Genomic DNA, 115,343 nt, shown 5'->3' on the forward strand with positions numbered 1-115,343 from the left:
TCCTGCTGGAGCTGATCGAGGTGCAGACGGGTTCCTATCTCGGCGAAGACGACATCATCCGTCTGGTCGATGAATTCGGCAGAAGCTAGCGCATAACCCCTTAAAATCGGAATCGATTTAAGCAAAGGATTATGCGCCAGTTCAAAGTGTTACTGAGACCCTAGCGCGTCCGGTTGGACGCGCGGCGCGTAATGTCTTAGACAGCAATGATTTCAATGCGGCGGGCGAAAGCTCGCCGCTTTTGCTTTCGCATTATACGGGACAGCCCCGATTGACCGCCAAGACGCCTTGCATTCTCTCGCTGCATTGCACACACTGCCACCGGGAACAGCAACTGCCGCACAACGATGCGGGGCTAGGCAAAGAGACAATATGGCGATCAAAGCGAGCATCTATCATCTCACCCATTACAAATACGACAATCCGATCCGCCTTGGCCCCCAAGTCATTCGCCTGAAACCAGCCTCGCATTCCAAGACCCGCGTCCTCAGCCACTCCCTGAAGGTCACGCCCTCCAATCACTTCGTCAATCTGCAGCAGGACCCCTACGGCAATTATCTCGCCCGCTTCGTATTTCCCGATCCGGTGACCGAACTGAAGATCGAGGTCGATCTCGTCGCCGACATGACGGTCTACAATCCCTTCGATTTCTTCGTCGAGGAAGAGGCCACCAAATGGCCTTTCGACTATCCCGAGACGCTTCGCGAGGATCTGTCGATCTACATGAAGCCGGAGGCGCCGGGACCGCGCCTTGAAGCTTTCCTCGCCACGCTCGATCGCTCCGAGCAACAGCCGACCGTCGACATGATCGTCGGCATCAATGCCCGGCTGCAGCAGGAAATCGGCTACGTCATCCGCCTGGAAACCGGCGTGCAAACGCCGGAGGAAACGCTGGAAAAGGCAAAGGGATCCTGTCGCGACACCAGCTGGCTGCTCGTCCAGGTCCTTCGTCACCTGGGCCTCGCCACCCGCTTCGTCTCCGGCTATCTCATTCAGCTCACCCCGGACCTGAAGGCACTCGACGGCCCCTCGGGCACGGAAGTCGACTTCACCGACCTTCATGCCTGGGTGGAAGTCTATCTTCCCGGCGCCGGCTGGGTCGGCCTCGACCCGACATCGGGCCTTCTGACCGGCGAGAGCCATATTCCGCTCGCCGCGACCCCGCATTACCGCAACGCCGCCCCGATTTCCGGCGGCTATTTTGGCGAAGCCAACACCGAATTCGACTTCGCGATGAAGGTCACCCGCGTCGCCGAGCATCCGCGCATCACCAAGCCTTTCTCCGACGAAAGCTGGGATGCGCTGAATGCGCTCGGCGAAGAGGTCGATCGCGTCCTGCAAAGCGACGACGTGCGCCTGACCATGGGCGGCGAGCCGACCTTCATCTCGATCGACGACTTCGAGTCTGAAGAATGGAACACCACCGCGGTCGGCCCGACCAAGCGCGACCGAGCGGATCAGTTGATCCGCCGCCTGCGCGATCGCTTCGCGCCCGGCGGTTTCCTGCATTACGGCCAGGGCAAATGGTATCCGGGCGAAAGCCTGCCGCGCTGGACCTTCTCGCTCTACTGGCGCAAGGATGGCAAGCCGATCTGGCAGAATCCTGCCCTGATCGCGCAAGAGACCGCCAAGACGGGCGCAAGCGTGGAGGATGCCGGCAAGCTTCTGAGCGCGATTGCCAAGGAGCTAGCGATCGAGCCCGACATGGTGCTTCCGGCCTACGAAGACCCGGCCGAATGGATCATCAAGGAAGGCAGCCTGCCGGAAAATGTCGACCCGTCCAATTCGAAACTCAAGGACCCCGAGGAGCGCAGCCGCATCGCTCGCGTCTTCGAGCGCGGCCTGACAACGGCGACCGGCTATGTCCTCCCCGTGCAGGCCTGGAATGCACGCGCCTCAGCCACACGCTGGGTGAGCGAGAAGTGGAGCACGCGGCGCGGCAAAATCTACCTGATGCCGGGTGATTCGCCGATCGGCTACCGCCTGCCGCTCGGCACCCTGCCCTATGTGCCGCCGTCCCGTTATCCCTATATCCATATCGTCGATCCCTCCATCCCGCGCACGCCCTTGCCGGATGTCATCGTGCCCGCCGGCCGGGCAATGCCGGAGGCCTCTTTCCAGGTCGACGAAAGCGGACAATCGCGCGTCGAACAGACACTTGGCGATATCCGAGGTGCTGTCCGCACCGCCATCTCCGTCGAGCCGCGCGACGGCCGGCTCTGCGTCTTCATGCCGCCGACCGAAAGCATCGAGCAGTATCTCGAACTCTTGGCCGCAGCTGAAAATGCCGCGGCGGAACTCGGACTGCCGGTGCATATCGAAGGCTATTCGCCGCCGCAGGACGAGCGCATCAACGTCATCCGCGTTGCCCCCGATCCCGGCGTGATCGAGGTCAACATCCACCCGGCGTCGAACTGGCAGGACTGTGTCGACATCACCACGGCGGTTTACGAAGAGGCCCGGCTGACACGCCTCGGCACCGACAAGTTCCTGATCGACGGCCGCCACACCGGCACCGGCGGCGGCAACCATGTGGTCGTCGGCGGCGCCAATCCGGGCGATAGCCCCTTCCTGCGCCGACCGGACTTGCTGAAGAGCCTGGTGCTGCATTGGCAGCGCCATCCGGCACTCTCCTACCTTTTCTCCGGCCTATTCATCGGCCCGACCAGCCAGGCTCCTCGCTTCGACGAGGCGCGCCACGACAGCCTCTACGAGCTGGAAATCGCGATGGCCCAGGTGCCGTTACCCGGCCAGGGCATCCCGCCGCTGCCCTGGCTTGTCGACCGCCTGTTCCGCAATCTCCTGACTGACGTTAGCGGCAACACTCATCGCTCGGAAATCTGCATCGACAAGCTGTTTTCGCCGGATGGACCGACGGGTCGCCTCGGCCTGGTGGAATTCCGAGGCTTCGAGATGCCGCCGAACGCCCGCATGAGCCTTGCCCAGCAATTGCTGGTCCGCGCGCTCATTGCCCGCTTCTGGCGCAACCCGATCGACGGCAATTTCGTCCGTTGGGGCACGGCACTGCACGACCGTTTCATGCTGCCGCACTACATTTGGCAGGATTTTCTCGATGTGCTCGCGGATCTTCGGCAAAACGGCTTCGACCTTCGCCCCGAATGGTTTCAGGCCCAGCTCGAATTCCGCTTCCCCTTCTGCGGCGAAGTCGAATATGAGGGCAGCAAGCTGGAACTGCGCCAGGCGCTCGAGCCCTGGCATGTTATGGGTGAAGAAGGCGCGGTCGGGGGCACCGTCCGTTATGTCGACTCATCGTTGGAGCGGTTGCAGGTGCGGCTCGAAACCAACAATCCGGCGCGCTACACCGTTGCTTGCAACGGCCGCGCCATGCCGTTGACGCCGACGGGCACCTCCGGGGTTTCGGTTGCCGGCGTCCGCTACAAGGCCTGGCATCCAGCTTCCGGCCTGCATCCGGTTTTGCCAATCAATACACCACTGACCTTCGACATTTATGATACATGGTCGAAACGTTCGATCGGCGGCTGCATCTACCATGTTGCCCATCCGGGCGGCCGGAACTATGACACCTTCCCCGTCAATGGCAACGAGGCCGAGGCGCGACGTTTGGCGCGATTCGAGCCTTGGGGGCATACAGCGGGCGATTATACTCTGCGGACGGAAACGGTGTCGGGCGAATTTCCGCTGACGCTTGATCTCAGGCGGCCGATAGGAGTTTGAAACAGGAATAAGCATGCGCAAAAAACCCGCGACGAAACGGCGTGATGACGTAAAGGCTGGCATCGGTAACGATCCGGCCTTTGCCTATTCGGCCCTGCCTGGCGTCGCCGACGAGATGGTCGACAATACCGGTGCGGTGCGCCCGGTCTGGCAGAACCTGCTCTCAGCACTCACCCGCATGCCGGAACAGGAGCTCCTAGAACGCTTCGCCCGTGCCGACCGCTACCTGCGCGACGCCGGCGTCTTCTACCGCGCCTATGGAGCAAAGGGCCTCAGCGAACGCAACTGGCCGATTTCGCACATTCCGGTGCTGATCGACGAGCGCGAATGGCAGACGCTGTCGGAAGGGCTTTGCCAGCGCGCCGACCTGCTCGAAGAGGTCATCGCCGATATCTATGGCGACAACCGGCTGGTGCAGGAAGGCCTGCTGCCGCCGGCGCTGGTCGGCGGCAATCCAGAATTCCTGCGGCCACTCGCCGGCGTCAAGCCTGCCGGCGGGCACTATCTGCATTTCCTCGCCTTCGAGATCGGCCGTGGGCCTGATGGCAACTGGTGGGTGCTCGCCGACCGCGCCCAGGCGCCGTCGGGTGCAGGCTTCGCACTGGAAACCCGTGTTGCCACCACCCGTGCCTTTTCCGACATCTACGCCGAAACCAAGGTGCACCGCCTCGCCTCCTTTTTCGGCGCTTTCCGCGATACGCTTCAGGGCGCAAAGCGCGGCGCGACGGACCGTATCGCCGTCCTGACGCCGGGGCCTGCCAACGAGACCTATTACGAACACGCCTATATCGCCCGCTATCTCGGCTTCATGCTGCTCGAAGGCGAGGATATCACCGTCGTCAACGATCAGCTCATGGTCCGGACAGTCGCGGGGCTGCGGCCGATCAGCGTGCTCTGGCGCCGCCTCGACGCCTCCTATGCGGATCCGCTGGAGCTCAATCAGCAATCCCATATCGGCACGCCGGGCCTGGTCGAGGCGCTGAGGGCGCAGACCGTCACCATCGTCAACGCACTCGGTTCCGGCATCCTCGAAACCCGCGCGCTGCTTGCCTTCATGCCCACCATCTGTCGGCATCTGCGCGGCGAGGACCTGAAGCTGCCGTCGATCGCCACCTGGTGGTGCGGACAGAAGGCCGAACGCGAGCATGTCGCCAAGCACATCGAAAAGATGGTGATCGGCCCGGCCTATTCCTGCATGCCCTTCTTCGATGACAGCGGCCAGTCCGTGCTGGGTTCGACCCTGCGCACCACCGCCAAGGAATCGATCGCCGACTGGCTGGCGAAGGACGGCCAGAAGCTGGTCGGCCAGGAGGTCGTCACGCTCTCAACGACACCAGCCTGGGTGAACGGCAAGCTGATCCCGCGACCGATGAGCCTGCGCGTTTTTGCCGCCCGCACCGAAAAGGGCTGGCAGATCATGCCCGGCGGCTTTGCCCGCATCGGCAGCGGTGACGATGTCGCCGCCATCGCCATGCAGGCCGGCGGTTCGGCCGCCGACGTCTGGATCGTCTCCGACAAGCCGGTCGAGCGTCACACGCTGCTGCCGGCCGAAGAGACCTTCACCCGCAACATGCCCGGCAGCCTGCCGAGCCGCGCCGCCGACAACCTCTTCTGGCTCGGCCGCTACATCGAACGCGCCGAAGGCGCATTGCGCATCCTGCGCGCCTGGCACGCGCGCTTTGCCGAATCGGCCGATCCTACACAGCCGCTGCTCGCCGATGTGAGCGCCTATCTCGGAGCCGTCGACATCGACACCGAGGAGGCCGTGCCGGAAAGCCTGCTGCGCAACATCGAAAGCGCCGTCTATTCCGCCAGCAACATTCGCGACCGCTTCTCCCCCGACGGCTGGCTGGCGCTGAACGATCTCGCCAAGACCGCCCGCCGCTTCCACGAAACGGTCAAGCCCGGCGACGACGCCAGCCATGCCATGACCATCCTTTTGCGCAAGCTCGCGGGCTTTGCCGGCCTCGTGCATGAAAACATGTACCGCTTCACCGGCTGGCGCTTCCTGTCGCTCGGCCGCTATATCGAGCGCGGGCTGCACATGACGCGCCTGCTCGGCCATATGTCCGGCCCGGAAGCGCCCGACGGTGCGCTCGACATGCTGCTCGAAATCGGCGACAGCGTCATGACCCATCGACGCCGCTACAACGTCAATACGGCGCGGCTGACGGTGACCGATCTGCTGGCGCTTGATCCGCTCAACCCACGCTCGATCCTGTTCCAGATGAACGAGATCCACCGCGAGGTGGAGCAATTGCCGAACGCCTTCGTCAACGGCCAGATGTCGCCCTTCTACCGCGAAGCCATGCGGCTGCATTCGGGCCTTGCCGTCATGACCCCGGAAACAATGAACGACGAGGTCTATCAGCGGCTGGAACGAGAGCTGGAACGGCTCTCCGACCTTCTGGCCCAGACCTATCTCGGATGATGTGATGCTTTACGACCTGTCGCTGCACATGGGCTATATCTACGACGTGCCGGCCAGCGGCGCGCGCCATATCATGCGCCTGCTGCCGCTGTCGCTTGACAACCGCCAGCGCCTGATTGCCGGCTCGCTGAAAATCTCGCCGCAGCCGGACGAGCAATCGAACTTCACCGATTTCTTCCAGCATCCGACGACCTCGATCCTGGTGCGCAATCATCATGAGAAGCTGGATATCCGCATGCAGGCGCGGGTGCAGGTGGAGAGCCAGCCCGTTAGCGCCGACTTCTCGCCCGTGCTGGCCAAGCTGCCGGACGAGATCAGCGACTGCTGGACGGTCGACTCGTCCTCGCCGCATCACTTCCTGGGCACCAGTCCTCGCCTGCCGGAAACACCCGAGATCGCCGACTACGCCCGGCAATGGGCAACGACCAATCTGACCGTGATGCAGATCGCCCATGCCGTCTGTACCCAGATCTACAAGGATTTCACCTATGACGCCAAGGCGACGACGGTGGAGACCACGCCGAAGGAGGCGTTCCGCTTGAAGCGCGGCGTCTGTCAGGATTTCGTGCATGTAATGATCATCGCACTGCGCAGCCTCGGCATTCCCGCAGGCTATGTCAGCGGCTTCCTGCGCACCATCCCGCCCCCCGGCAAGGAGCGGCTGGAAGGGGCCGACGCCATGCATGCCTGGGTGCGCGTCTGGTGCGGCGAAACGGCGGGCTGGATCGAACTCGACCCGACCAACAACATCCCCGCCGGCACCGACCATATCGTCGTCGCCTATGGCCGCGACTATTCCGACGTCGCCCCCGTCATCGGCGTGCTGAAAAGCTACGGCAGCCAGAAGACCGTCCAGGCCGTGGATGTTATTCCACTAAAGCAGCATTAATTACGCCAGTCGCTAAAAGTCGAACGATCATCTAAACGCCGAGATCAGACTTTTCACCGACATTCGCCGCCAGTCTGAGGCTATTACTTCGTTGGGGCGAACGTGATGATCATTGGTTCGAGTAAATTTCGCAGTATTATACAACTTATACACGATCGCGCCGGCAACTTCGGCATCTTGACCGCGATCGCCCTTCCAGTCGTGGCGGCGACAGCAGGCGTGGCTGTCGATGTCACCAACATGGCCGTGTCCAACAGTCAGTTGCAGGCAGCAACCGATGCCGCCGCCCTTGCAACGGCAACGGCGCTTGCCAATGGCAATGCAACGACAAGCGACGCCCAGCAATTGGCGACCCAATTCGTGACCGGGCAGATGTCGAACTACCTTTCAGGCGATACGAGTACCGCCAATGCCCTGAAAGCCGGGACGACAGCCGAGGTGACGTCAGCCACAAACGCGTCCGGCGGCACCAGCTACACCGTCGCCGTCAACGCCTCTTATGACATGTCGGTCAACGGCATGAGCCAGTTGCTGGGTATAAAGACAATGCATGTTTCGGCCGCCAGCACATCGACCAGCGGGAGCGCGGCAGCAGCTAAGCAAATCGCGCTTTCCATGGAGATTGCGCTCGATAAATCCGGATCAATGTTGCTGAACACCGATGTTATCGATACGAGCCAAAAGAGCTGCACCCAATATTACACCGACGGTAATTACCTCTATCAATACCCGAAGGCAAAAAGCCCCTGCTATATTAAGAAAATAGCAGCTTTGAAGACGGCGGTCGGCACTTTGCTCGATCAATTGGATAGCGCCGATCCCAAGTCTCAATATGTCCGTACAGCCGCTATTGCCTGGAGCAGCGAAGTCGATAGTTCCAGCGCGCTTGCGTGGGGAACGACAACAACGCGCTCCAATGTCATAAGTGGCTTGAACGCCAATGGTGGTACTGAGTCAAGCGCTCCAATGGCGTTGGCCTATAAGAACGTTTCGGCATCCTCGGAAGCAACCGCCCAAGCAACGAAGGGCAACACGACTTTTCAGAAGATCATCGTTCTCATGACGGACGGCGAAAACAACGCGACTAGCTCCGACACAAAGACGCTGACCACATGCAAGACCGCTAAAGATGCCGGCGTCCTTATTTATACCGTCGCGTTCATGGCACCAACCCGTGGGCAGGAGTTGCTAAAGAGCTGCGCCTCGAGCCCCAGCAACTATTTCGACGCACAACAAATGTCCGATCTTATTGCCGCCTTCAAATCCATCGGCGCGCAGACATCGAAGCAAATCACCCTTCTGACCAAATAAAGTCCGGCGCCGGGCATACCGGCGGCGACAAACGAAAAAGCCGCTCCGGAGCAATCCGGAGCGGCTTTTTCTCATCAGTCAATCCAGCGATAAGAGCCGGAAAAACAACCGAAATCAAGTCTTTTCGCTGCCTCGGGAAGGCTGGCCCGCTATTTTCACCTCCGCCCGAATTCACCTGTTGCAACAACTTTACATCGGTGCGTAAACTGCTAGTTAGACGAGATGGCAATTTGGTTTAGTTAGGCGTAACGTCCTGAATATAAATCACAAATGGCGAGAGTTGATAGTATGAATAACTTGACGAAGGCCAATCTCCCCGCCCCAGCTCCCCGCAGTTCCCGCCCTGAAATCCTCGCAGAGGAAATCATCGAGCGCCTGACCTATCGCATCGGCAAGGATGCGAAAGTCGCCAAGCCGCATGATTGGCTGACCGCAACCATCCTCGTCATTCGCGACCGCGTCATCGACAAATGGATGGAATCGACCCGCAGAGCCTACGAGACGAACGCCAAGCGCGTCTATTATCTCTCCCTCGAATTCCTCATCGGCCGCCTGATGCGCGACGCTGTCTCCAACCTCGGCCTGATGGAGGAAATCACCAACGCGCTGTCTTCGCTCGGCGTCGACGTCCGCGTCATCGCCGGGCTCGAGCCCGACGCGGCGCTCGGCAATGGCGGCCTTGGCCGTCTTGCCGCCTGTTTCATGGAATCGATGGCGACCGTCGAGGTTCCGGCCTATGGCTATGGCATCCGCTATGTCCACGGTCTCTTCCGCCAGCAGATGGCCGATGGCTGGCAGGTGGAATTGCCGGAAACCTGGCTCGCCCACGGCAACCCCTGGGAATTCGAGCGCCGGGAAAGCGCCTATGAAATCGGCTTCGGTGGCGCCGTCGAAACCATCGGCGGTCACGACGACCAGCCCCGCTACGTCTGGAAGCCAGCCGAGCGCGTCATCGCCGCCGCCTTCGACACGCCGGTGGTGGGCTGGCGCGGCAACCGCGTCAACACGCTGCGCCTCTGGTCGGCTCAGCCGATCGACCCGATCCTGCTTGACGCCTTCAATGCCGGCGACCATATCGGCGCGCTGCGCGAAAGCAATAAGGCCGAAAGCCTGACCCGCGTCCTTTATCCGGCCGATGCGACGCCCGCCGGTCAGGAGCTGCGCCTACGCCAGGAATTCTTCTTCTCCTCGGCCTCGCTGCAGGACATCCTGCGCCGCCATCTGCAGCAGTATGACGACCTGAACAATCTCGCCGACAAGGTGGCGATCCAGCTTAACGACACCCATCCGGCCGTCTCCATCGCCGAAATGATGCGCCTGCTGGTCGACGTTCACGGCATGGAATTCGAGCAGGCCTGGAATATTACTCGCGATACCTTCGCCTACACCAACCACACGCTTCTGCCCGAAGCGCTGGAGAGCTGGCCGGTGCCGCTGTTTGAACGGCTGCTGCCGCGGCACATGCAGATCATCTATACGATCAATGCCAAGATCCTGCTCGAGGCGCGCAAGACCCGCAATTTCAGCGACGGGGAAATTCGCTCGATCTCGCTGATCGACGAAAACGGCGACCGACGCGTGCGCATGGGCAATCTCGCTTTCGTCGGCTCGCACTCGATCAACGGCGTCTCGGCGCTGCATACCGACCTGATGAAGGTCACGGTCTTTGCCGACCTGCACAAGCTCTATCCGGACCGCATCAACAACAAGACCAACGGCATCACGCCGCGCCGCTGGCTGATGCAGTGTAATCCGGGCCTGACGGGCCTGATCCGCGAGGCCATCGGCGACGACTTCCTCGACGACGCCGAAAAGCTGAAACCGCTCGACAAGTTCGCCCGCGACAGCGCCTTCCAGGAAAAATTCGCTGCCATCAAACGCGCCAACAAGGTGCAGCTTTCCAATCTGGTCGCCAGCCGCATGGGTATCAAGCTCGACCCCAACGCGATGTTCGACATCCAGATCAAGCGCATTCACGAATACAAGCGCCAGCTTCTCAATATCATCGAGACGGTGGCACTCTACGACCAGATCCGCTCGCATCCGGAGCTGGATTGGCAGCCGCGCGTCAAACTCTTCGCCGGCAAGGCGGCGCCGAGCTATCACAACGCCAAGCTGATCATCAAGCTGATCAACGATGTCGCCCGCGTCATCAACAACGACCCGTCGGTGCGTGGCCTGCTGAAGGTTGTCTTCGTGCCGAACTACAATGTCTCGCTTGCCGAAGTCATGGTTCCGGCCGCCGACCTCTCCGAGCAGATCTCGACTGCCGGCATGGAAGCATCCGGCACCGGCAACATGAAATTCGGCCTCAACGGCGCGTTGACCATCGGCACGCTGGATGGCGCCAACGTCGAGATGCGCGACAATGTCGGCGAGGATAATATCGTCATATTCGGCCTGACGGCAGACGAGGTCGCCAACCTGCGCAGCGACGGTCATGATCCCCGTGCCGTCATCGCGCGGTCGCGCGAGCTGGCGCAGGCGCTTGATGCCATTGCTTCAGGTGTCTTCTCTCCGGATGACCGTACCCGCTATGCCGGCCTGATCGACGGCATCTACACCCACGACTGGTTCATGGTCGCGGCCGATTTCGATGCCTATGCCGCAGCCCAGCGCGAGGTGGACACCCTCTGGGCCAATCCCTCCGAATGGTACACCAAGACGATCAACAACACCGCTCGCATGGGCTGGTTCTCCTCCGATCGGACGATCCGTCAATATGCCAAGGAAATTTGGAGAGCCGGATGAAGAAGCCGAAAAGACCCGTTGACGGCATAGCCTTGAGGGACATTTCGGCAGATGAGATTGCTGCAATTCTCGCAGGCACCCATTCCGATCCGTTCGCCGTTCTCGGCGTGCACAAGACGGAAGACGGATTCATCGCCCGTTGTTTCATTCTGGGCGCCGAAGCCGTCACCGCCATGGCGCTCGACGGTACCGTCATCGGCGAACTGGATTGCCTCGACCCGGCCGGCTTCTTTGCCGGCAACGTCAAAATCACCAAGCTGCAGCCGGTCCGGTATCGCGCCCGGCGCGGCGACGTCGAATGGGCGGTGACGGACCCCTATAGCTTCGGCCCGGTCCTCGGCCCGATGGACGACTATTTCCTGCGTGAAGGCACGCATCTACGCCTGTTCGACAAGATGGGCGCTCATCCGTTGAAGCACGAAGGCGTGCAGGGCTTTCACTTCGCCGTCTGGGCGCCGAATGCGCAGCGCGTCTCGGTGGTTGGCGATTTCAACGGCTGGGACGGCCGCCGGCATGTCATGCGCTTTCGCTCCGACTCCGGCATCTGGGAGATCTTCGCGCCGGACGTTCCGGCGGGCGTTGCCTACAAGTTCGAAATTCGCGGTCATGACGGCGTGCTATTGCCGTTGAAGGCCGATCCCTTCGCCCGCCGCAGCGAACTTCGCCCGAAGACCGCCTCGGTCACCGCCAACGAGATGACCCAGATCTGGGAAGACACGGCCCATCGCGAGCATTGGGCGAGCGTCGATCAGCGCCGCCAGCCGATCTCGATCTACGAGGTGCATGCCGGCTCCTGGCAGCGCCGCGACGACGGCTCGATGCTGTCCTGGGACGAGCTTGCCTCGCGCCTCATCCCCTATTGCGTCGACATGGGCTTCACCCATATCGAATTCATGCCGATCACCGAGCATCCCTACGATCCGTCCTGGGGCTATCAAACCACCGGCCTCTATGCGCCAACCGCCCGTTTCGGCGAGCCGGAAGGCTTCGCGCGTTTCGTCAACGGCTGTCACAAGGTCGGCATCGGCGTCCTTCTCGATTGGGTGCCGGCGCATTTCCCGACCGATGAACACGGCCTGCGCTGGTTCGACGGCACGGCACTTTACGAGCATGAAGACCCCCGCAAGGGCTTTCATCCCGACTGGAACACGGCGATCTACAATTTCGGCCGCACCGAAGTGCTCGCCTACTTGCAGAACAACGCACTCTACTGGGCCGAGAAATTCCATCTCGACGGCGTGCGCGTCGATGCCGTCGCCTCGATGCTCTACCTCGACTATTCCCGCAAGCACGGCGAATGGATCCCGAACGAGTATGGCGGCAACGAAAACCTGGAGGCCGTTCGCTTCCTGCAGTCGATGAACAGCAGGCTCTATGGCGCCCATCCCGGTGTCATGACCATCGCCGAGGAATCGACCTCCTGGCCGAAGGTGTCGCAGCCGGTCCACGAAGGCGGCCTCGGCTTCGGCTTCAAGTGGAACATGGGCTTCATGCACGACACACTGAGCTATCTCGCTCGCGACCACGTTCACCGTAAATATCACCACAACGAGCTGACCTTCGGCCTGATCTACGCCTTCTCGGAAAACTTCGTCCTGCCGCTCTCCCATGACGAGGTGGTGCACGGCAAGGGATCGCTGATCGCCAAGATGGCGGGCGACGACTGGCAGAAGTTCGCCAATCTGCGTGCCTATTACGCATTCATGTGGGGTTATCCCGGCAAGAAGCTGCTGTTCATGGGCCAGGAATTCGCGCAGTGGAGCGAGTGGAGCGAAGAGCGCGCGCTGGACTGGAACCTGCTGCAATACCGCATGCATGAGGGCATGCGGCGACTGGTACGCGATCTCAACTTCACCTATCGCAGCAAGCCGGCCTTGCATGCCCGCGACTGCGAGGGCGAAGGTTTCGAATGGCTGATCGTTGACGATTTCGAAAACTCGGTCTTCGCCTGGCTGCGCAAGGCGCCCGGCGAAAAGCCGGTGGCGGTCATCACCAATTTCACGCCAGTCTACCGGGAGAACTACGCTTTGCGCCTGCCGGCTGAGGGACGGTGGCGCGAAATACTGAATACCGATGCCGACATTTATGGCGGCAGCGGCAAGGGGAATGGCGGGCGCGTCCAGGCCGTCAGCGCCGGCGGCAGCATACATGCAACAATAACGCTACCGCCGCTCGCAACCATCATGCTCGAACCGGAATTTTAAGACCATTACGGACAGGGAGGAATGAAATGGTAGAAAAACGCTTTCAGCCGCTGGCGCGCGACGCCATGGCCTACGTTCTTGCCGGTGGCCGTGGCAGCCGCCTGAAGGAACTGACCGACCGCCGCGCCAAGCCGGCGGTCTACTTTGGCGGCAAGACGCGCATCATCGATTTTGCGCTCTCGAATGCACTCAATTCCGGTATCCGGCGCATCGGCGTGGCGACCCAGTACAAGGCGCACTCGCTGATCCGTCACATGCAGCGCGGCTGGAATTTCTTCCGCCCAGAGCGAAACGAAAGCTTCGATATCCTGCCCGCCTCCCAGCGCGTTTCCGAAACGCAATGGTATGAAGGCACGGCCGACGCCGTCTACCAGAACATCGATATCATCGAGCCCTACGGCCCGGAATATATGGTCATCCTCGCCGGCGACCACATCTACAAGATGGACTACGAGTGGATGCTGCAGCAGCACGTCGATTCCGGCGCCGAGGTCACCATCGGCTGCCTGGAAGTGCCGCGCATGGAAGCCGTCGGTTTCGGCGTTATGCATGTCGACGAGAAAGACCAGATCATCGACTTCGTCGAGAAGCCGGCCGATCCGCCCGGCATTCCCGGCAATCCGGATTTCGCGCTGGCCTCAATGGGCATCTATGTCTTCCACACGAAGTTCCTGATCGAATGCCTGAAGCGCGATGCAGCCGACCCGAACTCCAGCCGCGATTTCGGCAAGGATATCATCCCCTACATCGTCAAGAACGGCAAAGCCGTCGCCCACCGCTTCGCACAGTCCTGCGTCCGCTCCGATTTCGAGCGGCAAGCCTACTGGCGCGACGTCGGGACGATCGATGCCTACTGGCAGGCCAATATCGACCTGACCGCCGTGGTGCCGGAACTTGACATCTACGACAAATCATGGCCGATCTGGACCTATGCGGAAATCAGTCCGCCGGCCAAGTTCGTCCATGATGACGAGAACCGCCGTGGTTCCGCCGTTTCCTCCGTTGTTGCCGGCGACTGCATCATCTCCGGCGCCAGCCTCTCGAACAGCCTGCTGTTTACCGGCGTGCGCGCCAACTCCTATTCCAAGCTGGAAGGAGCCGTGGTGCTGCCGAGCGTCAAGGTCGGTCGTCACGCGCAGTTGAAGAATGTCGTCATCGACCACGGCGTCACCATTCCGGAGGGTCTAATCGTCGGCGAAGATCCGGAACTGGACGCCAAGCGCTTCCGCCGCACGGAAAGTGGTATCTGCCTGATCACGCAGACGATGATCGACAAGCTGGATATCTGACAGATGAAAGTTCTTTCGGTTTCATCCGAAGTCTTCCCTTTGATCAAGACAGGGGGCCTGGCCGATGTGGCCGGCGCCCTGCCTGGCGCGCTCAAGCCCTTTGGCGTCGAGACCAAGACGTTGATTCCCGGCTATCCCGCAGTCATGAAGGCCATCCACAGTCCGGTGGCCCGCCTCGAATTCGCCGACCTGCTCGGCGAAAAGGCGACGGTCTTCGAAGTTGAGCACAGCGGCATTTCCTTCCTCGTGCTCGACGCCCCGGCATATTACAACCGCACCGGCGGTCCGTATGTCGACGCCACCGGCAAGGATTATCCCGACAACTGGCGGCGCTTTGCTGCCCTATCGCTTGCCGGCGCGGAAATTGCCGCCGGCCAGATGCCCGGCTGGCAGCCGGATCTGGTGCATGTGCACGACTGGCAATCAGCCCTGGTGCCGGTCTACATGCGCTATTCTCCGACCCCGGAACTGCCGAGCGTGCTCACCATCCACAACATTGCCTTCCAGGGCCAGTTCGGCCCCAGCATCTTCCCCGGCCTGCGCCTGCCCGCACACGCCTACTCCATGCAAGGCATCGAATATTACGGCGATATCGGTTTCCTGAAGGGCGGCTTGCAGACGGCCCATGCGCTGACGACCGTCAGCCCTTCCTATGCCGGGGAAATCCTGACGCCGGAATTCGGCATGGGTCTGGAAGGTGTCATCGCCAGCCGCGCCGCCAGCCTCCACGGAATCGTCAACGGCATCGACGACGGCATCTGGAATCCCGAAACCGATCCGATGATCGCCCGGACCTACGGAGCCTCGACGCTGAAAGACCGCGCCATCAATCGCAAGCAGGTCGTCGAACATTTCGGCCTGGACGACGATGATGGGCCGATCTTCTGCGTCGTCAGCCGGCTGACCTGGCAAAAGGGTATGGACCTGCTCGCCAGCATTTCCAGCGATATCGTCGCCATGGGCGGCAAGCTCGCCATTCTCGGTGCCGGCGACGCCGCCCTCGAAGGGGCGCTCTTTGCCGCGGCCGGTCGCCATCGCGGCCGCGTCGGCGTTTCCGCCGGTTATGACGAGGCGATGTCGCATCTGATGCAGGCCGGCTGCGATGCCATCATCATTCCCTCCCGCTTCGAACCTTGTGGCCTCACGCAACTTTATGGCTTAAGATATGGCTGCGTGCCAATCGTTGCGCGTACGGGTGGTCTCAACGATACGATCATTGACGCCAACCATGCCGCGCTGCAGGCGAAGGTCGCAACCGGCATTCAATTTTCGCCCGTCACCGCCGAAGGACTACTGCAAGCCATCCACCGCGCCATATACCTTTTCCAGGACCGAAAGGTCTGGACGCAGATGCAAAAGCAGGGCATGAAATCCGACGTATCCTGGGGTAAGAGCGCAGAACGCTACGCGGCTCTCTACTCCAGACTTGTCTCGAGAGGCGCTTAACCCGATGATTAAAACCGTTACCACCACCCCCTTTGCCGATCAGAAGCCTGGTACGTCAGGCCTTCGGAAGAAGGTTCCGGTATTCCAGCAACCGAACTACGCCGAGAACTTCATCCAGTCGATCTTCGATTCGCTCGAAGGCTATCACGGCAAGTGCCTGGTCATCGGCGGCGATGGCCGATACTACAATCGCGAAGTCATCCAGAAGGCCATCAAGATGGCCGCTGCCAACGGCTTCGGCAAGGTCATGGTTGGTAAGGGCGGTATCCTCTCGACGCCCGCGGCCTCGCATATCATCCGCAAATACAAGGCGTTCGGCGGCATCATATTGTCGGCCAGCCACAATCCCGGCGGCCCGACCGAAGACTTCGGCATCAAGTACAACATCAGCAATGGCGGCCCGGCGCCGGAAAAGATCACAGACGCGATCTACGAGCGCTCCAAGGTCATCGATAGCTACAAGATCGCCGATTTCCCCGATATCAATCTCGATCGTATCGCCCGCGAGGATGTCGGCGGCATGATCGTCTCGGTCATCGACCCGGTCGAGGACTATGCAGCCCTTATGGAAGAGCTGTTCGATTTCGGCGCCATCCGCAACCTCATCAGCCTCGGCTTCCGCCTCAACTTCGACGCGATGAGTGCTGTAACCGGCCCCTATGCCAAGGAAATCTTCGAAATCCGTCTCGGCGCGCCGGATGGCTCGGTGCGCAACTTCCTGCCGCTGCCCGATTTCGGCGGCCATCACCCCGACCCGAACCTCGTCCATTGCAAAGAGCTCTATGACGAGATGATGGGGGACGATGCGCCCGATTTCGGCGCGGCATCGGACGGCGATGGCGACCGTAACCTGATCATCGGCAAGGGCATCTACGTCACGCCCTCGGACAGCCTGGCAATCCTCGCCGCCAACGCCAATCTCGCGCCTGGCTATTCGAGCGGGCTTACCGGCATCGCCCGCTCCATGCCGACCAGCGGCGCCGCCGACCGTGTCGCCGAAAAGCGCGGCATCGGCATGTATGAAACTCCAACCGGCTGGAAATTCTTCGGCAATCTGCTCGACGCCGGCATGGCGACGATCTGTGGCGAGGAAAGCTCCGGCACCGGCTCGAACCATGTCCGTGAAAAGGACGGCCTCTGGGCCGTGCTGCTCTGGCTCAACATCCTCGCCGTGCGCGGCGAAAGTGTCATCGACATCGTCACCCAGCATTGGGCGACCTACGGCCGCAACTATTATTCGCGCCACGACTATGAAGGCGTCGACACCGATGCCGCCAACGGCCTGATCGACGCGCTGCGCGAGAGGCTGCCGACCCTGCCGGGCACGAAGTATGGCGATCTCACCGTTTCAGCCGCCGACGATTTCGCCTATCACGATCCGGTCGATAAGTCCGTCAGCCAGCATCAGGGCATCCGCATCCTGTTCGAGGGCGGCTCCCGCGTCGTCTTCCGCTTGTCCGGCACCGGCACGACGGGTGCGACGCTGCGCGTCTATATCGAGCGCTATGAGCCCGATTCGACCCGCCATAACATCGAGACGCAGGAAGCCCTGGCCGACTTGATCGACGCCGCCCAGGCGATCGCCGACATCAAGGGCCGCACCGGTCGCGACGCGCCGACGGTCATTACCTAACGGCAGATTTGGTGGGGATCCCCCTCACCCTGCCCTCTCCCCAAGGGGAGAGGGAGACAATGCCATAAGCGCCTTCTCCCCTCGGGGAGAAGATGGATTTCGGCGTTTGAGCAAAGCGAAACCGCCGAAGACGGATGAGGGGGCTTCTTCGGAAGCAGCTGTGACGGCGGCCTTTCCGTCTTTCCAACACCCGATCAGCAGGAAGCCCGCGAGACATGTCAGAGCCCGCCATCCGCTCCCTTGGCGCCACCCTCACCGACGACGGCGTGGAATTCGCGGTCTGGTCCAAGCATGCCGACAGCGTCGAGTTCTGCCTGTTCGATGCCGAAGGCAAAAAAGAGGTTATGCGCCTGCCGCTGACGCGCGAAGGCGAGGAACATCGCCTGTTCGTCGAGGGCGTCAAGGCCGGCGCGCGCTATGGCTTTCGCGCCCATGGCACCTATGATCCCGACCAGGGCCTGTGGTTCGATCCGGCGAAGCTGCTGGTCGACCCCTATGCCAAGGAGCTCGATCGGCCGTTTCGCTACGATCCGCGTCTCGGCACGTTCGGCGAGGATACGCGGGATCTGATGCCGAAGGCGATCGTCGCGCGCGATGTCACGATCAAGCCGGCCAAGCCGCTGTTTCAGCCGGGCGGCCTGATCTACGAAATCGCCGTCACGCCTTTCACCATGCTGCATCCGGACGTGCCGGCGGAAAAGCGCGGCACGCTGGCCGCCCTCGCCCATCCCGCCGTTATCGCCCATTTGAAGCGCCTGCATGTCGACGCGGTCGAGCTGATGCCGATCACCGCATGGATCGACGAACGGCATCTGCCGCCGCTCGGTCTTACAAATGGCTGGGGCTACAATCCCGTCGCCTTCATGGCGCTCGACCCACGTCTCGTGCCCGGCGGCGTCACGGAGTTGCGCGAGACAGTCGCCGCCCTTCATGCCGAGGGCATCGCCGTCATCCTCGATCTCGTTTTCAACCACACCGGTGAGAGCGATCGCCAAGGCCCGACGCTGTCATTGCGCGGCCTCGACAACTCCACCTATTTCCGCCATCAGCCGGATCAGCCGGGCACACTGGTCAACGACACCGGCACCGGCAATACCGTTGCCTGCGACCAGTCGGCAACGCGCCGGCTCATCATCGACAGCCTGCGCCATTTCGTGCTTCACGCCGGCATCGACGGCTTTCGCTTCGATCTCGCCACTGTCCTCGGCCGCACCTCCAAGGGCTTCGACCCCGAAAGCCTGACCCTGCGCTCCCTGTTTGCCGACGAGGTGCTTCAGGATCGCATCATGATCGCCGAGCCTTGGGATATAGGCCCCGGCGGCTATCAGCTGGGCAATTTTCCGGCCCCTTTCCTCGAATGGAACGACCGCGCCCGCGATGATCTGCGCTGCTTCTGGCGCGGTGACGGCGGCAAGATCGGCGACATCGCCACCATCCTTGCCGGTTCGTCCTCCGTCTTCGGCCGCGACGGCCGAACCCAGACGCGCAGCGTCAACTTCCTCGCCGCCCATGACGGTTTCACGCTGATGGATATTGTCTCCTACGAGCGCAAGCACAATGAGGCGAACGGCGAAAACAACCGCGACGGTCACAACGAAAACCTCTCCTGGAACAACGGCGTCGAGGGCAAGACGGACAATCCGGCGATCCTCGGCAAGCGCCGCACCGACATTGAGGCGATGCTCTCCACGCTCTTTGCCACGCGCGGCACGATCATGCTGACCGCCGGCGACGAAGGCGGCCGCACGCAGCGCGGCAACAACAATGCCTATTGCCAGGACAATGACATCACCTGGATGGACTGGGCAGCACTGGACGAAGAATTGATCGGCCACACTGCCTGGCTCGCCAGCCTGCGCCACCGCTTCTCCGCCTTCAGCGATATGGAATTTTTCAACGGCGACGGCGACGTGCTTTGGTTCTCCACCGAGGGCACGACGATGACGGTGTCCGATTGGGAGCAGCCGGATGCCGGCCTGCTCGGCATGGCAATCGAGACCGAGGATCGCGACAGCAGCAGGAAGACGCGTCTCGCAGTGCTGCTCAACCGGGGACACGAGGAGCAACGCTTCAAGCTGCCGGCGTCGAGCGAAGGTGGCTGGTTGCTACTAAACCCGCAGGGGCCGACGGCAGTCCAGAACGAAATCACGGTGCCGGCGCGCTCCGTCAGCTTCCTTATCGAAAACTGATTTCCTTGCACTTTCCAGCCTTCTTCGCCAGAAAGGGCGGAGCAGCAGCAGAACAGACGAGGATCCTATGCCCGGCGATATTTCGCTAGTTGAGATCATGCAGCGTGTCGGAACCGAACTCGGCATTTCCGACTGGATCACGGTCGACCAGACGATGATCGACACCTTTGCCGACGCGACGCACGACCATCAGTTCATCCATGTCGATCCCGAGCGTGCCAAGGCGGAAACGCCCTATGGCGGCACGATCGCCCACGGCTTCCTGACGCTGTCGCTGCTCTCGGCCATGAACTATAGCGCCCTGCCCAAGATCCGCGAGGAGGTCATGGGCATCAATTATGGCTTCGAAAAGATCCGCTTCATGTCGCCAGTCAAATGCGGCGCTCGCGTTCGCGGTCGTTTCGTGCTTGCCGAAACGCGGCTGCGCGGCGCCAACATGCTGATGCTGACCTATGAGGTCAGTGTCGAGATCGAGAACGAGCGCAAACCTGCGCTCACCGCGACCTGGACGACCCTCTCACAATTCGACCCGAAGGATCGGCCGGAAGCGAGCTAGAGCCCGGCATCCTCCGCCGCTTCGCCAAGCAAGCCGAACGCATAATCGGAAAAGGACCGCCAGACTTCGACGCGGAATGTCTCCTCGTCGAGCCGCAGCAGCACGACTTCCACCTTGCCGAACAGCGTGCGCGAGCAGGCGCCGACAGGAAACGCGACAATCGACAGATCCTGCGGGCAACCGCCTGCGAGCGTTGCTTCCGCACCGGGACCGGAGACGATGATCGCGGTGTTGCGATGGGAGACATCGGTTGCCGAATGCAGCACGCCGGCGGTTGCCGCGAGAGCGACAAGCTCGGTGCCGCTCTCATCGATCACAAGCCATTCGTCCGGGCCGAGCCAGAGGGCATAACGCCCCTCGGAACGGGCCGAAGTCTTCGGTTTGCGCGGCAGTTCCAGGCCGAGCACCTTGGAGAGACCGGGGATCGAATCATCGGGCGCACGCAGCGCAATGCGGCTGGCGGGAGCAGCCGGCGTCAGGCGAACGGTGGCGGAGCCGCCGTGGCGACCGGCGAGCGGCAGTTTACGGGTTGCGAGATCAACCATTGATCCGGCCTCCTTCCTTGTCAAAGAACACCAGATCCGTCACCTCGACGGCAATCGTCTTGTCAGGCATCGGCACGTAAAGCGTCTTGCCCATGCGCTCGCGTCCGCCGGCAACCAGCGCGAAGGCAATCGAGCGGCCGAGATTTTCAGACCAATAGGCCGAGGTGACATGACCGAGCATGGTCATCGGTTTCTGCTCGTTCGGATCGGCAACGATCTGCGCGCCTTCCTCCAGCACCACCTTCGGATCGCGGGTGACGAGGCCGACCAACTGCTTGCGGCCTTCCTTCACCAGATCCGGCCGCTTCAGGCCGCGAATACCGACGAAATCCGCCTTCTTCTTGGAGACGGCCCAGGAAAGCCCGGCATCGTCAAGCGTCGCCGTGCCGTCCGTATCCTGACCGACGATGATGTAGCCCTTCTCGGCGCGCAAAACGTGCATGGTCTCGGTGCCATAGGCGCAGGCGCCCAGCGGCTCGGCCCGCGCCCAGACGGCTTCAAGAACCGACTGGCCGTAATCGGCCGGCACGTTGATTTCATAGCCGAGTTCGCCGGTAAAGGAGACGCGGAACAGCCGAGCCGGCACACCGCAGACCTTGCATTCAGCAACGCTCATATGCGGGAAGGCCTCGTTGGAAAGGTCCTGCCCCTCGACCAGCGGCTCGATGATCTCACGCGCCTTCGGCCCCTGCACGGCGATGACAGCCCATTGCTCGGTGGTCGACGTCAGCCACACCTTCAGATGCGGGAATTCGGTCTGCAGATAGTCTTCCATATGATGCAGCACGCGCGGCGCTCCGCCGGTCGTAGTCGTCACATGGAAGCGGTCTTCGGCCAGGCGCCCGACGACACCGTCGTCATAAACGAAGCCATCCTCGCGCGTCATGATGCCGTAGCGGCAGCGGCCAGGCTTCAGCGTATCCCAGGCGTTGGTGTAGAGCAGGTTCAGGAACTGCGCCGCGTCCGGCCCGACCACTTCGATCTTGCCGAGCGTCGAGGCATCGAACACGCCGGCCACTTCGCGCGCCGTGCGGCACTCGCGATCGACAGCCTGATGCATGGTTTCGCCTGCGCGCGGATAGAACCAGGCGCGCTTCCAGTTGCCGACATCCTCGAAGATCGCGCCATGTGCCTCTTCCCAGGCATGCATCGGCGTCTTGCGCGCGGGGTCGAAGAAGGCTCCGCGCGAATGGCTGATCAGCGTGCCGTAGGTAACCGGCGTATAGGGTGCGCGGAAGGTGGTGAGACCGACCTGCGGAATATCCTTGCCGAGCATTTCGGCGGCAATCGCCAGACCGTGCATGTTGGAAAGCTTGCCCTGGTCGGAAGCCATGCCATTGGTGGTGAAGCGCTTGATATGCTCGATCGAATGCATGCCCTCGCGCACGGCAAGGCGGATATCCTTGGCGCAGACATCATGCTGGAAGTCGACGAAAGCCTTGGCATTGGTGTCAGGCCCCGCCCCTTCGGCAGCGCCGATCATGCCGCCGGTCCATTCGAAGGCCTGTTCGGCCTGGATCGATATCTTGCCCTCGCCCTCGGCTCCGGTGGCCTTCGCCATCAGCTCGCCGGCGGCAAGTGATTCTTCGATTGCGGCCTGCAAGCCATCGGTGCCGTTGCAGGCGCCGACAGAGAGACAATCCTGAACATAGGTGCCCGGCAGGAAACGCTGCTTCTCGGCATCGAACTTCAGCTTGCCGCGCGACTGCGAGAACAGATGCACGGAAGGCGTCCAGCCGGAGGAGACGAGCAACGCATCGATGGCGATCTTGCGCGAGCCGGAGCCGCCATTGCGCGCCACCGTCATCGAGGAAACCCGCAGCTTGCCGGCGGTGTCGATAACAGCATAGTCGCTCAGCACCTCGATGCCGAGCCGCTTCGCCTCAGCGGCAACCGCTTCGCCCGGACGCACGCGGCTATCGACGATGACGGCGATGGAGACGCCGGCGCGCTTCAGGTCGAAGGCCGCTTCATAGGCTGAGTCATGTGCCGTGTAGACGCCGATCTTGGCACCGACTGCGACGCCGTAATGGTTGAGATAGGTGCGGGCGGCCGATGCCAGCATGATGCCCGGACGGTCGTTGTTCGGGAACACCATATGACGTTCGATCGCGCCGGTCGCCAGGATGACACGCTTGGCGCGCACCTGCCACAGACGCTCGCGCGGCAGATCACGGCCGGGCTTTGCGAGGTGATCGGTGACGCGCTCGGCAAGGCCGAAGAAATTGTGGTTGTAATAGCCGAACGCCGTCGTGCGGGTCAGCACCTCGACATTGTCCATCGATTTGAGCTTGGCGATGACGCCCTGCGCCCAGACATAGCCCTCGGCACCGTCGATCTTGACGCTGGCATCGAAGCGTAGCGCACCACCGGCTTCGGCCTGTTCATCGCAGAGGATGATCTTGGCACCGGCCTCAGCGGCGGCGAGCGCTGCCGAAAGACCGGCAACACCGGCACCGACCACCAGCACGTCGCAATGGGCGTAGCGGCTCGCATAGTGATCTGGATCCTCTTCCGTCGGTGCAACGCCGAGACCGGCGGCACGGCGGATGAGCGGCTCGTAAATATGCTTCCAGGCCGCCTTCGGCCACATGAAGGTCTTGTAATAGAAGCCGGCGGCGAAGAAGGATGACAGCAGATTGTTGGCGCCGCCGACGTCGAAGGCAAGCGACGGCCAGCGGTTCTGCGACTTTGCCTTCATGCCATCGAAGACCTCCTGCACGCTGGCGCGCACGTTGGGCTGGCGGCGGGCGGCATCGCGGGAAATATCGAGCAGCGCATTCGGCTCTTCGGCACCAGCCGAGAGGATGCCGCGCGGACGGTGATATTTGAACGAACGGCCGACGAGGTGAACACCATTGGCAAGCAGCGCCGAGGCGACGGTGTCGCCCTCCAGCCCCATGTAGCTTTTGCCGTCAAAGGTGAAGCGGGCAGTTCTGGCCGGCGTCAGACGACCCTTGCCCGCAATACGATTGGCGCCGCTCATTCCGCAGATCCCTCTTTTTGTGCCGTCTGTTCTTGTGCGTTTTTATCCTGCGCCACCGGCTCATTGGCCGTCGGCAGCAATGTCGAAAGATCCGGCTTCGGCTCGCCGGCCTTGTAGGTGAGATAGAAACGGTCGCTGACCGTATCGCGCGCCGCATTGAAGAAGCGGCCGCAGCCATGGATATGCCGCCAGCGCTCGAAGATCAGGCCCTTGGGATTGTCGCGCAGGAAGAAATATTGCTCGAATTCCTCGTCGGAAATCCCGGCAATGTTTTCCGGCCGCACGATATGCGCATCGCCGGCATTGCGGAATTCCAGTTCCGAACGCTCTTCCTCGCAATAAGGGCAATAAATCAGCAGCATCGTTTTCTACCTAAATGTTAAAGCTCGGAACCGGAGACCGGTGCCTGAAGGCCGGGTGCAACGCCAAAGCCAGTATCAATGCGCGACGGCAGCCGCCGCCGCTTCGTCGATCAGGCGGCCGGTACGGAAGCGATCCAGATTGAGGCCGGCATTGAACTTATGCGGTTCGTCGCGGGCGATCAGATGCGCGAACAGATTGGCCGATCCCGGTGTCGCCTTGAAGCCGCCCGTGCCCCAGCCACAGTTGACGTAGAGGCCCGGCACCGGTGTCTTCGACTGGATCGCCGAACGGTCCGGCGTGTTGTCGACGATACCGCCCCAGGAGCGCATCATCTTGACGCGCCGGAACATCGGGAACAGCTCGCAGATCGCATCCAGCGTATGGGTGATGATCTGCAGGCCACCGGTCTGGCTGTAGGAATTATACTGGTCCGTGCCGGCGCCGATGACGAGCTCGCCCTTGTCGGACTGTGAGATATAGGCATGTACTGTGTTCGACATGACGACGCAGGGGAAGATCGGCTTCAGCGGTTCGGAAACCAGCGCCTGCAGCGGGCTCGATTGCAGCGGCACGCGCACGCCGGCCATCTGCATGACGACCGTCGTGTGGCCAGCCGCCGAAACGCCGATCTTTTTCGCGCCGATGAAGCCACGGTTCGTGTCGACGCCGGTGACACGCCCATCCGGTCCGCGCTGAATGCCGGTCACTTCGCAATTCTGGATGATGTGCACGCCGCGATCGGACGCCGCACGGGCAAAGCCCCAGGCGACCGCATCGTGACGCGCCGTACCGCCGCGACGCTGGAGCGCCGCGCCGTTGATCGGGTAGCGGGCGCTGCCGGAAATATCGAGCGGTGGACAAAAAGCCTTGGCCTGCTCCGGCGTCAGCCATTCATTGTCGATGCCGTAGAGACGATTGGCGTGGATATGCCGTTTGAAGGACTGCTGGTCATGCACATTATGCGACAGCATCATCACGCCGCGTGGCGAATACATGACGTTGTAGTTGAGATCCTGAGACAGCCCCTCCCAGAGCTTCATCGAATGCTCATAGATGTGCATGCTCTCTTCATAGAGATAGTTCGAGCGGATGATGGTGGTGTTGCGGCCGGTATTGCCGCCACCGAGCCAGCCCTTTTCGAGCACGGCGATATTGGTGATGCCATGCTCCTTGGCGAGGTAATAGGCAGCACCCAGACCATGGCCGCCACCGCCGATGATGATGACGTCATACTCCTTGCGCGGCTCCGGCGAGGTCCATTGGGCTTCCCAGCCCTTGTGAGCCCGCATCGCTTCCCGTGCCACGGCAAAAACCGAGTATTTACGCATTCGCCCTCAACTCCTTCAGGCAACAGGCCCGTTTGATCGGCCATACAAATCGCAAATCGAAAACCGACACAACGGCTCTTTTGCGACGCATTCAGCACCGGCTTTCGACACGGTTAAAAAGAATAGTCAAACGACACGGGCCGACCGCAGCCAATAACGCGGATTGGCTCGATCGAAATCACGTTCGCTGAGGAACAAACCACATCGTTGCGTCACGCGTAAAAAGAAGACACGCAGCAAGCAAATACAACGGGGCCGTCACAATTAAGAAAAAGAATTCCAAAGCCGTGGACTCGGTATCGCCTTTCATGCCGAAACCGAGACCGATGATAAACAGCATGATGAATTGCGCGCAAAGCGTCATCCAGCGCGCCCAGTTCACCCGTTTATAAAAAACCAGCCAAACCCAGAAGATTTGAACGCAAAGCATTGCGATTTGTAAAATCGTGAAAGCGACCGGCGCTTCAGCAAACTGACCGGTCGATTTATCCCAGTTCACCAATTGACGGATAAAAATGAGCGCCATCGCAGCATATGTGAACCGCTCGGAATATCGAACGCTGATCGGCATGGTCTGATCACTCACGGTCTTCCCCTATCCCTACTTGCGCTGCAAATGGCAAATCTTCACCCGGCCACCATGGCCGTCTTTGCGCCAGACGCACCCTTCCTTCTGCGGCTTATGGTTGTAAAGATAGATTCTTGCCCGATTCTTGCTGTCGAACCTCTGGTTCGAAAAATCGTGACCGCCGACGCGAACATTCTTGCCGAAACGGACTTCGCCGGCGGTGACTGGTGCAAGCGTTGCGGCCAGAATGGCGCAGATAAGCGCCAGCGACGCAAACAGTCTTCCGGTGGGAAGGACGTTCGTGAATACCATGCCGCGATTCTCCTTTGATGCACGCCGCAACTGCCGGAATCGGATAGCCGCGATAGCATCTAGCAACAATGTGAAGCAGGATCTTCGCACAGGCATGTCAGTCTCGCAAAATATGACGGGGCGACCCTTATTCGATAGCCGCAGCAACGCGATTGAGGTATAGCGAGCCAATCTCGCCCGGGGCAAATTGCTTTTTCCCCCGCTAATGCACGATCCGGCTAGACTTTGGCAAAGCGATCTGTTATCTCGCCTAACCAATCGCAAGGCTGCGGCCGCGCGAACGTTATTTTTTTGCCTCCTGGCGCTGCCGTCGCCGCTGGCATCAACCAAACTAAAGGAACGTGATTCTCGTGCAGGTACTTGTCCGCGATAACAATGTCGACCAGGCTCTCCGCGCTCTCAAGAAGAAGATGCAGCGCGAAGGTATTTTCCGCGAAATGAAGATGCGCGACTACTACGAAAAGCCGTCGCAGAAGCGTGCTCGCGAAAAGGCTGAAGCCGTTCGTCGCGTTCGCAAGCTGGCCCGCAAGCGCGCTCAGCGCGAAGGTCTGGTTGCACGGTAATCGTCGTTTTTTCGACGTTTTCAGATGCATGTCTGGCGGGGGCGAATCGTTCGCCGCCGCCTTTTTGATTTATTCTCCGTCTAAATCGGATTAAATCAGAACAGCCTGATATGACGCATGGGGAAAGCGAACCCGATAATGGCAATTACGACGTCCGACCAGTTCCGCACTTCGAATCTCACCTCCTTTGTTTCGAAGCGCGTAGCTGCCCTGCCAGCTTTGGCGCTTCTCGCCGCAATCGGCCTTTCCGGCTGCCAGACAGCCTCCACCGATACAGTGATCCGTATCGACAAGGCGCAGGGCTCCTCGGAAAACATTGCCTCGCTGACCTCGGTCATCAGCGCCAATCCGCAGGATCCTGAAGGCTATAACGTTCGCGGCACCGCCTATGGCCGCGCCGGCGACTTCAACCGTGCTCTTGCGGACTTCAATCAGGCGATCCAGCTCAATCCGAAGTTCTATCAGGCCTATGCCAATCGCGCGCTCATCTACCGCAACATGGGCAAGCTGCCGGAAGCGGTCGCAGACTACAATGCGTCGCTGCAGATCAATGGCAATTACGACGTCGCCTATATCGGCCGCGGCAACCTCTACCGCCAGTCCGGTCGCGACAACGATGCCTTCAACGACTATTCCAAGGCGATCAGCCTCGGCACGACGGACGGACGCGCCTACAATGGCCGTGGCGTGATCTTCCAGAAGCGCAATCAGCAGGACAAGGCGATCGACGACTTCTCCAAGGCCATCTCGCTGTCACCGAATTCGCCCGAGCCCTACAACAGCCGCGGCATCTCCTATCTGGCGCAGAACGACGACGACAACGCCTTCGCCGACTTCAACCACGCGATCGACCTCGACAACAAGGTTGCCGAATCCTGGGCAAATCAGGCTTTCGTCTATGAGCGTCGCGGCGACAAGGCCAAGGCCCGCCGTTCCTACCAGCACGCCGTCAACCTCGACCCGAGCTATCAGCCGGCCAAGGACGGCCTGTCGCGCGTCAGCACGGGCGCATAGGCTCGCGGCATATCATCGAAACAGTGGGCCGCTCGGCGATCATCCGCCCGGCGGCTTTTCTTTGCGCTGTTGAGCGCATAGTCTCGCGCTAAACTCCCCTTCGAACGAGACATACGACATGCCCTCCTCACAGAAAATCATCGTGGTCGGCGCCGGCATCATCGGTGCATCCATCGCCTGGCATCTCCAGCGCAAGGGCGCCGATGTCACCGTGATCGCCATGAAGGCCGGCGGCGAGGCCACGCCGAATTCCTTTGCCTGGATCAATGCGAGCCGGGGCAACCCCGAATTCTATTACCATTTTCGCCGCCGCTCGATGAGGGAATGGTCGCAGCTGGCGGCCGATGTTCCCGGCCTGCCGCTCTCCTGGTGCGGCGGGCTCTGCTGGGACATGCCGGAGGCGGAACTGGAAGCCTATCTCGCGCAGCATCACGGCTGGGGTTATGACATCCAGCCGGTCAACGGCGCGACGAGCGCCGCCATCGAGCCCAACCTCGTCGACCCGCCCGCCTTTGCTGTGCATGTCGCCGAAGAAGGCGCCGTCGAACCCGTCGCCGCTGCCAATCTTCTGTTGGAAGACGCCGTCCGTCATGGCGCAACGCTGTCATACGGCACGGAGGTCACCCGGCTTTTACAGGAGAACGGCAGAATCACAGGTGTCGAAACGACGAACGGCACGCTGCTTGCCGATTATGTCGTCCTTGCCGCCGGCGCCGGTATCCCTCCGCTTACCGCTGCCATCGGCATCGAGGTTCCACTCGAAACCCCGCCGGGCCTGATCGCGCATTCCCGCCCTCACCCTCGGCTGCTGAATGGCCTCGTCATGGCGCCGGAGCTGCATATGCGCCAGACGCAGGACGGCCGGATCATCGCCGGCAGCGATTTCGGCGGTGGCGATCCCAGCGACGACCCGCGCAAAGCCGCAGAGGACATTCTTGCCAAGGTCAGAGCCATGCTGCGTGGCGCCGAGCAGCTCGAACTCGATTTTTACACGATCGGTTATCGCCCTAACCCGACGGACGGATTTCCGATCATTGGCGGTGTGGATGGCGCGCCGGGCCTCTATCTCTCGGTTCTGCATTCCGGCGTTACGCTAGCACCGATCGTCGGACTGCTTGCGGCGGAAGAGATCGTCAGCGGATATCCGGACGCCCAGCTCGCCCCATTCCGCCTGTCGCGATTTGCAAAGGTCGGCCAATGACCCACGCCATGGTCAGCATCAGACCCATGCCACACGCACCGGAAGCGTCCGGCGTCACTTACGATTTAACGGCGATGACTTTTCATATGTTGCCACGCCATTTGCCGGGCCCTAACATGACGCCTTCGAGAACATGCTGCTCGAACAAAAGCATGGGGGCGCTCGGCATGATGACTGAAACCATAATTTCCGCTTTCGCAGATGCGCTTGAACCCTATGGTGGTCCGATCGGTTGATCGCGTTATGAGAAAGCTGCATTTCCCGAGGGCTTCGATTGGGGCTTATCTGATCGCCATAGCGCTGGCGATTGCCTTGCCGATTCTTGCCTTCGTGGCGCTGCTGCTGGTCCAGCTCGAAAGCAACGAGCGCGATGTGCTGAAGCGCGATACGGTTCAGGACGCGCAAGCGCTGGCACGCACCATCGACCGGCAATTGCAGGACATGGCGACGACCCTGCGGCTGCTCTCCTCCTCGCCGGAATTGGAGCACAACGATATCGCCACCTTCTTCTACCGGACGGAGACGGTACTGCGCACCGATTCGCTCTTCGTCCTGCTCTTCGACAAGGACGGCCACATGCTGCTCAATACGCGCTGGCCGCTCGACAGACCGCTTGGCAAGACAGGCAACGTGGCCGCCCTGCAATCGGCGCTGAACTCAGGACGTATCGAAGCGTCCGATGTCTTCGTCGGATCCAACATCCGTCGCTGGGTCTACAATGTCACCCTGCCACTCGACCATTCGCCGGCCGGTGCAGCCCTGGCCATGACGCAGGATGCCAATGAACTCGCCAAGCTTGTCACGACGGATGCTCTTGCCCCCGGCTGGTCGGCCGCGGTCATTGACAGCTCCGGCCATATCGTTGCCTCCAGCGGCCCCGCCAATCTCTCTCCCGGCGATCCCTTCAATAAGGACATCCTGCCGAAACTGATCGCCTCGAGCGGCGTATACCAGGACGAGAAGATCCTGCCGCACTCTCTGCTCGGCTATGCGCAGATCCCCGGCTGGTCCTGGAAAGCAGTGGTGTGGGGACCCGTCGCTTCCGCGCAGGCGTCGCTGATGAGCACCTGGCGCTTCCTGATCTACGGCGGCGTCACCCTGCTGTTGGTGGCGCTGATTGCCGTCTATGCCTTGGCCCGCCAGGTGCGCACCACCATACGGAGCATTGCCAACATGGCTGAGCGCATGGGCCGCGGCGAAATCGTCTCGCCGGTCGAAACCAGCGTCATCGAGGCCAATCAGGTCTCAATTGCAATGTCCAATGCGTCCTTCGATCGCAGCGAGACCGAGGATCGGCTGCATTTCGTCATGCATGAACTCGTCCACCGCACCAAGAACCTGCTGGCACTCGCCCAGGCGATGACCCGCCAGCTCGCCCGGCAGACCGACAGTGTCGACACCTTTCAACACGCCGTCGCCGACCGGCTCGAGGGGCTGGCCCGCTCGATCGAGGTCCTGACCAGCGAACAGTGGTCGGGCGTATCGCTGCGGCGGGTGATCGACATTCATCTGGCCACCTTCCTGCAGGGTCCGCAGCAGCTCGACATCAAGGGTCAGGATTTTGTGCTGAAGCCGGAAGCCGTGCAGAATATGGGGCTGATCCTGCATGAGCTGGCGACGAATTCAGTGAAATACGGCGCGCTTTCCGCGCCCGAGGGCAGGATCGCCATCGAATGGACGGAGGTCGACGGTGATATCGGGCCGATGGTCCAGTTCACATGGACGGAGAGCGGCGGCCCGCGCGTCAAACAGCCAACCATCACCGGCTTCGGCACCACCGTCACCAAGGCCCATGCGGCGGCGGCCTTCAGCGGCAATGTCGCGATCGACTTCCGGCCAGAGGGTCTGGTCTGGGTGCTGAATGCCCTGCGCAGCACCATGGAGCGAGAACGCGAGCGGGCTTGAGGCTCGCCCATGTGCTCAGGGTCTACGACGTAGTTTCTGCGTCATCGACGGTAGCGGTATTCTTCAGAAATACCCGTCAAAACCAGCCCCTTTCCTCTCCCCGACATTGGAGAAGGCAGGCGCTTTCTACTCGTTCATCGCCTTGACGATTTCCTCCGTCACCTTCTTGGCGTCGCCGAGCAGCATCATCGTGCCATCCTTGTAGAACAGCGTGTTGTCGATGCCGGCATAGCCGGAGCCGAGCGAGCGCTTGACGAAGAGGCAGGTCTTGGCCTTGTCGACGTCGAGGATCGGCATGCCGTAGATCGGCGAGGTCTTGTCATCGCGCGCAGCCGGATTGGTGACGTCGTTGGCGCCGATGACATAGGCGACATCGGCCTGGGCGAGTTCCGAATTGATGTCCTCGAGCTCAAACACCTCGTCATAGGGAACATTGGCCTCGGCAAGCAGCACGTTCATATGGCCGGGCATGCGGCCGGCGACCGGATGGATGGCATATTTCACGTCGACGCCGTGCGCCTTCAGGCGGTCGGCCATCTCGCGTAGCGCATGCTGGGCCTGCGCCACCGCCATGCCATAACCAGGCACTATGATGACCTTCGAGGCATTCGCCATCAGATAGGCGGCGTCCTCGGCGGAACCGAGCTTCACCGTCTTGTCGCTATTGTCGGTGCCGCCGGCGGACGCCTCGCCACCGAAGCCGCCCAGAATGACGGAAACGAAGGAGCGGTTCATGCCCTTGCACATGATATAGGACAGGATCGCGCCGGAGGAGCCGACCAGAGCGCCGGTGATGATCAGCGCCAGATTGCCGAGCGTGAAGCCGATGCCCGCCGCCGCCCAGCCGGAATAGGAGTTCAGCATCGACACGACGACCGGCATGTCGGCGCCGCCGATCGGCACGATCAGAAGCACGCCGAGCGCCAGAGCCAGGACGACGATCGCCCAGAAATCGAAATGGCTTTCGCTGATCGCCAGGCCCACCATGAAGAACAGGATCAACGCCAGCAGGGCCGCATTGATGAGATGGCGATAGGGCAGCAGGATCGGCTTGCCGGACATGCGCCCATCGAGCTTCAGGAAGGCGATGATCGAGCCGGTAAAAGTCAGCGCGCCGATGGCAACACCAATCGCCATTTCGATGCGCGCCTCTGTATGGATCGAGCCGATATTGCCGATACCAAACGAAGACGGCGTATAGAGCGCCGAAGCCGCAACCAGCACGGCGGCGAGACCGACCAGCGAATGGAAACCGGCCACGAGCTGCGGCATCGAGGTCATCGGGATGACACGGGCGATATAGGCCCCGGCCCCGCCGCCGATCGCGAGACCCAGAATGATCAGCACCAGGCCGCCGAAGGACGGTGTCGCCAGCACCAGCGTCGTGGCGATGGCGATGCCCATGCCGACCATGCCGTAGAGATTGCCGCGCCGGCTGGTGGCCGGATGCGACAGGCCGCGCAGTGCCAGGATGAACAGCACACCGGAAACGAGATAGAGAAAGGCCGCGATATTGCTCAGCATGCCGCCCTCACTTGTCTTTCTTCTTGTACATCGCCAGCATGCGCTGGGTGACAAGGAAGCCGCCGACGATATTGACCGAAACGAGCACCAGCGCCACGAAGCCGAAGCCCGTCGCAAGCCCACTCGCGGAAATGCCGACCGCCAGGAGCGCGCCGACAACGATGACCGAGGAGATGGCGTTCGTGACCGCCATCAGCGGCGTATGCAGGGCCGGCGTTACCGACCAGACGACGTAATAGCCGACAAAGATCGCAAGCACGAAGATGGCCAGCTGGAAGACGAAGGGATCGATCACGCCGCCGGATGCGGCGCTGACAGTCTCGGGGGCCTGCGCTACGGCCGTCCTGACGGCAGTAACGGCGTCATTCAGTTGCTGGAGCGCCTGATCCATTGCTTGGCTGGCCATTTAGACATCTCCCTTGTTGACCGTCGGCTGATCCGGGTCGACGAAATTCGGATGCACGACCTCGCCGCCATCGGTCAGCATGGTCGCCTTGATCAGCTCGTCGGCGCGGTTGAGCCCGAGGCTCTTGGTATCCTTGTCGACCATCGTCTCCAGGAAGGTGACGAGGTTCTTGGCGTAGAGAGCGGACGCGCTCGCCGCAACGCGACCGGCCATATTGGGATAGCCGATCACTTTGACACCTTCGACATCGGCCACTTCACCGAATTCGGCGCCCTCGATGTTGCCGCCGCGCTCGACGGCGAGATCGACGGCGACCGCGCCGGGCCGCATCGCTTTCAGCATCTCGCGGCTGACGAGCCGTGGCGCCGGGCGGCCGGGGATCAGGGCCGTCGTGATGACGATATCCTGCTTGGAAATATGCTCGGCAACGAGGGCCGCCTGTTTGGCCTGATAGGCCTGTGACATTTCCTTGGCGTAGCCGCCGGCGGTCTCCGCCGCCTTGAACTCCTCGTCCTCGACGGCGATGAATTTCGCGCCGAGCGAGGCGACCTGTTCCTTCGCGGCCGGACGAACGTCCGTCGCCGACACCTGCGCGCCAAGGCGCCGTGCCGTCGCGATCGCCTGCAGGCCGGCAACGCCCGCACCCATGACGAAGACCTTCGCCGCCGGCACCGTGCCCGCCGCCGTCATCATCATCGGCAGCGCCCTGTCATAGACGGCGGCCGCCTCGATCACCGCCTGATAGCCGGCAAGGTTCGCCTGTGACGACAGAACGTCCATCGACTGCGCGCGGGTAATGCGTGGCATCAGCTCCATGGCAAAGCTCGTCAGCCCTGCCTTCGCCATCTCGACCAAGGCTGCTTCGTTGCCGTAGGGATCCATGATGGCGATGACGATGGCGCCGCTCTTGTAGCTGGTAATTTCCTTGTGTGTCGGCCGCCGCACCTTGAGGATGACATCCGCCCGCTTGGCATCCTTGACAGCACCGATGCGCGCGCCGATGGCCTCGTATTCGCTATCCGGAATGCGCGACAAGGCTCCGGCGCCCGCTTCCACCACGACGTCGAAGCCGAGGCTTTTCATCTTCTTCACCGTTTCGACGGATGCCGCAACACGCGTCTCATCCCCCACGGTCTCCTTGGCGACAAAAACCAGATTGCCCAACGACACCACCTCGCATCAAACGACAGCCCTGCTGGAGACAGCAGCACAACAGCCTGCGAAATCAGGCCAAGATCTCAGGGAAAGCGCGGGCCAAATGCCCAGCGTCGTTCAGCGCGCGAGAAAGGCGCCGACGATTGAAAGAACGACGAAAATGAGAAACCCGCCGAACAAACCGGCGTGGCCGAAGAAACCCGCTGTCATCGCGATCAACAGCGCGGCGATGATCGCCGATCCGACCCTGGCGACCAAAAGGAACCCGTTATAGGTTTTCTCGTGTTCCTTGTAATCCATCGGAGCACCGGTTTCAGCGGGTCCAGTATGATGTTCAGCCATGCAAAAGTCTCCCCTCGATCCGCTCCCCGACAGGCCTTGCGACAGCTGCCGGCTGGAGTTCGCCCTCGAAAGCTGCGGCATCTCATCAGACAATACCGCAGCCAGATTTCCTCTACCGAGGCGTTACACAAAGCGAGAAAAAATGCAATGCACGAGAACGTCGCAGAGGTTCGATCTCCTCTGCGACTGCCGTCTCGTTTCAGGCCAGGATGTCCTGGCGCAGGACCGGTCGATTGCGATCGAGACTATCGACCATCTCGCTAACCCGCGCCGGCGACACCGGCAGCGAAAATACATAGCCCTGGATCACATCCGCCAGGCTGCGCTCATTGATGAGTGCCAATTGTTCCGGCGTCTCAACACCTTCGACGACGATTTCCAGACCCAAAGCCCTTGAGAGATCGGCAATGCCGCACAGGAGCTTGAAACGGCGGCTGTCGCCGGTGATTTCGTGCACGAAGGAGCGATCGATCTTGACGATGTCCACCGGCAGTGAATCGAGATAGCTGAGACTGGAAAAGCCGGTCCCGAAATCATCGATGGCAATGGTGATGCCCTTGGCCCTGAGATCGGCGAGAATGGAACGAACGGTCGCAATCTGGTCCATCAGGCAGCTTTCGGTCACCTCCAGGTGCAGGCGCGACGGCTCCAACCCCGATGCCTCGAGCGCTTCCGTCACGACAGCAACAATGTCATTGCTGCGCAGATCCTGCGCCGAGAGATTGACCGAGACCGACAGAGACCGGGGCCAGCCGGCACAATCCCGGCAAGCCTGGTTGAGCATAAAGCGGGTTATGCCGGAAACGATCCCCATCTCCTCGGCGATCTCAACGAAGATGTTTGGCGGGATCGGCCCTTTTTCTGGGTGCGTCCAACGCGCCAGCGCTTCGCAGCAATCGATGCGGCGGCCATCGGGCGTGAACATCGGCTGATAGACCGCATGCAGCTTGCCGGCCTCGATTGCCTCGCGCAGATCGGTCTTCAGCTTTTGCCTCTCGATGTAGCGAGCGTCCATTTCATCTTCGAACGCGGAGCAACCGCCCTTCGTCCGCAACTTGGTGTCGAAGAGTGCCAGATCGGCCTTGATCTGCCATTCTTCGGGGCGGAATTCGCAGCCCGACATGGTTACGTAGCCGCCGCTGAAGGTGACGCGGAGGCTATGATCATTCACCTCGTAGGTGCCTGCCATTGCGGCGTGCAGCGCGGCTATGCGGCCATCGATATCCTGGACGCCGTCATCGTTCGGGAAGAACAGCACGAACTGGTCCCCGACCAGACGCGCGCAAAGCGCGACGTCGCCTGCCTTCTCCCTTAGCCGCGCGGCGATGGCGACCAGCAGCCGGTCGCCGGTCACATGTCCCTTGAAATCATTGACATGTTTGAAATCATCGACATCGAGAACCAGAAAGCCGATCCGGCCGTCACCGACATGCGCGGCCAGCTTCTCCTTCGTCAATTCGGCAAAGTATTCGCGGTTCGGCAGGCCGGTCAGCGGATCGAAGCGCACCATATGCAGGATCTTGCGCTCGGCCCGAACACGCGCCGTGACGTCCTCGAAAATCAGGATAACAACACCATCGGCGCGGCGGCTTGCCGAAAATTCCAGAAACAGGTCTTCGCCGAACTCAATCAACGTGCGCGACAACGAACCATCGATGAGCTGTACCATCTGTTGTTGGATCAAGCCGGGAAGAGACCCGTCAATGGAGGCGTGGCGCACGCCATAGCGCAACACGACATCGAAGTCGCAATTCCTGAGCTGCTCGGGATGCGCCAAATTTAGCAGTTCGCAAGCCTTTCGATTGACCACCAGGATGCGGTTTTCAGCATCCAGCATGAACAGGCCATGCGTCATGTTGTTGAGTGCCGTGTCGAACCGATCCGCGATTAGCGATATCTCGCGTGACGCTATGACGTTCTTGTAGAGAAACTCACGCAGGTTGCTCGCCATCGAACGCGTCGTCAGCCCGAAGGGCACCAGCATGATGGAAACGATTGCCATGTAAGGCTGCCCCGACATCAGGCAGGCGACGATGATCGGCAGGCAGCACGCCACGGTCTGCAGATCGATCGCCTTTTGAGAACCGTAGTTGCGGCCAAGGATCGATACCATCGATCCCATGGTCACCGCGATGCAGATGAATTCCGCCAGCGGATTCTGGACAACCAGGATAGCATAGCCGCTACCGATACCCAGGATCAGTGCCACCGCCGTCGCTCCGAGCACATAGCGCATTTCCCAACGCGCGATATCGGCACGCGAGAACATGCTCTTGTCGGCAGCATCGAACTGACGGAAGGAATGGATGCGGAAAGCGAAGATGGCAACGAGGGCAAGACAGAAACTGAAATAGATACCAGCGCCGGTACTCAGGACAATGACGACATAGCTCAGAATATGAACGAATACGCCCGTAAACAGCGTGCCACGGTTTCCGAAAAGCGAACTGACGAACGACAGATAGACATCCGTCGGCACGGTGTTCGGGTCTTGAGGCTTCATCCAGAGCTCCCCTGATGCGGCGCGAACTCTAGTTGGAACGTTTTAAAAATTGATTGCCCAGATAGCGCATATTTGGATGGATTTTCCAACCATGCGATAATTTTCATCGATTTTTAGTGATATTTTGCACCGCATTCGTGCAACCGATGAAACAGTTTCTACTTGAATTATAGTTTATTGATCATGAAACGCTAAAATAGAAAACAGCAATCAGCAAAGCATCCTCGGTCAAATCTTGCCTGCCCGCTGCTGAATCATCATAAAAGTGTCGAAAGTGTACTCGGAAAGCTGCATCCAGAGATAGGCATCCTTCTTGTAGGCAACCTGATCCTCATAGATCCGTTTGAAATAATCATTCGACTTCGAAAGGTCGGCATAAATGCCGTTCGCCGCCTGGAAGCAGGCTTCGAGAATTTCCTGGCTGAACGGGCGCAATGTCACGCCCTGCTGGACGATATCCTTCAGCGCCTGCGGATTTTTCACATCATATTTCGCCAGCATATTGGTGTTGGCGAAGGCGCAGGCATCCGCAAGGATCGTCTGGTAGTTCTTCGGCAGCCCGTTCCATTTTTCCAGATTGAAGAAGGCATGCACGACGGCGCCGCCTTCCCACCAGCCGGGATAGTAGTAATATTTGGCGATCTTCTGGAAGCCGAGTTTCAGATCGTCATAGGGACCGACCCACTCGACGGCATCGAGCGTACCCTTGTCGAGCGCGGCATAGATGTCACTGACGGGAATATCCTGCTGCGGCACGACTCCGATCTTCTCGATCACCTTGCCGGCAATGCCGGCGATGCGCATCTTCAGGCCCTTGAGATCATCCAGCGTATTGATTTCCTTACGGAACCAACCACCCATCTGCACGCCGGTATTGCCGGCGGGCAGGCCGAGGATGCCCTGAGTGGCATAAAACTCGTTCATCAGCTTGTTGCCGTCGCCCTGATAGAACCAGGCATTGGTGAGCCGGGCATTGAGGCCGAAGGGCAGCGCCGTGCCGATGGCGTAGGTCGGGTCCTTGTTCCAGAAATAGTAGGAGCAGGTATGCGCTGCCTCGACCGTGCCGGCGCTCACCGCATCGGCCGCCTGCGCGCCGGGAACGATCGCTCCGGCCTCATAGGTCTGGATGACGAAATTGCCATTGGTCGCGTCCGAAACATGCTGCGCTATATCCTCCACGCCGCCATAGATTGTATCCAGGCTCTTCGGAAAGGACGACGTCATCCGCCAAGTGATCTTGGGATATTCCTGGGCGACGGCAGGACTGGCAAGCGCTGAGGCGGCTGCGCCCGCACCCACTGCTCCGGCCCGTCTGATGAACGAACGGCGATCCATTATAACCTCTCACACGGATGGCATTGCGGGAAAGAGATTCTCCCAATCATGGCGCAAGCATTTGAGCTTAACCATGCCGCGTATTGTCTTTCAAGTTTGCTTTTGCACTGCATTATGGCGATTCCTGTACATCGTCATGACAAAGGGAAACAAAGCCCAGTGGCAGTCGTCCCGCGTTGCCGAACGGCTGCTCTTCGCGTAGGTTTACCGGCAAGTTGGCCCATCGCGGCATCGACACCATATTCATTCAGGGGTCTCGACAAGGCCCGGCAGTTTTGCATGTTTCCGGAGCCTCGCATGTCCAGACCGATCATCGCCATTCCCGCCGATATCCGCGAATTCGACGGCGCGACCTGGCATGCGGTGCAGCAGCAATATGTCCGCGCCGCCGTCAAGGCCGCCGGCCTGATGGCGCTGATCGTCCCCGCGATGGAAGACGGCAACGATATCGACGCCATTCTCGACCGCGTCGACGGGCTGCTGGTATCCGGCTCCGCCACCAACGTGCATCCTTCGCTCTATGGCAGAGAAGCCCACGAGAGCGACGGCCCCTTCGATCCGGCTCGCGACGCCACATCATTGCCGCTCATCCGCCGCGCCATCGAGCGCGCCATTCCCATGCTCGCCATCTGCCGCGGCATTCAGGAGCTGAACGTCGCGCTCGGCGGCACGCTTGCCAGTGAAATCCAGGATCAGCCGGGCATCTGGGATCACCGCAAGCCGCAGAATGTCGACCGCGACACGATGTATTCGATCCGCCAGAGCGTTTTCGTCAAGGAAGGCTCCTGCATTGCCGCCGTCGTCGGCCCTGGCGAAGTGCGCGTCAACTCGCTGCATCGTCAGGCAATCGCCGATACGGCGCCGCGGCTGCAGGTGGAGGCCATCGCCGAGGACGGCACGATCGAGGCCGTTTCCGTCATCGACGCCAAGGCCTTCGCCGTCGGCGTACAGTGGCATCCGGAATATTGGGCGGAAACGGATTCGCCGTCGCGCAAGTTGTTTGTCGCCTTCGGCGATGCCGTGCGCGATTATGCGGCGGCGAAGGAACAGCCGATAGCCGCTCCCCGCCGCCAATCGGCACTCTGATCAGCCCTTTGGCTTGACCGGAGTTTCCGGCACTGGCGTCAGCGCCGCACCCTTGCCGAACCACTCGATAATGTTGTCCGCAACGAGATCGGCCATCGCGTTGCGCGTCGGCACCGAAGCGGACGCCACATGCGGCAGCAGCGAAACATTCGGCAGGGAGAGATAGCCCGCCGGCACATTCGGCTCGTCATAGAAGACATCGAGGCCGGCAGCCCCGAGCCTGCCGTTCCCAAGAGCGGCGATCAGCGCGTCGTCATCCACCGACCAGCCGCGCCCGACATTGATGAACACGCCCTGCGGCCCAAGCGCCGACAGGATCTCGGCATCGATGACCTTATGCGTCTCCGCCGTCTTCGGCACGATGCTGATCAGCGTATCCACAGCCTCCGCCATCGCCTTCAGCGACGGATAATAGTCATAGGCAAGTTCCGTGCGCGGCGTGCGGGTGTGATAGCCGATCGTCACCTTGAACGGCTCCAGACGCTTGGCGATCTCCTGACCGATACGACCAAGGCCGTAAATACCGACGCGCCGCCCCTTCAACGAGAAAGGCGAAAGCGGGAAAGGCCCCTCATTCGCCCAGCGTCCCTCCCGCAGCCAGGTTTCCGCCTGCGGAAACAGGCGCAGCGTGTTCAAAAGCAGCGCGATCGCCGTATCGGCCACTTCGTCGTTCAATACATCAGGCGTATTGGTGACGACGACACCCTTCGCAGCCGCATGGTTGACATCGATACCGTCATAGCCGACGCCGAAATTGGCGATGATCTCGACATTCGGAAAGGCGTCTATCCAGGCCGCGTTGAAACCACCGGCGACGGCAACACTGCGCACGCGCGCCGCAGTCCCGGCATCGACCTCGGGGGTTTCGTTGCGATCAACAGCAATGAGATCGAAATGCCCGCCGAGCCTTTCGAGGACACGCGGATGTATCTTCCCCGGAATGAGGACGGCGATGCGGTTATCGGACATGGATCTTTCCTCTTGAAGATGTCGTGCGGCGCTATTGGCGGGCCTGATAGGGAGATGTCGACTGGCGAATGCGCATTTCCGGCTTGATAAGATGGATACCATCCGGCTCATGGCTGCCTGCTAGCCTATCCAAAAGCGCGCGTGCTGCAAGCCTTCCGACCTCGGCCTGTCCATTCCACACCGTCGTCAGCGCCGGCGTCGCGATCGCCGCTTCCTCCAGATCGTCATAACCGGTGACCGAAATATCCTTACCCGGCACAAGGCCGGCGCGGGAAATGCCGTTCATCAGACCAATGGCGACGAGATCGTTCCAGCAGACGGCCGCCGTCGGCTTCTGCGGCAACGACAGGAGATGCACCGCTGCCTCGAAACCGCCCTGCTTGGAACGGGCGCCGGGAATGCGCAGATCCGGATCGACCTCTATGCCCGCCTTGCGCAAAGCATTGACATAACCCTGGTAACGATCCCGGCCGGTCGAGGTCTGATCCGTGCCGCCGATCATCGCGATGGTGCGGTGGCCGAGGCTGATTAAGTGATTGGTGGCAAGCGAAATGCCGTAGCTGTCGTCGCCGCGAAAGGTCGGCAAATCCAGTCCTTCCATCGAACGGGCGACGAGGATGGCCGGCATGCCATTTTCCTCCGCCAGATCGAAATCCTCCGCCGGCGTGCCGATCGCCGGCGACATGATGATGCCATCGCCGCCAAGCTGCAGCAGGGTTTCGACGAAGGTCCGCTGCTTCTCGACCGAATCATAATGATTGGAAAGAATGAAGGTGTGACGGCTGCGGTCGAGCTCGCTCTCGATCGCCTTGAGGATTTCGCCGTAGAACGGGTTCATGATGTCATGAACGACGACGCCGATGATGCCGGATCGCGATGTTCTGAGGCTTGCCGCGCGGCGGTTGTAGATATAGCCCAGCGCCCGCGCCTGATCCTTGATCTTCTCGCGCGTGTTGACCGCCACCAGCGGACTGTCGCGTAAGGCAAGAGAGACGGTTGCCGTTGAAATACCCAGCGTTTCCGCAATGGTAGACAGTTTTATCTTTTGCGCCATGCGCTCCCCTCCCCGTGAAACGCAGCCGAATATGCCATTCCGTCGTTTTACGATTCCGGAATTTAAAAACTTTAATTAAAAGCTTTAATCGGCCCGCGCAACTCGAATCCTCGGGAATCCTTAAAATTCCCCATCATCCTCGTCGTGGTCGCCGATATGAAGGTTGTCCTCGATCGCCTTCAGCAACCGCACCAGCGAACGGACATCTTTTTCCGAAAAGCCGCGCGTGGCGAGTTCGTCGCAGGCAGCAGCCGAGCTTTCGATCTCGCTGACGCTGTTGCGGCCCGCCTCGGTGAGATAGACCTTGGTCAACCGTGCATCCTCGGCGTCCGGCCGGCGCTCGAGGAAGCCCTGCGCTTCCATGCGGCCGATCGTGCGGGTCATGGTCGGTGCCTTGACGCCGAGCTTCTGCGCCAGCGTCCCCGCCGGCAGACCGTCGCTGGCCGCGAGCGCGAGGATAACGCCATCCTGGCCCGCATAGAGGCCACTGGCCGTCAGGTTGCGCGTCAGAACCGTTCGCATGGACCGCGCCGCCTGCGTCAACGCTGGCGACAGATCAGCGAGCGTGTATTCGCTGTGGTCCTTCTTTTTACCTGACTTACTTTTCTTGCCGTCCTTGTGCTTCTTACCCATCGTGATTCCGTTGCTCTTTCCGCCGCTGCATCATCACGTTATGACATTGCCTAGGTTATTGACATAAACAAGAGGCACACCCCCAGATGGCACAGCCTTTGCCACGTTTCGATGACAATGATAGGACGTTGGCGGCTGCGGAGAGGGCAAACTGGATCGCCGTCCTGCCACTTGGCGCCCATGAGCAACACGGCCCGCATCTGCCGTTCGACACCGACACGCTGATCGCCGAGGGCATCGTCACACATTTGCAGGCCGCCCTACCCGCCGATTTGCCAGCTACTTTCTTACCCGTGGAGCCGGTCGGTTATTCCATCGAGCACATGGATGTTGCCGGCACAAAGACACTCACCTTCGATGAGGCCATCAACCGCTGGCTCGGCATTGCCGAGGCCATGCATCATCTCGGCATCCGAAAATTCGTCATGCTGAACGCCCATGGCGGCAACTCGCCCCTGATGACCATCGTCGCGACCGAGGCGCGCGTCCGCTTCAACATGCTGGCGGTGGCGACCAGCTGGACGCGCTTCGGCGTGCCGAACGGCCTGATCGCGCCAGAGGACAAGGCCATCGACATCCACGGCGGCGACATCGAGACATCGGTAATGCTGGCGCTCTATCCAGAGATGGTCGACATGAGCAAGGCCGCGGATTTCCCCTCCCGGCAATCTGATTACGCGCAGCGCTTCAAGCATCTGCGAGCCTATGGACCGCACGCATTCGGCTGGAAGATGTCGGATCTGAGCATTGAGGGCGTTGCGGGCAACGCAGGCGTCGCCACGGCAGAAAAGGGCGAGCGGCTGATTGCGCATGCGGTAAAGGGGCTGGTGGAGCTTTTGCAGGATGTCGATCAGTTTGATGTGGGAACGCTGACGTAACCGCTCATCCCAAACCTAATGTGATCTTATAACATACAAAAGCCTTTGAACTACCGCCTTCAACTCCTTATATGGAACCCGACCATTTTCCGGCCCCCCGGGGAAAATCCCATATTTCGAGGCTCCCATGACCGAAACAGCCACGCAAAAGCCCATTCCCGTCACCGTTCTCACCGGCTATCTCGGCGCCGGCAAGACGACGCTGCTGAACCGCATCCTCTCCGAAAACCACGGCAAGAAATACGCCGTCATCGTCAATGAATTCGGCGAGATCGGCATCGACAACGACCTCATCGTCGAGTCGGACGAAGAAATCTACGAGATGAACAATGGCTGCGTCTGCTGCACCGTGCGCGGCGATCTCATCCGCGTCGTCGAGGGCCTGATGCGCCGCCCCGGCCGTTTCGACGGCATCATCGTCGAGACTACAGGCCTCGCCGATCCGGTTCCCGTCGCCCAGACCTTTTTCATGGATGACGACGTCCGCGCCAAGACCGAGCTCGACGCCGTCGTCGCGCTTGTCGACGCCAAGCATCTGCCGCTGCGCCTGAAGGACAGCCGCGAGGCCGAAGACCAGATCGCCTTTGCCGACGTCGTCGTCATCAACAAGTCCGATCTCGTGTCTTCGGAAGAACTGGCGCAGATCGAGGACATCGTCCGCGCCATCAATCCGGCCGCCCGAGTCTACAAGACCACCCGCTCCGGCGTCGATCTCGCCCGCGTCCTGAACCAGGGTGCCTTCAACCTCGAACGCGCGCTGGAAAACGATCCGCATTTCCTCGATCAGAGCCATGACGATCATGTCTGCGGCCCGGATTGCGATCATGACCATCACCATCACCATCATGATCACCATGATCACGATCATGGCCACCATCATCACGCTCCCTCGCCCATCCATGACGTGACGGTGCAGTCGGTGTCGCTGCGCGGCGGCGAGATGAACCCGGACCGCTTCTTCCCGTGGATCCAGAAGGTCACCCAGACCGACGGCCCGAAGATTCTTCGCCTGAAGGGCATCATCGCCTTCAAAGGCGACGCCGAGCGCTATGTCGTCCAGGGTGTGCACATGATCATCGAAGGCGACCATCAGCGCCCCTGGAAGGACGGTGAAAAGCATGAGAGCCGCCTGGTCTTCATCGGCCGTGAACTCGACCGCGAAAAGCTGGAAAAGAGCTTCAAGGCCTGCGAGGCAGCCGCCTGATGCCGACTGTCGCTCCGCTTGATATCGACGGCCACGTTTTGGCCGTCGAATTTTTAGGGGATACCCCCATCTTCGCCAGCGCCGCCGGCACGATCCATCGGCTGGAAGGCGGGGAAAAGGTGAGCGAAGCCCATCAGGGCATGCTCACCTGCATCCGCGACCCCTATAGCGACAGCCTGATCTCCGGCGGCGAGGATGGCAAGGTCCTGCGCATCGCAGCCGATGGCGGCGTGACCGTGCTTGCCGAAGCGCCGCGCAAATGGATCACCCAGCTTGCCGCCGGCCCGCAAGGCGCGGTCGCCTACGCCTACGGAAAAAGCAGCTTCGTGCGGCTTGCCGATGGCTCGACCAAGGAATTCACCGAGGAGCGCACCGTCGAAGGTCTCGCCTTCGCGCCCAAAGGCCTGCGCATCGCCGCCGCCCGCTATAATGGCGTCTCCCTGCATTGGGTCGGCATGAGCGCGCAGCCGATCAATCTGGAATGGAAGGGCGCCCATACCGGCGTCACCTTCTCGCCGGACGGCCAGTTCGTTGTCACCACTATGCAGGAAAACGCCCTGCACGGCTGGAAGCTGGACAGCAAGCCGGGTGGCGAAGCACGGCACATGCGTATGACCGGCTATCCCGCCAAGGTGAAGTCGCTGTCATGGTCCGCCAAGGGCAAGTGGCTCGCCTCGTCCGGCGCCCCGGCGGCGATCGTCTGGCCCTTCCAAAGCAAGGACGGCCCGATGGGCAAGGCGCCGCAGGAGCTCGGCACCCGCGCCAACATCATGGCAACCTCGGTCAAGTTCCATCCGGCGGAAGACATCCTGGCGATCGGCTTCGTCGACGGCATGATCCTGGCGGTGCGTATCGGCGACGCCAAGGAGGCGCTCTTGCGCCGCCCGGGTAAAGGTGCGATCACCTCGATGAGCTGGAGCAAATCCGGCAAGCTGCTCGCCTTTGCCTCCGAGGCCGGCGATTGCGGCGTCGTTGATATTTCCGCCTGACGAGAAAGACAGGACCATGTCCCAGACAGGTACGGCAATTGCCGGACATTCCCCTGCCACACCAGGCAGCGTCTGGGACGTGATCCGCCACGAGGCCATCGACCTCGCCGGCCGCGAACCGACGCTTCGCCCATTGCTGGCAGCGCAGATCGTCGCGACGCAATCGGATGCCGAAAACCTCGCAAATGTCCTGGTCGCCCGGCTCTCCACTGCCGGGATCGAGACTCGCGACCTCTTCGCCCTCTTCCAGGATGTGCTGACGCGCCACCCCGAGATCCTACCGGCGACGGAGGCTGACCTCGTTGCCGTGCGGACCCGCGATCCCGCCTGCACCACCTATCTGCATGCGCTTCTGAACCTCAAGGGCTTCCACGCTCTGCAGACCCATCGCATCGCCCATGCGCTCTGGACGGAAGGCCGGCCGGAAATCGCCAGCTGGCTGTCCAACCTGGCCTCGCTGGTCTTCGGCCCGGACATCCATCCGGCGGCAAAGATCGGCTCGTCCATCATGCTCGACCACGGCTCCGGCATCGTCATTGGCGAAACCGCCGTCATTGAGGACGAAGTCTCGATCCTGCAGAACGTCACGCTCGGCGGCACCGGCAAGGAAACCGGCGACCGGCATCCGAAGATCCGCCATGGCGTGATGATCGGCGCCGGAGCAAAGATCCTCGGCAATATCGAAGTCGGCGCCTTCAGCAAGGTGGCGGCAGGCAGCGTCGTCGTGAAACCGGTGCCGCCCCACTGCACCGTCGCCGGCGTCCCGGCCACGGTTGTCCGCATCCATCCCGCAGACGAGATCCCGGCGGAAACGATGGATCAGAATATCTAGCCTCCCATCGATGGGGTACCGTGGCGGCCTCGTCCTTCGAGGCTCCGTCCCCTTCGACAGACTCAGGGCGCTGCGCACCTCAGGATGAGGTGGAGTAGATCCCTCGCCACGGAAAAACAGATACCGAACGATTGAACCCTTGCAGCGGTTAAGCCCCAGAAATTAGCCCTCACCCTGAGGTGGGAGCAAAGCGACCCTCGAAGGGCGGGGGCGGGTGGAACACTCCAATGTCAGCCGTGACATAACGTAGCACCGTCACGGCTTTATGCCTTACCGGTGTCCGATCCGCTCCATCATTCCAGTAAAATCAATCGCTTGGCTATGCCCATCTTAGCCGCGATAGCCTCTCCCAAGACACCCCTTCACGGAACTGTCACATACCGTTGATAGCCCGGCATGGTTCCCTCTGTTCCGGCGCGGCGCAAAAGCGCTGGAGCAATGCCCCCACTTGAGAGGATATCACCATGACCCGTCTTTCGCGTCGCGCCGCCCTTGCAGCCGGCAGCGCGCTTGCCCTTGTTTCGCTCTGTTCCGCCGCTGGCGCCGCCGACGTGGCGCCGGCAATGAATACCGCCACGCCGATCAAGCACCTGGTCGTCATCTTCCAGGAAAACGTCTCCTTCGACCATTATTTCGCGACCTACCCCAAGGCCGCAAACGTCGCCGGCGAGCCGGAATTCAAGGCGGCCGACAATACACCGGCCGATATCAATACGCTCGCCAATGCCGGTCTTCTCGACAACAACCCGAACAAGACCAACGCAGCCAACGGCGCAGATGCCGCAGCCCCGTTCCGCCTCGACCGCACCCAGGCGGCCACGCAGTCGCAGAACCATGGCTATACCGCCGAGCAGGCCGCCTACAACAACTTCGCCATGGATCTCTTCCCCGCCAATACCGGCAGGGGCACCAAGGGTGCGGCCGGCGCATTCGGCACCAAGGGCCAGGTCATGGGCTATTATGACGGCAACACCGTCACCGCCATGTGGAACTACGCCCAGCACTACGCGCTGAACGACAATTCCTTCTCCACAAATTTCGGCCCGTCGACCCCCGGCGCGCTGAACCTCATCTCCGGCCAGACCAACGGCGTCATCCTGCCGCCCGGCTATACGCTGGAGAAGGACGGCACTTATTCCAAGGGCCGCATCGTTCCCGACGGCAATGGCGGCTGGACGGCCATCAGCGACTTCGACCCGACCGGCGACGTCTGTTCCGTCGGCCAGACCGCGCTGATGTACGGCAAGAACATCGGCGACATGCTGAACGAGCACAAGATCACCTGGGGCTTCTTCGAAGGCGGCTTCGACCTGACCCAGACCAATGCCGACGGCACGACCGGCTGCAAGCGCGCCACGACCTCGCCCGTCACCCAGGTCAACTACGGCGACTACATTCCGCATCACCAGCCATTTCAATACTATGCCTCGACGGCCAACCCGATGCATGCACGTCCGTCCTCGGTCGCAGCGATCGGCACCACCGATGCCGCCAATCATCAGTATGACGTGACAGACTTCTATGCCGCGCTGAAGAACGGCAGCATGCCGACCATCAGCTTCCTGAAGGCACCCGCCTATCAGGACGGCCATGCCGGCTATTCCGATCCGCTCGACGAGCAGGAATTCGTGACCCAGGTCGTCAACACCGTCCAGAATTCGCCGGACTGGAAGGACACCGCCATTATCCTCCTCTACGACGATTCAGACGGCTGGTATGACCATGCCCACGCCGTCGTCAATCCGTCAAAGCTCGGCGTCAAGGGCTATGACGTGCTCAGCGGCGACAGCTGCTCCACCGGCACGCCGCTGCCGGGCGTCAACGGCCAGCCCGCCCAGGGCCGCTGCGGCTATGGCACGCGCCAGCCGCTGCTGGTCATCTCGCCCTACGCCAAGGTCAATTTCGTCGACCACACACTGACCGACCAGACCTCCGTCATGCGCTTCATCGAAGATAACTGGATGGGCGGCGCACGCCTCGGCGGCGGCTCGTTCGATGCCATCTCCGGCTCGCTGAACGCCATGTTCGACTGGTCGAAGGGCGATACGCAGAAGCTGATCCTCGATCCGAAGACCGGCAATAGCGCATCCTAAGCGGAAGAAGGGAGACGGCGATGTCTCTAAAAATCAATCACCGTCTCCTGCCGCTCATCGCACTCGCGGGCGTCTCGCTCGCGGGGGCAAGTATCGGCATGGCAAATCAATCTGCTCCCGATGCTTCCGTGGCCACGAATACCTATGAGGATACGGTGCCGCTGAGCGCCGTTGCCCAACTCGGCAAGAAGCTGTTCTACGACCCCTCGCTATCCGGCAGCGGACAGATGTCCTGTTCCACCTGCCATGATCCGAACAATCACTATGCGCCGGCCAATGGATTGGCTGTGCAGCTTGGCGGCCCGCATTTCGACCAGTCGGGCGTCCGAACCGTGCCGAGCCTCGCCTACAAGATGTCGACGCCATCCTTCTCGATTGGAGAAAGTGCCGCAGACGAGGCAGCGGAAGCAGCCCCCATGACCGAGGCGTCCGGAGTGGCGCTTGCCAATACGCCGGCAGTCGTCGCCGGGCCGCTGACCGCGCAAGCCGTCGTCAAGGCCGATGCCGCCGCCGCAAACCTGGTGCCGCAGGGCGGGATGTTCTGGGATGGACGTGTCGATTCGCTGGAAGAGCAGGCCTTGCAGCCGATGATCTCGCCCTTCGAAATGGCCAATGCCGACGCGGCAACCGTCTATGCGAAGCTGAAGCAGGGCTATGGCAAGGATATCGCCGACCTCTTCGGCGAGAATGTTCTCAACGATCAGGACATGGCGATCGCCGAAGTCGGCTTTGCGCTCGCCCGCTACCAGATCGAAGAGCCCTCCTTCCATCCCTATACGAGCAAGTACGACTATTATCTGCGCGGCAAGACAACACTCTCCGACGCCGAGCAGCGTGGATTGAAACTGTTCGACGACGCCAACAAGGGCAATTGTGCCTCCTGCCATCTCGACAAGATGATGGGCGACGGGCAGATGCCGAACTTCACCGATTTCGAATTCGAGGCATTGGGCGCGCCGCGCAATCCGGACATCCCGGCCAATGCCGATCCGCATTACTACGACACTGGCATCTGCGGCCCGCTGCGCAACGACACCTATTCCGCCCAGCCGCAGAATTGCGGGTTGTTCAAGACGCCGACGCTGCGCAATGTCGCCAGCCGCCGCGTCTTCTTCCATAATGGCGTCTATCGCTCGCTGGAGGATGTCACCCGCTTCTACGTCAAGCGCGACACCAATCCGGAGGAGATCTATCCGAAGGATGCCAACGGGCATGTGCAGAAATTCAATGATTTACCGCAGCCATATCAGGCCAATATCGATATCATCGACGCGCCGATGAACCGCAAGCTTGGCGATGCGCCAGCGCTGAACGAAACGGAGATTACCGACGTCGTGGCGTTTCTGAAGACGCTGACGGATGGATATGATCCAGCAAAGGATGGGGTGAAGGCGGCAAAGTGAGATCATGCCCTCGCCCCATCGGGACGAAGGCAAATCAGTCTCAAGCGGCCTTTGCAACCGGCGGCTGGGCCAGTTTGCGGCCGCTGGCAATGATCATGCCGGCGGCACCGGCAAGCCAGCCGTCCTTCAGCTCGAGCGCCAGGAAACGGTCGCGCTGGAACGGACCCGGCATGACGAGATGGCTGGCCTTTTCGGCAAAGAAGCCGAAACGCTCGTAGTAAGGCGCATCTCCGACCAACAGGATGGCGCCATGGCCGCGCTTCTTGGCTTCCAGAATGGCGGCGCGCATCAGTGCCGAGCCGATGCCCTTGCCTTCATGGGCGGCATCGACGGCCAGCGGGCCGAGGAGCAGCGCTTCGACCGGACGGGTTTCGCGATCGACGCCGGCTTCGACGTTCCACAGGCGAACCGTGCCTATGACATGGCCGGCGCGGTCGCGGGCGACCAGAGCCAGACCCTCGGCCGGAACGCGGCCGCGGCGGATCTTTTCCGACGACTTCTTGCGGCGGTCAGCGCCCATGGCCTGATCGAGCAGATTTTCGCGAGCGACGACATCGCCTGCATTTTCCAGGTCGAGCGTGAAGGTGGACGGCGCAAAGAATGCGCGGACAGAATCAAGAACAGCGGCCATCTCGGCCTCCCGTGCCCAATACCGTTATCAGCGGCGGTGACAGATTATTGTGAGGGTGCCGCCCCGGCTGATTACGGGGTCGGCGAAGTCGGATCTCAGCCTAAACTGAGATTTTTCTTTGGCATGATCTTATCCGAAAACCGCTTCGCACTTTTCGGGACGCATGCCTTAGATGATGTAGGACTTCAGCGGGTCGAACCCGTTAAAGGCTACAGCCGAATAGGTCGTCGTATAGGCGCCGGTGCCTTCGATCAAAACCTCGTCGCCAATGGTGAGCGTCACCGGCAGCGGATAGAGGTTCTTTTCATACAGCACGTCGGCCGAATCGCAGGTCGGGCCGGCAATGATGCAGGGTTCCATCTCGTCGCCGTCGCGCTCGGTGCGGATCGGGTAACGGATCGCCTCGTCCATGGTCTCGGCGAGACCGCCGAACTTGCCGATGTCGAGGAAAACCCAGCGAGCATCGTCATTGTCCGACTTCTTGGAAATCAGGACGACCTCAGCCTTGATCACACCGGCATTGCCGACCATGCCACGGCCCGGCTCGATGATCGTGTGCGGGATCTGGTTGCCGAAATGGGCGCGCAGAGACGCAAAGATCGCCTTGCCATAGGCTTCAGCGGACGGAACGTCGCGCAGATACTTGGTCGGGAAACCGCCGCCCATGTTGACCATCTGCAGGTGGATGCCCTGCTTGGCCAGCGAGACGAAAACGCGCTTGGCATCGGCAAGAGCAGCGTCCCAGGCATCGACCTTGGTCATCTGCGAGCCGACGTGGAAAGACACGCCGTAGGATTCCAGGCCCAGCTGATGAGCGTAGACGAGAACGTCGACGGCCATCTGCGGAACGCAGCCGAACTTGCGCGATAGCGGCCATTCGGCGCCTTCGCCATCCGTCAGCACGCGGCAGAACACGCGAGCGCCAGGAGCTGCACGGGAAATCTTTTCGACTTCTTCGTGGCTGTCGACGGCGAAGAGGCTGATGCCGAGTGCATGCGCACGGGCGACATCGCGTTCCTTCTTGATCGTGTTGCCGAAGGAGATACGGGCAGGCGTCGCACCGGCGTCGAGCGCCATTTCGATTTCAGCGACGGACGCGCAATCGAAGTTGGAACCGAGGCTTGCGAGCAGGCGCAGCACTTCCGGAGCCGGGTTGGCCTTGACAGCGTAGTAGATGGCGCTGTCCGGCATGGCGTGACGGAAGGCACGAAAATTGTCGCGAACGACGTCGAGATCGACCACCAGGCAGGGACCATCGGGACGTCGGGTAGCGAGAAAGTCGCGGATACGTTGCGTGGTCATGTCAATTCCCTTCTCAATTCCAATAGCTCCGGGAAAGACCCAGAGGACAAAGGGCAACGCTCATTCGCTCAGGTACCAGCCGGTGGAGACCCCGGAACCGTGCGAACGCGCGAAGCGCAGATGATGAACCAGTGCTACGAAAGCAGCGCTAGCTCGGCTTTGTCTGCCATGGATTGGAGGGAATATCCCAACCGCACTTCCGGCAATGAAGGTGTGCCTCTTCAGTAACCCCGGCTGATGGAAAGCCGGGAGAGAACAAAAAGGCCCGCACCGTCGTTGCTTCAGATGTCCTCGCATTTTTCGGTTGGCCGAAATAGCGACTGGAGGGGTTAGTTCCAGGTACCTTACCGATTTTCTCACCACATCGAGGATCGGCGGACACCCACGGGCACGTGCGACTTTGGGCTGACCCGGAGATAGGAGTATTCGCTATTATAATCAAGAATTTTTTTCACCAGCGGCCAAAAAAATAATTGAACAAATCGGCGCATTTTGTTCAACATCTTGGAACAATTAACGAGGGTTTCGCCATGGACACTTTAACCCGGATTCGCGCCTTCATCGACGTGGTCGAGGCGGAAGGATTTTCGGCCGCCGCCCGCAAGACCGGCCGCTCCAAGGCGCTGCTGTCCAAATATGTCCGGGAGCTCGAGGACGACCTTGGCGCGCTCCTGCTCAACCGCACCACGCGGCAATTCTCGATGACCGAAGCCGGCCATACCTATTATCGCACCGCATCCGACATCTTGAAGGAGATCGACAACCTCGCCGACCTTGTGCGTGAGAACAATCTGCAGCTCAAGGGCCGGCTGCGCGTCTCCGTGCCGCGTACCTTCGTCGATGCCGATGTCGGGCAGTCGCTGATCGACTTTGCCAAGGAAAATCCTGATCTCTCGCTGGAAATCGCCGCCGACGATCGTTTCGTCGATCTGATCGAAGAGGGCTTCGATGTCGCCGTGCGCGTCACCAAGCTCGAGGATTCCGGCATGATCGCCCGCAAGATCTCCGATTTCCGCGTCCATCTCTGCGCCACCCAGGAATTTCTCGACCGCTACCCGGCATTGGAGCATCCGAGCGATCTTGCGCGCGTGCCTTTCATCATCGACACCAACACCCGCTCGCAAGGCACGATGCGCTTCGTCGATGCCGACAGCACCACCTTCAATGTCGCGATCGGCGGCACGCTCGAAGTCAACAGCCCGCATGCGACGCTGCGTGCGGCGCTCGCCGGCCTCGGCATCGCCATTGTCCCGGACTTCATCGGCCGTAAGGCGATCGAGAGCGGGCAATTGTTGACGCTGTTCAACGATTATCTTCCGACCGACCGCGGCATCTATGCCGTCTATCCGCACCGCCGCTATCTCCCGGCCAAGGTGCGTATCTTCGTCGACTACCTCCATAACTGGTTCCGCAAGCACGGCTGAGCCTTCCAGTTCCGCCGGGCGGTCCCAATTCCGTCTTATTTTCTGACCAGAAGTCGAAGTGAATCAATGCTCACGAAGCACATCGGACGCATGAGAAAATCCATCCCTGTCAAAGCCGCCATCCTGGCTGGAGGCCTGCTGCTTGCACCCGTCGCGGCATGGGCGCATCCGCATATTTTCGTCGAGGCCCGCCTGGAAGTGCTGGCCGGACCCGACGGCAATGTGCAGGAGCTGCGCAACGTCTGGCGTTTCGACGAGGTCTTCTCCTCCTCGGTGCTGATGGATTTTGACAAGAACACCAACCTGAAGCTCGATCCGGACGAACTCAAGGAAGTCGGCAAGACGGTGCGCGATTCACTGGCCGACTACGATTATTACACAAACCTGTCGCTCAACGGCAAACCCATCAAGGTCAACAAGCCCGACATCATCAATGTTGACTATCAGGAAGGACAACTCCTGATGTTCTTCGCCGTCAAGCCGTCCGAGACGATGCCGCTGAAGGGCAACAAGCTCAGCTTCGGTATCTACGACCCGACGCTCTACACCTCGATCGACTTCCCTACCGACAATGAGCTGGTGACCGAGGGCACCGCCTTCAAGGACTGCAAGCAGCAGGTCGTGCGCCCCAATCCGGACGAAGTCATCGCCGAGAACAAGACGACCCTGACGGACGCCTTCTTCAACGATCCGACGGGAACGACGATGTCGAAACTGTTTGCAACGCGGATAGACGTTCAATGCTGATATCGCGGATATGGAGGCTGGTTCCGGCTGTGGCGTTCGCCTTTCTGGCGGCGGCAAGCCTTGCCCATGCCACCGGATCCCCGCTTGGCATCGGTACGGCGGAGCCAAGCTTCCAGCCGATGGGCGGGCCGCTGGCGCCGATCTTCCTTTATGTGAACTACGAGCAGCAGGCCTTCTACCGGGCACTCACCAAGTCGATAGAAGCTATGCGCGAGGATCCCTGGCAGCTCTGGACGCTGATCGGCCTCTCCTTCGCCTACGGCATCTTTCACGCCGCCGGTCCCGGCCATGGCAAGGCGGTCATCTCCTCCTACATGGTCGCCAACGAGATCGAGCTGAAGCGCGGCATCGTCATCTCGTTCATCTCGGCCCTCATCCAGGGCCTCGTCGCCGTCCTCGTCGTCGGTGCGGCCTATTTCGTCCTACGCGGCTCGGGCATCACCATGACGATGGCCACCAATGCCATGGAGATTACCAGCTTCGTCATGGTGATCATGTTCGGTGGCTGGCTGCTGTTTCGCAAGCTGCGCTCGATGATCCAGAGCCGCCCGCAGCGCCAGGAAATGCAGTTGGCGACATCGGCAGGCCCGATCAGCATGTCACTCTTCGCGGACGAGCCGGGGCCAGCGAAAAAGCTCTCCCGGCTCAGCGCCACGCCACAAACGGCCAGTCAGTATCAGTGCTACGATCCTGCGCATGATCTGGACAACGGCATGGTCTGCGAGACCTGCGGCCATTCGCATCTGCCCGATCCGAAAATGCTGTCGAACGAGAAATTCAGCGTCCGCGAAGCCTGGTCGGCAATCATCACCGTCGGCCTTCGCCCCTGCTCCGGCGCGCTGCTGGTCATGACCTTCTCGATGCTGAACGGGCTTTATCTCGGCGGTCTTTTGTCGGTCCTTGCCATGTCGATCGGCACGGCGCTGACCGTCTCGCTGCTCGCCATCATCGCCGTCTTCGCCAAGGGCGCCGCCGTGCATTTCACCGGTCGCGGCTCGAAGCTCTCGGCATGGGTCGGCAATGGCATAGAGATTTGCGGTGCGCTACTGGTGATCTGCACCGGCGTCGTACTGCTCGGCGCCTCGCTGCAAACCTGATCGGTTAAAGGTCCCGGCGCCGCTGGTAGCGGGCTCTCAGCCAGAAGACTAGGAAGAAGGCGAGGATGACGAGGACACCGAAGCCGGTGCCGAGCCAAGGCGAGATATCACCGAGCCGAACGATGACATCCGGCATGAAATACAGAAGCGCCATGGCGACCAGCAGGATGATGGCGGCGGCGATGGCCGTCGAGCGGGTTTCGCTGTTCTTATCCGTCAAGATGACCAATCCCTCGCGCATCGCCATTTATTGTCGGGCGAAGGCTTAGGCCAGCCGCCCGCGAAAGGCAACCGGCCCTTTATCGTGGTGACGATCAGACCTTGGCGCTCGAAACCGTCGCCTCGATATGATCGACCAGCGCATCGGGGAGACCGAGCCTGCCGGCGAGAAGATCAAGATAGCCGCGCTCGGCACGCGAATCCGGCTCGATCGCCAGGCGCGACGCGGCATAGACCTGCACGCGCTGCTCCTCGGTCTCAGCCGAGCCGACGATGGCGTCGATATCGACGGGGTTGGCAAGCTCGCGTTCGAAAAACGCTTCCGCCTCTGCGCCGACACCCGCCTGCTGCACCTTGCCGAGGATATGCTGCCGCTCCGCGTCGTCGATATGCCCGTCGGCGCGCGCAGCGGCGATCATGGCGCGGACGAGGGAAAGGGCGAAGTCATTGCTGGCGACGGCCGGCGCAGTGCTGAAGCCGGAATTGGAGGGTGGCGGCAGGAATTGCGGTTCCGCCTGCTGGGCAGGCTGCGGCGTTGGTTGCGGCGCATTGCCGGCCTGATAATTCTTGTAGGCCTGATAGCCGAGCCCGGCGATGGCGGCGAGCCCGCCGAGCACCAACGTATTGCCGGCAACCTGGCGTCCGGTCTTGGTTCCGAGCAGCACGCCGGCGATGGCGCTGGTCGCCATCGGATTGTCCCTGGCGAGATTGATGGCCTGCGTCGCCTTGTCTTTCACGCTTCCTTGCAGTCCTGGTACCTGCGTCCCCAGAAATTGGTCCAAAAGCTTGCGGGCGTCGATCATATGGGTGGTCCTCCGTCCTTGTGATGGCCAGAGTGAGATAGGAATTGCTGCCGCAAATACAAATCCGCCACATGCAAAAAAGGGCGCGCATGGAGCCCATGCACGCCCTTCGAGCAATTTTGTTTACGAAGTTCAGCCCTTCAGCGCGGCCGCCTCGGCGGCGAGCTTGGTGATCCCGGCCCAATCGCCGGCGGCGACCAGCTCCTTCGGCGCGACCCAGGAGCCGCCGACGCAGATGACGTTCGGCAGCGACAGGTAATCGAGGGCATTCTTCAGCGAAATACCACCGGTCGGGCAGAACAGCGTGCCGGCGAGCGGCGAGGACAGAGCCTTCAGATAGGCAGCGCCGCCGGCCTGTTCGGCCGGGAAGAACTTCAGGACCTTGTAGCCCTCTTCGCGCAGCGCCATGACCTCGCTCGCGGTTGCCGCGCCCGGCAGCAGCGGCACGTCGGAGGTGCGGGCAACATCCAGCAGTTCCTGCGTCGTGCCGGGGCTGACAATGAACTTGGAACCGGCCGCGACGGCTGCATCCCACTGCGTGACATTCAGGATCGTGCCGGCACCAACCTCGGCGCCCTCGACTTCCTCGGCTACAGCGCGGATGGCATCGAGAGCGCCCGCGGTGCGCAGGGTGATCTCGATGGCCTTCAGGCCGCCGGCGACAAGCGCGCGGGCGAGCGGCACCGCCGATTTCGCATCCTCGACGACAAGGACGGGAACGACGGGCTGCAGTTTCAGGATGGAAAGAAGCTTTTCGGTTTTCTCGCCCATGGTTGGCGCGCTCCCTTAAAACGATTGAAATCCGGACTTCGAATAGCCTTCCCGAGGGTCCTTGTCGAGACAAAAGCTCGACCCAGATACAATGGGTAGGAAATTGCGAAAACTTCCGTTAGTGTACCTAGATATGTGCGGCTGGAGCGTGTCAAACGCATGGCAAAAGAGATCGAGCGAAAGTTTCTGGTCCGTGGAGATCGCTGGCGCGAGCTCGCCTCCGAAAAGCTCGTCCTGCGGCAGGCCTATGTCGCCACCATGGATGATCGTTCCGTGCGGGTACGGCTGACCAACGACACTATCGCGACCTTGACCATGAAAATCGGCAAGGCCATGACGCGCGATGAATTCGAATATGAGATCCCCGTCGGCGACGCCGAGGAACTGCTCGGCAATGCCATCGGCCTCGTCATCGAGAAAACCCGCTACAAGGTGCCCCATAAGGGTTTCGTCTGGGAAGTCGACGTCTTTCGCGGCGCGCATCGCGGCCTGGTGGTCGCCGAGGTCGAGCTGAAGGACGAAAGCGACGATCCGGAATTGCCGGATTGGATCGGCCGCGAGGTGACCGGCGAATATCGCTATTCCAACCAGGCGCTCGCAACGCAGTTCGAACAGGAATACGATGAGTTATCGCATTCGGCCTGACAAGGCCCTCGATGACGAAGTCCATGCCGTCGCAGCGCAGCAGCTCGGCAAGGCGATCGCGGCACTTGCCGATCGGCCGGAGGGATTGCACGAGGCGGTGCATCGGGCGCGTAAGCATATCAAACGCGTACGAGCGCTCTATCGGCTCATTGCCCGACGGGCACCGGAATTCCAGCGGCAGGAAAATGACAGGCTGCGGGAGATGGCCAGGACACTCTCTGGCGTTCGCGACGCCACCGCGCTGATCGAGGCCAGCCGCTATCTGCACGAAACGGCGACATCAAAGGACGAAGCCAGAGCGCTTGCCCGCATCACGAAGGTGCTCACGGCCCGGCGCGACCGCTTGTCTGAGGCCGAAACCGAACTTGAGGACAAGGCCAAAGCAGCGATTGCCATCTGCCATGATGCACTGGAGGCGCGGAAAACCGCCTCCTTCGAGAGCGGCCGGCGCGAAACCGCCCGTCTTTTTCAAAAGAGCTGGCACAGGACCGGCCGCAAGGCAAAAGCGGCGCTCTCCGAATGCCATGCCGAAGCCCATGCCGACCAGTTCCACGACCTGCGCAAACGCAGCCAGGATTGCTGGATGCACCATGCGCTGCTGCGCGACGTCTGGCCCACGGCGATGCACGCCAAACAGCTCGAAGCCAAGGCACTGGTGGATGTGCTCGGCCGTTACCTCGATCTGTCGATGCTGTCCGAAGTCACCGACCGCGAGCCGCATCTCTTCGAGGGCAGCGACGACCGTGCCCGCCTGCTGGAGGCCATCATCTCCCGCCAGCAAACCGCCCGCCAGGACGCGCTCGCCAAAGCCCTCTGGGTCTTCGCTGACGAGCCGGAACGCGAGGCACGGACGATCAAGCGGCTTTGGCTTGAAGCGGGAGACTAGACTCCCGCCCCTGGGTACCAGCTTTCGCCATCGACAAGCTTCGGCCGTACCGGGTCACGGAGACAGCTCCTCAAGCATGCGCCCCTTCGTCTCCACCGCAAACACCGCAGTGATCAACGCTCCGAACAGAAGTATCCCGGCGAAGGCAGCGAACACGCTCTGAAGCCCGAAATGGGCCATGAGCCAGCCGACAACGATCGGCCCCGCCGAGGATCCCAGCCGCAGCCAGGCACTGCCAACACCGGTGCCGATGGCGCGAAGCCGGGTCGGGTAGATTTCCGCGGAATATAGGTAGAGCGAAAAGGTGACCGTCTGCACGATCGCGTAGGCAAGTCCGGCACAAACGAGCACCTGCTCGGCTGACGTCGCGCCGAGAAAAGCCAGTACGACAAGCGGTATGGGCGCGAGGATCAGAGCGCAGGTATACCACCGCTTGCGGCCAACCGTATCGATCAGCAGCGCGCAGATGATCGCTGCAATCACACCGCCCACCGAGGTCATGAACCCATAGGCCAGGCTGGTCTCCAGCGGCAGGTTGAACGTCTGGCGATAGAGGGTCGGCAGCCAGGTGATCGTGCTGTTCGCCACCATGTAGGATGTAAACCACATGGCCCAGATGGTCAGGGTACGCTTTCTGTAGATCCCCTGGAACAGTTCGCGCCAATTGGACTCGCGGCGGGCATTGGCGTTGATCCCGACAGGCACCGGTTCCGGCAGTTCCCTGCCGGCCGCGCGGACACTGTTCTCGAGCCGGGTGACGATCTTGTCGGCCTCAGCATAGCGGCCCTTGGATGCAAGCCATCTTGGAGATTCGTGCATGAACCAGCGAAGCGGCATCATCAGGATCGCGGGGACCAGACCGACGGCAAACATGACTTTCCAGCCGTAGACCGGGACCATCAGATAGCCGATCAGACCGGCGCCCACGAGGCCAAGGAGAAACATGACCTCGTAGAGAAGGAAGAAGCGCCCGCGGCCCTTCGACCCGATATATTCGTTGATATAGGCACTGGCGACCGGCACCTCGCCGCCCGTTCCAATTCCCTGAACGAAGCGGAAGAGGATCATCGTTCCGGCGCCCGCGGCAAAGAGGCAGGCGATGTCCATGCTGACGAAGAGCAGAATGGTGAACAGCAAAACCTTGAGACGACCGAGCCTTTCGGCAAGCCAGCCGAAGAAGACCGCGCCGACAAGCTGGCCGAGATACCCCATCGACAGGATCATGCCGGTCTGTTGCGGGGAAAGGCCCCACTCGCGCACGAGAACCGGCATTGCATAGGCAATGGCGATCACGGTGTAGCCATCGAAGAATGTCGCCGCGCCGACAATGTTTCTGGCCCAGAACACCTCGCGGGTGATCGGCAGGCGTTCGAGGCGCGCACCGATATCGGCCTGGCCGTCGAAGTGCACGCCCTCTTTCAACGCGGATGGTTGATGTAGCATTTTCTCCTCCTCTAGAAGGCCCCCGTGGCTGACGCCACCTCCTCGGATGCCTTCATGCATGATTCTCGGTCGAATTAGGTGGTTTGATCCTCGGCTTGAGCAGTCGATGTCGACGGGGTGCCGTAGGTCCGGCACATGTGCGCCGAACCCATCAGGCATCTCGTTCGTCAGATAATGCCTGAGGACCTGAGTGCTGCCTTGATCTCCTCTTCCGCTTCCTTCGAAAGATCGAGCAGCGGCGAGCGAACCGTGGCGTTCTTGAGAATGCCGCGCGCGACCAGCGCGATCTTCAGCGCCACCGTGCCTTCCATGTGGGAGCCGCGATGATAGATGGCCTTGGTCACCGGCAGGAGCTGGTCGTGAAGCTTGCGCGCCTTGACGTAGTCCTTCGCCTTGCCGGCCTCGATGAATTTCACCAGGAGTTCCGGAGCGACATTGCCATAGCCAACGAGCGCCCCATCGACGTCGAACATCGTATGCAGCAGATATTCGTCATGGCAGGTGAGGATCTGCAGATCGGGAAACTCGTTGCGCAGAACCGGAATCTCGGTGTCCCAGCGCTTCATGTTGCGCACGCCGTTCTTGGTGGCGACGACACCTGGCTGGGCGGCGATCTCAAGCTGGGTCTTGAGGTTGTAGGTCGCCTTGGTGACATCAGGATACTGAAACAGGATGCATTGCAGGCCGGATCCCTCGTGGATGGCCCTGTAGCGATCCTGCGGCGCGCCGTCCTGATATCCGAACCGCAGCCAGCCGTGGGAAGGATAGACGAGCGCGCCGATGGCGCCGGCATCGGCCGCACGCTTGGCTTCCTTCGTGGCTACCTCCGTGCCTTCGCCAGTGATGCCAGCGATGATCGGAACCTGCCCATCGACGGCTTCGACCAGCGTCTCGATGAGCTTGACCTGTTCGTCCTGCGTCAGGAACGTGCCCTCACCGGCATGGCCGAGGCAAACGAGGCTTTTGACGCCCTGGATGGACACCAGCCAGCGGGCCAGCTCGGCGTTTGCGGCATAGTCAACCTTACCATCCCGCGTGAATGCGGTGACGGGCGCCGGGCTAAGGCCGCGCAGGTCCATCACCGGCGTCTTCGTTTCCGTTGCAAGCTTGGGATCGTGAACCGTCATTGGAATCCTCCTCCGTTTTGGGATCGTTAATGGGAACGTTCCCACTATCGTTTTCGAAAACCCTGGAGTCAAGTGTGATTTTGAGGCATTTATAAAAGGCGCTGCGTGCGATGGTGCGGCTTAAGGATGACAGATGGCAGTAGACGAGACAGACAAACTGCGGACGGCGCGCATTACGATTCACGACGTTGCGGCAGCGGCGGGAGTTTCAAAATCGACGGTTTCCCGCATTCTCGACGAGCGGCTTCCGCAATCCGATAACGAGACCGCCAGGCGAGTCAGGAAGATCGCGACCGATCTCGGCTATGTGCGCGATGTGTCTGCCGCCAGCCTCAGGCGCGGCAAGACGATGACGGTCGGGGTGATCGTTCCGCGATTGACGGACACCGTCATGGCCATGCTCTATGAGTCGCTTGCGAAGGCCTGCAGCCGCTCGGGCCGATTTGCCATCGTGGCGACGACGGACGACAGGCCGAAGGCGGACAGGCTGGCGGCTGAATCGCTTCTCCATAGAAGCGTTGATGCGCTGATCCTCGCCACCGCCCGCGAGGATGATGACTTTCCGACCATCCTGACCGAGCGCGGTGTGCCCTACGTGCTGGCACTCAGAACCGACGGCCGCAGCCTGTCTTCGGTCGGCGACGACCGGCTTGGAGGTTATCTTGCGACACGACATCTGCTCGATCTTGGTCATCGGCGGATCGGCCTGATTGCCGGCCCGTCCTATGCATCCAGCGGCCGCGGACGCGTGGAGGGCTACAAGCAAGCGCTCCTGGAGGCGGACATCAACATTGATCCGGATTTCGTCGTCGGCTCGACTTTCGGCATCGACTCGGGCGCGGAGGCGGCGGCCACGCTCATGAACATGAAGAACAGGCCGACCGCAATTTTTGCCGTGAACGATAATACCGCCATCGGCGCCCTTTCGATGCTGACGAAAATGGGGCTTTCGGTTCCGGGCGACATATCGCTCGTCGGATACAACGACATCCCTATCGTCAGCCATTTGCCAACCCCTCTCACGACACTCCGGGTACCGTTCGATCAAATCGCTTCGGAAGCGCTCGATCTGCTGGCCGCGAGTACGATCGCCGAAGATGATCGCATCCGGATTTCGGCTCCGACGCTCATTCCGCGCAAATCGACCGCGCGGGTGAAGATCTGACAGGCCGCCGGCGGCGTCGATGATAGGCTCACATACAAATCCCGATTGCCTGACGGCGCGCAAAATTGTATTTCCCCGGCATGACGGACATTCTTTCGACCTCGCGACACGAGGCAGGTGGCGCATTTCTCGTTGCGGCCCTTTATCATTTCGTTTCTATCCCGCGCTTTGAAAGCCTGCGGGAGCCCTTGCTTGCGCTCTGCGAGGCGAACGGCGTTAAGGGGACGCTGCTGCTCGCCCATGAAGGCATCAATGGCACCATCGCCGGCACGGATGCGGGCATCGGCGCGGTGCTGTCCTTCCTGCGCGCTCAGCCGGAATTTGCCGGCCTGGAGCACAAGGAAAGCCGGGCTTCGAAAATGCCGTTCGTGCGTATGAAGGTGAAGCTGAAGAAAGAGATCGTCACCATGGGCGTCGAGAATATCGACCCCACCAAGGTCGTCGGCACCTATGTCGCGCCCAAGGACTGGAATGCGCTGATCTCCGACCCCGACACCATCGTCATCGACACGCGCAACGATTATGAGACCGCGATCGGCCTGTTCAAGGGCGCAGTCGATCCGAAGACCAAGACCTTCCGCGAATTTCCGGAATGGGTGCGCCAGAACGAAGGCCTGCACAACAAGCCGAAGATCGCCATGTATTGCACCGGCGGCATTCGCTGCGAAAAGGCGACCGCCTTCATGAAGGAACAGGGTTTCGACGAGGTCTTTCATTTGAAGGGCGGCATTCTGAAATATCTTGAGGAGGTGCCGGCCGAGGAAAGCCTGTGGGAAGGCGCCTGCTTCGTCTTCGACGAACGCGTCTCCGTCGAGCACGGCCTGAAGGAGGGCAATCACAAGCTCTGCCATGCCTGCCGCCAGCCAATCACAGCGGAAGAAATCACCTCGCCCTTCTATGAAGCCGGCGTCTCGTGCAGCCATTGCTATCACGAGCGCAGCGAGGAAGACCGCGAACGTTACCGCGAGCGCCAGCGCCAGATCGCCCTCGCCCGCAAGCGCGGCCACGAGCATATCGGCGGCTGATCTTCGAGAAAATCCGCGAAGAGCTGAACCGTTTTAGGCGGCGGTGTCGCGTTCCCTGTCCGGGACGCGGGCCGTTTGCGCCGCCAAGCGCCTGCTGATTTCAGCTTCCGGCATCGGTTTGCCGAAGAAATAACCCTGCAGCTCGTCGCAACCGAAGAGTTTCAACGCCGTCCCCTGCTCTTCCGTCTCGATACCCTCCGCCGTCACGGGCAGGTCGAGCGACCGCGCCAGCGCCACCGTCGCCTGCAACATGTCACGAGAGCGGCTGTCCGTCAGCACATCCATGGTCAGCGACCGGTCGATCTTGATGCGGTCGAAACCGAATTGGCGGAGATAGCCGATCGAGGAGAAACCGGAGCCGAAATCATCCAGCGCCACCTTGACGCCGAGCCTCTTCAGCCGCTCGATCGACTGGCGGGTGCGCTCCGGATTCTGGATCATGTAGCCCTCGGTGATCTCCAGCGTGACGCGCTCGGCTTCGATCTCCGCATCCTTCAGCACATGTCGCACATAATCCGCGAAAGCAGGGTTGCGGAACTGCCCCGGCGAAACATTGACGGCAACCCGCAGATCCGGCCATTGCCGTGCCGCGGCACACGCCTTGCGCAGCACAAGCAGCCCCAGCGCCTCGATCAGGCCGCTGGTTTCGGCAATGGGAATGAAAGCGTCGGGCGAGACCGGCCCGTGGCCGGGCCTGTTCCAGCGCACCAGCGCCTCGACGCCGGTGATCTCATGGCTCACCGCATCGACCAGCGGCTGATAGGCAACCGTCAGCTCTTGTCTGTCGATGGCATTGCGCAGGTCGAGTTCCAGCGCATTGCGCTCCTCGCGGTCGGTATCCATGGCCGTCTCGTAGCAAATCATGCGGGCGCGGCCGGCTTCCTTGGCCTTGTACATGGCGAGATCGGCGCGGCGCACCAGTTCCTCGCGGTCGATCCGACCCTCCGGCGAGCTGGCAATGCCGATGCTGGCGCCGACGACGATCACGCGGCGGCCGATCTCCAGCGGCTCGGAGAAGAAATCCAGCACCTGTTCGGCAAGTCGTAGCGCCGGTGCATGGTTCAGCTCCCTGGACGGAAAGGCGATTGCGAACTCATCGCCACCGAGCCGCGCCAGCGTCGCATTCGCCGGGATCAGCACATTGAGACCGGCAGCGACGGAGCGGATCAGCTGATCGCCGGTGCCGTGACCGTAGGCATCGTTGATTTCCTTGAAGCCGTCGAGGTCGAGATAGAGCAAGAGTACATTGCTGCCGTCGGCGCGGGCGCTCTCTACCAGCCGATCCACATCGAGGCGCAGCCCTTCGCGATTGAGAAGACCGCTCAGACGGTCGCGCAGCGAACCCTGGCGCGCCAACACCTCCTCTGCCCGCAACCGGCGCCCCGCCAGCGATCCGAGGATCAGCAGCACCACAAAGAACATGCCGACGAGGCCGAGAGCCCCGAGCACCAGCGGACGCGCTTGCTGATAGCTCGTGTCGCCCGGTCCGCGCGAGTTCCAGACCAGCCGCCCCAGCGATTTTCCGAGCGGATCGACGATCGAGACGGCGTAGCGTGCCTGTGTGTCCGGCGGCACCAGGCGCAGTCCGCTGATAATATAGGTATGGGAGAGCATCTTGAGCTTGGCGGCATCGAGATGCCGGGCAAAGATGAGATAACGACGCTTGCCCTCCGGCACGGGGATGCGGCCGGATGTCTCGCGGATCGTCGCCACGCCGACGGCGGCGATACCCCTTGAGGTCGTCACATAGCCGCTCGCCTCCGGCTCGCCGGTTATCCTCGTCTTGCGTACCTGATCGACGAGAGCCCAGATCGAGGCATCGAAGAAATCCCCCGCTCCCTCGGCCATCGGCTTTCCATCCCGATAGGCAATAATCGGCTTGTTGTTGTCGTCGACCACCAGCGCCGTATCGAACAGGGTGCCATCGGAGGTCATTTCGCCGTAATTGTCGACGATCCATTCCCGGCCACTCTCCGCATAGACATTTCTGGCGGCGGCATCCCGCGCCGCATAGTCATGCAGCGTCGCGTCGAGCTGGCCTTCGAAGGTCTTCAGTGCCCCCGCCGTGGTTTCCCACGAGCGTTCGTCGTCCAGCTTGTTGGAATAATCCGCAACTCGGCTGATCGCCGTCAGCACCATCAGCGTGACCACGGTAACGACCAGGGCGAATGAAAACAAAACGGCCGTCACGATGGAATGACGACCGAGCTGCTTGCTCCGCCCGAATGACCTGAAAACTGCTCCCAACACGCTTCTCCTTGAGCGGCGAAGTCTGCCGTCAGGTCTTCAAGAAACGGTTAAAGCGAGCCTATGATTCTTACAGGAAAGGGTTGTATTTTTATCGCCATGGTGGTCGATCAAGCAGCAGCGCGGATCGCCTGCGCAAAACGATCGAGAGCAGTCCCGAGTGCACCGTTTTTCTGCGCCTCCACAAGGACCACCGCCTGCGCCTCATCGCTCTTGCCGGCGAGCGGCACGCGCAAAAAAGCCTCCGGCATGACGCGGAGCGACATGGTTTGCAGCACGTCCGTTAGTTGCTCCAACACGAGATCGCCGCGATGCGAGGCATGTGCGAACATCAGCGGCTTGAACGGCACCTCGTCGCGCGACACTAGCCAATCCAGCGCATTCTTGAACCCGCCGGGAATGCCGTGGGCATATTCCGGGCAGGAGACAATCAGCCCATCGGCATCGCGGATCTTCTCCGCAAAAGATGCGACAATGGCGGGCGTTCCCTCACCCTCGTCATCCGGATTGAAGATCGGCAGATCACCGATGAAATCGCAGATCTCGATGGAAACGCCATCCGGCGATGCGGCGTGCAAAGCCCGCAGCAGCCGGCGGCTGGTCGAGGCCTGCCGTAAACTGCCGCAGAGAGCGTAGAGGGAGAGCGGACGCTGGATCATTCTTGAGATTTAACAGGCGCCGACGATTCGAGCGATAGCCACCCTCCCTTGAGGAGGAGGGTCGGACCGAAGGTCCGGGGTGGGGTGATCATTTGTTCATCCCACAAATCACCCGCGCGTTCCGCGCGACCTCCCCCCTCAAGGGGGAGGTGATGTGGCATCAATCCGCCTTGTGGTTCCCCTTCGGGAATTGAGCGGCGAGCTCGCTGTACCATCTGCCGCTCTTCTTCACGGTGCGTACCTGTGTCTCGTAATCGACATGCACGAGGCCGAAGCGCATGCGGTAGCCTTCCGCCCATTCGAAATTGTCCATCAGGCTCCAGGCGAAATAACCGCGCATCGGATAGCCATCCTTGATCAGGTCCGCGACAACGCCAAGATGCTCGATATAGTAGTCGAGACGCGGCTGGTCATCGACCTCGCCGTTGACGATGCCCATGTTGTAGCAGGCACCGTTCTCGGTGATGTAGCATTCCGGCAGCTCATAGCGTTTGTAGAGATCTTCGACGACATGCTTCAGGCCCGGCGCATAGATTTCCCAGCCGATATCGGTTTTCACGTCGCTGGCCGGCGGCGCTTCCTTCGTCCATGGGAAATCGCCGCTCTTGGAAGCGTCATCGGAGACGCGCATCGGCATATAGTAGTTCAGACCCCACCAGTCGAGCTTCTGGTTGATGGTCTTTAGATCGCCGTCTAGGACCTCGGGCATCCGGTCGCCGAGCGCCTCGACGAATTCCTTCGGATACTCGCCCTTGAAGATCGGATCGAAGAATGCGCCGTTGTGGAACTGATGGGCGCGCTCGACGGCGGCCTTGTCCTCGGCACTATCGGAGCCCGGCAGGATCGAGGCGGCGTTCAGCACGATACCGACCGGCACCTTCGGCGCTTCCGCGCGGATCGCCTCGACGGCAAGACCGTGCGCGAGGTTCATATAGTGCATGGCGTAAAGCGCCGCCTGTATGTTGCGTTCGCCCGGCGCATGGATGCCGTAGAGGTGGCTCAGCCAGACGATGCACCAGGGCTCATTAAAGGTGGCGACGGAATCGAGACGGTCGCCGAGGCGGGCCATGACGGTCTTGGCATAACGCTGGAAGGCATGCGCCGTCGAACGCGCTGTCCAGCCGCCATCTCCGGCGAGCGTCAGCGGCAGATCCCAGTGATAGAGCGTCGCGAAGGTCTTGATGCCCCGCGCCTTGCAGCCATCGACGAGCCGGTCGTAGAAGTCGAGACCGGCTTCGTTGATCGGGCCGGTGCCGTCGGGAATGATGCGCGGCCAAGCGATCGAGAAGCGATAGGCCTCGACGCCCATATCCTTGATCAGATCGAGATCCTGCTCCAGCCGGTTATAGTGATCGCAGGCGACATCGCCATTGTCGCGCTGAAAGACGCGGCCGGGCATGTTGGCGAAGGCATCCCAGATCGAGGGCTTACGGCCATCCGCCTTGGTGGCGCCTTCGATCTGGAAGGCGGCGGTGGCAACGCCGAACGTGAAATCGCCGGGGAAGCGGGCTGCGAGAAGCTTCGGATCGATCATAATGAAAATCCCGTCTGTTGTGGCTTCGTTGACGGCGGTTTAGCCAAGCCGAATGGCAAAGTACAGCGCCGGTCGAAGAAAAACTGCAACGTTGCAGGCATTAAAATTGAGCCGGCTACCGGCTTTCCGCAACCTTCGGTCGGCTACCCTCGACACGCCTCGGTGCGACCGATAACGCCAATGTCAACAGTCGTGACTTGTCTTTTCGACTCGGACCAATTGGAAGTAGCAAACCCATCCAAGAAGAAAGGAATCAAATGCTTTCAGCGATCCATACCTTGCAGCCCCATCTGTTGAGCCTCCTGCGCATCGTCTCCTCGCTCGTGCTGTTCAGCTATGGAACACAGAAGATCCTGCATTTTCCGGCGGCCCAGAACGTGCCGTCCGCATGGTCCCTGCCCTGGATTGCCGGCCTGCTCGAACTCACTCTCGGCTTCCTTGTGCTGATCGGCTTCCAGACGCGCATTGCCGCCTTCGTACTGTCGGGCCTGATGGCCTTCGCCTATTTCCTGCGCCATGCGTCGCAGAGCTTTTATCCGGCCCAAAATGGCGGCGTCTCGGCAATCCTGTTTTGCTTCATCTTTCTCTATCTGGTCGGCGCTGGCGCCGGACCTTTCAGCATCGACGCGCTGACCAAGCGTAAGCAAACGGTCACTGCTTGAACCTTGATCCGCCCGAGGCGGCGACTTGCGCCGCCTCGGAACATCTCGGTTTAGACCTTGACCCAGGCGCCATTGCGCTTCGATGAGGCAACGCAGGCCTCGACGAAAGCGACACCCTTCACGCCGTCATCGACGGTCGGATAGATGACGGCAGGATCGACCGCCACGCCCTTCTTGGCGGCATTGATGGCGCGCGCCGCTTCGGTGTAGATTGTGGCGAAGGCTTCCAGATAACCCTCCGGATGGCCCGACGGGATGCGCGAGACGCGGGCAGCCACAGCGCCGGAACCAGCGCCATTGCGCGTGATCAGCCGCTTTTGCTCGCCGAATGGCGTGTACCAGAGATAGTTGGGGTCGGCCTGCGTCCATTCGATACCGCCCTTGGTGCCGTAGACCCTGAGCTTCAGGCCGTTCTCATGGCCGGGCGCCACCTGGCTGCACCAGAGCATGCCCTTGGCCGGCTTTTCCGAACCCTTGGCCTTGAAGCGCAGCAGCACATGGGCGTTATCGTCGAGACGGCGGCCTTCGACGAAGCTGTCGAGATCGGCAGCAAGGCTGTCGAGCTCCAGCCCGGTGACGAAGGAGGCGAGATTATAGGCATGCGTGCCGATATCGCCGGTGGAGCCGCCTGCGCCGGATTGCGACGGGTCGGTGCGCCACGCCGCCTGCTTCTGGCCCGACTGTTCGATATTCTCGGTCAGCCAGTCCTGCGGATATTCCGCCTGCACGATGCGGATATCGCCGAGCTCGCCATTGGCGATCATCTCACGCGCCTGACGGATCATCGGATAGCCGGTGTAGTTATGCGTCAGGATGAACAGCGCACCGCTCTCGTCCGCCACCTTCTTCAGCTTCTTGGCATCGGCGAGGTTGGAGGTCAGCGGCTTGTCGCAGATGACATGAATGCCACGGCGGAGAAACTCCTTGGCGGCGTCATAGTGAACGTGGTTCGGCGTGACGATCGAAACCGCCTCGATGCCGTTCTTCAGCTTGGCTTCGCGGATCGCCATGTCGCGGTAGCTGGCATAGGTGCGCGACGGATCGAGACCGAGATCGCGGCCCGAGGCCGCCGCCTTTTCCGGCGAGGACGACAGCGCGCCGGCGACGAGATCGAACTGGTCGTCAATGCGCGCGGCGATGCGATGCACCGCGCCGATAAAGGCGCCAGCACCTCCGCCCACCATGCCGAGCCGAATGCGCGGCTCGCGCGTCTGTTCCGATGATCCTTCGATTGCCATAGGTTCCTCCTGGGAAATTGAATTGAACTTCACTTCTCCCCAGCGGGGAAAAGGTGGCCCGAAGGGTCGGATGAGAGGGAATCTCAGCGGACACTGCCTTTCGCTTATCGCTCAAGGCACTCGTCGCGACGCTCCTCGTCCCCCTCATCTGTCCTTCGGACATCTTCTCCCCGGTGGGGAGAAGAGAGAGTGTTTACAGCCCCAGCATGCGCCGGTTGGCCGCCTGATCCGTGCCGCTGCCGGCGAAATCGTCGAAGGCCTTCTCCGTCACGCGGATGATATGCGACTTGACGAATTCAGCGCCCTCTCGCGCGCCGTCTTCGGGATGCTTCAGCGCGCACTCCCATTCGACCACGGCCCAGCCATCGAAATTGTTAGCCGTCATCTTCGAGAACACCGCACCGAAATCGACCTGGCCATCGCCCAGCGAACGGAAGCGACCGGCACGTTCGACCCAGCCCTGATAACCGCCATAAACGCCCTGTCGGCCGGTCGGGTTGAATTCCGCGTCCTTGACGTGGAACATCTTGATCCGGTCCTTGTAGATGTCGATGTTGTCGAGATAATCGAGGCACTGCAGGACATAGTGCGACGGGTCGTAGAGCATGTTGGCGCGCGGATGGTTCTTCACGCGCTCCAGGAACATCTCGAAGGTGATGCCGTCATGCAGGTCTTCGCCCGGATGGATTTCGTAGCAGACATCGACGCCGTTTTCGTCGGCATGGTTGAGGATCGGCGTCCAGCGGCGGGCAAGCTCATCGAAGGCGGTCTCCACGAGACCGGCCGGGCGCTGCGGCCACGGGTATATGAACGGCCAGGCGAGAGCTCCGGAGAAGGTCGCATGCGCCTTGATGCCGAGATGCTTCGACGCCGTCAGCGCCATCTTCACCTGCTCGACGGCCCATTCCTGCCGCGCCTTCGGATTGCCGCGCACTTCCGGCGCCGCGAAACCGTCGAAGGCCTCGTCATAGGCCGGATGGACGGCGACAAGCTGACCCTGCAGATGGGTCGAAAGCTCGGTGACTTCGACGCCGTTCGAACGGGCAACGCCGGCGAACTCGTCGCAATAATCCTTGGAAGAAGCAGCCTTCTTCAGGTCGATAAGCTGGCCGGCCCAGGTCGGCACCTGCACACCGATATAGCCGGCATCGGCCGCCCATTTCGTGATCGAATCCCACGAGTTGAACGGCGCTGTATCGCCTGCAAATTGTCCGAGAAACAGGCCGGGGCCCTTGATCGTTTTCATGCGTAATTCCTCCCTGATCGCGTTCTGTAAACGTTTCCGATCCATCTTAACGCCCAGTTCCAGATGAACAAGGCGCAATTTCCTCGAGAAACAATAGGGCCGTCCGGCCGAAAGTCGAATGCATGGCGACCTAATCATGGCCCGCCGCGGACGGCAAGAGGTACGTGCCGCAAAAATCGTCGCGCCGTGCTAAACTCTTTGGCGGAACGCATAAAAAACGCCCGCCGGAACCGGCGGGCGCATGAGTTCAAATCAGCCGATCAGAACGGCGAATCGGGGAAGTAGAAATCCTTGGCATTGTCCTTGGTAACCAGGGTCGCATCCAGGATGTAATTGCCACGAACCGGAACCTGATCGTAGAAGTGAGCGGCGGTCAGCTCCATGGCCGTTCCGACCATTGCCGGCGGATAGAGCACGTCGACCGGGATCAGCTTGTCGCCGTCCATGACCTTCTTGATCATATCCTTCGAGCCGGCGCCGGCGACGACATACTTGATGTCGGTGCGCTTGGCCTGCTCGATCGCCTGCAGCACGCCGACGGCCATGTCGTCATCCTGACACCAGACGACATCGATCTTCGGGAACTTCGTCAGATAGTCCTGCATGACCTTGAAGGCATCGTCGCGGTTCCAGTTGCCGTATTGCCGGTCGAGAACCTTGACGTTCGAGCCGGCGATGCCCTTGTCGAAACCATCCTGGCGCTGCTGATCGATCGGGATCGGCAGACCGCGGATGATAACGACCTGCGCATCCGGTGTCGTCGCCTTGATATATTCGCCCGCCGTCTGGCCGAGTGCCGGATTGTTGCCGGCGACGTAGAGATCGCGGACGGAATTGTCGTTGTTGCTCGGCGCACGGTCGACGAGCGTGACGAACTTACCCTTGTCCTTGACTTCCTTAATAGCGTTGACCAGCGGATCCGGGTCGGACGGCAGGATCACGAGGGCGTCGATGCCCTGAGTCTCGAGGTCCTGAACCGCATTAGCCTGGCTTGCCGCATCCGGCGACGTCTTGACGATGACGGTGAGCCCCGGATGTTCCGCCATCAAGAGCTTGGCGACGCGCTCGGCATGGAAGACGACGCCCGAGGTCCAGCCGTGGTCCGCCGCCGGAATGGAAACGCCGATGGTCACTTTCTTGTCCTCGGCATGCACCGTGCCGGCCAGAGCCGCCATCACGATCGCCAAGCCAAATAGTCTTTTACGCATGTTTTATCCTCCCAGATAGAGACAGGGCCTTGTCATAAGAACCGGGCGCCCCCTGACCCGGTTATTCACGATTTGCGCGCAAGCGAACGCTGAACCAGCATGGCGATGATGATGATCGCACCCTGGATGGCGCTCAGCAGATACTCGCTGATGAAATTGGAAAGCAGCATGATGTTGCCGACGAGTTCGAGGATGAAGGCGCCGCAGATCGTGCCCCATACCCTGCCCGCACCGCCCTTCAGAGCCGTACCACCGACAACGACGGCGGTGATCGCCTGCAATTCCCAGAGAATACCCGTCGTTGCCGATGTGGAGCCAAGCCGCGGCACGTAGAGAAGCACGGCAATCGCCACACACAGGCCCTGGATGACAAAAGCGACAGTGCGGACACGATTGACCGCCACGCCGGAATAGCGCGCAACGTCGCGATTGGAACCGACGGCGATGACGTGCCGCCCATAGCGGGTGCGATAAAGAATGAAGGCCGCAACACAGGTGACGGCAAGGATGACCACGATCGGAACCGGCACACCGAACACTGAGCCGTAATAGGCGGGCTTGTAGAGCGCCTGCACCTCGGCCGAGCGCAGTGTGATCGCGCCGCCCTGCGACAACCACGTCGTTAAGCCACGGTAGACGCCCATGGTGCCGAGCGTCGCGATGAACGGCTCGATCTTGCCCATGGTCGTGATGAGACCATTGGCGAGGCCGCACAAGACACCGGCGACGATCGCGAACAACGCAGCGGCCGCCAGCATCAGGGTTGGATCTGCGATGACGCCCGAGTTCATCAGGAGGATCATCAGGCTGGCGACGAAGGCGACCATCGCGCCGACCGACAAATCGAGATCGCCCGCCGAGATGACGAAGGTCGCCCCCACGGCTATGATCGCAATAAAGGCGCATCTCGTCGCGACATTGGTCAGATTGGTCATGCCGATAAAATTCGGATTGACCAACGCGCCAACGATCAAAAGCAGCAGCAGCGCTGCAAACGGTGCGACTGCCCGCAGATCGACATCCCGCCAGGATCGGCCCCGCCCGCCTGTCTTCTCGCTGCTATCCTCGCCGACGCTCATATCCAAAACCAACCTCCCGTCCCATTATTGCTGGGAATTCGCTCGTATTTTTTGCCGCCTGCTCAGGCAGCCGCCTTTTTCTTCAAGCCTGCCGCGTAGCGCATGATTTCCTGCTCGGAGATCTCCTCGCCTTCGAGCACGCCGACGATCCGGCCCTCGCGCATCACGGCAACCCGTGTGCACAGCCCGATGACCTCGGGCATCTCGGACGAGACCACGATGATCGAGTGGCCGTCGCGCGCCAGTGCCGAAATGAAATGATAGATCTGCTGCTTCGTGCCGACGTCGATCCCGCGGGTCGGTTCGTCGATGATGATGATCTGCGGCTCGGTCTCCATGACCTTGGCCAGAAGCAATTTCTGCTGATTGCCGCCGGACATGCGGCCGGCGACGATATTGCCATCGCGAACGCGGATATCGAAACGGCGGCGCGCCCGCATGAGCGCATTGGCTTCGCTCGCGGCACTGAGATAGCCGAACTTGCCATGCCGATCCAGGGATTGCAGGGTGAGGTTCGCGGTCATGCCCGAATTGAGAAGCAGGCCCTTGGATTTCCGGTCCTTGGTCATATAGGCAAGGCCCGAGCCGATCGCGGCGTGAACATCATGCGCCGGCACGGATTGCCCATTGACGATCACGTCACCGGCGAGGCGCGAGCGCAGCCCGACCACCGCCTCCATCAACTCGGTGCGGCCGGAGCCGATCATGCCGGAAAAGCCTAGGATCTCGCCCTTGCGCAGCTCGAAACTTGCATCGCGGACATAGCCCGTCGAAAGGGAGCTGACGCTGAGTACGACCTTCTCATCCACATCGGGCTCGTTCTTGGCGGGATAGAGGCTGGAAAGCTCACGCCCAACCATCAGCTGAGCGATCGACTCTCCGTCGAGCAGCGAGGTCGGTGATGTCTTCACCCACTGGCCGTCGCGCAGGACGGTGACCCGGTCCGTCAGCTCCATGACCTCATCGAGCTTGTGGGAGACGAATACGAAGCTCGTGCCCTGGTCGCGCAACTTGCGCACCTGCTTGAACAGAAAGTTGGTTTCCTCTCGCGACAGCACGGCAGTCGGCTCGTCCATGAAGACGATCCGCGCATCTCGGCTGATCGCCTTGGCGATCTCGACCATCTGCTTGTCGGCGATCGAAAGCGTGCCGATCATGGCATTCTCATCGACATGCGAACCGAGCAGGTCGAGAACGCGCCGCGTTTCCGCCCGCATATGCTTGCGGTCGAGCACGCCGAAACGCGTGACTTCGCGGCCGAGAAACAGGCTTTCGGTAACGGTCAGGTGTTCGGCGAGATTGAATTCCTGGTGGATGATGACGATCCCAAGCGCTTCGGCGGCGCCATTCGGCGGCAGCTTCACCGGCTTGCCGTCGAGAAGGATCTCGCCAGAGCTTGGCTGCTCGAAACCGGAGAGAACCTTGACGAGCGTCGACTTGCCGGCGCCGTTCTCACCCATGAGCGCATGGATCTCACCGGCCCGTAGATCGAAATTGACGCTGAACAAAACCTGCACGCCGCTGAAAGACTTGCAAATCCGCCTCGCGGACAGCACCACAGCGCCGTCGACGGCCTCCGAAACCATCACTTCCTCCCTGTGGCTCCACCCACTTTCCATGCTATGTAAACCTTTACATATGGAGTGTAAAGGTTTACATCATTCGATATTGCACAAATCTTCATGGGTCGCCTTTGACCTCCACGGAAGTCTGTGTAGTGTCCGGTCCGAGACGAGACCCAAGGCAGAGCGCAGTGTCGAATTCCACGCCCGCAACCATCGAAGACGTCGCCCGAATTGCCAATGTTTCGATCGCCACAGTCTCCCGGGCCATCCATATGCCGGAGAAGGTCGCAAATTCGACGCGGCTGAAGGTCAATCAAGCGATTGCGATCACCGGCTATACGACCAACGCCATGGCGCGCAGCCTGCGGCTCGGCCGTTCCAATATGATTCTGGTCGTGGCACCTGATATCGGCGATCCCAATTTCTCCAATATCCTCATCGGACTGGAAAACGAGGCAAGGTCGCACGGCTACGGCATCCTGATCGGCCACACGCAGAACGATGCCCAGCGCGGACTGGAATATCTGAAATTCCTGAATTCCAACCAGGCGGCGGGATTGATCCTGTTCACCGGCATCCTGCCCTTCGGACATCAGACGATGACGGCGCGGCTGCCGCCGAGCGTCGGCGTCTTCGAGCCGGTCTTCAACGGCGGCATTCCCTATGTCGGCGTGGACGATATCGCCGGAGCCCGCAAGGCGGTCGACTTGCTCATCGCCGAAGGCCACCGCAAGATTGCTTTCATCGGCGATTCCCGCACCCGCCTCGCCTATAGCCGGCGGCGCATGGGCTACGAGGCGGGGATGGATGCCGCCGAAATCGGCGCCGAACTCCGCATCGTCTTCGAAGGCGACGGCACCATCGAGAGCGGACGACTGGCCGTCGAGCAGCTTTTCATGCGCGATACGCTGCCGACAGCCTTCATGTGCGTCAACGATCAGACCGCAATCGGCGTGATGATCGGGCTGAAGGCGCGCGGCTATGATATCCCTAAGGATTTCTCGGTAACCGGCTTCGACGACGTGCCGCAGGCCGTGTTCATGTCGCCGTCGCTGACGACGATCCGGCAACCGCGCACCGCCATCGGCAAGCAGGCCATGGCGCTCCTGCTCGAACTCCTGTCGGACGGCGAGCCTCCCAAGGCGGAAATCCTGCTGCTGCCCGATCTGGTGGTGCGCAACTCGGTCTCGGCACCGTCACGCAGCCGGCGATAGGGATGCATAGCGATGCCGCTCGGTAGAATCACCCTTTATGTCCGCGATGTGGAAGCGACGATCGGTTTTTACGAGAAGCATTTTGGCTTCAAGCCACTCAGGCTCGAAGGCGATCGGATTATCGAACTGCTGGCGCAGGATGGCGGCGCCAATCTGATGATCCATCTCGCTGGAAAGGCCCAGAAGATGGGCCAGGTGCTGGTGAAACTGGGCTTCGACGTGGAAGATGTCGAAGCCTTCCGCGCCAAATGCGCTGCCGAAGGACTTGAATTCGGACCTTTGCATCAGGCTGACGGCTATGTGTTCGCCAATGCCAAGGACCCCTCTGGAAACCCCATAGCGATTTCCAGCCGCGCATTCAGGCGGTAGCTCGGGAGGCGATGAGCACCGCCTCCCGGATGTCATCCATCATCAAACGTAGCGGTTGACGATATTTTCCAGCAGTTCCTGCTTGCCGGACTTCGGCTGCGGGTTGATGTCCTTGGTCTCGACCCACTGTGCGATCTGGTCGAGCGAGTACTCGCCACGAAGCAGCTTCTGGCCTTCAGCCGAATCCCAGCCGGCGTAACGGTCGGCAAGCGGCTGCGACAGGGCTTTGTCCTCGATCATCTTGGCGGCAGCCTTCAGGCCACGAGCGCAGCAATCCATACCACCGATATGGCCGATCAGCAGGTCTGCCGGATCGAGCGACTGGCGGCGCAGCTTGGAATCGAAGTTGGTGCCGCCGCTCGTGAAGCCGCCGCCCGCCAGGACCTGATAGTAGGCCAGCGACATTTCCGGAACATTGTTCGGGAACTGGTCGGTATCCCAGCCGGACTGGTAGTCGTTGCGGTTCATGTCGATCGAGCCGAAGATGCCGAGCGCGTTGGCAAGCGCCAGTTCATGCTCGAAGGAATGGCCGGCGAGAATCGCGTGGCCCTGCTCGATGTTGAGCTTCACTTCGTTTTCGAGACCGTTCTTCTTCAGGAAGCCATAGACGGTCGCGACGTCATAATCGTACTGGTGCTTGGTCGGCTCCTGCGGCTTCGGCTCGATCAGGATCGCGCCCTTGAAGCCGATCTTGTGCTTGTATTCAACCACGAGGTTGAGGAAGCGGCCCATCTGGTCCAGCTCGCGCTTCAGGTCGGTGTTGAGCAGGGTTTCATAGCCTTCGCGGCCGCCCCAGAGAACGTAGTTTTCGCCGCCGAGCTTGTGCGTCGCATCCATGCAGGTCTTCACGGTCGCGGCCGAGAAAGCGAAGACATCCGGATCCGGATTGGTAGCCGCGCCCGACATGAAGCGGCGGTTGGAGAAGAGGTTTGCCGTGCCCCACAAAAGCTTGACGCCGGTATCGGCCTGCTTCTGGGCGAAGTAATCGACGATCTCGTTCAGGTTTTTGGTGTTCTCGGCGAAATTCTTGCCTTCCGGACGCACGTCGGCATCGTGGAAGCAGTAATAGGGCGAACCAAGCAAAGTGAAGAATTCGAAGGCAACGTCAGCCTTCAGCTTGGCAGCTTCCATCGTCTCGTTGAACCACGGACGCAGGAACGTCTGGCCGCCGAAGGGGTCGCCGCCCGGCCAGGTGAAGGTGTGCCAATAGGCAACGGCAAAGCGCAGATGGTCTTCCATGCGCTTGCCGAGAACCACTTCATCCTTGTTGTAGTGGCGGAAGGCCAGCGGATTGGTGCTGTCGGGGGCCTCATACTTGACCTTGGCGATATCGCCGAAAAAGCCGGTGCTCATGTCCTGTCTCCTTGGTTTTTGAATATTCTCATATTGCTTCGTCGCTTGTGACGCCCCCTCATCCGACCCTTCGGGCCACCTTCTCCCCGAAGGGAGAAGGTATGTGCGACGGCTGCAAGCTCAGTATCCCCCTCTCCCCTCGGGGAGAGGGCAGGGTGAGGGAGTATTACACCGCGCTCAACGGCTTAATCGCCGGATAGAGCGCGCGGTAGCGCTTGTAGGCATCCTCATAGGCGCCGGTCAGCGCCGTAACGGGCTCGATCGTGCCGGCCGTTTCCGGGGCCGAACACACGGCGACCGGATCGGCACCTGTCGCTGCGATCAGGCCGAGACGGGCAGCACCGAAGGCGGCTCCGAAATCGCCGTCGGCCGGCAGGTCGACTGGAACGCCAAGTGCGGTAGCGATCGAGGCCAGCCAATAGCGCGAGCGCGAGCCGCCGCCGATCGCCGTGACGCGGGCAATGTCGGTGCCGGCCGAGCGCAGTGCTTCGAGATTGTCGCGGATGGCGAAACTGACGCCTTCGAGCACTGCCTGCGTCAGCACGGCGCGGCCGCTCTCATGACCGAGACCGATGAAGGCGCCGCGGATCGTTGCATCATTGTGTGGCGTGCGCTCGCCCGAGAGATAGGGAAGGAAGGTGACGCTCGAAGGTGCTTTCAGCGTCTCGCCCAGCTCTCCGGTGAGGTCGGCGGCGGATTTGCCGGTAACGGTCGAATGCCAGTTCAGCGCATCGGTCGCCGACAGGATGACGCCCATCTGGTGCCAAGTGTTCGGCAGCGCATGGCAGAAGGCATGCACGGCGCTTTCCGGCTTCGGCAGGTAGGAACCGTTGGCGGCAAAGAGCACGCCCGAGGTGCCGAGCGAGACGAAGGCGGCGCCATGGCTGACCGTGCCCATGCCGCAGGCGGAAGCCGCATTGTCCCCTGCCCCGCCAGCCACGACGACATCGCCGGCAATACCCCATTTCGAGGCCAGTTCGCCACGTAGCTTGCCGGCGGCTTCCGTGCCCTCGACCAGTGTCGGCATCTGCTTTTCATCGAGACCGGTCGCGGCCAGCAACTCGGTCGACCATTTACGCTTGCCCGTATCAAGCCAGGAGGTGCCGGCGGAATCCGACATTTCCGAAATGTGCTCGCCGGTCAGCCACAGGCGCAGATAATCCTTCGGCAGCAGCACCCAACGCACCTTGGCAAAGACATCCGGCTCATGCTTAGCGACCCAGGCGAGCTTCGGTGCGGTGAAGCCGGGGAAGACAATATTGCCGGTCAGTGCCCGAAAACGCGGATCGGCGTCGAGGGCCGCCGCTTCATGATAGCTGCGCGTATCGTTCCAGAGAATGCAGGGACGCAGCACTTTGTCGTCGGCGTCGAGCAGCGTCGCGCCATGCATCTGGCCGGAAAGCCCGATACCGCGCACGGCGGCCAGCTCCTTTGGATGCGATGCCCTCAGACCGGCGACCGCTTCTTCGGTGGCGCGGATCCAGTGCGACGGCTCCTGCTCCGACCAGCCCGGATGCGGACGCGATACGTCGAGCCCGCCATTGGCCGAGCCGATGATCTTCTGGTCACCGTCGATCAGCATCGCCTTGACGCCGGACGTTCCAAGATCGAGACCCAAATACATTAGACAATACTCCCTAGAGTCCGCCGTTCACGGCAGATTGTCCTTCACGAAAATGTCGAGGCGTATGCGCTCCTGGCCGGCAATGAAGCCCTGGCCATCCGCCGTCGCCTTCAGGACGCGGACGGCACTGCGCACTTCATGGCCGGCATCCTGGTTGAGCACGGCATCGATCGTGCCGTCCTGCAGCGCCGCGCGCGTATGTTCGGTGAGTTCATGCGCCACCACCGTCAGCCCACGCCCCTGCCCGGTCGCCTTCAGCGCCCTGATCAGGCCGCGATTGCCGGCGCCGAGACTGTAGATACCAATGATGTCGTTGCTGCCGGCAAGCGCCTCAGAGACCAGCCCACTGGTGATCTCCGGATCGTCGCGCCCTTCAAGCACCGGCAACAACCGCAATTGCGGAAATTCCGCCGCCATCAGGGCGGCAAATCCCTCAAGGCGCTCGCGATGGTCGCGCACAAGCATGGAGCCGGCGAGAACCGTGATATCGCCCTTGCGGCCACCAAGGAACCGACCAAGCAACCGGGCTGCCGTCCGGCCGGCGGCAATATTGTCGACGCCGGCATAGTGATGCCGCGCGGAACCGGTGAGATCGGAGACGAGGGTGACGACGGGAATGCGCGCATCCACCAATCGGTTGACGGCGGCGCGAACCTCCGGTGCATCGGTCGCCACCAGCGCCACGCCGGCGACATCCTGTCCATGCAGCGCATCGAGCGCCGCCACCAGCGCCGGCGGATCGAATGCGGGCACTTCGACGATGCGGATCTCGGTGCGCTCGAGAGACGAGCGTGTCATCGCCTGGCGCACCTCGGCGTAAAGCCCGTGCATGAAGGAATTGTCGCCGGTCGGCAGGATGAAAACCAGCGGATAGACGCGACCCTTGGCAAGATTGGCCGCTGCCACGTCGCGCACATAGCCGATGTCGCGGATGGCCGCTTCCACCTTCTCTCGCGTCACGATACGCACGCCCGGGCGCTGGTTCAGCACCCGATCCACGGTCGCAAGGCTGACGCCCGCAGCAGCGGCGATATCGTAAACAGTGGGTCTCATCAGCTCCTCCTGACGAGATGCTTACCGCCATTTCTGATGTACGTAAATCAGAAATTTTTTTGCGCTGATATTTTCCTGTCAATCGCCACAACGAAAAAGGGCTCCTCGATGTGAGGAGCCCATTCATTGCAAGAGGATAGGACGAAATCAATGGCCTCCGCCGCCACCGCCGCCCGCCGTCTTCGGCTTGCTCAGCATCAGCACGCCGAGGATCATCGCCAGAAACAATACCGTCAGCATCAGGAAGATATCGCTGAAGGACATGATCATCGCCTGCTGCGTCGTCATGTTGACCATCTGCCTCAGCGCAGCCTGAGAACCATCCAGGCCTGAGGCGGTGAAGCTGGTGGCCATGTTGTTCAGCTGAGCCACGGCGGCCTGGTTGCCCCAGTTGATATTGTCGCGCAGGTTGAAGTAGTGCAGATCCTGCCGGTTCGTCAGCAGCGTATTGATGATGGCAAGGCCAACGGCGCCGCCGAGGTTACGCGTCAGGTTGAACAGGCCGGATGCGCCGCGCATGCGCGCGGGCGGCATGGTTCCGAGCGCGATGTTGTTGATCGGCACCATGCAGAGCATCAGCCCGAAGCCGCGCAGGATCTGCGGGATCAACAGCTCGTAGAAATCCCAATCCGTCGTCAGATGCATCATGACGTAAGTGCCGGCTGAAAAGCTCGTAAAGCCTATGATCATCAAGATGCGCAGATCGAGTTTGCTCGACAGGAAGCCGGCGAGCGGTGCCGTGAAGAACATCGTCAGGCCCGACACGAACATCGTCTCGCCGATCTGTAGCGAATCGTAACCGCGGATGCGGGCGAGATAGAGCGGGTAGATGTAGGTCAGGCCATAAAGACCGATGCCCATCACGAAGGAGAACACCGAGCCGAAGGAGAAGTTCTTGTTGGCGAAGGCCTTGAGGTCCACCACCGGAAAATCCACGGTGAAGGCACGATAGAAGAAGATGATCGCACCAATGGCGGAGGCGATGGCGCCCGCCACGATGAAATTATCGTTGAACCAGTCGTTGGTGTTACCCTCTTCCAGCACATATTCCAGCGCCCCGAGGAAGACGCCCATCGAAATCAAGCCCCACCAGTCGAATTTCTTCATCAGCGACAGCTCAGGCTTGTCGAAGTCGATGAAATTCCAGGTGACGATGGCAACGACGATGCCTGGCGGGATGTTGACCAGGAACAGCCAGTGCCAGGAGAAGGCATTGGACAGATAGCCGCCGACGGTCGGACCGATGGTCGGCGCAAGCGTCGCAATCAGGCCGATGATCGGCGAAACGACGTTACGCTTCGAGGGCGGGAAGATGGTGAAGGCCGCCGCGAACACCGACGGGATCATGCCACCGCCGATGAAGCCCTGGATCGCGCGGTAGATGATCATCTGGTCGATGTTGGTAGCGGTGGCCGCGAGCGCGCTGGCTGCGGTGAAACCGGCAGCCGAGATCGCGAAGAGATACCGCGTCGAGATGATGCGCGCCAGCGTTCCCGACAACGGGATCATGATGACTTCGGCGATCAGATAGGCCGTCTGCACCCAGCCGATCTCATCCGAGCCGGCGCTGAGGCCGGCCTGGATTTCGCTGAGCGACGCCGAGACGATCTGAATGTCGAGGATCGACATGAACATGCCGAGCACCATCGCAAGGAAGGCTATGAGCTTCTTTGGGTCTATGCGTTCGTCCGCCGGAGAAACGGCGGGTGCCGGCGCCCGCGGAGGGGAGCCTGCGGTAGTGCTGGCCGACGACATGATCTGTCTCTCCCGAGCTTACTTGTCCGGCGCCGTGCGGGTGTCGACGTCTACGACGACACTCAGGCCGGCGCGCAGGCGGCCGCTATCGAGTGCATCCTGCGGCAAGGCAATGCGAACCGGCACGCGCTGGATGATCTTGGTGAAATTGCCCGTCGCGTTTTCCGGCGGCAGCAGCGAGAAGACCGAGCCGGAGGCCGGCGAAATCGACTCGACCGTGCCGACGATCGGATGATCGCTATAGGCATCGACCTGGACATTGACCTTCGAACCGGGAACCAGATGCTGGATCTGCGTTTCCTTGAAGTTGGCGTCGATGTAGAGCTGGCGGGTCGGAACGATCGCCATCAGCTTCTGGCCGGGAGAGACGAGATCGCCTTCCTGGACGGAGCGGTTACCGACGACGCCGTCATAGGGCGCCTTCAGCACGGTAAACGAGAGATCGCGGGCAGCCTTGTCGCGGGCGGCTTCGAGACCCTTGATGGTGCTCTCGGCCTGGGTGCGCTGCGCCTGCAGAAGGTTGATATTGGCCTGGGCCGATGCGATGGCGGCGTCACCGCCGACGAGATTGGCCTTGGCCTGATCAAGCGCGATATTGGCGCTATCGAGCGAAGCCGTGGTGCCGACCGACTTCGCCTGAAGTTCGGCGGCGCGGGTCTGGGTGATTTGCGCACCGCGCACCGTTGCTTCAAGCGCGACCTTCTGGGCCTGCGACTGGGCAAGGGTCGCCTGACCGGCGGCAATCTGCGCATCGATCGTGTGCAGCGACAGCTGCTCGGTGACGAGCGAGGCCTGCGCCTGTTCCAGCGCCAGCTTGTAATCGCCGTCGTCGAGCGTTGCGAGCACGTCTCCCGTCTTGACCTGCTGGTTGGCGACGACATTCACCTTGGCGACATAGCCGGTGACCTTCGGCTGGATGGTCGCGATGTCGCCTTCGATATAGGCGTCATCGGTGGAAACCATGAAGCGGCCCGTCGTCCACCAGTCATAGCCGTACCAGCCGCCGCCGACGAGCGCCAGAACGACGACGATCGGCAAAACCAGGCTGCGCCGCTTCTTCTCGGCGGGCGGTGGGGCCACCTCGGCCGGAGATGCAGGCGCAGCCTGGGCGGGGGCTGGGTTGCCGCGCGTTTCCGCGGCGGGAGCTTCGGCGGATACGCCGGCTTCCGTTGCTTCCATTTCGGTATCAGCGGCATCGTTCACGATGCGTGCTACGTTGTTACCATGACTAGACGACATTGCCCTACCACCGGAGAATCTGGGTAAAATAATCGAACTGAACGGTTCGGTTCAGTTGACATAGATCGTTTTCCACTCCATATCAAGTGGTATCGAACCGCTGAGTTCGATTTATTTGGCGAATCTGATTAAGGTTCCCGAAAAGTGACCGAGTGAAGGAGACCATGAAGCACGAACCGCAAAATGTCGCCGTCTTGAACGCACCCGCATCTGGTGGACGATGGGCCGCTGGTGAGGATCCGGTCAAGCGCCAGCAGATTCTGGAAGGCGCCAAGCGCGTTTTCATGAAGATGGGGTTCGATGCCGCGAGCATGAACGACGTTACGCGAGAAGCGGGCGTCTCCAAGGGCACGCTGTATGTCTACTTTGCCAATAAGGAAGACCTGTTCTCAGCCATGATGGATAGTGAGAGGGCGCATTTTGTAGAATTGGTGCGCACCACACTTGCCGACGAGGCAGATGTCGCTTCCTCTCTTTATGAATTCGGCATGGTGTTCGTGACTCACGTCACTTCCGAAAAGACCATCAGCGCCATGCGCACCCTCATCGGTGTGCGCGAGCGCATGCCCTCTCTCTGTCAACGCTTTTTCACCGGTCCGGAAAATCTGCGCACTATCTTGCGAGGCTTCCTGGAACGTCAGGTCGCAGTCGACCGCCTCAACATCGAGGATTTCGATATGGCTGCGCGTCATTTTCTCGAAATGGCCAGCGGTGGCTATTTCAAGCTAAGGCTCTTCGGCGACATGGAAGTGCCTCCTTCGAAAGAGGAGATCGACTATGTCGTGCGCGGCGCCTTACGCGTCTTCCTGGCTGCCTATGGTAGCAATCGGAAAGATCAAGCCTGACCGCTTCCGATAGCTGGCGGATATCAGCTCCAATCCCGCAACCGCGATCAAATCCTTCAATTGGTCAGCGCCTAACAATAGGCGCGCAACCAGGGAGCTAAACATGAGCGCGGTCGGACGAGCGATATGGTTCATCGAAAGCCATTTTGCGTCGGATATCTCACTCGACGAGATTGCCGCTACGGCCGGTCTGTCGCGTTACCATCTGTCGCGCGTCTTCGGGCTCACCACCGGCCATTCGATCAGCGGCTATATCCGGGGCCGGCGCCTTAGCGGGGCCGCGCTTGCGCTGATCGACAGCTCATCGACCATTCTCCAGGTTGCCCTCGATGCGGGCTATGGCTCGCATGAGGCTTTCACCCGTGCCTTTCGCGAGCATTTCGGCATGACGCCGGACAGCCTGCGCAAACAGGGGCATGCCAGAAACCTTGCCTTACTGGAGCCGATCAGAATGGACGACACCCGCCTCCCCAAGCTCGACGCGCCGCGTTTCGAGACCCGCCCCGCAATGCTGCTCGCCGGCCTTGCGGAAACCTATGCCCATGAGGCCACCCAAGGGATTCCCTCGCTCTGGCAGCGGTTCAACCAGCATTTTGGCCACATCCCCGGCCAGGTCGGCAATGTCGCCTATGGCGTCTGCACCCAGGCCGAAGGCGAGACCGAAAGCTTCCGCTATATGTCCGCCGCCGAGATCAGCGCGGCCGACGACCTGCCGGAGGGCTTTACGACCCTGAAACTGCCGCAGCAGCGCTATGCGGTCTTCACGCATCGCGGCCACATCTCCGGCATCTCCGCCACCGTTCATCAGATCTTCGGCGAGTGGCTGCCGCAATCCGGTCACCAGCACGCCAGCCTGCCGGATATGATGGAGCGCTACGATGATCGTTTCGACCCTCAGACCGGCATGGGCGTGACGGAGATCTGGATTCCCCTGAAGGCATAGAAGCAGCTGCGGCGCCTACGAAAATGGCGCCGCCGCTTGCACCTGTGAATTCGCTCCTTACATTACCGACGATTATTGAGGAGCCGGAGCTGGGGGTCAGCGTTCGGCAAACGCTGACCAAAGGAAATCGTTAATGGACATTGTTGGCTTGATCCAGGATCCGAGCGCATGGGTTGCGCTGATCACGCTTGTCGTCATGGAGGTGGTGCTCGGTATCGACAACCTCATCTTCATCTCGATCCTGACCAACAAGCTTCCGCCCGAACATCGTGAGAAGGCCCGCAAGATCGGTATCGGCCTCGCGCTCATCATGCGTCTTGCCCTGCTCGGCACCGTCGCCTGGATCGTGCAGCTGACGGCGCCGGTCTTTGAGCTCTTCGGTCACGGCTATTCGTGGAAGGACATGATCCTGATCGGTGGCGGTCTATTCCTGGTCTGGAAGGCCACGAAGGAAATCCATCACAATGTCGACCCCGCCGAACACGGCGAGGACTTCATCGCCAAATCGACAACGACCGGCTTTGCCGCGGCCATCGGCCAGATCCTGCTGCTCGACCTCGTCTTCTCGGTCGACAGCATTATCACCGCCGTCGGCATGACGCCGCATCTGCCGATCATGTTCGTTGCCGTCATCGCCGCCGTCACCGTCATGCTGGTCGCCGCCAACCCGCTTGCCAATTTCATCGAGAAGAACCCGACCATCGTCATGTTGGCGCTGGCCTTCCTGTTGATGATCGGCACGACGCTGATTGCCGAAGGCATGGGCTTCCACGTTCCCAAGGGCTACGTCTACACCGCCATGGCCTTCTCGGCCGCCGTCGAAGTGCTGAACATGATAGTACGCAACAGACGGAAAAAGGCGGCTGGCGGGCATTGAGAAAAAGGTCCGCACCCGTATATGGGTGCGGCACTCACTCCTGGACGTGGACGTCGACCCATTCGCCGATGTCACCCCGACCGTAAATGTCCACCTTGATCCATATGTTGCCGCGAACGATGTCGTTCGCGGCATCGTCGGTGATGGTGCCGCTTGCGAGCATTACTTCCAGACGCTGGCGGTTGGCGGGGTCCGAGAAGAAGCTGTCGCCCTGATCGCCCCGATCGCGGCGGCGGTAGGCGTGATAGTTCGCGCGATCCTGCCGGATAATCTGCCAGGGCAGCTCCAGGCGCTCTCCCTTGGAATTATACAGATCGTCGTGACCGATATAGGCCCGGTAGCTATCGAGAAGACGGGCCGAACCATCACGCGTGATCGTCGATTGGGCGGCGGCTGGGCTGAGCATGGCTCCCAAGAATAAAAAGCTCAAAATGAATTTCTTCATTGCTTTCTCCCATTGATCAATTGAAGACCCATTCTGCCACTGTCGCAAAAATTGCAAATGAAAAATAATATGTCCGTCTTTCTATTCAGGCTTTTCCGAATGGAAATAGGAGAAGAGATCGTGATAGACGAAGCCACGGGATAGCACCGCGCTTGCATCCGCGCCGTGTTACGACGCACTTTCCCTTGACGTCATCCGATGAATATGGCCTAAGGCCAGCCAAACGGAAAACGCGGAATTGAAGCGGCAAGACGCCCTTTTCCGGCCAGTTTCCTGATCCAGATAAACATTTCCAGCCGGGCAGCGCTTATCCCACGCAGCGGCCTGGCTTTTTCTGACGGGCAAACAAAATGACCACTTCAGGCGTTCGCGTCCGCATCGCACCCTCCCCGACCGGCGAGCCCCATGTCGGCACCGCCTATATCGCACTGTTCAATTATCTCTTCGCCAAGAAGCATGGCGGCGAGTTTATCCTGCGCATCGAAGACACCGACGCGACGCGGTCGACCCCGGAATTCGAGACCAAGGTGCTCGACGCGCTGAAATGGTGCGGCCTTAAATGGTCGGAAGGTCCCGATATCGGCGGCCCCTACGGCCCCTATCGCCAGAGCGACCGCAAGGATCTCTACAAGCCCTACGTCGAGAAGATCGTCGATGCCGGCCACGGCTTCCGCTGCTTCTGCACGCCGGAGCGCCTGGAGCAGATGCGCGCCGCCCAGCGCGCCGCCGGCCTGCCGCCGAAATATGACGGCCACTGTCTGAACCTTTCGGCTGAGGAAGTCACGTCGCGCGTCGCCGCCGGCGAGCCGCATGTCGTGCGTATGAAGATACCGACCGAAGGCACCTGCAAGTTCCATGACGGCGTCTATGGCGACGTCGAAATCCCGTGGGATGCCGTGGACATGCAGGTTCTGCTCAAGGCCGACGGCATGCCGACCTATCATATGGCCAACGTCGTCGACGACCATCTGATGAAGATCACCCATGTGGCGCGTGGCGAGGAATGGCTCGCCTCGGTGCCGAAGCACATCCTGATCTATCGCTATCTCGGCCTCGAACCGCCGGTCTTCATGCACCTGTCGCTGATGCGCAATGCCGACAAGTCGAAGCTGTCGAAGCGCAAGAACCCGACCTCGATCTCCTATTACACGGCACTCGGCTATATCCCCGAAGCGCTGATGAACTTCCTCGGCCTGTTCTTCATGCAGATCGCTGAAGGCGACGAGCTGTTGACCATGGATGAGCTGGCCGAAAAGTTCGATCCGGAAAACCTCTCCAAGGCCGGCGCGATCTTCGATATCCAGAAGCTCGACTGGCTGAACGGCCGCTGGATCCGCGAAAAGTTCTCGGAAGAGGAATTCCAGCAGCGGGTTCTGACCTGGGCGATGGAAAACAGCCGCCTGCAGGAAGGCCTGAAGCTGTCGCAGTCGCGCATCTCCAAGCTCGGCGAACTGCCGGATCTCACCGGCTTCCTGTTCAAGTCCGACCTCAATCTCGATCCCTCCGCTTTTGCCAAGATCAAGTCGACGCCGGAAGAACTGCTGGAAATCCTGAATACGGTGCAGCCGGACCTCGAAAAGATCCTCGAATGGAATGTCGAGACGATCGAAGCCGAACTGCGCGCCATTGCCGACCGCATGGGCAACAAGCTGAAGGTCATCGTCGCGCCGCTCTTCGTCGCCGTATCGGGCTCCTCGCGCTCGCTGCCGCTTTTCGATAGCATGGCGATCCTTGGCCGCTCCGTCGTGCGCCAGCGGCTGAAACTTGCCGCCCAGACCGTTGCGACGCTCGTCGGCCCGAAGAACTGAACCGGACGTAGAACCATGAACGACAAGACCGAAACATCAGCCCTCTCCTCCGACGCAACGGAAGTTCGCGCCCAGAAGCTGAAGCTGCTGCGCGAAAAGATCGGCGACGTCTATCCGGCGCATTTTCACCGGACGCTGACCAATGCCGAGCTGACGGCGAAATATGAAGGCCTGGAGCCGGACACGGAAACCACCGATGTCGTCACCGTTGCCGGCCGCGTCTACTCGTCACGCAATTCCGGCATGTTCATGGACATCCATGACGCCTCCGGCAAGATCCAGATCTTCAGCCACAAGGACGTCACCGGCGAAGACGCCCGCGCCCTGCTGCCGATGATCGATATCGGCGACATCATCGGCGTCACCGGCGTCGTCCGCCGCACCAAGCGCGGTGAGCTGACGATCAACGCCCAGCAGATCACCATGCTGACCAAGTCGCTGCTGCCGATGCCCGAGAAGTGGCATGGCCTCTCCGACATCGAGCTGCGCTACCGCAAGCGCCATCTCGACATCATGACCAACGAAGAATCCAAGCTCCGCTTCCAGCAGCGCAGCCGCATCGTCTCCGGTATCCGTCGCTTCATGGAAGATGACGGCTTCATGGAAGTCGAAACGCCGATGCTGCATTCGGTCTATGGCGGCGCCACCGCCGAGCCGTTCAAGACGCATCACAACACGCTGAAGCTCGACATGTACCTGCGCATCGCGCCGGAACTGTTCCTGAAGCGCACGCTGGTTTCGGGCCTCACCGACAAGGTGTTCGAGATCAACCGCAACTTCCGCAACGAAGGCGTCTCGACCCGGCACAATCCAGAATTCACCATGATGGAGTGCTATTGGGCCTATGCCGACTACGAGGACATCATGGACCTCGTCGAGCGTCTGTTCTCGACGCTGGCGCTGTCGATCCACGGCAGCACGGAATTTGCCTTCGGCGATAAGCAGATCTCCTTCAAGGGTCCGTTCCGTCGCGTGCCCATGCCCGATGCCGTCAAGGAAGCGACCGGCATCGACTTCCTGGCGCTCAAGACCGACGAGGAAGCCCGCGCCGCCTCCAAGGCCGCCGGCTTTACCGTCGAGAAGGACGCCACCTGGGGCGAATGCCTCGCCTTCATCTTCGAAGAGAAGGTCGAAGGCACGCTGATCCAGCCGTCGCACGTCACGCATTTCCCGAAGGACATCTCGCCCTTCGCCAAGGAAGTGCCGGGCGAACCGCGCCTCGTCGAACGCTTCGAGACCTACTGCAACGCGTGGGAACTCGGCAACGCCTTCTCGGAACTCAACGATCCGGAAGAGCAGCGCGCCCGCATGGTCGAGCAGTTGGAGCAGGCGCATGCGCGCGGCGAGAAGCAGAAGGAACTGGACGAGGAATTCCTCGACGCCATCGACCAGGGCATGCCGCCCGCCGGCGGCCTCGGCATCGGCGTCGATCGCCTGATCATGCTGCTGACCAACTCCCCGTCGATCCGCGACATCATCCTGTTCCCGGCACGCCGCGCCAAGGCGGACTGAGCCGGCTTAGCCAAGACAGCATAAAAAAACAAAGGCCGCCATGGTGACCCTGGCGGCCTTTGTCGTTCATACAATAGCGCTTACGCGTATTCCACCCAGACACCACCCGCATCGGCGGAACGCACGCAATTCTCCACCCATCGCACACCCTCAAGGCCGGCATGGACATCGGGAAAGCCGAGCTCTTCCATTCCGGCTGGCGCAAGGCCACGCTGCCCGTCGATGGCAAAGCCGAAGCGCCGGTAGAGATTGGCCCAGGCTTCGAACAGCCCCTCCGGATGGCCGCCGCCGATGCGGTCGTCGATCCGGGCCTCCGGATAGAGATAGTCCATGCCTCGCTCAAGGATACGCACCGGCTCGCCCTGGATCTCACAGGAGAGCTGGTTGGGACGCTCGTCCCACCATTCGACGCTTGCCTTCGACCCGACGATGCGGACCTTCTGGCCATGCATGGAACCGGCATTGACGGCGCTCGACCAGACGGTTGCGAGCGCGCCGTTGTCGTATTCCATCAGGGTCACGGCATTGTCCTCAAGCGGCGCCCGGCTCTTGACGAAGCTCTGGCGCGTGCACATCAACCGCTTGATCTTCAGATGCGGCAGGATGACTTCCGAAATATAGAGCGGATGCGTCCCGACATCGCCGAGCACATAGCTCGGACCGGCGAATTTCGGATCGACGCGCCAGCGCGTGGACGGGTTCAGCTCCTCGACCGCCGCGCTATGGAAACCATGGGCGAACTGCAAATTGACGATACGGATTTCCCCGAGATCACCATTCCTCACCATGGCCCGCGCCTGCTCGATCATCTGGTGCCCGGCGTAGCCATAGGTGACGCCGACGATACGGTTCCGCACCTGCGAAAGCGCCTTCAGTTCTTCGGCCTCGGCAATGGTGAAACAAAGCGGCTTCTCGCAGACGACATGCAGATCATGCTCCAGCGCGGCCTTACAGATGGCAAAATGGGTATTGTTCGGAGTCGCGATCGAGACGGCCTCGATGCCGTCTGGCCGCTTGGCCTCCGCGGCAAACATAGCCAGATAATCCGCATAGCTGCGCGCCTCGTCGAGCCCAAGCTCCACACCGAAGGCCCGACCGCGCTCCGGATCGATATCGAAAGCGCCGGCCACGAGTTCGAATATGCTGTCCCTGAGTGCCGCCGAGCGATGGATATAGCCGATCTGGCTGCCGCGCCCGCCTCCGACCATGCCCCAGCGGATCGGCTTTCTCTTCAGTCCTGACATTGCCCTATTCCCTGTTCCTAGAAGCCGACCGAGCGCAGATAATCGCGGCTTTCCTTCACATCCTCGAGGCTCCCCGCCACACTCGACGGATCGCGTTCCTGCTCGACGGTGATGAAACCGTGATAGCCGATCTCGGCGAGCGTCCGCTTCACCTCGGGATAGTCGATGAAGCCCCGACCGATCGGGCACATGACGCCCTGGGCGCAAGCCTCGAAGAAACGGATCTTCTCGCCGAGCACGCGCTCGAACACCGCCTGGTCGATATCCTTGAAATGGACGTAGTCGAGCCGGTCCGAATAGCGGCGCAGCGCCTCCACAGGATCCATGCCGGCATAATAGGTATGGCCGGTATCGAGGCAGAAGCCGGCCGTCTCGGCCGGTACGTCCCTCGCGATCCGTTCGATCTCGTCGGCGAACTCGATATAACCGCCGGCATGGGGATGGATGACGGCGCGGACGCCGTATTTGTCTCGGGCAAGCTCGGCGATGGCCTTGATGTTGGCGACCATGCCCGCCCAGTCCTTGTCGGACAATCGCGGCGCGCGGTCGGAATGACCGGCGGCATAATCCCTATCGTCATGCCCCCAGTCCATGACGGTGAGATAGGGCGTCCTGAACCGCTGGCCGTCAGCCTGCTCCGACTGCGGCAGCCTGGTGATCACGGCGCAGATCTCGTCCGTCTGCCGAAGCAGGTTCTGGCGATTGTCCGGAGAAACAAGGTCATCGAAAATCGTGCCGGCGACGATGAAGAGATTGCGCTCGGAGAGAGCCTCGGCGACCCGCTGGTGATCGAGCGGCACATAGCCGTATGGCCCAAGTTCAAGACCGCCATAGCCGGCGGCAGCGGCTTCGTCAAAAACGCGCTCCCAGGCAGGCAAGTTCGGATTTTTGACGTCGTCCACGCCCCAGCAGCATGGAGCGGTCGTAATCGTGATGGTCACGGGGTCATTTCCTGTCTGATATCGGTAAGGTCGAACGGCGGGCCAGTGCTCAGGCGCGTTTCGTCGGCCAGTATTTGTCGACATATGTCTGGATTTCCGAGCGCATGAACTTTCCGGAAGCGTCAGCCCGCTCTTCCCAGCCGAAGACGCAAGCCGTGACGATGCCGTCGAAGCCGACCGCCGCCAGCGACGAGAAGAAGACGTCCCAGTCGATCTCGCCCTGGTACATGTCCATGTGCTGGTGGATCGTCACCTTCGCGCCTGGCGGATTGACGATGTAGCGCAGGCCGGAGGACGCCCTATGGTTATAGGTGTCGGCCACATGCACATGGTTGATCAGCGGACCCGCGTCCCGGATCATCTTCGCCATGTCGTCGCCGAAGTAGAAGGTGTGTGGTGCGCAGTAGAGGAACTTCACTCTGTCGGAACCAATCGTCTTCAGCATGTCGATCGCCGGATGCAGCGTCTCGCACCAGTCTTCAGGATGCGGCTCCATGTTGAGGGTAACGCCTTCCTTTTCGAAGACCGGAACGAGTTCCTCGATCGAACGCCACCAGGCCGCCTCGCTGTGTTCGTGGGTATGCATGCCGCCGCAGCAAATGGAGCGGTGGCTCCGGTCCGGCGAAGGGCCGCGGCCGAATTCCGAATTCATCGTGTCGCAATCCATCTCGACGGCGACCCGGATCGCTTCCTTCCAATAGCTGACCGCCGCCTGCCGCTCATCCTCGTGCGGGCTTGCCCAGCGATACATCGGCAGAAGCGATGCGAGCTTGACACCGTGGTCCTTCAGCGCTGCCTTGAATTCGGCGATGCGCTCCTTGTGAGCACGAGGCCGCACCCACCAGGGAAGGAAATCATCGCGCGGCGACAGTTCGATATGGTCATAGCCAAGCTCCGCGGCCTTGCGGCAAAGTTGATCGAGCGGCAGGTGCCGGTGCATATGCGGGTCGAGTGCGATCTTCATCGGGGCTCCTCCGTCATCCGCTCGACCATGAGAGGGCCAGCGGATGCTCTTTCGTCTGGATCGTTTTCAAGGATTCGGTTTTCCTCCCGAATTGCCCGGAGGATAGGCCCGCACCGTGCCGGCTCTCCAATCCTTCCTTGATCAAATTTGATCATTGGCGTAGGGCAGCATGGATGCAGGGCTGAGCTGATGCTGCCGGAGGAGTGGATGACGAAGGTCACCTTGAAGGATGTCGCGGAAGCGGCCGGCGTCGGCACGGCCACGGTCGAGCGCGTCGTCAACGGCCGTGGCGGCGTCCGGCCCGAAACCGTAGAAAAGGTGTTTCTTGCCGCCAAGAGGCTGAACTACCGGCATGCGCTGTCGAACGCCCATCGCGGTCTCATCCGGATCGAGGTGATCCTGGTGCGGCCGGAAACCAGCTTCTATTCGCGGATGAACCAGGCTTTTGAGCGCATCGCCGCCTCCCTCGACCATGGCATCCTCGTTCACCGCACCTTTGCCCGGGAAAACGACCCGGCGGACTTCGCCCATTATATCGCCAATCCGAAAGTCCGCAGATCGGCGCTGATCGTCGTCGCGCCGGACCATCCGGACGTGGTCACCAGCGTCAGACAGGCGCGCGGCCTCGGAATTCCCGTCGTCCAGATCATGACCCGCCCGGCACCGGAGCTGCCCTATGTCGGGATCGACAACTACGCCGCCGGCCGCACCGCCGCCCACTATATGTCACGCATGCTGGCCGGACAGATGGGCGCCTTCGTCGCGCTCTGTCACAGCGGTGCCTATGAGAACCACAAGGAGCGCATTCGCGGGTTTTCCGCCTATCTCGCCGAGCAGGGTTCGAACGCCCACGCCTTCACAGAAGTGATGTTCGACTTCGACGATGAGCATAATGCCATGGAACTGCTTCGCGCTGCCCTCACCCGCGATCCCAATATCATCGGCGTCTACAGCGCTGGAGGTGATAATGTGGCCGTCGCTTCCGTTCTCCAGCAAAACCGGCAGCGAGGGATATTCTGGGTCGGCCATGAACTGACCGAGCAGACACGCGGCTACCTGCGCCAGGGCATCCTGTCGATCGTGCTGGATCAGGCGCCGGAGATCCAGGCACGCCGCTCGATCGACCTGACGTTGAAGACATTGGGGCTGATCGATGTCGAGGTCAGCGCCGAGCCCGTGCGCTTTCTCACCGTAACCTCGGAGAACCTCTGAACCAATCGCGGTTGCGGGTGGTCATTGCCACCAGATGGCGTATAAGTCCCGCCAACCGCGGCGGCATCTTCGCCGCCCTCACATCAAAGGTGCGAATCCATGACCGACAACACGACCGCAGACACCGACAACGAACAGCAGCGGCTGGCCGATCTTGCCGAGATCGGCGATGTCGATCTGTCTCAGTTCGCACCGGGGACCTTCGGTTGCCACGAAGCGATGCATACGGCCTCGCTCATGCTCGACATGACCGACGATCACCTGCTGCAACACCCCGCCATTCTCGCCGATCCGGAATTCTACCGCCTCGCCAGCAATGTTCATGAGGCCCTGTTCGCGCTTTACCAGGCCATTGGCGAGAAGCATCTGGCGGATTGAGGGTCTTCATCGTAGGCCGGAAACAGCGACGTTAGCCCGGATCAATTCGTCACCGGCGATCGCCGGTTGCTGGCGCCCGTCATTGTCGGGTCTAGACCCGGCGGTGGCGCCGCCTTCGGGTCGGTGGCATCGACGCCGATGAATTCGTCGCCCTTGTCGGGCTCGGGCGGCAGGTTGCCGGTCGTCGCGGGCTCACGCCGCTCGGGTGCAGCATGGGCGGCTTCCTTCGCCGCAGCCTTTTCTTCCGCCGCTACTGCTGCCTTCTGCTTGTCCGCCTTGGCGTCGCCACCCTTGCCGTTCTCGGCGGCCAGGGGATCCTCGCAATCACTATAATTTTTTAGCCCAGCCAGCGTCGCGTCGATATCCTTGGGCAGCATGTTGATCTGCTCGCCGTAGAACAGGCCCTGAGTGCTCGCATCGCCATTGTAATAACGCGCCGTGACTGGCGCCTCGACGGTACCATCAGCGACCTTTTCCGGATGCGGCACATAGACGACATCGGCACCGAGCGCCCGGCCGCGAATATCGGATCGCAAAGTCGGTCCATTCTTGTCGAGAACCACCACCTGAACGAGATCCGGTTTCTGCTCCTCATAAACGGCCTTGGCGACGCGGAGTGCTGTCCTCACACGCGTCAGGCCATCGGTCGGATCCGTGCGGATATATTTGCGCACCCAGAAGCGGTTTTCCTTGCGAATGGTGACGAGGCTGACGTCGCTGCATTGCAGGCCATTTGGGGAGGCCGAAACGAAACTCTGAAGCTTGTCCCTGCCCATATAAAGCGCGAAAGCGCCGGAGGAGCCTATCAACAAGGCCACTCCGCCGATGAGGACGACGAGCTTCCGGGGTGACCGGAACATATGCAGTAAGGCGCTCACGCCAACTGCTCCAGCATAAAGCACTCCAACGCGACAAGATGATCGATCCTCACGTTAGGGGTGTGGCGTTTCGGAATGCTTAAAACAGAGATGAAACTTGTGTCGCCGTCGCTGCTTTTACCAAAAAAGGTCCAGATTTTTCAGTCCGATGTCGGTTCTTGCCTTATGCCGCGCAGCCATGCTTTAACCGGGACATGGCGTTCACTTTGAGACAGCTTCAATACTTCGTCGCCGTGGCCGAACAGGGCTCGGTCACACGCGCCGCGCAGAACCTGTCGATCTCACAATCCTCGGTCACCGAAGCGCTGAAAGAACTGGAAAGCGATCTCGGCGTCGAGCTGTTCGAGCGCCATCCGCGCGGGCTCACCATCACCCACAACGGCCATCAGTTTTTGCGCCACGCGACGAAGATCCTCGCGACCGTTTCCGACGCCCGCACCAGCTTTTCCGGCCAGCAGAATGCCGCCGGCGGCACGCTGAACATCGGCGTCACCTCGCTCGTCGCCGGCTATGTGCTCTCCGATCTCCTGGCGCGCTATCGCCGCGCCTGCCCCGGTGTCGAAGTCAGCGCCATCGAGGACAATGGCGGCTATCTGGAACATCTTCTGGTTGGTGGCGAGCTCGACGTTGCCGTCATGGTCATTTCCAATCTGCGCGACCGCATGGCGCTGCAAGCCGAGATCCTGGAAACATCCCCCTATCGGCTCTGGCTGCCCATGGGTCATCCCCTTGTCTCCGCCGACATCATCAGCGTTGCCGACATCACCCGCGAACCGCTGATCATGCTGACCATCGACGAAATCGAGGAAAACACCGGCAAGCTGCTGACGGCGCTCGGCGCTCGCCCGCATGTCGCCTTCCGTACCCGCTCCGTCGAGGCCGTGCGCAGCCTGGTCGCCACCGGCGCCGGCGTCGCGCTGCTGCCGGATCTCGTCTACCGCCCCTGGTCGCTGGAAGGCGACCGCATCGAGAGCCGCGACGTCTCCGGCTCGCTGCCGGTCGTGCAGGTCGGCATGGTCTGGCGGAAAGGATCGAGCCTGCCGCAGGCGGCCCGCGATTTTGTCGGCGTCGCCGAAAGCATGCGCTCGGGGCGGCAGCGATAGTGGAGAGCTATTCCACAGGCACCAAGGAGCGGAGGATCAATCATGAAGGCCGCCATAATATTCGACTGCGAATTTCTATGTCTCGAAGGCTCGCAACGCAGATTCTGGTGCGCGGCGCATGATCCCGATCCAGTGATCGCAGAGATTGGAGCGGTCAAGCTGAGCCTGGAAAGCGACTTCCCCATTCTGGGCACCTATAAAGCCTATGTCCGCCCAATCGACCGGTTTGGCAACCAATATGCGCTCGACCCGTTCTTCACCACGCTGACCGGCATTACTGAAAAGAATATCAAGACGGAAGGCCTCACCTTGCAGGATGCACTTGCCGGCCTCGACAGCTTCTCGGACGGCGCCCGCTTCTGGTCCTGGGGCAAGGACGAGCTGAACATGGTGGCGATCAGTTGCTATGTCGCCGGAATTCAGCCGCCAATCCCTGCCTGGCGCTTTGACAATGCCGTCAAATTACTGCTCGCGGCGGAAATGCCCATTAAGGACCTGGCGAAGACCCCAAGCAATAAGCTCGCCGACTATTATGGCGTGGACCATCTTCCTCTGCAGGGTCATGACGCGCTCGACGATGCACTTTCAGTGTCCTATACCCTGCAACATCTTATGAAGGCTGGGAAATTACAGCCTAAGGTCTTCGAACGCCTGTAGGGCCTTTCCTGGAAATACTCTCGGGTCTGGGCTCGACCAGTCGGGCGGCAAGGTTCCGCTTGCCGCCCGATGGCAGTTAAGAATCGGTCTCAACAGGCAAACACCTCCGGAGCGCCATAGCCTCTCAATCTCCAACTCTACTTTGCGAGAACAATATGCGTGGCTCGCTCCGTCGGAACATGTTCGATTGTCCGGTATCCCAACGCATGAAGATCAATGCCGCTAAAGAGCGGTTCTCCTTGGCCGAGCGCTGTGGGGACAAAAGCAAGATGAATTTCATCGACGTGGCCGGCCTGAACATATTGCCTCACGGTCTCGGCACCGCCGCCAATCTTGATGTCCTTTGCGCCCGCCGCTTGGCGCGCCTTTTGCAACGCCTCCTCAATACCACCACTGACAAAGTGAAATGTCGTTCCACCGAGCATCTCGATCGATGGTCTGGGATAATGTGTCAGTATGAAAGTCGGTGCGTGATAAGGCGGATTATCACCCCACCAGCCTTTCCATTGATCGTCGGGCCATTCGCCGCGAACAGGCCCGAACATGTTACGGCCCAGGATGAAGGCACCGAAACCTTCCATGGCGCGTTGGCCGAACCGGTCATCAAGGCCCGTTTCTCCGTCGTCTTTTCCGAGCATCTGACGAAACGCGCGCGTCGGGAAAAACCACTGAAAAAGCTCCTCGCCTCGCAAGCCGAGCGGGCGCTCCAGACTCTGATCGATGCCCGCAGCGAAACCATCAAGCGAGACACTGAACCCAGCAACTTTTACTTTAGTCAATTGTACCTCCATACATGCCGGCACTATAGGGCAGAGATCCGCGCCGGCGCATTGCGGCTAACTCCGTTCACTAGGACGATTGGCGTTGTCGGAAGTCGACAATTTATTTTATTTTTTTCGATCATGCAGAATGGATGAGAACGCCCGTTCGAACACATTCGCCATTACCGCCTCCGAGCCGCCAAACATCGCGCCGGCTCTTACCCCACATGATTTGGTCTTCTGGAATCGGAAATTCCGATATCGACTTTCTGATAAATGAATTTGCGAATACGGCAAAATCGCGTCACCTTTTTCCCCGGGAACAAGACGTCATAAATTGGCTCAAAAACCGGGAGACTTCGATGAAGCATTTGCTGAAATCATGCACGGCTGCGCTCGCATGCTTAAGTTTCGCCACGCAGGTCATCGCCGCCGAACCGCTGAAGACGCTCGGCAAGGGCGAAGGCGCCGTCAGCGTCGTTGCCTGGGCCGGCTATATCGAGCGTGGTGAGAGCGACAAGAATTACGACTGGGTGACGGGCTTCGAGAAGGAGACCGGCTGCAAGGTCAGCGTCAAGACCGCCGCGACCTCGGACGAAATGGTGGCGTTGATGAACGAAGGCGGCTTCGACCTCGTCACCGCCTCGGGTGATGCCTCGCTCCGCCTCGTCGCCGGCAAGCGCGTCCAGCCGATCAACACGGATCTGATCCCAAGCTGGAAGACCCTCGACGACCGGCTGAAGAATGCCCCCTGGCATACCGTCAACGGCGTCCACTACGGCGTACCCTACCTTTGGGGGCCGAACGTGCTGATGTACAACACCGACGCCTTCAAGGATCAGGCGCCGAAGAGCTGGAACGTCGTCTTCGAGGAAATGACCCTGCCGGACGGCAAGTCCAACAAGGGCCGCGTCCAGGCCTATGACGGTCCGATCTATATCGCCGACGCTGCTCTTTACCTGATGGCCCACAAGCCGGAACTCGGCATCAAGGATCCCTACGAGCTCAACGAAGATCAATACAAGGCCGCTCTCGACCTGTTGCGCGGCCAGCGCAAGCTCGTCAGCCGCTATTGGCATGATGCGATGATCCAGACGGACGATTTCAAGAACGAAGGCGTCGTCGCCTCCGGCTCCTGGCCGTTCCAGGTGAACCTGCTGCAGACCGACAAGCAAAAGATCGCCTCGACCTTCCCCGACGAAGGCGCGACCGGTTGGGCCGATACGACCATGCTGCATGTCGACAGCGAGCATCCGAACTGCGCCTATATGTGGATGGAACATTCACTTCAGGCCAAGGTCCAGGGTGACGCCGCCGCCTGGTTCGGCGCGGTGCCCTCCGTTCCGGCAGCCTGCAAGGGCAATGAGCTGCTGACCGACAGCGGTTGCGCCACCAACGGCTATGACCACTTCGACAAGATCAAGTTCTGGAAAACCCCGGTCGCCAAGTGCACGAGCGAGAGCGAATGCGTGCCTTACCATCGCTGGGTTTCCGATTATATCGGCGTGATTGGGGGCAGGTAACCTTCCCTCTTCTCCCCACCGGGGAGAAGATGCCCGTCAGGGCAGATGAGGGGGTGAGGAGCAAAGCGACGAACGTCCTGAGCGACAAGCGAAGGACAGCTTATGCCGCACCACCCCCTGATCCGACCCTTCGGGCCACCTTCTCCCCGGCGGGGAGAAGGAATGACAACATTTTTCCCGGAGCACCCATGACCGCCGTTCGTTTCCAGCAGGTATCGCGCCATTTCGGCCAGGTCCGCGCCGTCGACCACGTCGATCTGGAGATCGCGCCCGGTGAATTCTTCGCCATGCTCGGCCCTTCCGGCTCCGGCAAGACCACCTGCCTGAGATTGATTGCCGGCTTCGAGCAGCCGACCGGCGGCCATATTGAGATTTTCGGCGAGACCGCCGAGGGCGTGCCGCCCTATCGGCGCAACGTCAACACCGTGTTTCAGGATTACGCCCTCTTCCCGCACCTCAATATCCTCGACAACGTCGCCTACGGGCTGATGGTCAAGGGCATCGGCAAGGCCGAGCGTTGGAAGGCTGCCGAACAGGCGCTGGAAATGGTGAAACTGCCGGGCTACGGCGCCCGGCGCCCCGGCCAGCTCTCCGGCGGCCAGCGCCAGCGTGTGGCGCTCGCCCGGGCGCTGGTCAACAAGCCGAAGGTCCTTCTGCTAGACGAGCCGCTCGGTGCGCTCGACCTGAAGCTGCGCGAGCAGATGCAGGAAGAGCTGAAGAGCCTGCAACGGGCGCTCGGCATTACCTTCGTCTTCGTCACCCATGACCAGGGCGAAGCGCTGTCCATGGCCGACCGCGTCGCCGTCTTCAACAATGGCAAGATCGTGCAGGAAGGCACGCCGCACGACATCTATCAGCGACCGAAGACCAGATTCGTCGCCGATTTCGTCGGTTCCTCCAATGTGATCGCGCCCGAGACGATGTCATCGCTTGGCGGCGAACGGCGCTGGGCGAGCTTGCGGCCCGAGGCCATTCGTCTTGGCGACAGCGCCGGCCTTGCCGCCACTGTGCAGGCAACCAGCTTCCTCGGTGCCGCCACCCGCCTCTCCGTCGAAGCACACGGCACGCGGCTGCACGTCACCGTGCCGGCCGGTCAGCCTATCCCGGAAACCGGCGCATCGATCCGCCTCGCCTGGGCACCCGCCGACGTGCACTACATGGACGACGCCGCATGACGATGGCGAGCATCACCACGGCCGCGCCTGCGCCCACCTCGATCCTGCCAGGCCGCGGCGGGTTCTTCGGCCGCCTTTCGGATCTTTTCTGGCGTCGCCCGAAACTCTTCCTTTTCCTGATGCTGACGCCGCCGCTCCTCTGGCTCGGCATTATCTATATCGGCGCGTTGATTGCGCTATTGCTACAGAGCTTCTTCTCGATCGACGATTTCTCCGGAATGGTGAACTACGAATTCACGCTCGCGACCTACGCGCAGCTTCTGAATTCCGCCAATTTCGACATCATCGTCCGCACCGTCGTCATGGCAGCGCTGGTGACCATCGCCTCCGCCTTCGTCGCCTTCCCCATCGCCTATTATGCGGCGCGTTATGCGCAGGGAAAATGGAAAGCGCTGTTCTATCTCGGCGTCATGCTGCCGCTCTGGTCGAGCTATCTCGTCAAGGTCTACGCCTGGAAGCTGATCCTCGCCAAGGAGGGCATCCTAACCTGGCTTTTCGGTAAGCTCTACCTCGGCTGGCTGCTCGATAGCCTACTTGCTTTGCCCGTCATCGGCGGCAATTCGCTTTCGGTGAGCTATATCGGCACCTTCCTGGTCTTCGTCTATATCTGGCTGCCCTACATGATCCTGCCGACCCAGGCCGCTCTCGAGCGCGTGCCCGCCAATCTGCTCGAAGCCTCCTCCGATCTGGGCGCCGCGCCGAACCAGACCTTCCGCACCGTGCTGCTGCCGCTGGCACTGCCCGGCATCGTCGCCGGCTCGATCTTCACCTTCTCGCTGACGCTCGGCGACTACATCATCCCGCAGATCATCGGCTCCTCGCGCCTCTTCATCGGCCAGGCGGTCTATGCGCAGCAGGGCACGGCCGGCAATGTGCCGCTGGCCGCCGCCTTCTCGGTCGTACCGATCGTCATCATGGCCATCTATCTCTGGATCGCCAAGAAAAAGGGAGCTTTCGATGCGCTCTGATCGCGGCCAACGCGCCTCCCTGCCCCTGAAGACCGCCGCCGCCTGCGGCCTGCTCTTCCTACATCTGCCGATCCTCTTGATCTTCGTCTATGCCTTCACGACGGAGGAGAAGAGCTATCAGTGGCCGCCACCGGGCCTGACGCTGCAATGGTTCGGCATAGCCTGGAACCGGCCGGATGTCTGGTCGTCGCTGGCGCTGTCGGTGCAGGTTGCCACCATCGCCACCGCCATTGCCCTGGTGCTCGGCACGCTTTGCGCTGCCGCCGTCAGCCAGACGAAATTCTTCGGCCGCGAGGCGATCTCGCTGCTGGTCATCCTGCCGATTGCGCTGCCCGGCATCATCACCGGCATTGCGTTGCGCTCGGCTTTTAGCCTGTTCGATATTCCCTTCTCAGTCTGGACCATCGTTCTCGGCCACGCCACCTTCTGCGTCGTCGTGGTCTATAACAATGCCGTCGCCCGCTTCCGCCGCACTTCGGGTTCGCTGATCGAGGCCTCGATGGACCTTGGCGCCGACGGCTTCCAGACCTTCCGCCATGTCATCCTGCCGAATATCGGCACGGCGCTGCTGGCCGGCGGCATGCTCGCCTTCGCGCTGTCCTTCGACGAGGTCATCGTCACCACCTTCACCGGCGGCCAGCAGATGACCTTACCGATCTGGATGCTGCAGGAACTCATTCGCCCGCGCCAGCGCCCTGTCACCAATGTCGTCGCCATGGTCGTCGTGCTCGTCACCTTCCTGCCGATCCTGGCAGCCTATTATCTTACCCGCGACGGCGACCAGATCGCCGGCGGCGGCAAATAGAGGGAGATTATTATGGACATCCAAATGCTGATCGGCGCCCGCTTCGAGGCCGGCACGGAAACGGAGGAGCATATCCTCAACCCGAAGACCGGCGAGACCGTGCTCGACCTACCGGAAGCGTCACTCGGTCAGATCGACGCCGCCGTCGACGCTGCCGAAAAGGCGTTCACGAGCTGGTCGCAGACCACGCCCGGCCAACGCTCCACCTATCTCCTGAAGATCGCCGACGCCATAGAGCGGGATGCCGAAGGCTTTGCGGCGCTGGAAGCACTCAACTGCGGCAAGCCGATCAATGCTGTGCTCAATGACGAGATCCCCGCCATCGTCGATTGCTACCGCTTCTTTGCCGGCGCGGTGCGCAACCTGCATGGCCCGGTCGCCGGCGAATATCTGCCCGGCCATACCTCGATGATCCGCCGCGACCCGATCGGCATCGTCGGCTCGATCGCGCCGTGGAACTACCCGCTGATGATGATGGCCTGGAAGCTGGCACCGGCGATTGCCGGCGGCAATACCGTGGTCTTCAAGCCTTCCGAACAGACGCCACTGACGGCACTGAAGATGGCGAAGCTGCTGGCGGAGATCCTGCCTGAAGGCGTCGTCAACGTCATCCTCGGCCGTGGCGAGAGCGTCGGCAACGCCCTGATCAACCATCCGAAGATCGGCATGGTCTCGATCACCGGCGATGTCGCCACCGGCAAGAAGGTGTTGCAGGCCGCCGCCAAGACGGTGAAGCGCACCCATCTGGAACTCGGCGGCAAAGCACCCGTCATCATCTTCGACGATGCCGATATCGACGCCGTCGTCGCCGGCATCCGCACCTTCGGCTATTACAATGCCGGCCAGGACTGCACCGCCGCCTGCCGCATCTATGCCGACGCCAAGGTCTATGACAATTTCGTCGCCGACCTCACCTCCGCCGTCTCGAGCATCAAGTTCAACCTCGCCGACGATACCGAAAACGAAATCGGCCCGCTAATTTCGAAGCGCCAGCGCGACCGCGTCGAGAGCTTCGTTGCACGCGCCTCCGAACACAAGCACATGGAGATCACCACCGGCGGCAAGACATCAGGCGAACGCGGCTTCTTTTACGCTCCGACCGTCGTGGCCGGCGCGACGCAGGATGACGAGATCGTCCGCCGCGAAGTTTTCGGCCCCGTCGTCTCTGTCACCCGCTTCACCAATCCCGACGACGCCGTTGCCTGGGCCAATGACAGCGACTACGGCCTTGCCTCCTCCGTCTGGACCAAGGACATCAGCCGCGGCATGCAGACCGCGGCCCGCCTGCAATATGGCTGCACTTGGATCAACACCCACTTCATGCTGGTCAACGAAATGCCGCATGGCGGGCTCAAGCAATCCGGCTACGGTAAGGACATGTCGGTCTACGCGCTGGAGGACTACACCGCCGTGCGGCATGTGATGATCAATCACGGGTGAGGAGCGGTTCGGCGCAGCCGAAGCAATCGACCCATTGGGTCGATTGCAGCGACGAGCGCCCTGAGCCAAAGCGAAGGGCCGGCGGGTGCCGCATATACAGATCCCATTTCGCCTTGGCGGATGAAATGGGCTGTCGTAGAACGAGGCACAGCCTTCGCCTCTCGATCAGAACGGCATCGGAACAATTTCCCGTTTCAAGCGTCTCTACTGGACGCAACGCAGAGGAGATTTCCGCATGCTGAAATGGGCCATTATATTTTTCGTGATTTCCCTGATCGCCGGCTTTTTCGGCTTTTCGGGCGTTTCCGCCGCAACGGCGACGATTGCCCGTGTGCTCTTCGCGATCTTCCTGATCGTCTTCCTGGTCTTCCTGATCATGGCGGTCATGGCTGGTAACGCCGTACTGTGACAATCGGCAATGCCTTGAAGGGGCGAGCTATACCAGGCTCGCCCCGACATTGATCGCCATAGCCAGGATCGTCGTATTGAACAGGAACGACAGTATGGAGTGCAGCAGCACCAGCTTGCGCATGCTGACGGAGGAGACGCCGATATCGGCGGTCTGGGCGGCGACGCCGATGGTGAAGGAGAAATAGAGAAAGTCCCAATAGATGGGCTCCTCCAACGGCTCGGCAAATGTCAGCCCCTGTCCCTTGCCCGATTCGCCATAGAAGCGGTGCGCGTAATGGATGGTGAACAGCATATGCAGGAATACCCAGGAGATCAGGATCGTCACGATCGCCATCCCCACGCGGAAAGCTGCGACCTCGGGCGAGGCCTCCTTGATGCCGAGCAGATCCAGGAGGATGCCGCCAATGCTGGCGACTGCCGCCGCGCTCGACAGGAACAGCAGCAATACATCCGAGAAATCAAGATCGGCGGAGCGCTTGCGGATAAGGCGCGCATCGGCCGTCAGCATGCGGTAGAGGCTGAACGCAATATAGATGACAGCGGTCGCATCCCAGGCGATGAGCAAATTGCCCGCATTCAACTGTCGTGATGTCAGAAGCAGAAAAACCGCTATTCCGACAACGGTCGCAACTAAAATCACCTGATGCTTGCGCAGCAGCACGAGCCCCCTGGAACGATGCATCTGTCCGTCCACGCCCATGCCGCTCTCCCGATTGCAAATTGTCTCTCAGACATCGATTCGCCGATGAGAGTGGCAAATAAAAGGAGACCCCGCAATGCGGAGCCTCCGATCCGAAGGAAGATGGCGCTCAGGCCGTCCAGCCGCCATCGACGACGTGGATCTGGCCGGTGGTGAAGCCCGCCTCGTCGCCGGCGAGATAGGTTACCAGCGCCGCGATTTCCGTGGCATTGGCGATGCGGCCCATCGGCTGGCGGGCAATGAAATCGGCCATCGCCTTTTCGTAATCGCCGGTGGCGCGCAGGCGATCATGCAGCGAAGGGCTGTCGACCGTGCCGGGGCAAATGGCGTTGGCGCGGATGCCCTTGGAGACGAAATCGGCGGCGATCGACTTGGTAAGCCCGATGACGGCGGCCTTGGAGGCGCAATAGGCGAAACGGTTCGGCACGCCCTTCACGCTGGAGGCGACCGACGCCATGTTGACGATCGAGCCCTTGCCCTTTTCCAGCATGCCCGGCAGGAAGGTGCGGCAGGTCGTGTACATTGCCTTGGCATTGAGGTTGAAGGAGAAATCCCAATCCTTCTCTTCGCAGTCGAGGATGGTGCCGGCATGCACGAAGCCGGCGCAATTGAAAAGCACGTCGATCGGGCCGATTTCGCTGGCGTAAGTCTTGACCGCCGCGCCGTCGAGCACGTCCAAAACATGCGTGCTGGCGCCTTCCAGCGTCGAGAGCGTCTGCTCGTTGATATCGGTGGCGTAGACATGCGCGCCGAGCGAGATGAAACGTTCCGCCGTCGCCCGGCCGATGCCTTGACCAGCCGCCGTGATGACGACCTTCTTGCCTTCCAATCCGTGACCCATAATCCTGATCCTTTCCTCCAAGGCTTCATTCCGATCTGGAGAAGCCCGCGGCCACCTCCGGATAAGAACAAGCAAAAACAGATAGCTAGAGCCGTTTCACTCCAGCCTCAAAACGATTGCGCGAAGCGCCGGTTGAGTTTGTCGATGAGGACTGTATGCCGCTCGGCAGTGCGCAGTCCATGGGTAATAATATCCGAAGCCTCACTTTGAAACGCCATATAGCCGTCATGGCGCGGCCGGACATAGGCACCTTCCAGCGTGGCCCGCGTGTTGCGGTAAAAATCGAGCGCCGGCGCGTTGACGGCATCGCTGACCCAGGCATGCGAATGGCCCGGCTGGCCGTTGCTCTCCGCATAGGCACCCGCCTGCACCGGCCCGCCGGCGATCCAGCGGGCAAAGGCCTTGGCCTCCTCCGGCGCCCGTGTCGCGGCTGAAACAGCAATGCCCGTACCGCCAAGCGCCGACCCGTTGGGCGCGCGACCGTCGATCACCGGCATATCGGCGAAGGCGATACGCGCCGGTCGGAATCCGGCGAAGGAATAGCTGACATAGCCGTAAATGAAGGGGCAGACATCGTAGGGGCAATCCGGCTCGCCCATGAGATCGAATACGGCGATCGGGTCCATGTCATAGCAGCTGATATCCATGCCACTGAGGATCCGCGCCATCCAGTCGAGCACGACTTCGCCATCCGCCCTGGCGATAAATTCCGGCCCTTCGATACTGCAAGGCGTGCCGAGATGCGCCGCGAGGGTGAAGAAAGTCATCAGCACATGCGGCGAGCGCATCGGCAGGATCGCCCTGCCCTTCGCCACCAGCGGAATGATCTCGGCAAGATCGGTGACCGGCCCTCTCAGCCGATCCGGTCGGTAAGCCTGGACTTGCGTTGCCGCGTCGATCGGGAAGGCCCATTGCCGGCCCTGCCAATGATAGCTCGGGTAGGACCGGCCGACCGTACCGGCCGCGGTGGCAGCCAGTTCGTCGGCATGCTCCGCATCATCGAGCGGCAACAGGCAATTCTCGCGAGTGATCTGGCCGACATGCGGATGGTCGATGACGATCAGATCATAGGCGGCGGCCAGCTCTTCGACCGGAAAGGTCTCGAAATCCTGCAGCGAGCGTTTCTCCCAGGCGATCTCGACACCGGTCTTTTCCAGCCAGAGCTTCGAGCAGGCCACCATCGGGTCGTAGCCGCGCGGATGCGACCAGGTCATTCCCCTGAGCTTCACCATCAGCCCGCCACCTTGCGCTCGACGACCAGGATATGGTCGGCGGCGAGAACGACTTCGTCGCGCTGATTGAGCACCTCGCAGCGCTCGACCACTCGGCCGGATGCAGGGCGCTTCGGATCGTCCTCTTTCGCCGATACCGTCACCCGCGTGCGGATCGTGTCGCCGATATGCACCGGCCGGATGAACCGCAGCCGGTCGTAGCCATAGGAGAAGGCAACCGGATTGATCAGCGACGCCGTCAGCCCGACGCCGATCGAGAAGATCATCGTGCCATGCGCAATGCGCTGACCGCCCGGCAGTGTCTTGGCGAACTCCGCATCCATGTGATGCGGAAAGAAATCGCCGGTATGGCCGGCATGGACGACGAAATCCGTCTCGGTGATCGTCCGTCCGGTCGTCACCCTGACATGACCGAGTTCGTAGTCTTCGAAATGGATCGTCTGTTCGGCCATGACTTATACCTTTGGAAGTTCGGCAATCGGCGTCGCCGGCGCAGCACTCGACTGATAGGCAGCCTCGACCAGCGCCATGGTCTGCCAGGCATCTTCGACAGAGCCGACCAGCTCTTTGTTCTCGCCCGAGGCGAAGCGCTGCAGATTGGCCATGCGGTTGACGAAAGCATCCGGGAACCAGGCGCCCTCGAGCTTCACCTCGACCCAGTCGCTCCCACCATCAGGCTTAATCCATAGCTCGTCGGGCTCGCCGCGCGGATAGTCGAGATTGACGCCGAGCTTGATATAGGCAGCACCCTTGGTGCCCGAGATGCGGAACTCGCACGCCTGGAATTTGCGGCCGAAATCATGATCGTGATTGACCGAGAGCACGCAGCGCACCTTGTCGCCATAGTCGAGGATCGCGGCGGTGCGCGTCTGCGCCATCTCGTGGTTCGGATGACCGATGGTCTTGGCGTGCACGCCCAAGGGATTGCCGAGCAGGCCGCGAATGAAATCGAGATAGTGGATCGAATGCATCGCGATCTCGATGCGCGGCAACCCTTTCAGGAACGGCCAGAGCCCCCAGGGTGTCGCCAGCGCCAGCCAGGCGTCGAAGTCGACGACCTCGCCGAGATAGCCTTTTTCGACCGCATCATGGAGCGCCAGCATCATCGGCGCGAAGCGAAGCTGGAAATTCACCGCCGCCTTGATATCGCGTTCGCGGCAAACCTTCAGTATCTCCGTCGCCCCGGCAAGATCACTGCCCATAGGCTTCTGGATCAGGGCGAAAGAGCCGCGCGGCAATTTTCCAAGGATCTCAGTATGGGCCGCCGGCGGCGTCGCCAGATCGAAAATAGCCCCTTCAACAGCCAACGCCTCGGCTTCAGAGGTGAAAGCGCGGATACCCCATTGGCTTGCCAGCGCAGCAGCCTTCTCCGCATCAGGATCGTAAAGACCCACCACCTGAAACCCAGCCTTCCGATAAGCCGGCAGATGCGCATCGCCGACAATGCTGCCGGCGCCGAAGATAACGATCGGGCGCGGGGCGCGGGGTTTGGGCCACCATTGGCGAAGGGATTGGGGATCGAAGGTCATGAATTTAGCTCCGGCGATGGCCGCGAGCTTACCTTCTCCCCTCGGGGAGAAGGTGGCCCGAAGGGTCGGATGAGGGGGTGGCGCGGCATATTCCGTGGAGCCTTACGATGCAACGCCCCCTCAACCTGCGCTTCGCGCGTCCTTCTCCCCGCTGGGGAGAAGATGAAAACCATCATCTCACCCATGATGAAACACCTCTTCCATCATCGCCCACCACTCGCCCTGCTTGCGGGTCTCGAACGGCTTCTGGCAGGGGATGCACACCGACCACCATTCCTGGTTCTTCGGGCTCGCCGCCATCTTGGCCATATCGGCCTCGAAATCCGTGCCGACATATTCCCAATAGCCGAAGAGCAGATTTTCAGGTTCCTTCAGAAAGATCGAATAATTGGTGATGTTGCAGTCGGAGATCAGCGCCAGGATCTCGGGCCAGACGGCCGCATGCAGGCGCTTGTATTCCTCGACCTTTGCCGGCTCCAGGCCGATCACCATACCCATCCGCTGCATGACCCCGTCCTCTCTTAGCCGTGAATCTCTCGGGTGAATTCGCCGATCGAGCGCGCCTTCACCGCCTCCCAATCCCAGGCGATGCCGATGCCGGGCTCGGATGGCGCAAGCGCTTTGCCATCGACGATCTCCATGCCCTTGGCGGTGAGATCGTCGAGCTGCGGGATGTATTCGACATATTTCCCGTTTGGCACGGCGCAGACCAGGCTGACATGCAGCTCCATCAGGAAATGCGGGCAAACGGGAATGTCGAAGGCCTCCGCCGCATGCGCCACCTTCAGCCAGGGCGTGATCCCGCCAATGCGGGCGACGTCGACTTGCACGATCGAGCAGGCGCCCTTCTGCATATATTCGCGGAAGTGCCGGATCGAATAGATGGATTCCCCAACCGCAATCGGCGTCGGCGTTGAGCGGGTCAGGCGGATATGGCCATCGAGATCGTCGGCCGGCAGCGGCTCCTCGATCCAGGCGAGATCGAGCTCCTTCAGCCGCGCGGCACGGCGGATGGCCTCATCGACGGTAAAGCCCTGATTGCAGTCGGTCATGATCTCAAAGCCGGCCCCAAGCGCCAGGCGCATGGCCGACAAGCGATCATAATCCTCCGAGCCATGCGGCTTGCCGATCTTCACCTTCGAGCCTGAAAAGCCCTTGGCCTTCGCCTGCAAGGCGTCCTCGACCAAAGCTTCCTTCTCGATATGCAGCCAGCCGCCTTCCGTCGTGTAGAGCGGGCAACGATCCTTGGCACCGCCGGCGAGCTTCCACAGCGGCAGGCTCTGCTTTTTGGCGCGCAGGTCCCAGAGCGCGGTATCGACAGCGGCAAGCGCCAGCGCCGTGATCGCGCCGATGGTCGTCGCGTGGGTCGCGAATTCCATTTTGTGCCAGATCGCCTCGATGCAATCGGCATCCTCGCCGATCAAGAGCGGCGCCAGATGGTCGGCCAGCAGCCGCATCACCGACGAACCGCCGGTGCCGATCGTGTAGCTGTAGCCGGTGCCGACCGCGCCATCAGAATCGGTGATGGTGACGATCGGCGTTTCCTGGCTGACGAAGCTCTGGATTGCATCCGTCCGCTTCACCTTCGGCGGCAGGACGACCATGCGCAGTTCAATTTTCTCGATGCGGGCCATGTCTCGCCTCCCTCGCTCAGATCGCCAGGCTCTTGCCGGTTTCGATGGAGAAGAGATGTGCCTGGGAGAGATCGAAGCTCATCTTCAGCTGTTCGCCGCTTTTCAAGCCGCGCGGATTGAGCATGCGCGACACCCATTCACGACCGCCGAATTCGACGAAAACAAGGGTTTCATTGCCGAGCGGCTCAGTGATGGCGACAGGCAATGTCAACTCGTGCACGGCCGATTGCGCACCTGAATGCAGGCCATGGCCAGTGGGGAAGATATCGTCGGGTCGCAGGCCGAAGGCGACTTTTTCGCCCTCCTTGACCTTGCCGGCAAACTGACCCGGCAGCGGCAGTCTTTCGCCATTCTTGAACACCAGCGCGCCGGCAGACACCAGCGCCTCCTCGATATTCATCGGTGGCGAACCGATGAAACCGGCGATGAAGCGGGTGGCAGGCCGCTTGAACACCTCGTCGGGCGTCCCGACCTGCTCGATATAGCCGTCGCGCATGATGACGATACGGTCGGCAAGCGTCATTGCTTCCACCTGATCGTGCGTGACGTAGATCACCGTCGACTGCACCTTGGCATGCAGTTTCTTGATCTCGGTACGCATCTGCGTCCGGAGCTTGGCGTCGAGGTTCGACAGCGGCTCGTCGAAGAGGAAGACCTCCGGCTGGCGGACGATGGCTCGGCCCATGGCGACACGCTGGCGCTGGCCGCCGGAAAGCTGCGCCGGGCGGCGATCCATCAACGCATCGAGGCCGAGGATGGCGGCTGCTTCATTGACGCGCTGGTCGATCTCCGTCTGCGGCTGCTTGGCGATCTTCAGCGAGAATCCCATGTTCTCTCGCACAGTCATATGCGGATAGAGCGCATAGGACTGGAACACCATGGAAATATTGCGATCGCGCGGCGGCAGGTCATTGACGACGGTATCGCCGATCTCGATCGTGCCGTCGGAGATATTCTCGAGACCGGCGATCATCCGCAGCGTCGTCGACTTGCCACAGCCGGACGGCCCGACCAGAGCGATGAATTCCTTGTCCTTGATATCGAGATCGATCCCGTGGACGATTTCCAGGGCACCGTAGCGCTTGACGAGTTTTTTGAGCGAGACCTGAGCCATGGAATCAACCTTTGACCGCACCGAATGTCAGACCTGACACCAGATGCTTCTGAATGATGAATGTGAGTGCGAGCGCCGGAACGATCATCACCACGGCGAGGGCACACATGCCGCGCCAGTCGATGGTGAATTCGGCCGTATAGTCGAGCAGGCCGACCGGCAGCGTCTTGGAATTGACCGAGCGCGTCAGCTGCGAGGCCAGCGCATATTCGTTCCAGCAGGTGAGGAAGGCGAAGATGCCGGCGGACGCGATGCCGGGGCCGGCAAGTGGAAACTCCACCTGCCAGAAGGCCTGCCAGCGCGTGCAGCCGTCGATCTGCGCCGCCTCGGCCAGATCCTTCGGCACCTGCCGGAAGAAGCCGTCGATCAGCCAGATGGTGAAGGGCACGTTCAGCGCGACATAGGTGAGGATCAGGCCGAAATGCGTGTCGATGATCCCGAGCCGCGCATAGACCATGAACAGCGGCAACGACAGGGCAACACCCGGCACGGAGCGCGTCAGCATCAGGCCGAGGAACACGGCCGACTTGCCGGTGAAGCGGAAGCGGGCAAAGGCATAGCCGCCGGACATGCCGATGACGAGCGCGATGGCGGTGGAGGTGATGGAGATCACCAGTGAATTGCGGAAATAATCCCAGACGGGGATACCGCCCTGCCCCGCGCCGCTGAACATGGCGCGATAGGCTTCTAGCGAAAGTTCGTGCGGAATCCAGACCGGCGGCTTCGCCATGATCTCGACCGTCGGGCGGAGCGAGCTCAGGATGATCCAGAAGCCCGGCAGGCAGATAATGAGCATCGCGATGAAAAGGCCGATGAGATAGGCGACATTTCCGATGCGGCGGCGCAGGCGTTGTTCGGCGTTGCGATCCATGATTACCACTCCGCTCCGATCTGGGTGCGGGCAAGCGCCAGCTTACGGAAGAAATACACTGTGAAGGCGATCGACAGGATGATCGAGACATAGGCCATGGCGTTGGCGAGACCCATTTGCGCGTCGGCATAGGCCGTGCGCCCGACCAGCGTCCAGATCAGCTCCGTGCGCCGCGCCGGGCCGCCATCGGTCATGATCTTGACGATGTCATAGGCGCGGGCGACGTCGAGCGAGCGGATGGTCATGGCGATGAAGGCGAATGGCATCAGGAACGGCCAGGTGACGTAGCGGAAGGTCTGCCAGCCCGTACAGCCATCGACTTTCGCCGCCTCCACAGGCTCCTGCGGCATGGCGAACAGGCCAGCGAGGATGAGGATGGCAAAGACGGAGGTGGACGACCAGACTTCCGCAACGATGATCGAAAACAGCGCCAGATTGCCGTCGATCAGCCACGGAATGGCATCGTTTGTGATACCCAGGGATTGCAGGGCATTGTTGATGATGCCGACATTGTCGTTGAACATGAACTTGAATTGGAAGCCGACGAGCACCGGCGAAAACATCATCGGGAACATCATTAGCGTGCGCAGGATCCGCTTGCCATGGGTCGCCTTGTTGACCAGAAGCGCCAGGCCGAGGCCGAGCAGCATTTCCAGATTGAGCGCGATCGTCAGCAGCACAACGGTGCGCACGAAGGCAGCCAGGAAGACCGGATCGGTCAGAATGCGGATGTAATTGCGCAAGCCGATGAAGGTGAAGAGCGTCGACGGCCGTGTCAGGCGAAACGGCGTGAAGCTGGAATAGAAGGACAGAAGCAGCGGAAATAGCACCACCGCCACAAGCACGATGATCGCTGGAAGAAGCAGCAGGACCGGTGGGGATATTTTCTTGAACATGGTTTGCACCTGTCGGCATTCCTCAGCAGCGTGGCCCGGACTGCGTGGAATGCGATTGCATGGGGCCGAGAGGCCGGAGGCACATCCGGCCGGACAGACCGGCCCCTAAAGGCACTGGTCATAGGTATTTTCAAAGACGTCCCGCACCCGTTTCCGGGCGCGGGACCTGATTGCGTCGATCAGAGCGAACCGGCATCCTTCAGGACGTCGGTGGCCTTCTGTGCGGCCGTGTCGAGCGCTTCCTTGGAAGTCTTGTCGCCGAGGATGGCGGCCTGAAGCTCAGGGTAGACGACGTTGGAAATCTCGATCCATTGCGGCGTGCGCGGAACCGGGAAGGCATATTTCATCGATTCCTGGAAAGTGCTCAGCACTTCCTTCTTGTAGGGATCGGACGCAGCCTGCTGGATGTCCCAATCCCAGACCGCCTTGCGGGTCGGCAGCGTGCCATTGGCGGCTTCGAGCTTCTGCGAATCGTCATTGGTCAGGAACCAGACGAGCGAGGCGGCGGCATCCTTATGGGCACAGGCCTCGGTGACCGAGAAGCCGTGATGGCCAGACCAGCCGGTATGCTTGCCGGAGGAACCGACGGGCTGCACGACGACGCCGACATTGCCGGCAACCTTCGAGGACTTCGGATCGTTGAAGTAGGTCGCCCAGCCTGGCCAGTCGAGATCGAGCGCGACGGTGCCGGACGCAAAGCCGGCGCCGAGATCATCCCAGAGATAGTTGGTCGTGCCGGCCGGAACCGCCTTCGCCTTGTACATATTCACGAACCAGTCGAGCGCACGCACGCCAGCCTCGGAATTGAAGGCCGGCTTGCCGTCCTTGTCGAGATATTCGCCGCCTTCCGCGACCAGCATTTCAAAGAAGCGGCCGTTGATCGCCTCTTCCTTGCCGGGGAACTGTGTGCCGAAGAAGTTCGGCGGATTGGCGAAGAACACCGCCTGATCCGATACTTCCTTCCAGGTCTTCGGCGGCGCCAGATCGTAGCCGTACTTGGCCTTGAACGCCGTCTTCTTGGCCTCGTCGCTATAGAGGCTCTTCTGGTAGTAGAGCGCCGAGACGTCGAACTGCGCGCGCGGCAGCATGATCAGCCGTCCGTCGATGGTGGACGCCGCGATCGTCGAATCGACGAATTGGGCAATCTCTTCCTTCGGCAGCAGCTTGCCGAGATCGGTGTAAAGGTCAGGATATTGCGGCGCGAAGGACGAGTGGTTCGAGCCGACGCACCAGGAGATATCGCCCGACGCCATGTCCGACTTGATTTCCTTGTCGAGCTCGAAATGGTTCTTCTTGGAGAGGATGTTGACCTTGGCGCCGGTCTCCTTCTCCCACTCGGAAATGCGCGCATAAAGCGGCTCATATTGCTGGCCGCCGATCAGCTTGGCATCGATCGTCACGCCCGGAAACTTGCCGGGCAGGTCGGCGGCAAAAGCCGCGGAGCTCGCGAGCAATGCCATCACGCCGGCAGCAAAGCCGGCCTTCAAATTCCTCATTGTCATTCCTCCCTAAAGAACCGGACTCCCCGTCCGATCGCCCTTGCGACCCAAATATGGATCATTGATTTATAAGTAAACATCTTATTCATTGGCCGTCAAGCCGGGATCAACGGCGCTTGCAAATCGCATTCATTCACATATGAATGATGAATCATGTTCTTTGAGGAGAGGCCCGCCGTGACCATTGAAGACGACAGCGATCGATATCGCGCACCGGCGCTGGACAAAGGCCTCGATATTCTGGAGTTGCTGGCGCGCATCGATGGCGGGCTGACGCAGGCGGAAATCGCCAAGGCGCTCGGCAAGAGCCCAAACGAATTCTACCGCATGCTCGACCGGCTGGTGCGGCGCGGCTATGTGCAGCGGCAGGATGGCGACCGTTTCTACCTGACGCTAAAACTCTTCGGCCTGGCGCATTACCATGCTCCGGTGCGCCGGCTCGTCTCCTTCGCCACGCCGCTGATGCGTGAATTCTCCAATCGTGCCGAGCAGGCCTGCCACCTGGCAATTTTCGACCGCGGCTCGGTCGTGGTCATCGCCCAGCAGGATTCGCCGACCTATTGGGGCATCTCGATCCGCGTCGGCGCCCAGATCAACCTCTTCAACACCGGTTCCGGCCATATCCTCCTCGCCTTTCGCGACGAGAAGCAGCGCCAGATGATGATCAACGAGCAGCGCCGCCAGCAGGACCAGGAGGACGACCGACCGCCGGCCGATCTCGACGAAAGACTGCGGGCGATCCGCGACAAGGGTTTCGAGACCATGGACAGCCTGCAGACCAACGGCGTGCGCAATATCTCCGCGCCGATCCTGGCCATGGACGGCAATGCGCTGGCCGCACTCACCTGCCCCTATATCCAGCCGGTCAATCCCAACGCGCCGACCTATGATCAGGTCATCGACTATGTGCGGGACGCGGCAAATCAGATCTCCGAAACCGTGGTCGGGACGGTGGATAGCGCCGAGTTATAATTTCTATTTGAATAAACTATTCTTCTGTGAGTATATGTTGATCAGCATGATGGGAGGATCGCCATGCTTTTCGATAGCCACCTGCACATCGTCGATCGCGAGAAACTTGCATATCCCTGGCTGGAAGGGGCCGGCGCGCTCAACCGCGACAGCCTCTACGAGGACTATGCCCGCGATGCGCATCGCTGCGGGATTACCGACACACTGCATATGGAAGTCGATGTCGCCGAGAGCGATATCGAGCCGGAA

102 protein-coding genes (2 of these 102 only partly in view) are annotated in these 115,343 nt (G+C 61.0%); 50 read left to right on the forward strand and 52 right to left on the reverse strand.

All coding sequences use genetic code 11. The features are described from left to right. The 12 genes from AB6803_RS10860 to AB6803_RS10915 form a co-directional block, all read left to right on the forward strand. Positions 1-89 carry the 3' portion of a mannose-1-phosphate guanylyltransferase/mannose-6-phosphate isomerase gene (locus AB6803_RS10860; RefSeq protein WP_371108872.1) on the forward strand. 1,339 nt of this gene lie to the left of the window's left edge, so 89 of the gene's 1,428 nt are visible here — the last part of the coding sequence; its start codon lies off the left edge, out of view; it ends in the stop codon at positions 87-89. A gap of 283 nt (positions 90-372) precedes the next feature. Further along, complete coding sequence (locus AB6803_RS10865; protein WP_371108873.1) at positions 373-3,696, forward strand: DUF2126 domain-containing protein; 3,324 nt, start codon at positions 373-375, stop codon at positions 3,694-3,696. Between the two features lie 13 nt (positions 3,697-3,709). After that, positions 3,710-6,127: a circularly permuted type 2 ATP-grasp protein gene (locus tag AB6803_RS10870; protein ID WP_371108874.1), complete on the forward strand. Its 2,418-nt coding sequence runs from the start codon at positions 3,710-3,712 to the stop codon at positions 6,125-6,127. A gap of 4 nt (positions 6,128-6,131) precedes the next feature. Continuing rightward, a complete protein-coding gene (locus tag AB6803_RS10875; protein ID WP_371108875.1) occupies positions 6,132-7,016 on the forward strand; it encodes a transglutaminase domain-containing protein in 885 nt (294 codons plus the stop codon). Between the two features lie 105 nt (positions 7,017-7,121). Beyond that, complete coding sequence (locus tag AB6803_RS10880) at positions 7,122-8,327, forward strand: VWA domain-containing protein (protein WP_371108876.1); 1,206 nt, start codon at positions 7,122-7,124, stop codon at positions 8,325-8,327. Positions 8,328-8,615: 288 nt separating this feature from the next. Then, positions 8,616-11,078, forward strand: a complete 2,463-nt coding sequence (locus AB6803_RS10885) for a glycogen/starch/alpha-glucan phosphorylase (RefSeq protein ID WP_371108877.1) — start codon at positions 8,616-8,618, stop codon at positions 11,076-11,078. Next, positions 11,075-13,282, forward strand: coding sequence for a 1,4-alpha-glucan branching protein GlgB (gene glgB / locus AB6803_RS10890; RefSeq protein WP_371108878.1), 2,208 nt, complete (start codon positions 11,075-11,077; stop codon positions 13,280-13,282). The genes AB6803_RS10885 and glgB overlap by 4 nt, the downstream gene beginning before the upstream one ends. Before the next feature lie 26 nt (positions 13,283-13,308). After that, positions 13,309-14,571 (forward strand): glucose-1-phosphate adenylyltransferase, encoded by a 1,263-nt coding sequence (gene glgC / locus AB6803_RS10895; RefSeq protein ID WP_371108879.1) that lies wholly within the window; start codon positions 13,309-13,311, stop codon positions 14,569-14,571. 3 nt (positions 14,572-14,574) lie between these two features. After that, a complete protein-coding gene (gene glgA, locus AB6803_RS10900; RefSeq protein ID WP_371108880.1) occupies positions 14,575-16,017 on the forward strand; it encodes a glycogen synthase GlgA in 1,443 nt (480 codons plus the stop codon). A 4-nt stretch (positions 16,018-16,021) separates the two neighbouring features. Beyond that, entirely contained in the window at positions 16,022-17,650 is a 1,629-nt protein-coding gene (locus tag AB6803_RS10905) for an alpha-D-glucose phosphate-specific phosphoglucomutase (protein ID WP_371108881.1), read from the forward strand. Between the two features lie 215 nt (positions 17,651-17,865). Further along, a complete protein-coding gene (gene glgX, locus AB6803_RS10910; protein WP_371108882.1) occupies positions 17,866-19,839 on the forward strand; it encodes a glycogen debranching protein GlgX in 1,974 nt (657 codons plus the stop codon). A gap of 67 nt (positions 19,840-19,906) precedes the next feature. After that, positions 19,907-20,395, forward strand: a complete 489-nt coding sequence (locus AB6803_RS10915) for a MaoC family dehydratase (RefSeq protein WP_007700957.1) — start codon at positions 19,907-19,909, stop codon at positions 20,393-20,395. Here AB6803_RS10915 and AB6803_RS10920 read toward each other — a convergent pair. The 6 genes from AB6803_RS10920 to AB6803_RS10945 all read right to left on the reverse strand — a co-directional run bounded on the left by AB6803_RS10920 (position 20,392) and on the right by AB6803_RS10945 (position 26,497). Beyond that, on the reverse strand, positions 20,392-20,940 hold the full coding sequence (locus AB6803_RS10920) for a sarcosine oxidase subunit gamma (RefSeq protein WP_371108883.1): 549 nt from the start codon (positions 20,938-20,940) through the stop codon (positions 20,392-20,394). The genes AB6803_RS10915 and AB6803_RS10920 overlap by 4 nt on opposite strands. Further along, a complete protein-coding gene (locus tag AB6803_RS10925) occupies positions 20,933-23,926 on the reverse strand; it encodes a sarcosine oxidase subunit alpha (RefSeq protein WP_371108884.1) in 2,994 nt (997 codons plus the stop codon). The genes AB6803_RS10920 and AB6803_RS10925 overlap by 8 nt, the downstream gene beginning before the upstream one ends. Continuing rightward, positions 23,923-24,288 (reverse strand): sarcosine oxidase subunit delta, encoded by a 366-nt coding sequence (locus AB6803_RS10930; protein ID WP_007700939.1) that lies wholly within the window; start codon positions 24,286-24,288, stop codon positions 23,923-23,925. The genes AB6803_RS10925 and AB6803_RS10930 overlap by 4 nt, the downstream gene beginning before the upstream one ends. Before the next feature lie 75 nt (positions 24,289-24,363). Next, positions 24,364-25,617 carry a sarcosine oxidase subunit beta family protein gene (locus tag AB6803_RS10935; RefSeq protein WP_371108885.1) on the reverse strand — a complete coding sequence of 418 codons (1,254 nt, stop codon included), beginning with the start codon at positions 25,615-25,617 and terminating at the stop codon, positions 24,364-24,366. A 178-nt stretch (positions 25,618-25,795) separates the two neighbouring features. Beyond that, entirely contained in the window at positions 25,796-26,203 is a 408-nt protein-coding gene (locus tag AB6803_RS10940) for a hypothetical protein (RefSeq protein WP_371108886.1), read from the reverse strand. A 15-nt stretch (positions 26,204-26,218) separates the two neighbouring features. After that, complete coding sequence (locus AB6803_RS10945; RefSeq protein WP_371108887.1) at positions 26,219-26,497, reverse strand: hypothetical protein; 279 nt, start codon at positions 26,495-26,497, stop codon at positions 26,219-26,221. Positions 26,498-26,847: 350 nt separating this feature from the next. Here AB6803_RS10945 and rpsU point away from each other — a divergent pair, with 350 nt between their 5' ends. The 4 genes from rpsU (at position 26,848) to AB6803_RS10965 (ending at position 31,180) form a co-directional block, all read left to right on the forward strand. Next, positions 26,848-27,060, forward strand: coding sequence for a 30S ribosomal protein S21 (gene rpsU / locus AB6803_RS10950; RefSeq protein WP_003585885.1), 213 nt, complete (start codon positions 26,848-26,850; stop codon positions 27,058-27,060). 138 nt (positions 27,061-27,198) lie between these two features. Further along, positions 27,199-28,074, forward strand: coding sequence for a tetratricopeptide repeat protein (locus tag AB6803_RS10955; RefSeq protein ID WP_371108888.1), 876 nt, complete (start codon positions 27,199-27,201; stop codon positions 28,072-28,074). Positions 28,075-28,192: 118 nt separating this feature from the next. Continuing rightward, a complete protein-coding gene (locus AB6803_RS10960) occupies positions 28,193-29,275 on the forward strand; it encodes an NAD(P)/FAD-dependent oxidoreductase (RefSeq protein WP_371108889.1) in 1,083 nt (360 codons plus the stop codon). Between the two features lie 243 nt (positions 29,276-29,518). Continuing rightward, positions 29,519-31,180, forward strand: a complete 1,662-nt coding sequence (locus AB6803_RS10965) for a sensor histidine kinase (RefSeq protein WP_371108890.1) — start codon at positions 29,519-29,521, stop codon at positions 31,178-31,180. Between the two features lie 126 nt (positions 31,181-31,306). Here the strand turns inward: AB6803_RS10965 and AB6803_RS10970 are convergent, their stop codons facing one another. From AB6803_RS10970 to AB6803_RS10995, 6 genes are all read right to left on the reverse strand, one after another. Continuing rightward, positions 31,307-32,701 (reverse strand): NAD(P)(+) transhydrogenase (Re/Si-specific) subunit beta, encoded by a 1,395-nt coding sequence (locus AB6803_RS10970; protein WP_371109009.1) that lies wholly within the window; start codon positions 32,699-32,701, stop codon positions 31,307-31,309. Between the two features lie 10 nt (positions 32,702-32,711). Then, the gene (locus AB6803_RS10975) at positions 32,712-33,110 is read right to left on the reverse strand and encodes an NAD(P) transhydrogenase subunit alpha (RefSeq protein ID WP_371108891.1); all 399 of its coding nucleotides are present in this window, start codon (positions 33,108-33,110) and stop codon (positions 32,712-32,714) included. Beyond that, on the reverse strand, positions 33,111-34,274 hold the full coding sequence (locus AB6803_RS10980) for a Re/Si-specific NAD(P)(+) transhydrogenase subunit alpha (RefSeq protein WP_371108892.1): 1,164 nt from the start codon (positions 34,272-34,274) through the stop codon (positions 33,111-33,113). A gap of 108 nt (positions 34,275-34,382) precedes the next feature. Continuing rightward, positions 34,383-34,607, reverse strand: a complete 225-nt coding sequence (locus tag AB6803_RS10985) for an aa3-type cytochrome c oxidase subunit IV (protein ID WP_371108893.1) — start codon at positions 34,605-34,607, stop codon at positions 34,383-34,385. Between the two features lie 199 nt (positions 34,608-34,806). Beyond that, entirely contained in the window at positions 34,807-37,110 is a 2,304-nt protein-coding gene (locus AB6803_RS10990) for a putative bifunctional diguanylate cyclase/phosphodiesterase (protein ID WP_371108894.1), read from the reverse strand. Positions 37,111-37,338: 228 nt separating this feature from the next. Further along, a complete protein-coding gene (locus AB6803_RS10995; protein WP_371108895.1) occupies positions 37,339-38,445 on the reverse strand; it encodes a TRAP transporter substrate-binding protein in 1,107 nt (368 codons plus the stop codon). A 297-nt stretch (positions 38,446-38,742) separates the two neighbouring features. Here AB6803_RS10995 and AB6803_RS11000 point away from each other — a divergent pair, with 297 nt between their 5' ends. Continuing rightward, positions 38,743-39,531, forward strand: a complete 789-nt coding sequence (locus AB6803_RS11000; RefSeq protein ID WP_371108896.1) for a gamma-glutamyl-gamma-aminobutyrate hydrolase family protein — start codon at positions 38,743-38,745, stop codon at positions 39,529-39,531. Here the strand turns inward: AB6803_RS11000 and AB6803_RS11005 are convergent, their stop codons facing one another. From AB6803_RS11005 to AB6803_RS11015, 3 genes are all read right to left on the reverse strand, one after another. After that, entirely contained in the window at positions 39,532-40,500 is a 969-nt protein-coding gene (locus AB6803_RS11005; protein ID WP_371108897.1) for a 2-hydroxyacid dehydrogenase, read from the reverse strand. Positions 40,501-40,531: 31 nt separating this feature from the next. Beyond that, a complete protein-coding gene (locus AB6803_RS11010; RefSeq protein ID WP_371108898.1) occupies positions 40,532-41,554 on the reverse strand; it encodes a LacI family DNA-binding transcriptional regulator in 1,023 nt (340 codons plus the stop codon). A 120-nt stretch (positions 41,555-41,674) separates the two neighbouring features. Next, on the reverse strand, positions 41,675-42,187 hold the full coding sequence (locus tag AB6803_RS11015; RefSeq protein ID WP_153364622.1) for a MarR family winged helix-turn-helix transcriptional regulator: 513 nt from the start codon (positions 42,185-42,187) through the stop codon (positions 41,675-41,677). A gap of 86 nt (positions 42,188-42,273) precedes the next feature. On the opposite strand from AB6803_RS11015, the gene AB6803_RS11020 reads away from it, so the two are divergent. The 6 genes from AB6803_RS11020 (at position 42,274) to AB6803_RS11045 (ending at position 49,586) form a co-directional block, all read left to right on the forward strand. Next, positions 42,274-43,065 (forward strand): creatininase family protein, encoded by a 792-nt coding sequence (locus AB6803_RS11020; RefSeq protein WP_371108899.1) that lies wholly within the window; start codon positions 42,274-42,276, stop codon positions 43,063-43,065. 127 nt (positions 43,066-43,192) lie between these two features. After that, positions 43,193-44,269 (forward strand): GTP-binding protein, encoded by a 1,077-nt coding sequence (locus AB6803_RS11025; protein ID WP_371108900.1) that lies wholly within the window; start codon positions 43,193-43,195, stop codon positions 44,267-44,269. Continuing rightward, complete coding sequence (locus tag AB6803_RS11030) at positions 44,269-45,258, forward strand: WD40 repeat domain-containing protein (RefSeq protein ID WP_371108901.1); 990 nt, start codon at positions 44,269-44,271, stop codon at positions 45,256-45,258. The genes AB6803_RS11025 and AB6803_RS11030 overlap by 1 nt, the downstream gene beginning before the upstream one ends. 16 nt (positions 45,259-45,274) lie before the next feature. Further along, the gene (gene cysE / locus AB6803_RS11035) at positions 45,275-46,090 is read left to right on the forward strand and encodes a serine O-acetyltransferase (RefSeq protein ID WP_371108902.1); all 816 of its coding nucleotides are present in this window, start codon (positions 45,275-45,277) and stop codon (positions 46,088-46,090) included. Positions 46,091-46,554: 464 nt separating this feature from the next. Then, positions 46,555-48,183, forward strand: coding sequence for a phospholipase C (locus tag AB6803_RS11040; RefSeq protein ID WP_371108903.1), 1,629 nt, complete (start codon positions 46,555-46,557; stop codon positions 48,181-48,183). Between the two features lie 20 nt (positions 48,184-48,203). Further along, positions 48,204-49,586, forward strand: coding sequence for a cytochrome-c peroxidase (locus tag AB6803_RS11045; protein WP_371108904.1), 1,383 nt, complete (start codon positions 48,204-48,206; stop codon positions 49,584-49,586). Positions 49,587-49,626: 40 nt separating this feature from the next. Here the strand turns inward: AB6803_RS11045 and AB6803_RS11050 are convergent, their stop codons facing one another. Both AB6803_RS11050 and odc2 read right to left on the reverse strand, forming a co-directional pair. After that, the gene (locus AB6803_RS11050) at positions 49,627-50,217 is read right to left on the reverse strand and encodes a GNAT family N-acetyltransferase (RefSeq protein ID WP_371108905.1); all 591 of its coding nucleotides are present in this window, start codon (positions 50,215-50,217) and stop codon (positions 49,627-49,629) included. Positions 50,218-50,385: 168 nt separating this feature from the next. Further along, positions 50,386-51,519: an ornithine/lysine decarboxylase gene (odc2, locus tag AB6803_RS11055; RefSeq protein WP_153364614.1), complete on the reverse strand. Its 1,134-nt coding sequence runs from the start codon at positions 51,517-51,519 to the stop codon at positions 50,386-50,388. A gap of 530 nt (positions 51,520-52,049) precedes the next feature. Here odc2 and AB6803_RS11060 point away from each other — a divergent pair. The 3 genes from AB6803_RS11060 to AB6803_RS11070 all read left to right on the forward strand — a co-directional run bounded on the left by AB6803_RS11060 (position 52,050) and on the right by AB6803_RS11070 (position 54,787). Next, on the forward strand, positions 52,050-52,943 hold the full coding sequence (locus tag AB6803_RS11060; protein WP_371108906.1) for a LysR family transcriptional regulator: 894 nt from the start codon (positions 52,050-52,052) through the stop codon (positions 52,941-52,943). A gap of 90 nt (positions 52,944-53,033) precedes the next feature. Beyond that, on the forward strand, positions 53,034-53,690 hold the full coding sequence (locus tag AB6803_RS11065; RefSeq protein WP_371108907.1) for a DUF1007 family protein: 657 nt from the start codon (positions 53,034-53,036) through the stop codon (positions 53,688-53,690). After that, positions 53,684-54,787, forward strand: coding sequence for a nickel/cobalt transporter (locus AB6803_RS11070; RefSeq protein WP_371108908.1), 1,104 nt, complete (start codon positions 53,684-53,686; stop codon positions 54,785-54,787). Before AB6803_RS11065 ends, AB6803_RS11070 begins: the two co-directional genes overlap by 7 nt. A gap of 4 nt (positions 54,788-54,791) precedes the next feature. Here AB6803_RS11070 and AB6803_RS11075 read toward each other — a convergent pair whose 3' ends face one another. The 3 genes from AB6803_RS11075 to AB6803_RS11085 all read right to left on the reverse strand — a co-directional run bounded on the left by AB6803_RS11075 (position 54,792) and on the right by AB6803_RS11085 (position 56,580). Beyond that, the gene (locus AB6803_RS11075) at positions 54,792-55,034 is read right to left on the reverse strand and encodes a hypothetical protein (RefSeq protein ID WP_183696533.1); all 243 of its coding nucleotides are present in this window, start codon (positions 55,032-55,034) and stop codon (positions 54,792-54,794) included. 67 nt (positions 55,035-55,101) lie between these two features. Then, on the reverse strand, positions 55,102-55,809 hold the full coding sequence (locus AB6803_RS11080) for a tellurite resistance TerB family protein (protein ID WP_371108909.1): 708 nt from the start codon (positions 55,807-55,809) through the stop codon (positions 55,102-55,104). A 132-nt stretch (positions 55,810-55,941) separates the two neighbouring features. After that, positions 55,942-56,580 (reverse strand): 2-dehydro-3-deoxy-phosphogluconate aldolase, encoded by a 639-nt coding sequence (locus AB6803_RS11085; RefSeq protein ID WP_371108910.1) that lies wholly within the window; start codon positions 56,578-56,580, stop codon positions 55,942-55,944. Positions 56,581-56,739: 159 nt separating this feature from the next. On the opposite strand from AB6803_RS11085, the gene AB6803_RS11090 reads away from it, so the two are divergent. Both AB6803_RS11090 and AB6803_RS11095 read left to right on the forward strand, forming a co-directional pair. Further along, on the forward strand, positions 56,740-57,225 hold the full coding sequence (locus AB6803_RS11090; RefSeq protein ID WP_371108911.1) for a CYTH domain-containing protein: 486 nt from the start codon (positions 56,740-56,742) through the stop codon (positions 57,223-57,225). Beyond that, complete coding sequence (locus tag AB6803_RS11095) at positions 57,203-58,111, forward strand: CHAD domain-containing protein (protein ID WP_371108912.1); 909 nt, start codon at positions 57,203-57,205, stop codon at positions 58,109-58,111. Before AB6803_RS11090 ends, AB6803_RS11095 begins: the two co-directional genes overlap by 23 nt. Before the next feature lie 54 nt (positions 58,112-58,165). Here the strand turns inward: AB6803_RS11095 and AB6803_RS11100 are convergent, their stop codons facing one another. Further along, the gene (locus tag AB6803_RS11100) at positions 58,166-59,554 is read right to left on the reverse strand and encodes an MFS transporter (protein WP_371108913.1); all 1,389 of its coding nucleotides are present in this window, start codon (positions 59,552-59,554) and stop codon (positions 58,166-58,168) included. A 167-nt stretch (positions 59,555-59,721) separates the two neighbouring features. After that, on the reverse strand, positions 59,722-60,681 hold the full coding sequence (locus AB6803_RS11105; protein ID WP_371108914.1) for a dihydrodipicolinate synthase family protein: 960 nt from the start codon (positions 60,679-60,681) through the stop codon (positions 59,722-59,724). Positions 60,682-60,814: 133 nt separating this feature from the next. Here AB6803_RS11105 and AB6803_RS11110 point away from each other — a divergent pair, with 133 nt between their 5' ends. Together AB6803_RS11110 and AB6803_RS11115 are read left to right on the forward strand one after the other, a co-directional pair. Continuing rightward, on the forward strand, positions 60,815-61,846 hold the full coding sequence (locus AB6803_RS11110; protein WP_371108915.1) for a LacI family DNA-binding transcriptional regulator: 1,032 nt from the start codon (positions 60,815-60,817) through the stop codon (positions 61,844-61,846). 80 nt (positions 61,847-61,926) lie between these two features. Continuing rightward, entirely contained in the window at positions 61,927-62,871 is a 945-nt protein-coding gene (locus AB6803_RS11115) for a rhodanese-related sulfurtransferase (RefSeq protein WP_371108916.1), read from the forward strand. 33 nt (positions 62,872-62,904) lie between these two features. Here the strand turns inward: AB6803_RS11115 and AB6803_RS11120 are convergent, their stop codons facing one another. The 3 genes from AB6803_RS11120 to AB6803_RS11130 all read right to left on the reverse strand — a co-directional run bounded on the left by AB6803_RS11120 (position 62,905) and on the right by AB6803_RS11130 (position 67,311). Then, a complete protein-coding gene (locus AB6803_RS11120; protein WP_371108917.1) occupies positions 62,905-65,118 on the reverse strand; it encodes an EAL domain-containing protein in 2,214 nt (737 codons plus the stop codon). Positions 65,119-65,228: 110 nt separating this feature from the next. Then, a complete protein-coding gene (locus AB6803_RS11125) occupies positions 65,229-65,774 on the reverse strand; it encodes an NADPH-dependent FMN reductase (protein ID WP_371109010.1) in 546 nt (181 codons plus the stop codon). A gap of 163 nt (positions 65,775-65,937) precedes the next feature. After that, positions 65,938-67,311, reverse strand: coding sequence for a GH1 family beta-glucosidase (locus AB6803_RS11130; protein ID WP_371108918.1), 1,374 nt, complete (start codon positions 67,309-67,311; stop codon positions 65,938-65,940). A 257-nt stretch (positions 67,312-67,568) separates the two neighbouring features. Between AB6803_RS11130 and AB6803_RS11135 the strand changes: the two genes are divergently transcribed. Then, positions 67,569-67,973, forward strand: a complete 405-nt coding sequence (locus AB6803_RS11135; protein ID WP_371108919.1) for a DoxX family protein — start codon at positions 67,569-67,571, stop codon at positions 67,971-67,973. A gap of 50 nt (positions 67,974-68,023) precedes the next feature. Here AB6803_RS11135 and AB6803_RS11140 read toward each other — a convergent pair whose 3' ends face one another. The 5 genes from AB6803_RS11140 to AB6803_RS11160 form a co-directional block, all read right to left on the reverse strand. Next, the gene (locus tag AB6803_RS11140) at positions 68,024-69,211 is read right to left on the reverse strand and encodes a Gfo/Idh/MocA family protein (protein ID WP_371108920.1); all 1,188 of its coding nucleotides are present in this window, start codon (positions 69,209-69,211) and stop codon (positions 68,024-68,026) included. Between the two features lie 193 nt (positions 69,212-69,404). Further along, on the reverse strand, positions 69,405-70,457 hold the full coding sequence (locus AB6803_RS11145) for a sugar phosphate isomerase/epimerase family protein (protein ID WP_371108921.1): 1,053 nt from the start codon (positions 70,455-70,457) through the stop codon (positions 69,405-69,407). 260 nt (positions 70,458-70,717) lie between these two features. Continuing rightward, positions 70,718-71,665 carry a substrate-binding domain-containing protein gene (locus AB6803_RS11150; RefSeq protein WP_371108922.1) on the reverse strand — a complete coding sequence of 316 codons (948 nt, stop codon included), beginning with the start codon at positions 71,663-71,665 and terminating at the stop codon, positions 70,718-70,720. A gap of 65 nt (positions 71,666-71,730) precedes the next feature. Then, entirely contained in the window at positions 71,731-72,744 is a 1,014-nt protein-coding gene (locus tag AB6803_RS11155; RefSeq protein WP_034517498.1) for an ABC transporter permease, read from the reverse strand. 62 nt (positions 72,745-72,806) lie between these two features. Further along, complete coding sequence (locus AB6803_RS11160) at positions 72,807-74,330, reverse strand: sugar ABC transporter ATP-binding protein (protein WP_371108923.1); 1,524 nt, start codon at positions 74,328-74,330, stop codon at positions 72,807-72,809. A gap of 167 nt (positions 74,331-74,497) precedes the next feature. On the opposite strand from AB6803_RS11160, the gene AB6803_RS11165 reads away from it, so the two are divergent. Further along, positions 74,498-75,523 (forward strand): LacI family DNA-binding transcriptional regulator, encoded by a 1,026-nt coding sequence (locus AB6803_RS11165; protein WP_371108924.1) that lies wholly within the window; start codon positions 74,498-74,500, stop codon positions 75,521-75,523. A gap of 12 nt (positions 75,524-75,535) precedes the next feature. Then, a complete protein-coding gene (locus tag AB6803_RS11170; RefSeq protein ID WP_368513420.1) occupies positions 75,536-75,892 on the forward strand; it encodes a VOC family protein in 357 nt (118 codons plus the stop codon). Positions 75,893-75,934: 42 nt separating this feature from the next. On the opposite strand, the gene xylA is transcribed toward AB6803_RS11170, so the two are convergent. The 5 genes from xylA to AB6803_RS11195 all read right to left on the reverse strand — a co-directional run bounded on the left by xylA (position 75,935) and on the right by AB6803_RS11195 (position 82,916). Continuing rightward, positions 75,935-77,245, reverse strand: coding sequence for a xylose isomerase (gene xylA / locus AB6803_RS11175; protein WP_371108925.1), 1,311 nt, complete (start codon positions 77,243-77,245; stop codon positions 75,935-75,937). A gap of 166 nt (positions 77,246-77,411) precedes the next feature. Beyond that, positions 77,412-78,869 carry a xylulokinase gene (gene xylB, locus AB6803_RS11180; RefSeq protein WP_371108926.1) on the reverse strand — a complete coding sequence of 486 codons (1,458 nt, stop codon included), beginning with the start codon at positions 78,867-78,869 and terminating at the stop codon, positions 77,412-77,414. Between the two features lie 27 nt (positions 78,870-78,896). Further along, positions 78,897-79,922: a LacI family DNA-binding transcriptional regulator gene (locus tag AB6803_RS11185; RefSeq protein ID WP_371108927.1), complete on the reverse strand. Its 1,026-nt coding sequence runs from the start codon at positions 79,920-79,922 to the stop codon at positions 78,897-78,899. A 147-nt stretch (positions 79,923-80,069) separates the two neighbouring features. After that, positions 80,070-81,677: a DHA2 family efflux MFS transporter permease subunit gene (locus tag AB6803_RS11190; RefSeq protein WP_371108928.1), complete on the reverse strand. Its 1,608-nt coding sequence runs from the start codon at positions 81,675-81,677 to the stop codon at positions 80,070-80,072. A gap of 18 nt (positions 81,678-81,695) precedes the next feature. Then, positions 81,696-82,916 carry an HlyD family secretion protein gene (locus AB6803_RS11195; RefSeq protein WP_371108929.1) on the reverse strand — a complete coding sequence of 407 codons (1,221 nt, stop codon included), beginning with the start codon at positions 82,914-82,916 and terminating at the stop codon, positions 81,696-81,698. A gap of 164 nt (positions 82,917-83,080) precedes the next feature. Here AB6803_RS11195 and AB6803_RS11200 point away from each other — a divergent pair, with 164 nt between their 5' ends. The 3 genes from AB6803_RS11200 (at position 83,081) to AB6803_RS11210 (ending at position 85,581) form a co-directional block, all read left to right on the forward strand. Beyond that, entirely contained in the window at positions 83,081-83,761 is a 681-nt protein-coding gene (locus AB6803_RS11200; RefSeq protein ID WP_371108930.1) for a TetR/AcrR family transcriptional regulator, read from the forward strand. Between the two features lie 103 nt (positions 83,762-83,864). Continuing rightward, a complete protein-coding gene (locus AB6803_RS11205) occupies positions 83,865-84,704 on the forward strand; it encodes a GyrI-like domain-containing protein (RefSeq protein ID WP_371108931.1) in 840 nt (279 codons plus the stop codon). A gap of 133 nt (positions 84,705-84,837) precedes the next feature. Next, positions 84,838-85,581: a TerC family protein gene (locus tag AB6803_RS11210; RefSeq protein ID WP_371108932.1), complete on the forward strand. Its 744-nt coding sequence runs from the start codon at positions 84,838-84,840 to the stop codon at positions 85,579-85,581. A 34-nt stretch (positions 85,582-85,615) separates the two neighbouring features. Here AB6803_RS11210 and AB6803_RS11215 read toward each other — a convergent pair whose 3' ends face one another. After that, positions 85,616-86,026, reverse strand: a complete 411-nt coding sequence (locus AB6803_RS11215) for a hypothetical protein (RefSeq protein ID WP_371108933.1) — start codon at positions 86,024-86,026, stop codon at positions 85,616-85,618. Positions 86,027-86,376: 350 nt separating this feature from the next. Here AB6803_RS11215 and gltX point away from each other — a divergent pair, with 350 nt between their 5' ends. Together gltX and lysS are read left to right on the forward strand one after the other, a co-directional pair. Further along, positions 86,377-87,834 (forward strand): glutamate--tRNA ligase, encoded by a 1,458-nt coding sequence (gene gltX / locus AB6803_RS11220; RefSeq protein WP_371108934.1) that lies wholly within the window; start codon positions 86,377-86,379, stop codon positions 87,832-87,834. A gap of 15 nt (positions 87,835-87,849) precedes the next feature. Beyond that, complete coding sequence (lysS, locus tag AB6803_RS11225) at positions 87,850-89,346, forward strand: lysine--tRNA ligase (RefSeq protein WP_371108935.1); 1,497 nt, start codon at positions 87,850-87,852, stop codon at positions 89,344-89,346. 80 nt (positions 89,347-89,426) lie between these two features. Here lysS and AB6803_RS11230 read toward each other — a convergent pair whose 3' ends face one another. Genes AB6803_RS11230 through AB6803_RS11240 form a run of 3 tightly spaced genes read right to left on the reverse strand, consistent with a single transcriptional unit; the run spans position 89,427 to position 92,495 of the window. Next, a complete protein-coding gene (locus AB6803_RS11230) occupies positions 89,427-90,590 on the reverse strand; it encodes a Gfo/Idh/MocA family protein (RefSeq protein ID WP_371108936.1) in 1,164 nt (387 codons plus the stop codon). A gap of 17 nt (positions 90,591-90,607) precedes the next feature. Then, positions 90,608-91,531 (reverse strand): TIM barrel protein, encoded by a 924-nt coding sequence (locus AB6803_RS11235; RefSeq protein WP_371108937.1) that lies wholly within the window; start codon positions 91,529-91,531, stop codon positions 90,608-90,610. Between the two features lie 49 nt (positions 91,532-91,580). Beyond that, positions 91,581-92,495, reverse strand: coding sequence for a sugar phosphate isomerase/epimerase family protein (locus AB6803_RS11240; RefSeq protein ID WP_371108938.1), 915 nt, complete (start codon positions 92,493-92,495; stop codon positions 91,581-91,583). A gap of 207 nt (positions 92,496-92,702) precedes the next feature. Here AB6803_RS11240 and AB6803_RS11245 point away from each other — a divergent pair, with 207 nt between their 5' ends. Together AB6803_RS11245 and AB6803_RS11250 are read left to right on the forward strand one after the other, a co-directional pair. Then, the gene (locus AB6803_RS11245; RefSeq protein WP_371108939.1) at positions 92,703-93,707 is read left to right on the forward strand and encodes a LacI family DNA-binding transcriptional regulator; all 1,005 of its coding nucleotides are present in this window, start codon (positions 92,703-92,705) and stop codon (positions 93,705-93,707) included. A 99-nt stretch (positions 93,708-93,806) separates the two neighbouring features. Then, complete coding sequence (locus AB6803_RS11250; RefSeq protein ID WP_371108940.1) at positions 93,807-94,085, forward strand: hypothetical protein; 279 nt, start codon at positions 93,807-93,809, stop codon at positions 94,083-94,085. A 41-nt stretch (positions 94,086-94,126) separates the two neighbouring features. Here the strand turns inward: AB6803_RS11250 and AB6803_RS11255 are convergent, their stop codons facing one another. Then, positions 94,127-94,963: a hypothetical protein gene (locus tag AB6803_RS11255; RefSeq protein ID WP_371108941.1), complete on the reverse strand. Its 837-nt coding sequence runs from the start codon at positions 94,961-94,963 to the stop codon at positions 94,127-94,129. Positions 94,964-95,157: 194 nt separating this feature from the next. Here AB6803_RS11255 and AB6803_RS11260 point away from each other — a divergent pair, with 194 nt between their 5' ends. Then, positions 95,158-96,066, forward strand: a complete 909-nt coding sequence (locus AB6803_RS11260) for a LysR substrate-binding domain-containing protein (protein WP_371108942.1) — start codon at positions 95,158-95,160, stop codon at positions 96,064-96,066. Between the two features lie 42 nt (positions 96,067-96,108). Further along, the gene (locus tag AB6803_RS11265; protein WP_371108943.1) at positions 96,109-96,723 is read left to right on the forward strand and encodes a 3'-5' exonuclease; all 615 of its coding nucleotides are present in this window, start codon (positions 96,109-96,111) and stop codon (positions 96,721-96,723) included. 137 nt (positions 96,724-96,860) lie between these two features. Here AB6803_RS11265 and AB6803_RS11270 read toward each other — a convergent pair whose 3' ends face one another. Continuing rightward, the gene (locus AB6803_RS11270; RefSeq protein WP_371108944.1) at positions 96,861-97,502 is read right to left on the reverse strand and encodes a dihydrofolate reductase family protein; all 642 of its coding nucleotides are present in this window, start codon (positions 97,500-97,502) and stop codon (positions 96,861-96,863) included. Between the two features lie 344 nt (positions 97,503-97,846). Here AB6803_RS11270 and AB6803_RS11275 point away from each other — a divergent pair, with 344 nt between their 5' ends. The 6 genes from AB6803_RS11275 to AB6803_RS11300 all read left to right on the forward strand — a co-directional run bounded on the left by AB6803_RS11275 (position 97,847) and on the right by AB6803_RS11300 (position 103,804). After that, positions 97,847-99,007 carry an ABC transporter substrate-binding protein gene (locus AB6803_RS11275; RefSeq protein ID WP_371108945.1) on the forward strand — a complete coding sequence of 387 codons (1,161 nt, stop codon included), beginning with the start codon at positions 97,847-97,849 and terminating at the stop codon, positions 99,005-99,007. 188 nt (positions 99,008-99,195) lie between these two features. After that, positions 99,196-100,182 (forward strand): ABC transporter ATP-binding protein, encoded by a 987-nt coding sequence (locus AB6803_RS11280; RefSeq protein ID WP_371108946.1) that lies wholly within the window; start codon positions 99,196-99,198, stop codon positions 100,180-100,182. Continuing rightward, positions 100,179-101,150, forward strand: coding sequence for an ABC transporter permease (locus AB6803_RS11285; protein WP_371108947.1), 972 nt, complete (start codon positions 100,179-100,181; stop codon positions 101,148-101,150). The genes AB6803_RS11280 and AB6803_RS11285 overlap by 4 nt, the downstream gene beginning before the upstream one ends. Then, positions 101,140-101,955, forward strand: a complete 816-nt coding sequence (locus tag AB6803_RS11290) for an ABC transporter permease (RefSeq protein WP_371108948.1) — start codon at positions 101,140-101,142, stop codon at positions 101,953-101,955. The genes AB6803_RS11285 and AB6803_RS11290 overlap by 11 nt, the downstream gene beginning before the upstream one ends. Positions 101,956-101,967: 12 nt before the next feature. Then, complete coding sequence (locus tag AB6803_RS11295) at positions 101,968-103,395, forward strand: gamma-aminobutyraldehyde dehydrogenase (RefSeq protein WP_371108950.1); 1,428 nt, start codon at positions 101,968-101,970, stop codon at positions 103,393-103,395. A gap of 235 nt (positions 103,396-103,630) precedes the next feature. Beyond that, positions 103,631-103,804, forward strand: coding sequence for a DUF1328 domain-containing protein (locus AB6803_RS11300; protein WP_371108951.1), 174 nt, complete (start codon positions 103,631-103,633; stop codon positions 103,802-103,804). 27 nt (positions 103,805-103,831) lie between these two features. Here AB6803_RS11300 and AB6803_RS11305 read toward each other — a convergent pair whose 3' ends face one another. The 11 genes from AB6803_RS11305 to AB6803_RS11355 all read right to left on the reverse strand — a co-directional run bounded on the left by AB6803_RS11305 (position 103,832) and on the right by AB6803_RS11355 (position 114,119). After that, entirely contained in the window at positions 103,832-104,506 is a 675-nt protein-coding gene (locus AB6803_RS11305; RefSeq protein ID WP_371108952.1) for a DUF1345 domain-containing protein, read from the reverse strand. Positions 104,507-104,615: 109 nt separating this feature from the next. Continuing rightward, entirely contained in the window at positions 104,616-105,347 is a 732-nt protein-coding gene (locus tag AB6803_RS11310) for an SDR family oxidoreductase (RefSeq protein ID WP_371108953.1), read from the reverse strand. 107 nt (positions 105,348-105,454) lie between these two features. Next, the gene (locus AB6803_RS11315) at positions 105,455-106,582 is read right to left on the reverse strand and encodes an extracellular solute-binding protein (RefSeq protein ID WP_371109011.1); all 1,128 of its coding nucleotides are present in this window, start codon (positions 106,580-106,582) and stop codon (positions 105,455-105,457) included. After that, positions 106,579-107,031, reverse strand: a complete 453-nt coding sequence (locus tag AB6803_RS11320; RefSeq protein WP_371108954.1) for a MaoC/PaaZ C-terminal domain-containing protein — start codon at positions 107,029-107,031, stop codon at positions 106,579-106,581. Before AB6803_RS11320 ends, AB6803_RS11315 begins: the two co-directional genes overlap by 4 nt. 3 nt (positions 107,032-107,034) lie before the next feature. Then, entirely contained in the window at positions 107,035-108,108 is a 1,074-nt protein-coding gene (locus AB6803_RS11325; RefSeq protein WP_371108955.1) for a Gfo/Idh/MocA family protein, read from the reverse strand. Between the two features lie 177 nt (positions 108,109-108,285). Then, positions 108,286-108,615 carry an L-rhamnose mutarotase gene (locus AB6803_RS11330; RefSeq protein WP_371108956.1) on the reverse strand — a complete coding sequence of 110 codons (330 nt, stop codon included), beginning with the start codon at positions 108,613-108,615 and terminating at the stop codon, positions 108,286-108,288. 14 nt (positions 108,616-108,629) lie between these two features. Beyond that, positions 108,630-109,742 carry a mandelate racemase/muconate lactonizing enzyme family protein gene (locus AB6803_RS11335; protein ID WP_371108957.1) on the reverse strand — a complete coding sequence of 371 codons (1,113 nt, stop codon included), beginning with the start codon at positions 109,740-109,742 and terminating at the stop codon, positions 108,630-108,632. Positions 109,743-109,758: 16 nt separating this feature from the next. After that, the gene (locus AB6803_RS11340; RefSeq protein ID WP_371108958.1) at positions 109,759-110,856 is read right to left on the reverse strand and encodes an ABC transporter ATP-binding protein; all 1,098 of its coding nucleotides are present in this window, start codon (positions 110,854-110,856) and stop codon (positions 109,759-109,761) included. A 4-nt stretch (positions 110,857-110,860) separates the two neighbouring features. Next, positions 110,861-111,727 (reverse strand): carbohydrate ABC transporter permease, encoded by an 867-nt coding sequence (locus tag AB6803_RS11345; RefSeq protein WP_371108959.1) that lies wholly within the window; start codon positions 111,725-111,727, stop codon positions 110,861-110,863. A 2-nt stretch (positions 111,728-111,729) separates the two neighbouring features. After that, positions 111,730-112,623: a carbohydrate ABC transporter permease gene (locus tag AB6803_RS11350; protein ID WP_034517464.1), complete on the reverse strand. Its 894-nt coding sequence runs from the start codon at positions 112,621-112,623 to the stop codon at positions 111,730-111,732. 179 nt (positions 112,624-112,802) lie between these two features. Beyond that, positions 112,803-114,119 (reverse strand): sugar ABC transporter substrate-binding protein, encoded by a 1,317-nt coding sequence (locus AB6803_RS11355; RefSeq protein ID WP_371108960.1) that lies wholly within the window; start codon positions 114,117-114,119, stop codon positions 112,803-112,805. 156 nt (positions 114,120-114,275) lie between these two features. Here AB6803_RS11355 and AB6803_RS11360 point away from each other — a divergent pair, with 156 nt between their 5' ends. Then, the gene (locus AB6803_RS11360; protein ID WP_371108961.1) at positions 114,276-115,094 is read left to right on the forward strand and encodes an IclR family transcriptional regulator; all 819 of its coding nucleotides are present in this window, start codon (positions 114,276-114,278) and stop codon (positions 115,092-115,094) included. A gap of 63 nt (positions 115,095-115,157) precedes the next feature. After that, positions 115,158-115,343, forward strand: the beginning of a protein-coding gene (locus AB6803_RS11365; protein ID WP_371108962.1) for an amidohydrolase. Its footprint extends 651 nt past the window's final position; only the first 186 of its 837 coding nucleotides appear in the window; its start codon is at positions 115,158-115,160; its stop codon lies off the right edge, out of view.

The organism is Rhizobium sp. RCC_161_2, from assembly GCF_041355235.1.
GTDB lineage: Bacteria > Pseudomonadota > Alphaproteobacteria > Rhizobiales > Rhizobiaceae > Rhizobium.

Excerpts from the sequence above, each read along its gene's own strand:
- AB6803_RS11325 (WP_371108955.1), bottom strand. The coding sequence starts at position 108,108 with ATGACCTTCGATCCCCAATCCCTTCGCCAATGGTGGCCCAAACCCCGC.
- AB6803_RS11320 (WP_371108954.1), bottom strand. The coding sequence starts at position 107,031 with ATGGCCGAACAGACGATCCATTTCGAAGACTACGAACTCGGTCATGTC.
- AB6803_RS10930 (WP_007700939.1), bottom strand. The coding sequence starts at position 24,288 with ATGCTGCTGATTTATTGCCCTTATTGCGAGGAAGAGCGTTCGGAACTG.
- AB6803_RS11310 (WP_371108953.1), bottom strand. The coding sequence starts at position 105,347 with ATGGGTCACGGATTGGAAGGCAAGAAGGTCGTCATCACGGCGGCTGGT.
- AB6803_RS11015 (WP_153364622.1), bottom strand. The coding sequence starts at position 42,187 with ATGGGTAAGAAGCACAAGGACGGCAAGAAAAGTAAGTCAGGTAAAAAG.
- AB6803_RS11020 (WP_371108899.1), top strand. The coding sequence starts at position 42,274 with ATGGCACAGCCTTTGCCACGTTTCGATGACAATGATAGGACGTTGGCG.
- AB6803_RS11335 (WP_371108957.1), bottom strand. The coding sequence starts at position 109,742 with ATGGCCCGCATCGAGAAAATTGAACTGCGCATGGTCGTCCTGCCGCCG.
- AB6803_RS11300 (WP_371108951.1), top strand. The coding sequence starts at position 103,631 with ATGCTGAAATGGGCCATTATATTTTTCGTGATTTCCCTGATCGCCGGC.
- AB6803_RS10985 (WP_371108893.1), bottom strand. The coding sequence starts at position 34,607 with ATGGCTGAACATCATACTGGACCCGCTGAAACCGGTGCTCCGATGGAT.
- glgB (WP_371108878.1), top strand. The coding sequence starts at position 11,075 with ATGAAGAAGCCGAAAAGACCCGTTGACGGCATAGCCTTGAGGGACATT.
- AB6803_RS11050 (WP_371108905.1), bottom strand. The coding sequence starts at position 50,217 with ATGGCCGCTGTTCTTGATTCTGTCCGCGCATTCTTTGCGCCGTCCACC.
- AB6803_RS10875 (WP_371108875.1), top strand. The coding sequence starts at position 6,132 with ATGCTTTACGACCTGTCGCTGCACATGGGCTATATCTACGACGTGCCG.
- odc2 (WP_153364614.1), bottom strand. The coding sequence starts at position 51,519 with ATGACCACGCAACGTATCCGCGACTTTCTCGCTACCCGACGTCCCGAT.
- AB6803_RS11110 (WP_371108915.1), top strand. The coding sequence starts at position 60,815 with ATGGCAGTAGACGAGACAGACAAACTGCGGACGGCGCGCATTACGATT.
- AB6803_RS11060 (WP_371108906.1), top strand. The coding sequence starts at position 52,050 with ATGGACACTTTAACCCGGATTCGCGCCTTCATCGACGTGGTCGAGGCG.
- AB6803_RS11250 (WP_371108940.1), top strand. The coding sequence starts at position 93,807 with ATGACCGACAACACGACCGCAGACACCGACAACGAACAGCAGCGGCTG.
- AB6803_RS11305 (WP_371108952.1), bottom strand. The coding sequence starts at position 104,506 with ATGGGCGTGGACGGACAGATGCATCGTTCCAGGGGGCTCGTGCTGCTG.
- AB6803_RS11185 (WP_371108927.1), bottom strand. The coding sequence starts at position 79,922 with ATGAGACCCACTGTTTACGATATCGCCGCTGCTGCGGGCGTCAGCCTT.
- AB6803_RS11285 (WP_371108947.1), top strand. The coding sequence starts at position 100,179 with ATGACGATGGCGAGCATCACCACGGCCGCGCCTGCGCCCACCTCGATC.
- AB6803_RS11065 (WP_371108907.1), top strand. The coding sequence starts at position 53,034 with ATGAGAAAATCCATCCCTGTCAAAGCCGCCATCCTGGCTGGAGGCCTG.
- gltX (WP_371108934.1), top strand. The coding sequence starts at position 86,377 with ATGACCACTTCAGGCGTTCGCGTCCGCATCGCACCCTCCCCGACCGGC.
- AB6803_RS11025 (WP_371108900.1), top strand. The coding sequence starts at position 43,193 with ATGACCGAAACAGCCACGCAAAAGCCCATTCCCGTCACCGTTCTCACC.
- AB6803_RS10990 (WP_371108894.1), bottom strand. The coding sequence starts at position 37,110 with ATGAAGCCTCAAGACCCGAACACCGTGCCGACGGATGTCTATCTGTCG.
- AB6803_RS11280 (WP_371108946.1), top strand. The coding sequence starts at position 99,196 with ATGACCGCCGTTCGTTTCCAGCAGGTATCGCGCCATTTCGGCCAGGTC.
- xylA (WP_371108925.1), bottom strand. The coding sequence starts at position 77,245 with ATGAGCACCGGCTTTTTCGGCGATATCGCCAAGGTCAAGTATGAGGCC.
- AB6803_RS11170 (WP_368513420.1), top strand. The coding sequence starts at position 75,536 with ATGCCGCTCGGTAGAATCACCCTTTATGTCCGCGATGTGGAAGCGACG.
- lysS (WP_371108935.1), top strand. The coding sequence starts at position 87,850 with ATGAACGACAAGACCGAAACATCAGCCCTCTCCTCCGACGCAACGGAA.
- AB6803_RS10885 (WP_371108877.1), top strand. The coding sequence starts at position 8,616 with ATGAATAACTTGACGAAGGCCAATCTCCCCGCCCCAGCTCCCCGCAGT.
- AB6803_RS10975 (WP_371108891.1), bottom strand. The coding sequence starts at position 33,110 with ATGGCCAGCCAAGCAATGGATCAGGCGCTCCAGCAACTGAATGACGCC.
- AB6803_RS11155 (WP_034517498.1), bottom strand. The coding sequence starts at position 72,744 with ATGAGCGTCGGCGAGGATAGCAGCGAGAAGACAGGCGGGCGGGGCCGA.
- AB6803_RS11200 (WP_371108930.1), top strand. The coding sequence starts at position 83,081 with ATGAAGCACGAACCGCAAAATGTCGCCGTCTTGAACGCACCCGCATCT.
- AB6803_RS10920 (WP_371108883.1), bottom strand. The coding sequence starts at position 20,940 with ATGGTTGATCTCGCAACCCGTAAACTGCCGCTCGCCGGTCGCCACGGC.
- AB6803_RS11140 (WP_371108920.1), bottom strand. The coding sequence starts at position 69,211 with ATGGCAATCGAAGGATCATCGGAACAGACGCGCGAGCCGCGCATTCGG.
- xylB (WP_371108926.1), bottom strand. The coding sequence starts at position 78,869 with ATGTATTTGGGTCTCGATCTTGGAACGTCCGGCGTCAAGGCGATGCTG.
- cysE (WP_371108902.1), top strand. The coding sequence starts at position 45,275 with ATGTCCCAGACAGGTACGGCAATTGCCGGACATTCCCCTGCCACACCA.
- AB6803_RS11295 (WP_371108950.1), top strand. The coding sequence starts at position 101,968 with ATGGACATCCAAATGCTGATCGGCGCCCGCTTCGAGGCCGGCACGGAA.
- glgX (WP_371108882.1), top strand. The coding sequence starts at position 17,866 with ATGTCAGAGCCCGCCATCCGCTCCCTTGGCGCCACCCTCACCGACGAC.
- AB6803_RS11275 (WP_371108945.1), top strand. The coding sequence starts at position 97,847 with ATGAAGCATTTGCTGAAATCATGCACGGCTGCGCTCGCATGCTTAAGT.
- AB6803_RS11100 (WP_371108913.1), bottom strand. The coding sequence starts at position 59,554 with ATGCTACATCAACCATCCGCGTTGAAAGAGGGCGTGCACTTCGACGGC.
- AB6803_RS10925 (WP_371108884.1), bottom strand. The coding sequence starts at position 23,926 with ATGAGCGGCGCCAATCGTATTGCGGGCAAGGGTCGTCTGACGCCGGCC.
- AB6803_RS10865 (WP_371108873.1), top strand. The coding sequence starts at position 373 with ATGGCGATCAAAGCGAGCATCTATCATCTCACCCATTACAAATACGAC.
- AB6803_RS11080 (WP_371108909.1), bottom strand. The coding sequence starts at position 55,809 with ATGATCGACGCCCGCAAGCTTTTGGACCAATTTCTGGGGACGCAGGTA.
- AB6803_RS11130 (WP_371108918.1), bottom strand. The coding sequence starts at position 67,311 with ATGATCGATCCGAAGCTTCTCGCAGCCCGCTTCCCCGGCGATTTCACG.
- AB6803_RS11265 (WP_371108943.1), top strand. The coding sequence starts at position 96,109 with ATGAAGGCCGCCATAATATTCGACTGCGAATTTCTATGTCTCGAAGGC.
- AB6803_RS11355 (WP_371108960.1), bottom strand. The coding sequence starts at position 114,119 with ATGAGGAATTTGAAGGCCGGCTTTGCTGCCGGCGTGATGGCATTGCTC.
- AB6803_RS11010 (WP_371108898.1), bottom strand. The coding sequence starts at position 41,554 with ATGGCGCAAAAGATAAAACTGTCTACCATTGCGGAAACGCTGGGTATT.
- AB6803_RS11160 (WP_371108923.1), bottom strand. The coding sequence starts at position 74,330 with ATGGTTTCGGAGGCCGTCGACGGCGCTGTGGTGCTGTCCGCGAGGCGG.
- AB6803_RS11195 (WP_371108929.1), bottom strand. The coding sequence starts at position 82,916 with ATGTCGTCTAGTCATGGTAACAACGTAGCACGCATCGTGAACGATGCC.
- AB6803_RS10995 (WP_371108895.1), bottom strand. The coding sequence starts at position 38,445 with ATGGATCGCCGTTCGTTCATCAGACGGGCCGGAGCAGTGGGTGCGGGC.
- AB6803_RS10945 (WP_371108887.1), bottom strand. The coding sequence starts at position 26,497 with ATGGTATTCACGAACGTCCTTCCCACCGGAAGACTGTTTGCGTCGCTG.
- AB6803_RS11000 (WP_371108896.1), top strand. The coding sequence starts at position 38,743 with ATGTCCAGACCGATCATCGCCATTCCCGCCGATATCCGCGAATTCGAC.
- AB6803_RS11345 (WP_371108959.1), bottom strand. The coding sequence starts at position 111,727 with ATGGATCGCAACGCCGAACAACGCCTGCGCCGCCGCATCGGAAATGTC.
- AB6803_RS11115 (WP_371108916.1), top strand. The coding sequence starts at position 61,927 with ATGACGGACATTCTTTCGACCTCGCGACACGAGGCAGGTGGCGCATTT.
- AB6803_RS11105 (WP_371108914.1), bottom strand. The coding sequence starts at position 60,681 with ATGACGGTTCACGATCCCAAGCTTGCAACGGAAACGAAGACGCCGGTG.
- AB6803_RS11240 (WP_371108938.1), bottom strand. The coding sequence starts at position 92,495 with ATGAAGATCGCACTCGACCCGCATATGCACCGGCACCTGCCGCTCGAT.
- AB6803_RS11260 (WP_371108942.1), top strand. The coding sequence starts at position 95,158 with ATGGCGTTCACTTTGAGACAGCTTCAATACTTCGTCGCCGTGGCCGAA.
- AB6803_RS11350 (WP_034517464.1), bottom strand. The coding sequence starts at position 112,623 with ATGTTCAAGAAAATATCCCCACCGGTCCTGCTGCTTCTTCCAGCGATC.
- AB6803_RS11150 (WP_371108922.1), bottom strand. The coding sequence starts at position 71,665 with ATGCGTAAAAGACTATTTGGCTTGGCGATCGTGATGGCGGCTCTGGCC.
- AB6803_RS10965 (WP_371108890.1), top strand. The coding sequence starts at position 29,519 with ATGAGAAAGCTGCATTTCCCGAGGGCTTCGATTGGGGCTTATCTGATC.
- AB6803_RS11215 (WP_371108933.1), bottom strand. The coding sequence starts at position 86,026 with ATGAAGAAATTCATTTTGAGCTTTTTATTCTTGGGAGCCATGCTCAGC.
- AB6803_RS11190 (WP_371108928.1), bottom strand. The coding sequence starts at position 81,677 with ATGTCGTCGGCCAGCACTACCGCAGGCTCCCCTCCGCGGGCGCCGGCA.
- AB6803_RS11040 (WP_371108903.1), top strand. The coding sequence starts at position 46,555 with ATGACCCGTCTTTCGCGTCGCGCCGCCCTTGCAGCCGGCAGCGCGCTT.
- AB6803_RS11205 (WP_371108931.1), top strand. The coding sequence starts at position 83,865 with ATGAGCGCGGTCGGACGAGCGATATGGTTCATCGAAAGCCATTTTGCG.
- AB6803_RS11030 (WP_371108901.1), top strand. The coding sequence starts at position 44,269 with ATGCCGACTGTCGCTCCGCTTGATATCGACGGCCACGTTTTGGCCGTC.
- AB6803_RS10955 (WP_371108888.1), top strand. The coding sequence starts at position 27,199 with ATGGCAATTACGACGTCCGACCAGTTCCGCACTTCGAATCTCACCTCC.
- AB6803_RS11360 (WP_371108961.1), top strand. The coding sequence starts at position 114,276 with ATGTTCTTTGAGGAGAGGCCCGCCGTGACCATTGAAGACGACAGCGAT.
- AB6803_RS10870 (WP_371108874.1), top strand. The coding sequence starts at position 3,710 with ATGCGCAAAAAACCCGCGACGAAACGGCGTGATGACGTAAAGGCTGGC.
- AB6803_RS11340 (WP_371108958.1), bottom strand. The coding sequence starts at position 110,856 with ATGGCTCAGGTCTCGCTCAAAAAACTCGTCAAGCGCTACGGTGCCCTG.
- AB6803_RS10905 (WP_371108881.1), top strand. The coding sequence starts at position 16,022 with ATGATTAAAACCGTTACCACCACCCCCTTTGCCGATCAGAAGCCTGGT.
- AB6803_RS11210 (WP_371108932.1), top strand. The coding sequence starts at position 84,838 with ATGGACATTGTTGGCTTGATCCAGGATCCGAGCGCATGGGTTGCGCTG.
- AB6803_RS11085 (WP_371108910.1), bottom strand. The coding sequence starts at position 56,580 with ATGGGCGAGAAAACCGAAAAGCTTCTTTCCATCCTGAAACTGCAGCCC.
- glgC (WP_371108879.1), top strand. The coding sequence starts at position 13,309 with ATGGTAGAAAAACGCTTTCAGCCGCTGGCGCGCGACGCCATGGCCTAC.
- AB6803_RS10960 (WP_371108889.1), top strand. The coding sequence starts at position 28,193 with ATGCCCTCCTCACAGAAAATCATCGTGGTCGGCGCCGGCATCATCGGT.
- AB6803_RS11090 (WP_371108911.1), top strand. The coding sequence starts at position 56,740 with ATGGCAAAAGAGATCGAGCGAAAGTTTCTGGTCCGTGGAGATCGCTGG.
- AB6803_RS11330 (WP_371108956.1), bottom strand. The coding sequence starts at position 108,615 with ATGCAGCGGATGGGTATGGTGATCGGCCTGGAGCCGGCAAAGGTCGAG.
- AB6803_RS11095 (WP_371108912.1), top strand. The coding sequence starts at position 57,203 with ATGAGTTATCGCATTCGGCCTGACAAGGCCCTCGATGACGAAGTCCAT.
- AB6803_RS11075 (WP_183696533.1), bottom strand. The coding sequence starts at position 55,034 with ATGGCGATGCGCGAGGGATTGGTCATCTTGACGGATAAGAACAGCGAA.
- AB6803_RS11245 (WP_371108939.1), top strand. The coding sequence starts at position 92,703 with ATGACGAAGGTCACCTTGAAGGATGTCGCGGAAGCGGCCGGCGTCGGC.
- AB6803_RS10935 (WP_371108885.1), bottom strand. The coding sequence starts at position 25,617 with ATGCGTAAATACTCGGTTTTTGCCGTGGCACGGGAAGCGATGCGGGCT.
- AB6803_RS11005 (WP_371108897.1), bottom strand. The coding sequence starts at position 40,500 with ATGTCCGATAACCGCATCGCCGTCCTCATTCCGGGGAAGATACATCCG.
- AB6803_RS11045 (WP_371108904.1), top strand. The coding sequence starts at position 48,204 with ATGTCTCTAAAAATCAATCACCGTCTCCTGCCGCTCATCGCACTCGCG.
- AB6803_RS11070 (WP_371108908.1), top strand. The coding sequence starts at position 53,684 with ATGCTGATATCGCGGATATGGAGGCTGGTTCCGGCTGTGGCGTTCGCC.
- AB6803_RS11145 (WP_371108921.1), bottom strand. The coding sequence starts at position 70,457 with ATGAAAACGATCAAGGGCCCCGGCCTGTTTCTCGGACAATTTGCAGGC.
- AB6803_RS10915 (WP_007700957.1), top strand. The coding sequence starts at position 19,907 with ATGCCCGGCGATATTTCGCTAGTTGAGATCATGCAGCGTGTCGGAACC.
- AB6803_RS11290 (WP_371108948.1), top strand. The coding sequence starts at position 101,140 with ATGCGCTCTGATCGCGGCCAACGCGCCTCCCTGCCCCTGAAGACCGCC.
- AB6803_RS11230 (WP_371108936.1), bottom strand. The coding sequence starts at position 90,590 with ATGTCAGGACTGAAGAGAAAGCCGATCCGCTGGGGCATGGTCGGAGGC.
- AB6803_RS11135 (WP_371108919.1), top strand. The coding sequence starts at position 67,569 with ATGCTTTCAGCGATCCATACCTTGCAGCCCCATCTGTTGAGCCTCCTG.
- glgA (WP_371108880.1), top strand. The coding sequence starts at position 14,575 with ATGAAAGTTCTTTCGGTTTCATCCGAAGTCTTCCCTTTGATCAAGACA.
- AB6803_RS10880 (WP_371108876.1), top strand. The coding sequence starts at position 7,122 with ATGATCATTGGTTCGAGTAAATTTCGCAGTATTATACAACTTATACAC.